Annotated in this window: 95 protein-coding genes and 3 tRNA genes; 52 read left to right on the top strand and 46 right to left on the bottom strand. The window is 45.0% G+C overall.

Features of this window, described 5'->3' with window-relative positions; translation table 11 throughout:
- Positions 1 to 351 precede the first annotated feature (351 nt).
- Together LHL20_RS11045 and yghU are read left to right on the top strand one after the other, a co-directional pair.
- Positions 352 to 1,371 (top strand): DUF4382 domain-containing protein, encoded by a 1,020-nt coding sequence (locus LHL20_RS11045; RefSeq protein WP_226433356.1) that lies wholly within the window; start codon positions 352 to 354, stop codon positions 1,369 to 1,371.
- Positions 1,372 to 1,598: 227 nt separating this feature from the next.
- The gene (gene yghU / locus LHL20_RS11040) at positions 1,599 to 2,456 is read left to right on the top strand and encodes a glutathione-dependent disulfide-bond oxidoreductase (protein ID WP_226433355.1); all 858 of its coding nucleotides are present in this window, start codon (positions 1,599 to 1,601) and stop codon (positions 2,454 to 2,456) included.
- Positions 2,457 to 2,509: 53 nt separating this feature from the next.
- Here the strand turns inward: yghU and LHL20_RS11035 are convergent, their stop codons facing one another.
- From LHL20_RS11035 to argC, 7 genes are all read right to left on the bottom strand, one after another.
- Positions 2,510 to 3,376 (bottom strand): alpha/beta hydrolase family protein, encoded by an 867-nt coding sequence (locus LHL20_RS11035; RefSeq protein WP_226433354.1) that lies wholly within the window; start codon positions 3,374 to 3,376, stop codon positions 2,510 to 2,512.
- Between the two features lie 145 nt (positions 3,377 to 3,521).
- Entirely contained in the window at positions 3,522 to 4,832 is a 1,311-nt protein-coding gene (gene argA, locus LHL20_RS11030) for an amino-acid N-acetyltransferase (RefSeq protein WP_226433353.1), read from the bottom strand.
- 17 nt (positions 4,833 to 4,849) lie between these two features.
- Complete coding sequence (gene argH, locus LHL20_RS11025) at positions 4,850 to 6,232, bottom strand: argininosuccinate lyase (RefSeq protein WP_226433352.1); 1,383 nt, start codon at positions 6,230 to 6,232, stop codon at positions 4,850 to 4,852.
- A 35-nt stretch (positions 6,233 to 6,267) separates the two neighbouring features.
- Positions 6,268 to 7,473, bottom strand: a complete 1,206-nt coding sequence (locus tag LHL20_RS11020; RefSeq protein ID WP_226433351.1) for an argininosuccinate synthase — start codon at positions 7,471 to 7,473, stop codon at positions 6,268 to 6,270.
- A gap of 36 nt (positions 7,474 to 7,509) precedes the next feature.
- On the bottom strand, positions 7,510 to 8,421 hold the full coding sequence (locus tag LHL20_RS11015; protein WP_226433350.1) for an ornithine carbamoyltransferase: 912 nt from the start codon (positions 8,419 to 8,421) through the stop codon (positions 7,510 to 7,512).
- Positions 8,421 to 9,227 (bottom strand): acetylglutamate kinase, encoded by an 807-nt coding sequence (gene argB, locus LHL20_RS11010; RefSeq protein WP_226433349.1) that lies wholly within the window; start codon positions 9,225 to 9,227, stop codon positions 8,421 to 8,423. The genes LHL20_RS11015 and argB overlap by 1 nt, the downstream gene beginning before the upstream one ends.
- Positions 9,224 to 10,237, bottom strand: coding sequence for an N-acetyl-gamma-glutamyl-phosphate reductase (gene argC / locus LHL20_RS11005; protein ID WP_226433348.1), 1,014 nt, complete (start codon positions 10,235 to 10,237; stop codon positions 9,224 to 9,226). Before argC ends, argB begins: the two co-directional genes overlap by 4 nt.
- A 516-nt stretch (positions 10,238 to 10,753) precedes the next feature.
- Between argC and LHL20_RS11000 the strand changes: the two genes are divergently transcribed.
- On the top strand, positions 10,754 to 11,164 hold the full coding sequence (locus LHL20_RS11000) for a methylglyoxal synthase (protein WP_226433347.1): 411 nt from the start codon (positions 10,754 to 10,756) through the stop codon (positions 11,162 to 11,164).
- Between the two features lie 84 nt (positions 11,165 to 11,248).
- Here LHL20_RS11000 and LHL20_RS10995 read toward each other — a convergent pair whose 3' ends face one another.
- Positions 11,249 to 12,076, bottom strand: coding sequence for a Spy/CpxP family protein refolding chaperone (locus LHL20_RS10995; RefSeq protein ID WP_226433346.1), 828 nt, complete (start codon positions 12,074 to 12,076; stop codon positions 11,249 to 11,251).
- Positions 12,077 to 12,272: 196 nt separating this feature from the next.
- Between LHL20_RS10995 and LHL20_RS10990 the strand changes: the two genes are divergently transcribed.
- The 4 genes from LHL20_RS10990 (at position 12,273) to trmL (ending at position 16,050) form a co-directional block, all read left to right on the top strand.
- Complete coding sequence (locus LHL20_RS10990; RefSeq protein ID WP_202263331.1) at positions 12,273 to 13,019, top strand: response regulator transcription factor; 747 nt, start codon at positions 12,273 to 12,275, stop codon at positions 13,017 to 13,019.
- A gap of 61 nt (positions 13,020 to 13,080) precedes the next feature.
- Entirely contained in the window at positions 13,081 to 14,445 is a 1,365-nt protein-coding gene (locus LHL20_RS10985) for an ATP-binding protein (protein ID WP_226433345.1), read from the top strand.
- A gap of 102 nt (positions 14,446 to 14,547) precedes the next feature.
- The gene (locus LHL20_RS10980) at positions 14,548 to 15,516 is read left to right on the top strand and encodes an alpha/beta fold hydrolase (RefSeq protein ID WP_159627322.1); all 969 of its coding nucleotides are present in this window, start codon (positions 14,548 to 14,550) and stop codon (positions 15,514 to 15,516) included.
- A gap of 69 nt (positions 15,517 to 15,585) precedes the next feature.
- Positions 15,586 to 16,050: a tRNA (uridine(34)/cytosine(34)/5-carboxymethylaminomethyluridine(34)-2'-O)-methyltransferase TrmL gene (trmL, locus tag LHL20_RS10975; RefSeq protein WP_202263334.1), complete on the top strand. Its 465-nt coding sequence runs from the start codon at positions 15,586 to 15,588 to the stop codon at positions 16,048 to 16,050.
- Between the two features lie 77 nt (positions 16,051 to 16,127).
- Here trmL and gpsA read toward each other — a convergent pair whose 3' ends face one another.
- From gpsA to LHL20_RS10955, 4 genes are all read right to left on the bottom strand, one after another.
- The gene (gpsA, locus tag LHL20_RS10970) at positions 16,128 to 17,147 is read right to left on the bottom strand and encodes an NAD(P)H-dependent glycerol-3-phosphate dehydrogenase (protein ID WP_226433344.1); all 1,020 of its coding nucleotides are present in this window, start codon (positions 17,145 to 17,147) and stop codon (positions 16,128 to 16,130) included.
- A 10-nt stretch (positions 17,148 to 17,157) separates the two neighbouring features.
- Positions 17,158 to 17,667, bottom strand: a complete 510-nt coding sequence (secB, locus tag LHL20_RS10965; RefSeq protein WP_159627319.1) for a protein-export chaperone SecB — start codon at positions 17,665 to 17,667, stop codon at positions 17,158 to 17,160.
- A 62-nt stretch (positions 17,668 to 17,729) separates the two neighbouring features.
- Complete coding sequence (grxC, locus tag LHL20_RS10960; RefSeq protein WP_226433343.1) at positions 17,730 to 17,990, bottom strand: glutaredoxin 3; 261 nt, start codon at positions 17,988 to 17,990, stop codon at positions 17,730 to 17,732.
- A gap of 12 nt (positions 17,991 to 18,002) precedes the next feature.
- Positions 18,003 to 18,428: a rhodanese-like domain-containing protein gene (locus LHL20_RS10955; protein ID WP_159627317.1), complete on the bottom strand. Its 426-nt coding sequence runs from the start codon at positions 18,426 to 18,428 to the stop codon at positions 18,003 to 18,005.
- A 285-nt stretch (positions 18,429 to 18,713) separates the two neighbouring features.
- Here LHL20_RS10955 and LHL20_RS10950 point away from each other — a divergent pair, with 285 nt between their 5' ends.
- From LHL20_RS10950 to LHL20_RS10940, 3 genes are all read left to right on the top strand, one after another.
- Positions 18,714 to 19,823, top strand: coding sequence for a murein hydrolase activator EnvC family protein (locus LHL20_RS10950; protein ID WP_413228895.1), 1,110 nt, complete (start codon positions 18,714 to 18,716; stop codon positions 19,821 to 19,823).
- A gap of 274 nt (positions 19,824 to 20,097) precedes the next feature.
- Entirely contained in the window at positions 20,098 to 20,883 is a 786-nt protein-coding gene (locus tag LHL20_RS10945) for a divergent polysaccharide deacetylase family protein (RefSeq protein ID WP_226433341.1), read from the top strand.
- Positions 20,884 to 21,062: 179 nt separating this feature from the next.
- Positions 21,063 to 21,491, top strand: a complete 429-nt coding sequence (locus tag LHL20_RS10940) for a MerC domain-containing protein (RefSeq protein ID WP_159627314.1) — start codon at positions 21,063 to 21,065, stop codon at positions 21,489 to 21,491.
- Positions 21,492 to 21,523: 32 nt separating this feature from the next.
- On the opposite strand, the gene LHL20_RS10935 is transcribed toward LHL20_RS10940, so the two are convergent.
- The 4 genes from LHL20_RS10935 to rsgA form a co-directional block, all read right to left on the bottom strand.
- Positions 21,524 to 22,246, bottom strand: a complete 723-nt coding sequence (locus LHL20_RS10935) for a glycerophosphodiester phosphodiesterase (RefSeq protein ID WP_226433340.1) — start codon at positions 22,244 to 22,246, stop codon at positions 21,524 to 21,526.
- Between the two features lie 11 nt (positions 22,247 to 22,257).
- Positions 22,258 to 23,133 (bottom strand): DMT family transporter, encoded by an 876-nt coding sequence (locus LHL20_RS10930; protein WP_226433339.1) that lies wholly within the window; start codon positions 23,131 to 23,133, stop codon positions 22,258 to 22,260.
- A 3-nt stretch (positions 23,134 to 23,136) separates the two neighbouring features.
- Entirely contained in the window at positions 23,137 to 24,060 is a 924-nt protein-coding gene (gene asd / locus LHL20_RS10925) for an archaetidylserine decarboxylase (RefSeq protein WP_226433338.1), read from the bottom strand.
- 120 nt (positions 24,061 to 24,180) lie between these two features.
- The gene (gene rsgA / locus LHL20_RS10920) at positions 24,181 to 25,224 is read right to left on the bottom strand and encodes a small ribosomal subunit biogenesis GTPase RsgA (protein ID WP_226433337.1); all 1,044 of its coding nucleotides are present in this window, start codon (positions 25,222 to 25,224) and stop codon (positions 24,181 to 24,183) included.
- 85 nt (positions 25,225 to 25,309) lie between these two features.
- Between rsgA and orn the strand changes: the two genes are divergently transcribed.
- The 9 genes from orn (at position 25,310) to ilvN (ending at position 34,522) form a co-directional block, all read left to right on the top strand.
- A complete protein-coding gene (gene orn, locus LHL20_RS10915) occupies positions 25,310 to 25,855 on the top strand; it encodes an oligoribonuclease (RefSeq protein WP_159627310.1) in 546 nt (181 codons plus the stop codon).
- Positions 25,856 to 25,956: 101 nt separating this feature from the next.
- Positions 25,957 to 26,032: transfer RNA gene (locus tag LHL20_RS10910), tRNA-Gly, on the top strand.
- Positions 26,033 to 26,083: 51 nt separating this feature from the next.
- A tRNA-Gly gene (locus LHL20_RS10905) sits at positions 26,084 to 26,159 on the top strand.
- A 219-nt stretch (positions 26,160 to 26,378) separates the two neighbouring features.
- On the top strand, positions 26,379 to 27,248 hold the full coding sequence (locus tag LHL20_RS10900; protein WP_226433336.1) for a hypothetical protein: 870 nt from the start codon (positions 26,379 to 26,381) through the stop codon (positions 27,246 to 27,248).
- 458 nt (positions 27,249 to 27,706) lie between these two features.
- A complete protein-coding gene (locus tag LHL20_RS10895) occupies positions 27,707 to 30,790 on the top strand; it encodes a TonB-dependent receptor domain-containing protein (RefSeq protein WP_226433335.1) in 3,084 nt (1,027 codons plus the stop codon).
- Between the two features lie 241 nt (positions 30,791 to 31,031).
- Positions 31,032 to 31,496 (top strand): hotdog fold domain-containing protein, encoded by a 465-nt coding sequence (locus LHL20_RS10890; protein ID WP_159627307.1) that lies wholly within the window; start codon positions 31,032 to 31,034, stop codon positions 31,494 to 31,496.
- Positions 31,497 to 31,695: 199 nt separating this feature from the next.
- The gene (gene maoP, locus LHL20_RS10885; protein ID WP_201283986.1) at positions 31,696 to 32,073 is read left to right on the top strand and encodes a DUF413 domain-containing protein; all 378 of its coding nucleotides are present in this window, start codon (positions 31,696 to 31,698) and stop codon (positions 32,071 to 32,073) included.
- Positions 32,074 to 32,306: 233 nt separating this feature from the next.
- Entirely contained in the window at positions 32,307 to 34,025 is a 1,719-nt protein-coding gene (locus LHL20_RS10880; RefSeq protein ID WP_226433334.1) for an acetolactate synthase 3 large subunit, read from the top strand.
- On the top strand, positions 34,025 to 34,522 hold the full coding sequence (gene ilvN, locus LHL20_RS10875; protein ID WP_159627304.1) for an acetolactate synthase small subunit: 498 nt from the start codon (positions 34,025 to 34,027) through the stop codon (positions 34,520 to 34,522). The genes LHL20_RS10880 and ilvN overlap by 1 nt, the downstream gene beginning before the upstream one ends.
- Before the next feature lie 111 nt (positions 34,523 to 34,633).
- On the opposite strand, the gene iadA is transcribed toward ilvN, so the two are convergent.
- The 3 genes from iadA to LHL20_RS10860 form a co-directional block, all read right to left on the bottom strand.
- Complete coding sequence (iadA, locus tag LHL20_RS10870) at positions 34,634 to 35,800, bottom strand: beta-aspartyl-peptidase (RefSeq protein ID WP_226433333.1); 1,167 nt, start codon at positions 35,798 to 35,800, stop codon at positions 34,634 to 34,636.
- Positions 35,801 to 37,261, bottom strand: coding sequence for a putative basic amino acid antiporter YfcC (gene yfcC, locus LHL20_RS10865; protein ID WP_226433361.1), 1,461 nt, complete (start codon positions 37,259 to 37,261; stop codon positions 35,801 to 35,803).
- A gap of 74 nt (positions 37,262 to 37,335) precedes the next feature.
- The gene (locus tag LHL20_RS10860; RefSeq protein ID WP_226433332.1) at positions 37,336 to 40,281 is read right to left on the bottom strand and encodes a TonB-dependent receptor domain-containing protein; all 2,946 of its coding nucleotides are present in this window, start codon (positions 40,279 to 40,281) and stop codon (positions 37,336 to 37,338) included.
- Positions 40,282 to 40,669: 388 nt separating this feature from the next.
- Here LHL20_RS10860 and LHL20_RS10855 point away from each other — a divergent pair, with 388 nt between their 5' ends.
- Positions 40,670 to 42,388 (top strand): cyanophycinase, encoded by a 1,719-nt coding sequence (locus tag LHL20_RS10855; protein ID WP_226433331.1) that lies wholly within the window; start codon positions 40,670 to 40,672, stop codon positions 42,386 to 42,388.
- 6 nt (positions 42,389 to 42,394) lie between these two features.
- Here the strand turns inward: LHL20_RS10855 and LHL20_RS10850 are convergent, their stop codons facing one another.
- Positions 42,395 to 43,372, bottom strand: a complete 978-nt coding sequence (locus LHL20_RS10850) for a hypothetical protein (RefSeq protein WP_226433330.1) — start codon at positions 43,370 to 43,372, stop codon at positions 42,395 to 42,397.
- Positions 43,373 to 43,555: 183 nt separating this feature from the next.
- Here LHL20_RS10850 and tatA point away from each other — a divergent pair, with 183 nt between their 5' ends.
- From tatA to hemB, 7 genes are read left to right on the top strand one after another with little or no spacing between them, the layout of a single operon-like run.
- The gene (tatA, locus tag LHL20_RS10845) at positions 43,556 to 43,795 is read left to right on the top strand and encodes a Sec-independent protein translocase subunit TatA (protein ID WP_159627298.1); all 240 of its coding nucleotides are present in this window, start codon (positions 43,556 to 43,558) and stop codon (positions 43,793 to 43,795) included.
- The gene (gene tatB / locus LHL20_RS10840) at positions 43,795 to 44,094 is read left to right on the top strand and encodes a Sec-independent protein translocase protein TatB (protein WP_202263348.1); all 300 of its coding nucleotides are present in this window, start codon (positions 43,795 to 43,797) and stop codon (positions 44,092 to 44,094) included. The genes tatA and tatB overlap by 1 nt, the downstream gene beginning before the upstream one ends.
- The gene (tatC, locus tag LHL20_RS10835; RefSeq protein WP_159627297.1) at positions 44,095 to 44,853 is read left to right on the top strand and encodes a twin-arginine translocase subunit TatC; all 759 of its coding nucleotides are present in this window, start codon (positions 44,095 to 44,097) and stop codon (positions 44,851 to 44,853) included.
- A gap of 25 nt (positions 44,854 to 44,878) precedes the next feature.
- A complete protein-coding gene (locus tag LHL20_RS10830) occupies positions 44,879 to 45,406 on the top strand; it encodes a hypothetical protein (RefSeq protein WP_226433329.1) in 528 nt (175 codons plus the stop codon).
- Complete coding sequence (locus LHL20_RS10825; RefSeq protein WP_226433328.1) at positions 45,407 to 46,183, top strand: TatD family hydrolase; 777 nt, start codon at positions 45,407 to 45,409, stop codon at positions 46,181 to 46,183.
- Between the two features lie 12 nt (positions 46,184 to 46,195).
- Positions 46,196 to 48,091 carry a sensor domain-containing diguanylate cyclase gene (locus tag LHL20_RS10820; protein ID WP_226433327.1) on the top strand — a complete coding sequence of 632 codons (1,896 nt, stop codon included), beginning with the start codon at positions 46,196 to 46,198 and terminating at the stop codon, positions 48,089 to 48,091.
- Positions 48,088 to 49,089 carry a porphobilinogen synthase gene (hemB, locus tag LHL20_RS10815; protein ID WP_226433326.1) on the top strand — a complete coding sequence of 334 codons (1,002 nt, stop codon included), beginning with the start codon at positions 48,088 to 48,090 and terminating at the stop codon, positions 49,087 to 49,089. Before LHL20_RS10820 ends, hemB begins: the two co-directional genes overlap by 4 nt.
- Before the next feature lie 53 nt (positions 49,090 to 49,142).
- Here hemB and LHL20_RS10810 read toward each other — a convergent pair whose 3' ends face one another.
- Positions 49,143 to 50,654 (bottom strand): Ppx/GppA phosphatase family protein, encoded by a 1,512-nt coding sequence (locus LHL20_RS10810; RefSeq protein ID WP_226433325.1) that lies wholly within the window; start codon positions 50,652 to 50,654, stop codon positions 49,143 to 49,145.
- Positions 50,655 to 50,681: 27 nt separating this feature from the next.
- The gene (gene rhlB / locus LHL20_RS10805) at positions 50,682 to 51,968 is read right to left on the bottom strand and encodes an ATP-dependent RNA helicase RhlB (protein ID WP_226433324.1); all 1,287 of its coding nucleotides are present in this window, start codon (positions 51,966 to 51,968) and stop codon (positions 50,682 to 50,684) included.
- Positions 51,969 to 52,068: 100 nt separating this feature from the next.
- Here rhlB and trxA (LHL20_RS10800) point away from each other — a divergent pair, with 100 nt between their 5' ends.
- The 4 genes from trxA (LHL20_RS10800) to LHL20_RS10785 all read left to right on the top strand — a co-directional run bounded on the left by trxA (LHL20_RS10800) (position 52,069) and on the right by LHL20_RS10785 (position 58,350).
- Positions 52,069 to 52,395, top strand: a complete 327-nt coding sequence (gene trxA, locus LHL20_RS10800; RefSeq protein WP_012517074.1) for a thioredoxin TrxA — start codon at positions 52,069 to 52,071, stop codon at positions 52,393 to 52,395.
- Positions 52,396 to 52,665: 270 nt separating this feature from the next.
- Positions 52,666 to 53,931, top strand: a complete 1,266-nt coding sequence (rho, locus tag LHL20_RS10795) for a transcription termination factor Rho (RefSeq protein ID WP_014997165.1) — start codon at positions 52,666 to 52,668, stop codon at positions 53,929 to 53,931.
- 282 nt (positions 53,932 to 54,213) lie between these two features.
- Positions 54,214 to 55,512: an amidohydrolase gene (locus LHL20_RS10790; protein WP_226433323.1), complete on the top strand. Its 1,299-nt coding sequence runs from the start codon at positions 54,214 to 54,216 to the stop codon at positions 55,510 to 55,512.
- 21 nt (positions 55,513 to 55,533) lie between these two features.
- Entirely contained in the window at positions 55,534 to 58,350 is a 2,817-nt protein-coding gene (locus tag LHL20_RS10785) for an ATP-binding protein (RefSeq protein ID WP_226433322.1), read from the top strand.
- Here LHL20_RS10785 and nhaA read toward each other — a convergent pair.
- Positions 58,312 to 59,592 (bottom strand): Na+/H+ antiporter NhaA, encoded by a 1,281-nt coding sequence (nhaA, locus tag LHL20_RS10780; RefSeq protein ID WP_226433321.1) that lies wholly within the window; start codon positions 59,590 to 59,592, stop codon positions 58,312 to 58,314. The two genes, LHL20_RS10785 and nhaA, sit on opposite strands and share 39 nt — an antisense overlap.
- A gap of 273 nt (positions 59,593 to 59,865) precedes the next feature.
- Between nhaA and purE the strand changes: the two genes are divergently transcribed.
- From purE to LHL20_RS10750, 6 genes are all read left to right on the top strand, one after another.
- On the top strand, positions 59,866 to 60,360 hold the full coding sequence (gene purE, locus LHL20_RS10775) for a 5-(carboxyamino)imidazole ribonucleotide mutase (RefSeq protein WP_159627286.1): 495 nt from the start codon (positions 59,866 to 59,868) through the stop codon (positions 60,358 to 60,360).
- Positions 60,357 to 61,493 carry a 5-(carboxyamino)imidazole ribonucleotide synthase gene (locus tag LHL20_RS10770; protein ID WP_226433320.1) on the top strand — a complete coding sequence of 379 codons (1,137 nt, stop codon included), beginning with the start codon at positions 60,357 to 60,359 and terminating at the stop codon, positions 61,491 to 61,493. Before purE ends, LHL20_RS10770 begins: the two co-directional genes overlap by 4 nt.
- Positions 61,494 to 61,554: 61 nt before the next feature.
- Positions 61,555 to 61,630, top strand: a tRNA-Thr gene (locus LHL20_RS10765).
- Between the two features lie 73 nt (positions 61,631 to 61,703).
- Entirely contained in the window at positions 61,704 to 62,240 is a 537-nt protein-coding gene (locus LHL20_RS10760; RefSeq protein WP_226433319.1) for a copper chaperone PCu(A)C, read from the top strand.
- A gap of 194 nt (positions 62,241 to 62,434) precedes the next feature.
- A complete protein-coding gene (locus LHL20_RS10755; RefSeq protein WP_159627278.1) occupies positions 62,435 to 62,908 on the top strand; it encodes a Dps family protein in 474 nt (157 codons plus the stop codon).
- Positions 62,909 to 63,068: 160 nt separating this feature from the next.
- Positions 63,069 to 64,199 (top strand): PQQ-dependent sugar dehydrogenase, encoded by a 1,131-nt coding sequence (locus tag LHL20_RS10750; protein WP_226433318.1) that lies wholly within the window; start codon positions 63,069 to 63,071, stop codon positions 64,197 to 64,199.
- Positions 64,200 to 64,290: 91 nt separating this feature from the next.
- On the opposite strand, the gene LHL20_RS10745 is transcribed toward LHL20_RS10750, so the two are convergent.
- Both LHL20_RS10745 and LHL20_RS10740 read right to left on the bottom strand, forming a co-directional pair.
- Positions 64,291 to 66,402 carry a S9 family peptidase gene (locus LHL20_RS10745; RefSeq protein WP_226433317.1) on the bottom strand — a complete coding sequence of 704 codons (2,112 nt, stop codon included), beginning with the start codon at positions 66,400 to 66,402 and terminating at the stop codon, positions 64,291 to 64,293.
- A gap of 143 nt (positions 66,403 to 66,545) precedes the next feature.
- Positions 66,546 to 66,875 (bottom strand): DUF962 domain-containing protein, encoded by a 330-nt coding sequence (locus tag LHL20_RS10740; protein WP_202263362.1) that lies wholly within the window; start codon positions 66,873 to 66,875, stop codon positions 66,546 to 66,548.
- 230 nt (positions 66,876 to 67,105) lie between these two features.
- Between LHL20_RS10740 and trxA (LHL20_RS10735) the strand changes: the two genes are divergently transcribed.
- Positions 67,106 to 67,975 (top strand): thioredoxin, encoded by an 870-nt coding sequence (trxA, locus tag LHL20_RS10735; protein WP_202263363.1) that lies wholly within the window; start codon positions 67,106 to 67,108, stop codon positions 67,973 to 67,975.
- Between the two features lie 62 nt (positions 67,976 to 68,037).
- Here the strand turns inward: trxA (LHL20_RS10735) and LHL20_RS10730 are convergent, their stop codons facing one another.
- Positions 68,038 to 68,457: a hypothetical protein gene (locus LHL20_RS10730; RefSeq protein WP_202263364.1), complete on the bottom strand. Its 420-nt coding sequence runs from the start codon at positions 68,455 to 68,457 to the stop codon at positions 68,038 to 68,040.
- A gap of 256 nt (positions 68,458 to 68,713) precedes the next feature.
- Between LHL20_RS10730 and LHL20_RS10725 the strand changes: the two genes are divergently transcribed.
- From LHL20_RS10725 to LHL20_RS10705, 5 genes are all read left to right on the top strand, one after another.
- Positions 68,714 to 69,889, top strand: coding sequence for an aminotransferase class V-fold PLP-dependent enzyme (locus LHL20_RS10725; RefSeq protein ID WP_226433315.1), 1,176 nt, complete (start codon positions 68,714 to 68,716; stop codon positions 69,887 to 69,889).
- 16 nt (positions 69,890 to 69,905) lie between these two features.
- On the top strand, positions 69,906 to 70,088 hold the full coding sequence (locus tag LHL20_RS10720; protein ID WP_226433314.1) for a DUF2065 domain-containing protein: 183 nt from the start codon (positions 69,906 to 69,908) through the stop codon (positions 70,086 to 70,088).
- A 225-nt stretch (positions 70,089 to 70,313) separates the two neighbouring features.
- Positions 70,314 to 71,612 carry an adenylosuccinate synthase gene (locus LHL20_RS10715; protein WP_159627271.1) on the top strand — a complete coding sequence of 433 codons (1,299 nt, stop codon included), beginning with the start codon at positions 70,314 to 70,316 and terminating at the stop codon, positions 71,610 to 71,612.
- A 242-nt stretch (positions 71,613 to 71,854) separates the two neighbouring features.
- Positions 71,855 to 73,261 carry an aldehyde dehydrogenase family protein gene (locus LHL20_RS10710; protein WP_159627270.1) on the top strand — a complete coding sequence of 469 codons (1,407 nt, stop codon included), beginning with the start codon at positions 71,855 to 71,857 and terminating at the stop codon, positions 73,259 to 73,261.
- A gap of 11 nt (positions 73,262 to 73,272) precedes the next feature.
- The gene (locus tag LHL20_RS10705) at positions 73,273 to 73,689 is read left to right on the top strand and encodes a VOC family protein (RefSeq protein ID WP_202263368.1); all 417 of its coding nucleotides are present in this window, start codon (positions 73,273 to 73,275) and stop codon (positions 73,687 to 73,689) included.
- 51 nt (positions 73,690 to 73,740) lie between these two features.
- Here LHL20_RS10705 and LHL20_RS10700 read toward each other — a convergent pair whose 3' ends face one another.
- Positions 73,741 to 74,469 (bottom strand): PepSY domain-containing protein, encoded by a 729-nt coding sequence (locus LHL20_RS10700; RefSeq protein WP_226433313.1) that lies wholly within the window; start codon positions 74,467 to 74,469, stop codon positions 73,741 to 73,743.
- Positions 74,470 to 74,585: 116 nt separating this feature from the next.
- Here LHL20_RS10700 and LHL20_RS10695 point away from each other — a divergent pair, with 116 nt between their 5' ends.
- On the top strand, positions 74,586 to 75,056 hold the full coding sequence (locus tag LHL20_RS10695; RefSeq protein WP_226433312.1) for an NYN domain-containing protein: 471 nt from the start codon (positions 74,586 to 74,588) through the stop codon (positions 75,054 to 75,056).
- On the opposite strand, the gene ggt is transcribed toward LHL20_RS10695, so the two are convergent.
- The gene (gene ggt / locus LHL20_RS10690) at positions 75,031 to 76,761 is read right to left on the bottom strand and encodes a gamma-glutamyltransferase (RefSeq protein WP_226433360.1); all 1,731 of its coding nucleotides are present in this window, start codon (positions 76,759 to 76,761) and stop codon (positions 75,031 to 75,033) included. The genes LHL20_RS10695 and ggt overlap by 26 nt on opposite strands.
- Positions 76,762 to 76,823: 62 nt before the next feature.
- Complete coding sequence (locus tag LHL20_RS10685) at positions 76,824 to 78,200, bottom strand: Na+/H+ antiporter NhaC family protein (protein ID WP_202263371.1); 1,377 nt, start codon at positions 78,198 to 78,200, stop codon at positions 76,824 to 76,826.
- A 183-nt stretch (positions 78,201 to 78,383) separates the two neighbouring features.
- Here LHL20_RS10685 and LHL20_RS10680 point away from each other — a divergent pair, with 183 nt between their 5' ends.
- The gene (locus LHL20_RS10680) at positions 78,384 to 80,411 is read left to right on the top strand and encodes a glycoside hydrolase family 3 N-terminal domain-containing protein (RefSeq protein WP_226433311.1); all 2,028 of its coding nucleotides are present in this window, start codon (positions 78,384 to 78,386) and stop codon (positions 80,409 to 80,411) included.
- Between the two features lie 83 nt (positions 80,412 to 80,494).
- The gene (locus LHL20_RS10675; protein WP_226433310.1) at positions 80,495 to 81,577 is read left to right on the top strand and encodes a mechanosensitive ion channel family protein; all 1,083 of its coding nucleotides are present in this window, start codon (positions 80,495 to 80,497) and stop codon (positions 81,575 to 81,577) included.
- Between the two features lie 148 nt (positions 81,578 to 81,725).
- Here the strand turns inward: LHL20_RS10675 and LHL20_RS10670 are convergent, their stop codons facing one another.
- Together LHL20_RS10670 and murQ are read right to left on the bottom strand one after the other, a co-directional pair.
- On the bottom strand, positions 81,726 to 83,015 hold the full coding sequence (locus LHL20_RS10670) for an exo-beta-N-acetylmuramidase NamZ family protein (protein WP_226433359.1): 1,290 nt from the start codon (positions 83,013 to 83,015) through the stop codon (positions 81,726 to 81,728).
- Positions 83,016 to 83,019: 4 nt separating this feature from the next.
- Entirely contained in the window at positions 83,020 to 83,985 is a 966-nt protein-coding gene (gene murQ, locus LHL20_RS10665; RefSeq protein WP_226433309.1) for an N-acetylmuramic acid 6-phosphate etherase, read from the bottom strand.
- Positions 83,986 to 84,163: 178 nt separating this feature from the next.
- Between murQ and alr the strand changes: the two genes are divergently transcribed.
- Positions 84,164 to 85,240, top strand: a complete 1,077-nt coding sequence (gene alr / locus LHL20_RS10660) for an alanine racemase (RefSeq protein WP_226433308.1) — start codon at positions 84,164 to 84,166, stop codon at positions 85,238 to 85,240.
- 453 nt (positions 85,241 to 85,693) lie between these two features.
- Here the strand turns inward: alr and LHL20_RS10655 are convergent, their stop codons facing one another.
- The 3 genes from LHL20_RS10655 to LHL20_RS10645 all read right to left on the bottom strand — a co-directional run bounded on the left by LHL20_RS10655 (position 85,694) and on the right by LHL20_RS10645 (position 87,269).
- A complete protein-coding gene (locus LHL20_RS10655; RefSeq protein WP_226433307.1) occupies positions 85,694 to 86,371 on the bottom strand; it encodes a YitT family protein in 678 nt (225 codons plus the stop codon).
- 191 nt (positions 86,372 to 86,562) lie between these two features.
- A complete protein-coding gene (locus tag LHL20_RS10650; RefSeq protein WP_319003222.1) occupies positions 86,563 to 86,874 on the bottom strand; it encodes a hypothetical protein in 312 nt (103 codons plus the stop codon).
- A gap of 122 nt (positions 86,875 to 86,996) precedes the next feature.
- Entirely contained in the window at positions 86,997 to 87,269 is a 273-nt protein-coding gene (locus LHL20_RS10645) for a Rho-binding antiterminator (protein ID WP_226433306.1), read from the bottom strand.
- Between the two features lie 201 nt (positions 87,270 to 87,470).
- Here LHL20_RS10645 and LHL20_RS10640 point away from each other — a divergent pair, with 201 nt between their 5' ends.
- From LHL20_RS10640 to LHL20_RS10625, 4 genes are all read left to right on the top strand, one after another.
- Positions 87,471 to 88,589, top strand: a complete 1,119-nt coding sequence (locus tag LHL20_RS10640) for an OprO/OprP family phosphate-selective porin (RefSeq protein ID WP_226433305.1) — start codon at positions 87,471 to 87,473, stop codon at positions 88,587 to 88,589.
- An 18-nt stretch (positions 88,590 to 88,607) separates the two neighbouring features.
- Entirely contained in the window at positions 88,608 to 89,405 is a 798-nt protein-coding gene (locus tag LHL20_RS10635; RefSeq protein ID WP_319003224.1) for a substrate-binding periplasmic protein, read from the top strand.
- Between the two features lie 88 nt (positions 89,406 to 89,493).
- Positions 89,494 to 90,813, top strand: a complete 1,320-nt coding sequence (locus LHL20_RS10630) for an alginate export family protein (RefSeq protein ID WP_226433303.1) — start codon at positions 89,494 to 89,496, stop codon at positions 90,811 to 90,813.
- A gap of 171 nt (positions 90,814 to 90,984) precedes the next feature.
- Positions 90,985 to 92,178 (top strand): NRAMP family divalent metal transporter, encoded by a 1,194-nt coding sequence (locus LHL20_RS10625; protein ID WP_226433357.1) that lies wholly within the window; start codon positions 90,985 to 90,987, stop codon positions 92,176 to 92,178.
- Here the strand turns inward: LHL20_RS10625 and glyA are convergent.
- Entirely contained in the window at positions 92,171 to 93,433 is a 1,263-nt protein-coding gene (glyA, locus tag LHL20_RS10620) for a serine hydroxymethyltransferase (RefSeq protein WP_226433302.1), read from the bottom strand. The two genes, LHL20_RS10625 and glyA, sit on opposite strands and share 8 nt — an antisense overlap.
- A 172-nt stretch (positions 93,434 to 93,605) precedes the next feature.
- On the opposite strand from glyA, the gene LHL20_RS10615 reads away from it, so the two are divergent.
- Positions 93,606 to 94,463: a LysR family transcriptional regulator gene (locus tag LHL20_RS10615; RefSeq protein WP_226433301.1), complete on the top strand. Its 858-nt coding sequence runs from the start codon at positions 93,606 to 93,608 to the stop codon at positions 94,461 to 94,463.
- Here the strand turns inward: LHL20_RS10615 and LHL20_RS10610 are convergent.
- From LHL20_RS10610 to LHL20_RS10565, 11 genes are all read right to left on the bottom strand, one after another.
- Positions 94,460 to 94,789 carry a zinc ribbon domain-containing protein YjdM gene (locus tag LHL20_RS10610; protein WP_159627253.1) on the bottom strand — a complete coding sequence of 110 codons (330 nt, stop codon included), beginning with the start codon at positions 94,787 to 94,789 and terminating at the stop codon, positions 94,460 to 94,462. The genes LHL20_RS10615 and LHL20_RS10610 overlap by 4 nt on opposite strands.
- Before the next feature lie 39 nt (positions 94,790 to 94,828).
- Complete coding sequence (locus LHL20_RS10605) at positions 94,829 to 95,293, bottom strand: GNAT family N-acetyltransferase (RefSeq protein ID WP_226433300.1); 465 nt, start codon at positions 95,291 to 95,293, stop codon at positions 94,829 to 94,831.
- Positions 95,286 to 95,654 (bottom strand): DUF3703 domain-containing protein, encoded by a 369-nt coding sequence (locus LHL20_RS10600; RefSeq protein WP_226433299.1) that lies wholly within the window; start codon positions 95,652 to 95,654, stop codon positions 95,286 to 95,288. The genes LHL20_RS10605 and LHL20_RS10600 overlap by 8 nt, the downstream gene beginning before the upstream one ends.
- A gap of 40 nt (positions 95,655 to 95,694) precedes the next feature.
- Complete coding sequence (locus tag LHL20_RS10595) at positions 95,695 to 96,129, bottom strand: energy transducer TonB (protein ID WP_226433298.1); 435 nt, start codon at positions 96,127 to 96,129, stop codon at positions 95,695 to 95,697.
- A 106-nt stretch (positions 96,130 to 96,235) separates the two neighbouring features.
- Positions 96,236 to 96,667 (bottom strand): hypothetical protein, encoded by a 432-nt coding sequence (locus LHL20_RS10590; RefSeq protein ID WP_226433297.1) that lies wholly within the window; start codon positions 96,665 to 96,667, stop codon positions 96,236 to 96,238.
- A 130-nt stretch (positions 96,668 to 96,797) separates the two neighbouring features.
- Complete coding sequence (locus LHL20_RS10585) at positions 96,798 to 97,220, bottom strand: hypothetical protein (RefSeq protein ID WP_226433296.1); 423 nt, start codon at positions 97,218 to 97,220, stop codon at positions 96,798 to 96,800.
- Between the two features lie 79 nt (positions 97,221 to 97,299).
- Positions 97,300 to 97,698: an MAPEG family protein gene (locus LHL20_RS10580; protein WP_226433295.1), complete on the bottom strand. Its 399-nt coding sequence runs from the start codon at positions 97,696 to 97,698 to the stop codon at positions 97,300 to 97,302.
- A 38-nt stretch (positions 97,699 to 97,736) separates the two neighbouring features.
- Positions 97,737 to 98,189, bottom strand: coding sequence for an acyltransferase (locus LHL20_RS10575; protein WP_226433294.1), 453 nt, complete (start codon positions 98,187 to 98,189; stop codon positions 97,737 to 97,739).
- 96 nt (positions 98,190 to 98,285) lie between these two features.
- Positions 98,286 to 98,420 carry a hypothetical protein gene (locus LHL20_RS21065; RefSeq protein WP_264180893.1) on the bottom strand — a complete coding sequence of 45 codons (135 nt, stop codon included), beginning with the start codon at positions 98,418 to 98,420 and terminating at the stop codon, positions 98,286 to 98,288.
- Positions 98,421 to 98,529: 109 nt separating this feature from the next.
- Complete coding sequence (locus tag LHL20_RS10570; protein WP_226433293.1) at positions 98,530 to 98,943, bottom strand: GFA family protein; 414 nt, start codon at positions 98,941 to 98,943, stop codon at positions 98,530 to 98,532.
- A 269-nt stretch (positions 98,944 to 99,212) separates the two neighbouring features.
- Positions 99,213 to 99,464 carry a hypothetical protein gene (locus LHL20_RS10565; RefSeq protein WP_226433292.1) on the bottom strand — a complete coding sequence of 84 codons (252 nt, stop codon included), beginning with the start codon at positions 99,462 to 99,464 and terminating at the stop codon, positions 99,213 to 99,215.
- Positions 99,465 to 99,916: the final 452 nt, after the last annotated feature.

The raw sequence follows: 99,916 nt of genomic DNA, 5'->3' as shown, positions 1-99,916 counted from the left end.
TCTGATCACCAAACGTCATGAATGTTCCCTTTATTTTTTATCTTACTGAATTTTAGTCATTATTTGTGGGGATACCTCAGGGTTAGTCCTGCTTTTTTTGTGCCTGATACTTATCAAAAAGCCGCAACTAATCGTTCTATTGCAATCAGTAAAAAAGTGTTGCATATGGGCAACATCTTCATAATCAATCTACATCTCTCTTGCCTATATTGTTACCTAAGGTTATGGATTTATTGGGCTTTTTGCTGTTGGCATGTTCATTGTATTGTTAGTGGTTATAAAGCAATAGTAAAACAAGTAAAGCTGGATTAAGAATGGAATTTCTTCAGCGACGATAGAGAAGGTGTTGTTATGAAAAATATGAAAACGAAAAGTATTAAAGCGCTGTTTCAAGCAAATCGCATTCGTCAAAGTATGAAGCGCTCATTCACTACTTCTCTAGTTATTGCGGCACTTGCCACACTAACTGCGTGTGGTGGGTCAGGCGGCGCTGATAGCAACGACACCACACCTCCAGATACTCAGCCTACAACCACCACATTTTCACTTGCTGTCTCTGATGCTCCTGTAGACAACGCTAGCGAAGTTGTTGTGTATTTTGATGAGGTAGAACTTATTGGAAATGGCGAGCCCATTAGTTTTTCGGTTACTGATGAAAATAACGATCCGAGAAGTATTGATCTATTGAGCCTTCCTGGCGCTCAATTTGAAGTCATCGTCGAAGATATGGCGATACCCGTTGGTGAATACAACCAACTACGCCTAAGTGTGACAGACGATTCTTATATTGTAATGGACGAGGGAACATTCCCAATCCGTGTACCTAGCGGCGAATTAAAGTTAGACGGTTTTACCGCCCAACCAAATTTCGACGCGGCCTATACCGTTGAATTTGATTTGAGAAAAAGTCTTGTCGACCCGGTAGGCCAGCAAGTCATTATGTTAAAGCCAAGGGGTGTACGCTTAGCCCTTAATGACGACGTTGGTACGTTAGAAGGGACAGTAGACAGCGCACTTGTAATGGACGAAAAATGTGCGACTAAAACAGATATGTTTGCAGGAAATGCAGTCTATGTATACCAAGGTGAGCAAACGCTCATCGATAAGCTAGGTGATGATGCTGACGAGGGTGTAGACGACACCGAAGTAAGGCCATTCACAGTGGTTCCTGTCACTTATGACGACCAAAACGAAACATTCAATTTCACAGCGGGTTTTGTACCGCAGGGTGAGTACACAGTGAGCTTTTCGTGTGCTGCCTTATTCGATGAACCAGAAACCGACGAGGATGAAGAAGATGGGTTCTTCATACAATCTTCTGATGTAGTGTCGGTTACAGCCGGTGATGTTACTACCGTAAATATCGAATAGTCCCAGTTTGCGGGCAACGGACTGCTCGCCTTTTATTCCAAAACCGAGCCGAGTGCTCGGTTTTTTTATATGTCGGTTAACGTAAATTGCTGTGTATTAGTCGACGGTGTTGAACTATAAGTGTTTAAAAGCAGTTCTTTGTTGTTATGTAATACCTAATAGCTCTGAAGCGAAATGTTGTGCGCCAGAGTGTCATTCCCTTTATGAAAAATTGCTGAGGACCCAATATGTCAACAACAGACAGTTACACGCCACCTGAAGTTTGGACCCAAGATGAAGATGACGGCAATAAGTGGGCTAGTATTAATCGTCCAGTCTCAGGTGCTACGCACGACAAGACGCGCAACGTCGGCGAGCATGGCCTTCAGCTATATTCGTTGGCAACGCCAAATGGTCAGAAAGTCACTATAATGCTTGAAGAACTTTTAGCCGCTGGTGTAAATGAAGCTGAGTATGATGCGTGGCTTATTAATATCGGTGAGGGCGATCAGTTTTCTTCAGGTTTTGTTGATGTAAATCCCAACAGTAAAATTCCCGCGATGGTTGATACTACAACGTCACCAGAAACAAAGTTGTTTGAGTCGGGCTCTATTCTTGTCTATTTGGCTGAGAAATTTGGTAAGTTTATTCCAACCGAGCCACAGCAAAGAACGGCGTGTTTTAACTGGCTGTTCTGGCAAGTAGGCTCTGCACCGTACTTGGGTGGTGGCTTTGGGCACTTCTATAGTTATGCCCCGTACCCAATGGAATATCCCATTAACCGCTTTACTATGGAAACAAAACGCCAACTTGATGTACTTGATAAACATCTTGCGAAGAATGCGTTTATGGCTGGTGACGAATTCTCAATTGCCGATATCGCGATTTGGCCGTGGTATGGCAACCTTGTATTGGGCAATCTCTACGATGCAGCAATATTTTTACAAGTGCACGAGTACAAGCACCTATTACGTTGGGCACAGAAAATCGAACAGCGTGAGGGCGTTAAACGCGGTCGCATTGTAAACAAAACATGGGGTGAAGACGGGCAGCTTCCTAACAGGCACAGTGCCAGTGACATCGACGAGGCACTGGCCAACAAGTAGGCAATGCTATGCCAAATCAGCTTGCCATAGGTAACCTACACGCAAGCGTAGCGCTACAGATACTGATTAAAGTAGTCTGAAACTTTTGGCCACAAGTGCTGGCATTTTCGAGAGAAAAACTTCATGTGGCCAATTTCGCTGACACCATGCGCTTGTGGTTCAAGCTCTTCTACTTCTGCTTCCATATTTGGAAATACGCTTATCATGTCATGCACGTTGGCGATGTTAGCAATATCATCGTCGGTGGCTAACATCCACTTTGACGGCAGTGAAATATTGTCGTAGTGATGCGTTTTTACATCGTTCCCAAACGCCGTTTTCACGTAGCCACTCCCGTTACACCACTGCTGCCATTGGCGCGCTACTTTTTTAGGTAGTGGCTCTCCCATGCCCACCCACTGAGATTTAGTATGACCGAATAGAAGATTGCTCACGGGTATATATAAATTCATAAAGAAATGCGCTTTAAGTAAGTAACCCTTTCGCATGTTGCGCAAACTGCCTGACGAACTGCCAAAGTTACAAAACGCAGTTAAATCGTGCACGTTATGCATAAGGCCGAGTAGTTGCCCACCAGCACTGTGGCCTACTAGAAAGTAATGTACATTTGGAAAAAACACTTTGAGTGCTTCAAGCACGGCTGGCATATCTTGCTCGCCCCACTTGACTAATGAAGCGTCACTTTTATTCACCGTCGAGTGAGCTGATTCACCAATTCCTCGGTTATCAAAGGTAATAACACCAAAGCCTTGCTCGCATAAATAAGTAGCAAAAGCACTGTAAAACTGACGTTTTATTCCGGTGGCAGGGCCAATCATTATGGCCCCTTTTGCAGGAGACCGAGGCGAGAACAATGTGGCTGTTAACCGGGTACTGTCATTACATGTAACAGACGTGTGCTTAATAGAGATATCGCTCACGGTAATCCCATTTTCTGAAAGTTATCTGGTCGTACCAGTAAACCTGCAGCCACACGAAAATGCAATATAGTGAGCATTTATTTTAGTGATTATTGTCCATAGAAGTCTTAAAACAAAGCAAGCTAACATGCCTCACGTTAAGAGGTTATACTAAGAGCGTAAATACCTTTGAATTGCGCTGAAAGTTATAAAGTTCTTTTTTTACAGCAGGCAGTGCGCTGATATCGGCTGGCTCAAAACCTTGCTCCAAAAACCAGTGCGCAGTTACTGTGGTAAGCACAAATATACGCTCAATGCCTGCTTCTTTCGCACGTAGTCGAACTTCATCAAGAATGCGCTCTCCACGATTTTTACCACGATAATCCTGATGTGTGGCAACACATGCAAGCTCGGCACAGCCATCTTCAGGGTAGAGATAAAGCGCTGCACAGGCGATGATCATGCCGTCACGTACAATCACAATAAACTGATTAATTTCATTCTCTAAACGCTCGCGAGAGCGTTTCACTAGCACGCCGCTTTCTTCTAAGGGCTTAATCAATTTTAAAATACCACCCACGTCATCGATAGTGGCAGCGCGCAGTTGCTCGTAATGATGCTCCATTACCAGCGAACCCGTACCGTCGCGAGTGAAGAGTTCTTGCAGCAGAGCTCCGTCTTGCTCAAAGCTGATGCAGTGAGCACGAGGAACGCCGGCTGCGACGCTGGTGGTCAGTGCGCTAAGTACAGTGTCCTCTGTGGTGATGTCGCCAGCCATCATAAGCTGCTCTAGCTGCGGGCGCTCGATAGTGCGCAGTAGTCTACCTTCACGATTGTAAATACCGTCGAAGTTGGAAAACACAATGAGCTTGTCTGCCTTAAGCGCTATAGCCGCTTGTGTTGCCACATCTTCGTGAGACAGATTAAATACTTCACCGGTTGATGAGTAGCCCATAGGCGAGAGCAAAACAATAGAGCCGTCGTTAAGATGATCATTAATGCCGGTGGTGTCAATGCGGCGTACAAGGCCGGTATTTTCAAAATCAACCCCATTGCGCACGCCCATAGGCTTTGCCACTACTAAGTTGCCTGAGCAAACCCGAATTTGCGAGCCATGCATGGGCGAATTCGGCAATCCCATTGTAAGTAGCGCTTCAACCTGAGAACGTACAGAGCCTGCGGCATCTTTTACGCATTCAAGGGTTTGTTTGTCGGTAATACGCACACCACTATCAAAACGACCCTCTATATTGCGAAGTGCCACACGCTGATCAATTTGAGGGCGAGCACCGTGCACTACCACAACGCGAACGCCCAAACTATTTAGAAGGGCAATGTCGTGGATAATATTGGGGAAGTTCGGGTGTTCAATGGCTTCGCCACCGAACATTAGCACAAAGGTTTTTCCCTGATGCGCGTTAATGTAAGGTAACGAACTGCGAAACAGTTTAATACCATCGTGATGTGCTAATACCATTTGCGTGTCCTTTGCTACTAGCCTTGTTTGTCCAAGTTTTCCAGCTCTTGATACAGTGCTTTTGTCACGGTTTCTTTGCTGGTGCCACCTAGAATATTGCGCTGATTTACGCCGTATTCCAGTTGAAGCACTGGGTAAACATCGTCTTCTATCTTGTCGCAAATAGCTTGCATATCGCTAAGTGGTAAATCTTCAATTGCGCAGCCTTTATCAATGGCTTGAAGCACCACACGCCCGGCAATATCATGGCCTGTTCTAAACGGCACACCTTTACCTACCAGGTAGTCAGCCAGTTCAGTTGCGTTAGAGAAGCCTTGTGCAGCAGCTACACGGCAGCGCTCTTCGTTAAGTTGTAGTGAGTCCAGCACTTCACTGGCAATACACAAACAAATATGCCATTGATTTACCGTATCAATCGCGCCCTCTTTGTCTTCTTGCACATCTTTATTGTAGGCAAGGGGAAGGCCTTTCATGGTAACGAGTAGGGCTTGCAGCGAACCGAACACGCGACCGCACTTGCCACGCATAAGCTCAAGAGCATCGGGGTTTTTCTTTTGTGGCATCAGCGATGAACCAGATGTCACACTATCGCCTAACTGTAGAAAACCCGCTTCACCCGAGTTATAAAAAATCATATCTTCGGCAAGGCGTGATAAGTGCATCATGCTGGTGCTTGCTACAAACAAAAGTTCCAGCACAAAGTCTCTGTCAGACACGGCATCTAAGCTATTAAGACACGGAGAATCGAAACCAAGCTCCTCAGCAATAGCGTGGCGGTCTACGGGGAAGGTAGTGCCTGCCAAGGCGCCAGAGCCAAGAGGACACTGGTTCATACGTACTTTTAAGTCATCTAAACGGCTTAAATCACGCTTTAGCATTTCTACGTAAGCTAAGCACCAGTGCGCAAAGTGAATAGGCTGTGCACGCTGTAGGTGAGTATAACCCGGAATAATCGCTTCCTGATGACGGCTTGCGGCATTAAGCAGAGACTTAATAACACCCAGTACATCATCGCGCAGTGAGGCAATATGCTCGCGTACCCACAGACGAAAGTCAGTGGCTACTTGGTCGTTACGGCTTCGCCCAGTATGAAGTTTGCGGCCAATGTCACCAAGCTTCTCAATTAGCGCAGCTTCTACAAAGCTATGAATGTCTTCTTCGCTTGACGCATTGAAATCTAATTCACCCGCTTCGGCCTGTGCTTTTAACTCGCTAAGTGCGCCTTCAAGTTGTGCTTGCTCATCAACCGTCAGTACACCTGCTTTTTGCAAAGCGCGCGACCAGCTTATAGAGCCTTGAATATCTTGGCTTGCCATAACTTGGTCAAACGGCAGCGAGTCGTTAACCTGTTTAAACATACTACTTGCACCGGATTCAAACCGGCCACCCCACAACGCCATGTGATGCTCCTTAAATGCTTTTAATACCTAACTCATTAACCTTGGTTTTTAAGCGCCGCAATACGACTTGACAGGCTGAACAGGCGAATAAAGCCTTCAGCGTGCTTTTGGTCGTAAACGTCATCGGCACCAAAGGTAGCGAAGTCTTCAGAGTAAAGGCTGTTAGGCGAACGACGCTGCGTTACCGTTGCTTGTCCTTTGTATAACTTAACCACGATATCGCCAGTGACTTTCTGAGCAAACGAGGCTGCACCGGCTAATAGCGCATCGTTAAGTGCAGTAAACCAACGGCCGTCGTACATCACGTGTGAAAATTCAAGGCCAATTTGCTCTCGGTACTTAAGCGCTGCTTTATCCAGTACCATTGTCTCAAGGGCTTTATAGGCTTTAAGTAGTACGGTGCCCCCTGGGGTTTCATAACAGCCGCGCGACTTCATGCCGACAAGACGGTTTTCAACAATATCGATACGTCCAACACCGTGCGCCGCAGCTACAGTATTTAATTTTACTAACGCTTGATACGGAGACAGTGCTTCACCATCAACATGAGTCAGCTTCCCTTCGTTGAAAGACAGCGTTACACGCTCAGGCGTATCTGGCGCATCTTCAGGGTCGACAGTCATGGTCCACACTTGCTTGGTAGGCTCTTGCCATGGATCCTCAAGCTCGCCACCTTCATGTGAGATGTGCCATGCATTTGCATCGCGGCTGTAAATCTTCGTTGCTGATGCGGTAGTTGGGATGTTGCGTTCGGCAAGGTAGGCAAGTAGGTCTTCACGGCTCACCATATCCCATTCACGCCACGGTGCAATAACGGTTAGATCAGGGGCAAGGGCGGCAAAGGTGCTTTCAAAACGCACTTGGTCGTTACCTTTACCTGTGCACCCATGGCATAGGGCATCAGCACCTACTTTACGTGCAATCTCGACTTGTGCTTTCGCAATCACTGGACGCGCCATCGATGTACCAAGCAGGTACTCACCTTCGTATACCGCGCCAGTTGTAATGGTCGGGAAGATATACTCACTAACAAATTCTTCTTTCAAGTCAACAATGTGGCACTCGCTTGCGCCCGATGCGATGGCTTTTTCATGAAGGCCCTCAAGCTCTTCATCGCCTTGACCAACATCTGCCGCAAACGCGACAACTTCGCAGCCATAGTTTTCTTTAAGCCATGGAATGATGGCTGAAGTATCAAGCCCACCAGAGTAGGCCAGCACAATCTTTTTAACGTTTTGCATCTAAGTAATCCTCTTAAGCGTCTTTTATGCGTCTTGCTAGGCGCTAAGTAATTGAGTAAGGATGGCGTTCTGGCCATGCATTCTATTTTCGGCTTGCTGCATTAACAGCGACTTATCGCTATCAATCAATGAGCCTGTAATTTCTAAATCGCGATGGGCGGGTTGGCAATGCATTACGTAGCTTGCGCCCGTCGTCTCCATCAGCGCTTCATTCACCTGATACGGTGCAAATTTCTCTTTTATGTCTGCAAGTGGTGTGTCATCACCCATAGATAGCCAAGTATCGGTATAAATGACATCTGCACCGTTTGCGGCGCTTAAGTCATGGCTTTGCACAATAGATACACCGGTTTTATCTGCAATAGCTTGCGCTTGCGCCACAATGTCAGCATGAGCTTCGTGACCTTTTGGCGTTACAACCACTTGGTTACAGCCAAGTAATGCGCCCACAATCAGCAATGAATGTGTTACGTTGTTACCGTCACCCACGTACGCCATGGTTAATCCTTCAGTCTTGCCGAAACGTTCAAACATAGTGAGGTAGTCAGCAAGTCCTTGGCACGGATGATACTTATCGCAAAGCGCATTGATCACCGGTACATTCGCGGCTTTAGAAAAGGTTTCTAGGGTAGTGTGCGAGAAAACGCGCGCCACAATAGCATCGGCCCAGCAGGCTAAGTTCGCCGCAGTATCAACAGCATCTTCTCGGCCAGCCAATTTGCCCGACTGCACATCTAAATACACCATGTGACCACCAAGCTTATTAATACCAATATCAAAACTCACGCGGGTGCGTAGAGACGGTTTCTCAAACAGGGCAACTACAGACTTTCCTGCCAGTACATTGCTGTAGCTTGCAGGGGCTTGTTTAATTTCTACTGCTAGTTGCAGCAACTGTTGCATTGCTTCTGGTGTCCAGTCTGCAAAGGTAAGTAGGTCCTGTTTCATTATACGTCTCCAGCTTGCTGCGATTTCGTATTTGCAGCATTTGTAGGTTTTATTTGTGTACCTGTGTTTTGGTTAAGGATATCGGCAATGTCAGCTATCCAGCTGGCAATAAATACGGGGCGTTGAAGGGTGTCTGCAGAAGCAAGAGCCGCATCGACTTTCACTTTCATACCGTCAGTGATGACGCCCTCACTGGCATAATGGGCAATGCTTTGTGCATCAAGTTCGCGTATCAGCATTTTATCCGCGTCTAACACGCCATCTACGTTAGAGAGCAGTAGCAATTCAGCATCTAGAAGCTCAGCGATTACCGTTGCAGCTTGGTCGGCATTAACGTTAAGTAATCTGCCTTGGGGGCTTGAACCAATTGAGCTAATTACAGGTAGGGTATGCTGCGCGAGTACGTTCTTTAGAAAAGCTGCATCTGCGGTTGACGGCACACCTACCGCACCGTATTGATCGGCAAGTGGCTCGCAGACGACCATATTACCATCTAGTAGTGACAGACCCACCGGCGTTAAACCACTGGCGATGGCGGCGGCGCACAATTGTTTATTGGCCGACCCTGCTAATGCGCCACAGATGTATGGCATATGTTCATCAGGAGTAACGCGTAGGCCATCAATTTTAGTACTTTGTAGTCCAAGACTTGCCATGAGTGTCTCAACTAACGGTCCACCACCGTGCACCACAACGACAGGGCGTGCAGTTTGCACTTCTTTAACACTTAAAAATAAGCGGGCCATAGCCGGTGCATCATCAAGTAATGCACCGCCAACTTTAATAACTATTGGTGAACGGCTCATAGTACTAACCCTGTTTCTACTGGCTGTGCTGTCATGATATTTAGGCATTGAATAGCTTGCGAAGCTGCGCCTTTCATGACGTTGTCTATTGCTGCGGTAACCACGGCATACCCCGATGTTTCATCTAACTTCCAATGCAAATCAACAAACGGGGTGTGCGCAACATCATCAATTTTAGGGAAGCTGTCGCGCAAACGCACAATAGGTTTATCAGCATAGGCTTCACAGTACGCTTGTTCAAGTTGAGCACTGGTTACGCCTGCTTTTACTTTTACGGTAACAGTAGCCAAAATGCCGCGTTTGAAATTACCTAAATGTGGGGTAAATATGACTGGCGCACCAAGATAGGCTTCTATCTCTGGTGTGTGACGGTGTCCTAATACGCCATAGGCTTGCAGGCTTACTTCAAAAAAACTGGTAGTAAGGCTGGCCTTTCTACCGGCACCGGATACACCCGAAACGGCATTGATAACGGGCCTTACGCTATCATCAAGTAGATGCTTGTTTGCTAATGGCTTAAGCGCACTTAAACTGGCAGTTGGGTAACAGCCAGGTACGGCTATTATATTCGCGCTGGCAATATCACTGGCATACCATTCGGCAAGGCCATAAACCGCTTTGTTAAGGCTTTCTTCTTGAGTGTGGGCGAAGCCATAAAACTGCGCAAACACGTCAGTATCTTTTAGCCTAAATGCACCTGATAAATCGAGTATCTTTGCACGTCCTGACGACAGAATTGGCATCCAGTCATGGCTAGCCTCGTGAGGTGTGGCTAAAAAGACAAAATCCACACTTTGTGACAGTTCCAAGAGCGCTTCATCTGAAATAGGTGTAAGTACCGCATTTACGTGGGCAAGATTGCCATGCAGTTGGGCAATGGACTTACCTGCATCGGCACTATTTTCAGATACATAAGTACCTTTAAGTGCGAGTACAGGATGCTGCATCACCAACTGGACAAGTTGTGCTCCTGTGTAACCACTGGCACCAATAATTGCAACGTTATACATAACTAAAAATTCAATAAAGGGAGAAAAAAATCACTTTTTACCTTTGTAAACTGATTGGGCGTATTCCTTTGCCTAACCGCTACCACATCACAAAGGTAAAAAGTGTGCTAACGCAAAAGCATAGACGAATATGCGCATCGTCGCGCGCTATGCAGCACGTAGCCAGCCAGGGGAGAGGTTAACTCTTTGTCGTTGTAAGCTATAAAACCAACAACTCGAGTTGGTTGTGCCATCACGCATTCCTATATCGATTAACCCATGTAAGGGTTAGATGCTTAAACCGTGTACTAGTTTATCTATTTTGAATGTTTATGCAATATAAATGTATAAATATTTTTGTGCGATGTGGGCGAGGGTGACCAATAAGAGTAATAAGCATGATACAATTAAAGTTATTACAAGAAGTTGACAGTTGAAGTTATTAAACTGAATATTTATATTAAAAGCGCTACATGCGGATGTGCTGCTTGTATATACAAAGAAAAGACAAAAAACAAACAGTAGGGCTCGACTAAAATGAGTAAATTAACGCTAGCGCTTGTCGCTCATGATCATAAAAAGCCAGAGCTACTTGAATGGGTAAAGACACATATAGACGTGCTTAAACAATGCAATTTGGTGGCTACCGGCACAACGGGAGGGCTTATTGCAAGTGAAACTGGGCTTGATGTGACGCGTTATAAGAGCGGGCCGCTTGGTGGTGATCAACAGATTGGGGCGCTTATTGCTGAAAATAAGCTTGATGCGTTATTTTTTTTCTGGGACCCGCTTAATGCTGCACCGCACGATCCTGATGTAAAAGCATTGCTTCGTTTGTGCTCTGTGTGGAATGTACCTGTGGCGTGTACACCAGCAACAGCAGACCTCGTGGTAACATCACCTTTGTTTTTATCACCGGATTACAAACCAGTAAAACCCAATTTTTAAGCGGTCGTGAACAGAAAAAATTAAGCAAAAAGCGTTGATGAGTAGCATCAACGCTTTTTTATAACTACGTATTCAGGTTAGCGTTTAAGACCTGAAAATATCGCGTAGCGCTCTTTCTTCCTTACGTTTTTCTTTAAGTGTGTTTTGCTGCGCTTCGGTCAACACGGCAAACATCGCTTGATGATGTTTTGCTTTTGCGACGCCTGCGTTAACCAGCTCGTCTTTGTACTGAGCAACTAACGCATCAAATGCATCTTTTGAAAACGCCGAGCTTCGAATTAACGCTTGCTGCGCTTCTTTAAAACTACGCATGGTCTCACGATGTGTCGCCATAGCATCCTTCATGTCTTCTCTAAGAGTTGCAAGCGTTGCCTTTTGCTCGTCACTGAGATCGAGGCCTCTAAAGGGCATAGGATGGCCGCGTTCGTGCGACTGTCCTCGTTTCGCGAAATGGGCCTCACGCCTTTCGTTACTTTCTTGACGCGACTGCATACGCGATTCGCGTTTGGCTTCGCGCTTTTCTTCTCGTGCTAGCATCAAAGCTTGCTGCTCTGAAGTAAGCACATTAAAGATGTCGTGACGCAACTGCGCAAGCGCGAAAAATGTCGCCTCTTTTGCGGTAATCTTCTGTGTAACGAATTCAGTGAGCTGTGCCTCTGAAGCTGTCGCTAACTCAAACTCAGGGATATCATTTTCCGCAAACACTGGGCGAGGGTTAGCAGTTTTAAACGTACTCACTAAACCTTTTATTTCCTCGCGCTGCGCATCAGATAGCGACAGGCCTCGCAAGTGTTTAATCATATTATGAACAGGCTCATGATGACGCATTTCGTGGCCAGCGTGTTTTGCTGATGCCACGCCACATACACTGATTGTGGCAACAATCGCACTGGCAATTAATACTCTTTTCATCGTCGTCTCCTTTTTGTTCGGACAATACAAAGAGTAACGCCATTTAAAATCAATGCAGTCAAGGTAACGTAAAGCTAATGTAAAGGGGGTAACGAATCGAGATTGTAAAGGTCTGAAACGTTATAGTAGAAGTGTGTCAGTGTAAAAAATGGTGAAGCAACCATACAAAGGCGCTTTAATGGTGGAGAGTTCTGATATGGATCAGGCAGTCAGCGAGTTAAAAATTATGAGTTCAGACTATCAATTACAATCTGTGCTAGTCATCGACGATGATATTGAGCTAACCGATATGCTTTCAACTTACCTCAATAGTATGGGGTACAAAGTTAAGGTTTGTAATGATGGCGAAGCCGGTTTGGCTGAAGCGGTATCAGGACATCATTATGATTTAATATTGCTTGATGTAATGATGCCAAAAATGGACGGCTTCGACGTACTGAAAAAGTTACGAGCAAGTCATACTACACCTGTTCTAATGCTTACCGCTCGCGGCGATGATTACGATCGCATACTGGGGTTAGAAATGGGGGCTGATGATTATCTGCCTAAGCCTTTTAACCATCGAGAATTAGTGGCGCGTATTAAAGCCATCGTGCGTCGACATAATATTGCTTCGCTTGGCGGAGGTGCGATTGAGCAAGATCTTGTGATTAATGGCATATTCTTAAGCCCAAGTAGTCAGTCAGCAAAAGTTGATGAGACAGAGTTAACATTGACTACTACTGAGTTTTCCATTTTAAGACTGCTCATGCTAAATGCTGCTAAACGCGTCACCAAAGAAGAAATTAGCCTTAAGATCCTCGGTAAACCCTTACAGGCGTTCGACCGCAGTATCGACATGCATGTCAGTAATTTGCGCAAAAAAATCGCAGGTGCGGCGCATGATGAGAAAATAAAAACGATTCGAGGTGTCGGTTACATGTTGCTGCTCAACAAAGAATAGCGTGGCAAATAATCGCCCAGCGCAGTCAGTAAATAATTGAGCGGCAAAAAAGGTAGTTAGCATGCTAAGCAACGTTCTAAAGAGAGTAAATCCAGCCCGTGCGATTATGGGGCGGCTTTTCTTATGGTTTTGGGTGACGTTTATAGTCACAGCACTTCTTGCCATTTGGGGAAGCAGGGTGTTTTTTGAAGAGCTTGAAGTCGTTGATGTCAAACCTCGTGACGTTGCCGAGCTTAACGCTATATCTCAGCGATTAGCACGTCCTCGACTAGCGGATGCATCGTTATTAGAACTACTCAATCGTAGCTCACGGGGATTGCGCGGACGCTTAGCTGCAATCAACATTGCCACAGAGGAGCTGACTATTGCTGGTGGGCCGCCGCTTCGCGCAAATGACAAGAGAGATTTGCAGCGCTTGGTTAGTCAATCATCTCCCATTGCGATTAAACGCGGGGCAATCAAACTCGTTGGCCCAGTCTTCTTTGAGCGAAACGGCGAAAGATACGCGCTGTTCTCAGCTAAATTCGATATGCCAGAAAGAAAAGCACCACCAGTGCTGTTGTTTCTTATTATCGCGCTTGTCACAACCACCCTACTGAGTTGGCTATTTGCTCGAACATTGACTAATCCAATCTTACATATTCAAGGCTCAGTAAAAAAACTCGCAGGGGGTGATTGGCATACGCGGGTTGACAAGGCCGCTAACCGACAAGACGAGCTAGGGCAACTTGCCCGCGACTTTAATACCATGGCAGAACAGCTGGAATCGATGTGGGGGGCGCAAAAGCGTCTTCTCGCCGATGTGTCGCATGAATTGCGCTCGCCACTCGCGCGACTTCAAATGGCTTTGGGGTTAGCACATCAGCAAAACGTAGACCCTGAAACGCTGACGCGTGTGGAGCGTGAGGCTGACAGAATGGAAGCGCTGATTAGGCAACTACTCGCGTTGAGCCGTGCCGAGGCCGGAGAAGTGTCACTTCAAACGATACCGCTTAGTCTTGCCTTAAATGACGTGTTTACCGATGCGAATTTTGAGGCAGCAAATTCTAATAAGCAGCTGCTCATACAAGCGATTCCTGAGTATACCGTGTGTGTGGATAGTATGATGTTATGCAGAGCGGTTGAAAATGTTCTGCGTAATGCAATTCGCCATAGTCACTATCTGACCGAAGTATCCTTTAATGCCGATGCAACACATTGGTTTATTCACATAACCGATGATGGCGATGGCTTGTCAAAAGAGGAATGCGAACGCATATTTGCACCATTTTACAGAGCCTCTTTAGCCCGAGAGCGGGAGTCTGGTGGCGTTGGATTAGGTTTATCCATTGCAAAAGCGGCGGTTGAGTTGCATCATGGAAGGATAACGGCCGCACCCGCAAATAAAGGTGGTCTTCACGTAACACTTGCCTTTAAAAAGCAATAGCAAAGAGACGGTAAGGTTAGACTACTGATGTAGTAATGCTACTTGAATCTGACGCGGGGCGGTGAGTAAACACTCTTCATTTTGGTAAAAGTAGGTGCCTGTATGAACTGGACGTTCACATCTGAACACAACTTAGCAACGACATTTGCCACGCAAATAAATCCTTTCTGGCGAGATAATGTAACCGAAGGCGCATTTACCGGCAAAGATGACATTAATGTTCGCTACGCGTACTGTGTTCCAGAGTCGCCAAAGTCCACCATAGTGATTAGCTCTGGGCGTATAGAGTCGTACCTAAAGTACAAAGAGTTTATCTACGACCTTTACCAAAATGGGTTTGCCGTTTTTATTCTTGATCATCGGGGGCAAGGTCTTTCTGGCCGAATGACCCATGATCCTCAGCATGGTTATGTGGCCAGTTTTGATGACTATGTCGATGACTTAATAACGTTTGTCGATACTATCGTAAAGCCGCTACAACAGGGTGAATTACAGTTAGTGTGTCACTCGATGGGGGGGGCAATTGGTGCATTGACACTTATTCGGATGCCTAACCTCTTTACAAGAGCGGTGTTAGCTTCACCGATGTTTGGCATCAAACCAGCGCTCCCTAATTGGCTTGCAAACGGGCTAATTCGGACTGGGTTAGCCGTAAACCGAATGAAGAAGCGAGACTCGGGATACTTCTTCGGTCAAACACCTTATATCGCATTTCCCTATTCACTGAATAAGCTCACCCACAGTAAAACGCGATATAGCTTATTTAGAGAGCTCTACGACGAAGAACAAGAAATTCAGCTTGGCGGTGTGACGACTGAATGGTTAAAAGCGGCGCATGAGGCGATGAATACCATAGAGAGCAGTGCGCGAGCCATTACAACGCCAACCCTATTATTAAGTGCTGATGGCGACAGCATTATCGACAATAAACGACAACGCCGTGTAGCCCAGCAAATGCCAAACACAACACTAGAAATCATACCGCGCGCTTATCACGAACTCTTTACTGAATCTGATGACATCAGAGAGCGTACACTTGCCCGCGTACTAGATTTCTTATCTGCTAATTAGGTCATGTTGCTATAGCGCATAGTATTGTACTATGCGCCCACTTTTTTCACTTAGTCGGTTTCATTAAGCATGTTAGATATCGTCCTTTATCAGCCAGAAATTCCACCTAATACCGGAAATATCATTCGTTTATGTGCCAATAGCGGTTTTACTCTGCACCTAATTGAACCACTTGGTTTTGATTGGGATGATAAGCGCGTTCGTCGCGCTGGCCTTGATTATCACGAGTTTGCGCATGTTAAACGACATGCTGATTTAGATGCATACCTTGAAGATGCTAAGCCTAACAGAGTATTCGCTTGCACAACCAAGGGCAAAGCCTTTCACAGTGACGTGCAATACAAAAAAGGTGATGCGTTATTATTCGGACCAGAAACCCGTGGTTTACCCAATGAGGTTATCGAAGCCTTACCGCCAGAGCAGCGTGTGCGTATTCCAATGCTGCCAGATAGTCGCAGTATGAACTTATCCAACGCGGTGTCAGTGTTTGTGTATGAAAGTTGGCGCCAGTTTGGTTACGAAGGGGCACGCTAGTTACCAATCTAGCTGCTATCGTTGCTAATATAGTGACTAATAAAAAGGCTGCAAATGCAGCCTTTTTAAATTGTGAATCACGCTTCTTGTTTCAAGTCTCGTCCGAGTAAGGCTAATGCTGCCTCTTTGGGTGATTTGCCATGATAAAGCACCGCATAAATTTGCTCGCAAATAGGCATTTCAACGCCAACCTTTTCAGATAACACATGAACCTCTTCGGTGTTGCGATATCCTTCTACCACTTGGCCAATTTCTTCAATGGCAACCTCAACACTTTTACCTTGGCCTAACGCCAAACCAAAACGTCGATTTCGCGACTGGTTGTCGGTACAAGTGAGCACCAAATCGCCCAGTCCGGCCATACCCATAAACGTTTTAGGGTTGGCTCCAAGCTTTACACCAAGACGCGTTAACTCTGCCAATCCGCGAGTGATCAACGCAGTTCTAGCATTCGCACCGAATCCTAGGCCATCGGCAAGGCCCGCACCTATAGCAATAACGTTTTTAACCGCCCCGCCTAGTTGAACGCCTGTAAAGTCTGAGTTTTTATACACTCTAAATGACTTTGCACAGTGCAACTTTGCGGCAAACTCATCACTTAATGTGTCGTCAGTGGAGGACAACGATATTGCCGTGGGTAATCCAGCCACCATTTCTTTAGCAAAAGTGGGCCCAGATAACACTGCAAGAGGATAGTGTGTGCCAAGTATTTCTTCTGCCACATCGCGCAGCAAACGACCGGTTTTAGGCTCAAGACCTTTTGTCGCCCAGATGATGCGTTGATGTGGTTGTAAAAGCGGCTTTAAGCTTTGCAGCATGGCGCTAAACGCATGGCTGGGCACGACCACTAAGATGTCTTGGCTGGCTGACACCACGTCTTCTAAATTGGCATTAACAGAAAGTGCTTCAGGAAAGGTTGCACCTGGCAAGTATCGCGAATTTTCACGACGTTCAGCCATTTCAGCAATGTGCTTTTCGTCCCGCCCCCATAAAAGAGTGGGGTTACCGTTTCGCGCTAAACAAAAAGCAAGGGCGGTACCGTAAGATCCCGCCCCCAATACTGAAACCGAATTCGACTTCATGTTCACGTGTTTCATGTTCACCTAATTAGGCGTCCATTTTTGGCGCTTCGCCCTGTGCTTGCTGAGCGCGTTTTTGCATGTAAGCTGCGAAGATTGCGTCGAAGTTTACTGGCGCTAGGTTAAGTGGAGGGAAAGTACCACGGTTAACCAGATTTGAAATAGTTTCACGAGCGTAAGGGAACAGCATGTTCGGGCAGAAAGAGCCTAGCGTGTGTGCTTTCGCTTGATCTGGCATTTCACCAATAGCGAAAATACCTGCTTGCTGAACTTCACATAGGAACGCGGTTTCTTCACCTAGTGACGCAGTTACTGTTACAGAAAGCACCACTTCAAACACGTTCTCTTCTAGCTTATTGGTGCTAGTGTCGATATCAAGTTTAATTTCTGGCTTCCACTCTTTAGTGAAAATAGCCGGTGCATTTGGCGATTCAAAAGAAATGTCTTTTGTGTAGATGCGTTGAATATTGAACTGCGGGCCTTGTTGAGGTTGTGCTGCAGCTGCTTCGCCGTTATTTGTCTGATTCTCGTCAGCCATGGTATTTCCTATTTAATTGTCGTTTTAATTTAATGTAGTGCGTTGCTGTATGCGCTGACGCTTTACGCAAGACCCAACATTGGGTCAAGTTTACTTTGCGCTTCAAGGGCCATCATGTCATCACAGCCACCAACGTGCTGATCGTCGATGAAAATTTGTGGCACTGTCCAACCACCGTTCGCGCGCTCAATCATTTCGTCACGAAGTTCTGGTCTAACATCAATGGGGTATTCAATAAATTCTACACCTTTTTGCGTTAATAACGTTTTTGCGCGATGGCAATAAGGGCAATGCCCTTTGGTGTATAGTTCTACTTTGCTCATAAAGGTTACCTGTTATTTAGAAACGGGAAGGCTGGCGCTTTGCCACGCGTTCATACCGCCTTTCAATACATTCACATTCGCGAAGCCCTCTTTTAGCATCGCATTTGCTGTACCACGAGCCTGATTACCCATAGCGCATACTACGATAATGGGTTTATCTTTACTGTTTTCAAGTTTCTTGAAATTTTTCTCACGCACTTCTTCTGGTTTTAGCTGCCTAGCACCGAGTATGTGTCCGGCCTTAAACTCTTTTGCTGGACGCGTATCTAACACAATGGCGTCGTCTTTGTTCATAAGAAGTGTTGCTTCGTGAGTACTTAACTCTTTAACCGATGATGTCCAAGCACTGATATAGCTAAATATCAGCATGGCAATCAGTGCAACCCAAATACCAGCAAGCACAATATTGTTGCCAGCAAATTCAATTAGTTGATCCATTACCTCTAACCCTGTCTACAGACCATGAAAAGAGAGCAAAGTATATAGAAAAATGGGCGAGAAACCAGTCTACTCTGGCTTACATTGAGCACACTTACAGTGAATAAGCTTAGATGATTGATATTACAACCAAATTGCACTGGGCAACTGTCTTACCCTCAGATACACTGACTCTAGTAATTGCAATTTTCAGATTATAGCGGTTTACGCTAGGGATTATTAAGGCTAATGGCGTTTTTTCGAATACAGCTTCCACTTTTAACGGCGCTAGGTGTTATTGCGCTGATGCTAGTAAGTGGTAGTGTTGTCGCGCAAGACGAGGACCCGTCGGCGCAGCGAGAAAAATTGGCCGAGCTTCAAGCTGAACTACGCGCAAGACAACAAGTTTTGGAAAATAGCAAGGCCAGCGCGCAAGAGCTTGAAGATGTACTAAAAGCGTCAGAGTTAGAGATTGCTAAAGTGGCTAAGGCGCTTGCGCTTACCAAGCAGTCCCTAAACGATGTTGAACAAGAACAGTCACAGTTGCAAGCGGAACAAAGCGAGCTAAAAACGGCCATTCGAAAGCAGCAGTCTCTGCTTTCTAGTCAGTTAAAGAGCGCGTTCATGGCAGGGCACTACGACTATGCCAAAATGTTATTCTACCAAGATGATGCGAGAACCTTTGAGCGTGTTATTACTTACTATCAGTATGTAGCAAAAGCTCGCCAGAAAGAGATTGAAAGTTTTCGAGGAAATGTTGCACGCCTTGAAGAGGTGAATGAAGCGCTCGAAGAAAAAGCATTGGCATTAGTAAATTTACAAAAAGATCAGGAAAACCAGCGTGCCGTATTGATTACGCGTCAAGACGACAGAAAGACAACGCTAAAGAAAATTAATCAAACTATCGCCAGCGAGAATCAAAAGATAGCATCATTACAAGCCGACGAAAAAGCGCTGAAAGATGCCATTGAAGCTGCAAGACTTGCCGCAGAGCGCGCCGCGAGAGAAGCGAAGATTTCGTTAGATGGCTTAGCGAAGCTCAAAGGAAAATTGAAAGCGCCGGTTGATGGACGTATCCGCAATTTGTTCGGTAACCGTCGCCAAGGCCAAGTGCGTTGGAAAGGCATCATTATCGATGGCGCTGAAGGCGACCCGGTTAATAGCATTGCACCGGGCAAGGTACTTTATGCCGACTGGTTGCGCGGTTTTGGTTTAGTTTCAATTATCGATCACGGCGATGGTTATATGAGCGTATATGGCCACAACCAAGCACTCCTCAAACAGGTAGGTGACGAAGTGCGAAGCGGCGAGCGTATTGCGCTGGTCGGGCGAAGCGGTGGGCAAGAATACCCCAATCTTTATTTTGAGATTCGTCACAAAGGTAAAGCATTAAATCCTCGCACTTGGTTTAATTAGCGCGCACTGTGCTGCCAGCCCTATATGCAAACATAACGCTTATCGCCTGTGGGGCACATTTGATACCTGATTATTATTCTCAATAAGTTGAATCTGGCCGAGTAATTGGTATTCTCTAGTAAGGTGACTTAACAAATAACATTGCCATGCGCTAAGGCAAGTTGTTAAGTACAAACAGAAGTGGTGGCTATACGTGTCATTAGGGGCGTATCAGCGTAGGTGTTCGGCCAACTGTTTGATATAAAAATAACGATAAATAAATGGATAATTGTAGATGCGTTTGCGTCTTATAATAACAAGTCTGCTGTGTGTGCTTAGCGGGCTACTTTGCCACGCAGCAATGGCAAAGTCTGACATCATCATTATATTAGACGACCTTGGTTACAGGCCGTCCGACGTCGCTGCTTTCTCTCTTCCTAAAGAAATTACTTTTTCGATATTGCCTCAAACACCACTGGCCAGTGATATCGCCAAACGCGCAGAGCAAGAAGGACGCGCGGTTATGTTACACATGCCCATGCAGTCGCAAAAGGATCTCAATATGGGGCCGCTAGGTCTATCGACTGACATGTATGCTGGTGCGATTACACATACCTTGCGCCGAGCAATCAAAAGTGTGCCTAACGCCATTGGCGTAAACAATCATATGGGCAGCGCATTTACCGGCCAAGAAGAGGCAATGGAAACATTGATGAAAGAGATAAAGCGACAAGGTCTCTTTTTTGTTGATAGTCGCACGACGGTATTAACCAAAGGCGAGCAAGTCGCTTCACGTCTTGGTGTACCAAGCGTCAGTCGCCAGGTATTTCTTGATCACGAACTCAGTGACGAATTTCTACTACGGCAATTCAATCGCATGAAGCGGATTGCCAAGAAAAAAGGGCAAGTGGTGGTGATTGGTCACCCCCATCCACAAACTATTGCATTTCTGCAAAAACATTTACCTGCACTTGAAAGTGAAGGTTTCAACCTCATTTCTGTTGCCGATTACTTCGCACCATCACAGGCATTAGCCGCAACTGGGTTACCGGATTTATCAGCGTCTGCACCTAATGAGTGAGCTTAGTGCTTGTAATTACGGGTTATATCATGGATGTGGTGTGAGACTGAGCTTATTAACGCTAACCGTTTAGTCTATTTTCTTCTCGCTCAGATCAAAATTTAATGTACGATTATTTTTCATTTTGCTGAGTTTGTTATATTATAACGTCTCTGGCGCAATATTCGGTATACGAGTTAATGAATCCAATTGAAGAGAATCCAACAAAACTAGACAAACTTGGCATCTGGGTGTCGAGCTTGTGTGCGTTGCATTGTCTTGCTTTACCCGTGCTAATACCGTTACTTCCACTTATCGGTTCCAGCTTTTTTGCGCAAGTGTGGTTCGAACGCACCATTTTAACGTTTTCAATTCTTGTCGGTGCAGTTGCGTTGTTAAGCGGTGCATTGCGTTATCACGGTAAATTTTATCCGCTAGGGCTGCTATTTAGTGGCGGTGCAATCTATTGGTTTAAAGATATTTTTGGCCATGAGTATGAACCCTTCACCATTGCTATTGGTGCAATGCTAATTGTGGCTGGACATTGGGTGAATATGCGCCTTTGCCGTCAATGTAAATGCTGTAAAAACACCGTTTTTACTGAACACCTCTCAACAGAGTTTAAGTAGACAATGTCCCAATCAACGGGGTAATGCGCTGATTACTCTTCGTTAGATTCTCGGTTCTCGCTATTGGCTTTTAATATTTGTCTGGCTATATCAGGCACATTCGTAAAAATACCTGTTACTCCCCATTTGGCTAACATTAGCATGTCTTTAGGTTCATCGACGGTATAAACGTACACGTTAAACCCTGCATTAAGAACAGTTTCAACAAACGACTTATCAACGGCATCTAATGCAATATTGACAGAGTAGGCGTTTAGCGCGCGAGCACTGGCAGTGCAATCTAGTTCATAACTTGCCGACAGCGCGCCAACTTTAACCTCAGGCCACAGTGCTTTGATTGCTTTTAGCCAGTGATGATTAAATGACGATACCAGTAGGTTACTCACATTGACGTTGCTGGCATTCACCGCTTTTTTTACATCTTCAACCCAGCGTTTTACATCAACTAAGTGCTTTATTTCGATGTTGCACCACTTTGTTGGTGGCACCGTGTTAAGGGTGTCAATAAGAGTTGGTATGCGCTCTCCCTCACCAATATCCAAAGTAGACAATTCGCTGAAGGGGGTCTCAAGTAGGTAGCCTTTAACGTTTGCCCTGCGCATAAGCGTTCTATCGTGAAATACGATAATCCCGCTATCGTGCTGATAAACGTCAAACTCTATACCATCAGCGGCTTGCTCAAAGGCAAGTTTAAACGCTTTTAGCGAGTTCTCGGGTGCTTGTTTACTGGCACCGCGGTGAGCATAAATACGCATAGTCTACCGCCTTAGTCTGAAGCATTATTATGGAGTTTGTGCGTGTTAAGCGTTTCATATACCGACGCTGAAGTAATTAACACACCGCCCACTAACGCACTCATTGTTGGAGTTTCATCAAGTAACAGAATAGCTAAAAACACGCCATACAAAGGTTGCATGCAGGCTATAAGCGAAAAGGTTTTTGCGCGCAAATGACGAAGGCTCGCCGCAATTAATGCATGGGGTAGCGCAGTAAAAACGGTACCCAAAAGTAACAGCATTAACCAAGCATCGGTGGAAGCATTAGTTATACTCTCGCTACCAAAGGGAAGCAAAATAAGTGCGATCACAAGGGTTTGCCACGCCATCGCTTGCGCGCCGCTGTAGTGTTTAAAATGCTTGCGATGTATGAGATTTCGAAATGAGTACAGCACGGCAGATGCAATACCGATAAGCACCCCAAGGGTAACGTCATTTTCCAAAGACGTTTCCGGCACAATTAAATACACACCGAAAATAACCGTTAGTGTTGAGACTATGTCTTGCCAAACAAGGCGTACGCGCTCAAAAAACGGCTCAATCAGCACTGTAATAACAGGGAAGGTAAATAGCGCTATCATGCCCACAGATACCCCTGCATATTGCATGGCGGCAAAGTAGGTGACCCAATGAAGCGCCATTAATACGCCTAATCCCACTGCTACGGTGTAGTCTTTCTTGGAATTAAGCGTAATTCTGTTTTTGGCAAGCTTGAGAAAAGCAAACAACGCAATGCAAGCAAATACAGAGCGTACGAGCGTGATGTCGGCTGCACTTAGTGGCACAAGCTTTGAGAAAAGCGCCGTGCCACCAAGTAAGATCACCGTTAAGTGAAGCGATATTAGGCTTTTTTTAACAGCATCCATAAATTAGCTGTTAGCGTTCTCTGCCGAGTCTTCTTTGGACAGAGCGTCTGCCTCAGTATCATCAGAACCATTGCGCATATTTGCCATTGGGACACCCAGTCTCGTCACCATGCCAGGCGCCATGTCTTCAAACTCAATCATGTCTTTTTCAAAGCACACAACAATGGTTGAGCCAAGTTTGAAACGTCCAAGTTCCGCACCCTTCTCAAGCTTAACGGCCGCTTCACTGTCTTTTTCGTAAGACCAATGCTGTACGTTTTTACCTGCTGGCGGCGTAACCGTTCCAGACCAGACAGTTTCAATGCTTGCAACGATAGTGGCACCTACAAGTACCATGGCCATTTTACCCACTGGCGTATCAAAAAGTGCAACCACACGTTCGTTACGGGCGAAAAGGCCTGGGATGTTTTGCGCAGTCAGTGGATTTACTGAAAACAGTTCGCCTGGCACATAAATCATATCGGTTAGCGTGCCTTCAACAGGCATGTGAATACGGTGGTAATCGCGTGGGGCAAGGTAGATGGTTGCGAACTTACCGTTTTTAAACGGCGCAGCAATTTCAGGTTTGCCGCCTAATAAAGTAGTCAGGCTGAAATCATGACCTTTTGCCTGAAAAATACTGTCGCTGTTAATGTCACCAAACTGGCTTACCGTGCCATCTACAGCATGGATAAGCACATTGTCATTGTCATCAATACTACGCGCATCTGGTTTTAAAGGGCGCGTAAAAAATGCATTAAAGCTGCGGTAATGCGTAGGGTCTTCGTACAGCGCTTCGGTCATATCGACGTTGTACTGTTTAATAAACGTCTTAATAAAAAAGGTGGTAACGCTGCCCATTTCAGCTTCAGCAAGCTTGCCAACAAGACGCGACAGCAAATGCTTTGGGGTGACGTACTGTAAATTAACTTTAAGCCAATCTAACACAAAATATCTCCATTTCTTTTACCCGTGCAATTGTACCTCAACTGAAGAAGCTTCGGGCAACTTTAACATTATGGATATGACAAATTAGCTATAAGCAGCGTGCATTTAGCAAAGAACGCGCTACGCGCCAGGTGGTTGGCTATGGCTAGGGCGTTGCTCTTCCATTGTTGTAAGAATTCTATGGTAACTTTCAAATCGCTCGGCGCTGATTTTACCTTCTTCAACAGCTTCTCTTAGCAAACAGCCAGGGTCGTTAAGGTGCTTACAGTCTCTGAACTTACAGCCGCCAAGATAATCCCTAAACTCTTTGAAACCCCAAGTAATACGCTCGGTAGGAATATGCCACAGGCCAAATTCGCGCACCCCTGGTGAGTCGATTAAATCGCCGCCCGCCGGTAAGTGCAATAGTTTGGCAGCTGTTGTGGTGTGTTGGCCAAGGCCCGAGTTATCAGAAATTTCCCCGGTCAATTCATCAGCGTCAGGTAGCACTTGGTTAATTAAGCTAGATTTTCCTACGCCCGATTGACCAACAAAAACACTGATGTTGTCGTTAAGATAATCGTTTAACGCATCAATGCCTTCGCCCGTTTTACAGCTAGTGAAGAGTACTTCATAGCCTAACGCTTCATACGTTTTTAGTTGGCCCTTAACGGTGTCCCGTTCATCGTCACTTAAAAGCTCCACTTTGTTTAAAACAATAAGTGGAGTAATGCCAATATCTTCACACGCAACCAGGTAACGGTCGATAATATTTAAAGACAGAGAGGGCAGTATGGCGCTTACAACAATAATGCGGTCAATATTGGCAGCAATGGGCTTAATACCGTCGTAATAGTCTGGGCGAGTCAGCACAGAGTGTCTGTCTTTTACAATTTCGATAACGCCACTTACGCCAGACTCCGCATCATCGCCTTTGCTAAAAAGAACCTTGTCACCACATACCACAGAGTCAACAGTACGACGAATGTGGCATCGAGATATAACGCCTTGGGCGTCTTCAACGTCAGCATGTTTACCAAAGCGGCCTGTAACCGTGCCACTTTCAAGTGCACTTTCGTCAAGGTTTACCGCACCTTTCGATGCGTGTTTCTCACGCAAGCGCTTGCTTCTATTTGCCGCAACTTGGCGTTTTTGTCGTTGTGTAAGTTTTGGTTTTTTCGCCACGATTCTTTTCTAGTTCACGTATACTATGTCAATAATACCGTTTGTAGGGCATGGTTGCCATGTCTGTAGCGCAAAGAGGAACACAATGAGTAAACACGATAGCAATCTAGTGTGGATTGACATGGAAATGACCGGGCTTGACCCAGAGACTTGCGTGGTCATGGAAATAGCCACCATAGTGACTGATGCACAGCTGAATATTTTAGCCGAAGGCCCTGTAATTGCGGTGCATCAACCAGACAGTGTATTAGACAATATGGATGAATGGTGCACACGCGTACATGGAGAAAGTGGGTTAACTGACCGCTGTAGAGCAAGCACCGTTAATGAGGCGCAGGCCGCTCAACAGACCATAGCATTTTTGGAGCAATGGGTTGATGCCGGTAAATCACCGCTTTGTGGTAATACAATAGGGCAAGACCGACGCTTTATGGTGAAATACATGCCAGAGCTTGAGGAATACTTTCATTACCGCAGCATCGACGTAAGTACAATTAAAGAACTTACAAAGCGCTGGAAACCAGAAATTCTAGATGGATTTAAAAAGAAAGGCGTGCATTTGGCGCTTGACGATATTCGCGAGTCCATTGAAGAAATGCGCTATTATCGTGAGAAAGTGTTTACGATTTAAGCATTCAAACATCGAGGTGCAAAAAAAGTGGAATTAAAGGTTGCGTTAGTCAAAAATTTTTGTAAAATGCGCACCACTTCAAACGAAGTACCTCTTTTGTTGCGGGAATAGCTCAGTTGGTAGAGCACGACCTTGCCAAGGTCGGGGTCGCGAGTTCGAATCTCGTTTCCCGCTCCAAATTCACTTACTCATGTAAGTAGTCAAAAAGATGCAAAGCATCGACTCTATGCGGGAATAGCTCAGTTGGTAGAGCACGACCTTGCCAAGGTCGGGGTCGCGAGTTCGAATCTCGTTTCCCGCTCCAAATTTTCAAACACCTCAGATAAGCAAAATAATATAGTTGCATCTATGTGACCCCTCGAAGGGCCCGCGACCGAGTGTCGGCCATTGCTTCACAACGAGTTAACGAATCTCGTTTCCCGCTCCAAACCATCAAACACACTTTAAAGAAACCGTCCTTTACTGCGGAACTAATTACTCTGTGCTGTGCTTAATAATGATATTGCATAAGGGACTATTTCATGTGGCTGAACGTATTGTTTTGCACGACAGCATTAATATCGATAATGCTGTTTATGCCGATATCATCTCACGCGTAGACGAACAACATAACGCCGATGAACGCATTCATCGAGCTATATTAAAACCAGCAAGCGTATCGGTGACTTGTCATCTTTTGCTTGCTCTTATTGTTAGCTACTCTGTAAAAAAAATAGTGCAAGACCAATCGAAACCCTTGATAGAACCTATAAAAGCCGTGCTGTGGAGTAAAAGGGAAATTTCAAATACGTTGCCTTTCTCTGGTAAGGCACAAAGTCGAGCTACTGCCACAAGAGATATTAGCAACCAAGTCCCAACTTTAAATGTTGCTGCCAAAGCGAAGGTAAAGTCTAACCAGTCAATTGACGGCGCAAAAAAGGTTGCCAGTGCACCTGTTGAAAATCACTCATCTGAAAGAGAGCTGCCTTTGTCAGGTGCCCTTCCATCTTCTACATCGTCATCTTCGGTGCATAGCATCGACAACATAAAACAAGCCACACAAACCTATATAGACAACTTAAACAGGGAAGCGCTATCTGCATTACCTACTTCTTCTACAGCACCTCAAAGACAAAGAAAGGTATTGCCGTTGACGAGCGATGAACTATTAAGAGCATCGATAGAAATAACGGTCAACTGTGATACGTGGACTGGTCAATTGTTTGCTTCGCTTAGTAAAAATCGAGGTGTAGTACTAGAGGATCGAGATTTTCCAACCATATCAGGTGATGATGTTTTACCGCCTAAAGGCTCAGTGGTTTGTTCCGAATTTGGCAACATAAATCACTACATCAACAAACGCCTCACAAAAGGTAAAGGGCCTGCATCAAACCTGTTTTATTCACTTAGTTGAATGGTTTGTGATTATTTATTCACTTTTGCCTGCACGGGTTTGGTGCTGTTTTTTTAAATCTGAGTGCTGTCATTCCAGTTTATTGCCCCTGCTGTCTTTCTATTTAGGTGCTAAAGCAATCAGGGAGAGGGAGATGCACTACTGCGGTGCTGCACAATTGTTGTGCGATCGAACTGTGTTTGATGGTTTTTTTGAATATTAAATGGATTTTGTTGGGTAATTATGCATAATGCGCTGTTTTTTAGCGGCGTAGACGGCCATTTTTGTCAGTTTGCTAGGCACGTAGTTTGCAAAGTTTGCAGATAATTGCCAAAGAGTACATAAGGTACAGTGAGTAAGTATTGAACACTGCACTTTTATGGCGCAATATAAGTGAATAAAAAATAAACACAAATCCTCCCGCGAAGTCACCAACAAGAGTGATGGGGCATAAAACAAAATGACTTGGAGAAACACACATGGCTTTTGATTTATCGAAGCGAAACAATGTTACCGCGCTTGCGTGCGCTGTAGCATCTGCACTCGCGCTTAATTCGGGCGTGGTAAACGCTCAAGAAGACACCACTGTTGATGAAAAAGACGTTGAGAAAGTGGTTGTCACAGGTTCTCGTGTGGCACAAGACTCTTCTTTAGAAGCGGCAAGCCCAGTATTGGCTATTGGTGCGGGTGATATCAAAACATCTGGTCAAATAGACCTTGGTGCCATGCTTCGTGAATCACCACAGCTTCAAGCTTCATTGCCAGGTTCATTTTCTGCGTTTAACGGAACGCCACTAGGTGCTAGCTTACTTAACCTAAGAAACTTAGGCAGTGAACGTACCCTTGTTATGGAAAATGGACGTCGTCATGTGTCGGGTATTGAAGGTACGGGCTCTGTTGACGTAAACACAATTTCAACCGCGCTAATGCGTAACGTTGAAGTACTTACTGGTGGTGCATCAGCGGTTTACGGTGCAGACGCTGTGACCGGTGTTGTTAACTTCAATATGCGAAGCGGTGCGTCTTTCGACGGCTTAGAAGTTCGCACACAATCTGGTGTAAGCGATGAAATGGACGCCAATGAATTCTTCATCTCATTGGCAAACGGTTTTTCGTCAGATAAAGGCGACTTAGTATTTGCTGTAGAGTATCAAGAGACAAGCCCTGTTTTTGCGCGTGATAGAGATTTTGCAGGCTCGGGCCTTTACACTCAAGTCGCTAATACCTCGGCAACGCAAACTGCTTTTGGTATCGATTCTCGCTTTGCTAACACATGGGTACCTGATTATCGTCTTCCTATTTCTAGTGATCGCGGCGTGATCTCGTTGACCGGGAGTGCGTTTTTCGACGTGCTAGATTCTGGCGGTGCAGCGGGTTGTGCAACACTTGGGTCTGCGATGATCCCTGCTTGTCAAGTTATCGGTGAAAATGGACTAAGAGCCTATAACCCAGGTGATGTGTATATTGGCCCGTTTGACGCAAGTGGCGGTGACGGTGTTCCAGGAAGCCCAGACAGTGAACTTATTCTCCCTGAATCAAAACGTATTCTTGTTCAAGCTATCGCAAATTATGAAATTAACGAATACGTGAATTTCTTCATTGATACTAAGTTTGTGCAAAGTGAAACCAAAGAGACCAATCAGGTAAATGGTTTCAATGACGATATTCCTATTTCATTGGATAACCCGTTTATTCCAGCAGAACTGTTGTCACAGATTAATCAGTTAGAGGCTGAAGGTGAAAGCGTAAGTCTAGTGATGTCTCGCGACGTGCTTGATTTCAACGCGACTTCAAATCCAGAAGCTCAGCGTAAAACCTTCAGAGTGGTCACCGGTTTTGACGGGTATATTCCTAATACAGAACTTGAATATGAAGTGTTTTATAACTATGGCCGTACTGATGCTGACATCACTAGCCGTCAACGTATAGAAGACCGTTATTTTGCAGCTATTGATGCCGTTATCGACCCTGCTACGGGTAATGCGGTATGTCGTTCTGACCTAGATAGCAGTGCACTACCACCAACATCTCCATTCCCAACGGTAAATGGCAACTTCGGCTTCTTAACGTTCCAGCCAGGTGATGGTTCGTGTGTACCAGTTAACCTATTTGGTAAAGACTCTATCAGCGTAGAAGCGGCAAACTTCATCTTCCAACCGGGTACAGACCAAAACGATATTGTGCAGGAGAACTTCCTTGCCGTGGTTTCTGGCACATCTGCCGACTTGTTTGAGCTACCTGCAGGCCCAATTGCCTTTGCTGTTGGTTATGAATGGCGCAGAGAATCAAGCGAATTTACGCCAAATACGTTTTCAGCTCTTGGCCTGACATTTGGTGAGTTGGACTCTCGAGCAGGCCCAACCAATCCATCTGATGGTGAGTACGACGTATCTGAGTACTTTATGGAAGCGACTATTCCTTTACTAGAAGGAATGGAGTTTGCAGAAAGACTTGAGCTTCGCGCAGCTTACAGAAGCTCAGACTACGACCCCTATGGCACTCATGACGCATGGACTGTTGGTTCTATGTGGTCGCCGGTAGAAACATTCAGTGTTCGCGCTACCTATTCAGAAGCGGTACGTGTTCCAAACATTAATGAGGCGTTTGCTCCAACATTTGCGGCAACCTTGGGTGCAGGTGATGACCCTTGTAACCAAAACTTTATTGGTGCAGGTTCTGAATTCCGTGAAGCAAACTGTATTGCACTAATTGGTGATGCAGTGGCTGACGGCAGCTATGATTCAACCAACTTCCTATCAGCATTCGTTGCAGGTACGACAGGTGGTAACCCAGATTTGGACCCAGAAGAAGCTGAGACGCTAACAGTGGGTACGGTTTGGAGACCAGATGGTGAGTTTGACGGCTTGTTTGACGGCCTTGTAGTGACGCTAGATTACTACAACATTCAAATCGATGGTCTTATTGATAGCCTGACAGGTTTTGATATTGCATCTAACTGTGTTGATGCGCCAACCATCAACAACCAATTCTGTGATGCGGTAGACAGGGATGCAAGTAACGGCTTCATTACTAACTTCCGTTCAGGCTTTATCAACCTAGCAGCTGTAGAAACGTCAGGTATTGATTTCCGCGTTGACTATGGCTTTGACTTAGCAAAAGTTGCCGAAACTGATGGCAGAATTGAGTTTAGTATCAATGGTACTAACTTCTTGAAGAACGATGAAGTACGTGACGTAAGTGCACCAGACGAAGTGACAGATGTACTTGGTACGTTTACGCGTCCTGAGTGGATTGTTAACATGAACGTAGATTACCTAATTGGTGATTTCGTTATTGGCTGGCGTGGACGTTACGAAGGTGATCAGTTACTTCCTGGTCTAGAAAACCAAGATATTGAGAACAACCCTGACTTCATTAGTCAAACGCATACTGGTTCTGCAGTGGTGCATGACTTCTCACTATCTTATAACTTCAAAGATAACCTAGAAGTTTATGGTGGTATTAACAACGCGTTCGAAGAAGACCCGTACTTAGGTACCCTTTCTCGCCCGGCTGGTCCGCGCGGAAGGTTCTACTTCGTTGGTGTTAACTACACCATGTAACAGCAACAAGTGAAAATTAAAGCCCGACACGAGTCACCTCGTGTCGGGCTTTTTGTTTTATGCAGCCTTCATTTTAAGCTTTCTATTGGTAGCAAAGTGCGCATTCTTTGTTGCAACGTACTCACGTAACGATTATGTTAATAGCTATATAACTGGTCTAACCAGATTAAGCTAGCTTTCTTTAATACAGATAAAGCATTAATTCATTTCTTGGGGCTTTTAAAAAGTCAGCGTGAACACGATGTCAAAAAACTATGTACTAAACACCTACAACAAATTTATTAAGCTGCCTTTTGGCAAAAAGCTGTTTAGTTGGTATTCCGCGCGCCGTGCGCCGTATTTTGGAACCGTATCGCCAATTATTACCGATATTAAGCCCAACTTTTGTGAAGTACACATTAAAAAACGTAGAGCAGTAGAAAATCATATTGGTACTGTTCATGTTATAGCGATATGTAACGGTCTAGAGATGGCGATGGGGTTTATGTGTGAAGCGTCAATTCCTAAGCATTTACGTTGGATCCCAAAAGGAATGGAAGTGAAGTATCCCGCTAAAGCTGATTCTGATATTCGTTGCGTCGCTGAAGTACCGGATGATGCTTGGAAGCCAGGTGATCTCCCTATTTCAGTTAAAGCATACAATGCATCAGGTACTGTGGTGGTTGAAGGCACCATAACCGTATGGGTGAGCGAAAAGCGTAAGTAATCAAAAATGAAAAAAGAAGGCCGCTTAAGCGGCCTTTTTCTTGAGGATAAATACGTCGGTTTTATTAAGTTTTTACGATGGTTGCTTTTCTGTTTGACAGTTTTTCAAAACACAACTAAGAATAACGAGTGAAGCGATTAAGGCGCTAGATCAGAAGTCTATTTCATTACATTACATATTCGTTGTGGAAGAGGTTAAGATGTCAGTGATCACTAAAGAACAAGTTACAAGAAAGCCCTTTGCAGACAAAAAGAATTATCCTTACGGGTTTGCTCGCTCTGGAGACTTTTCGATAAACGAAGCAAAGATGTTGCAAACCCATGGCAGTTTATTTGCCGCACTCGTTGACGGAAAAATAACGCCAGAGACTGATGAGGAGCAACAGTACTTGGAGTCGGCCCTTGGTCATCGCGAGCCAGCAACGCCTCAAGAAAAAGCATGGCTTAAGTATCAAGCGCGCATCAATCGCCCTAAAACGGCCAGCATTTATGGTTCAAAACGAGCGGCAGCAGAAGATGTTGACGATGACGACGATATAAGCGATAACAGTGACCTAGATATCGATCTTGACGATTAACCATCCTTACACCAAGTATATCTTCTCCTTGTTGTTAACTTGGTGTAAATAATTATCCTAATATTTGTCAAATTTACACTTAAGTCGAAATATTTATCCTAATTATTGCGAATATTGGGATATATATCTCACTTTTGCGTAATTTAGTGTTTTATCTTCCTATTACCTTAGTTATAGTCGGGGCATCGTCAACGTACGCTGACAAACCCCAACCCATTACAGGAGAAAGCACTGTGAAAATGATGTCGGGCGCAGCCATGGTGGTAGAAGCGCTAAAAGATGTAGGAGTGACACACTTGTTCGGTTACCCAGGTGGTGCCGTACTAGACATTTATGATGCGTTGTTCGCACAAGAAGATGTCAAACATGTCCTCGTGCGTCATGAACAGGCAGCCGCCCATATGGCGGATGGTTATGCACGTTCAACTGGCAAAACCGGCACAGTGCTCGTCACATCAGGTCCAGGCGCGACTAATACCATTACCGGTATTGCTACTGCGTACATGGACTCTATTCCGATGGTTATTCTATCGGGACAAGTGCCGTCAATGCACATCGGTGAAGATGCATTCCAAGAAACTGACATGGTGGGGTGCTCGCGTCCTATCGTAAAACACAGTTTCTTAGTAAAGCGGGCGGTGGATATTCCTGAAGCAATTGCCAAGGCATATTACATTGCAAATACCGGTCGTCCGGGACCAGTTGTTGTTGATTTACCAAAAGACATTGTAAACGTGGCTGAGGAACATCCGTATGTCTTCCCAAGCGACGTGACTATGCGTTCATACAACCCAACCGAAAAGGGCCACCCCAAGCAAATTAAGAAAGCGGTTGAGTCGTTACTTAAAGCAGAGCGCCCAGTACTTTACGTGGGTGGTGGTGCAGTAGCATGCGACGCGTCTGAAAAAGTGATTGAATTGGCTGAGAAGTTAAATGCTCCCGTAACCTGTACTCTTATGGGGCTAGGTGCAATGCCAGGCACGCATAAACAGTTTATTGGTATGTTGGGTATGCACGGTACGCTTGAAGCCAACAAAACCATGCACAATTCAGACTGCATTATTGCATTGGGCGCGCGATTTGACGATCGTGTGACGAACAATGTCGACAAGTTCTGCCCGCACGCTGATATTATTCATGTTGACATAGACCCCGCGTCTATTTCGAAAACCGTAAACGCGCACATTCCCGTGGTGGGGTCGGTAGATAAAGTACTTGATCAAATTCTCGGTCAAGTAAACAAGAAAGACTTGTCTGGTCAGAAAGACAAATTAGCTGATTGGTGGCAGCAAATTGAAACATGGCGCATACGTCAGTGCTTGAACTACCATCAGGGTGAAGAAGTAATCAAACCGCAGCGCGTTATCGAAGCTTTGTACAAGCACACCGATGGTAAAGCGTACGTAAGTTCTGATGTAGGCCAGCACCAAATGTTTGCTGCCCTTTATTATAAATATGACAAGCCTCGCCAGTGGATTAACTCAGGTGGTTTAGGCACGATGGGCTTTGGTTTGCCCGCTGCAATGGGCGTTCAGTTTGCGCACCCTAATTCAACGTCAGTGGTAGTAACAGGCGACGGCAGTATTCAAATGAATATTCAAGAACTGTCCACCTGTTTGCAGTACAACCTACCCATTAAGATTATTTCGTTGAACAACCGTGCTTTGGGCATGGTGCGTCAATGGCAAGATATGATTTACAAGGGCCGTCACTCACATTCTTATATGGATTCAATGCCCGATTTTGTGAAGTTGGCAGAGGCTTATGGTCATATAGGTATCAAAGTCGATAAACTCGACGAGTTAGATGCGGCTATGGAGAAATGTTTCAGTTACACAGATCGCCTAGTGTTCATGGACATTGCAGTAGACCAAAACGAACACGTATATCCAATGCAAATTAAGTACGGCGCAATGGATGACATGCGCTTGAGCAAGACGGAGCGAACCTGATGAAACGTATTATTTCAGTATTAATGGAAAACGCCCCTGGCGCACTTTCACGAATTGTAGGTGTATTTTCGCAGCGCGGTTACAACGTCGACTCGCTTTGTGTGGCGCCAACGGATGATGCGAGTTTGTCGCGTCTTACCATCATCACACATGGTGATGATAAAGTTATTGAGCAGATCACGAAGCAAGTGAACAAGCTTATTGATGTGCTTAAGGTGGTAGATTTAACTGAAGGTGCACACATTGAGCGCGAGCTAATGCTTATTAAAGTAGCGACGCGTACAGAGGCGGTACGCGCTGAAGTGAAACGCAACACTGATATTTTTCGCGCGCGCATTGTTGATGTGAACGCAAACAACTACACCATTGAAATTACAGGCACCACGGATAAGCTCGATGCTTTTGCAACCACTATGGGGCAATGCGCTGAAATTATTGAGTCTTCTCGAACTGGTGTATGTGGCCTAGCCCGTGGTGATAGAGCGCTTCGTCCTTAAGCGCAAATCCGTAATAACAAAAAAGGGCGTTTACGCCCTTTTTTGCTTTTTAGAGAATGCTTTGCACCTCGCTAAGCGTTCTCCTGTTTCAGTTAGTGTTTCCAATTACAATTATTCAAACGTGCCTTTTACAATGGCTTTACCCTGGGCCACAACGTGCTTGCCTTTCGCAATAACATGAACAATATCTAAGGTTGTCTTGTTGCATAGCACGATGTCTGCATCGCTATTTGGCTTTAGTTTTCCTTTTTGGTGAAGTTTCAGCATACGCGCAGGTGTTGTACTGACCACTTGAATGGCGTTTTCAAGAGAAACATTGTGCTCCAAAACGAGCGCTTTGAACGCGTCGAATAAACTCCCGACTTTACCAACTTCCAAGCCCACTAACATGCCATTATCATCAAAGACGGGCAAACTCGCGTTACCATCTGAGCTCATACTTAAATGCCGTGCAGTAACGCCGTTTGTTAGGCAATACGCTATGGCATCAGCAGCCGGAATTTCGCCTTCTTCAATAAACTGTTCATTGGTGCTTGTGGTCATATCAATAACACCGCCACTGCGCGTCCAGGCAATGCCGGCCTCTAGCAAACCTTGATTTCTGTTGATGTGAGTGGGATAAAACTGGCTTGCGGGTATGTCGGTATTGTTAATCACATCGTGTAAAAGTGAAAGTTGACGTTTCCCATCACCGGTATGGATATAAACAATTCCCGCCTTACCCGAAATCATACCGCCAGTGCGCGCTTGCGCCGCTACTTCGGCAAGTGCCTGCACCGTAGGTTCGGCAGCTCTGTGATCGGCAATCGCCACTTCACCTACACCAATCATGGCATCAATAAGCACTATATCGTCGGTAACACTACCAGTAATCGTACGAGCAGGTAAGTGATACGAACCGGTGTAACAATACGCACTAATACCCTCAATATTCAGTCCTTTTGCTTTAGCAACAAGGTCAGGCAAAGTGCGAGTGGTGGCATCGGTGCCTAATGCACCAATCACCGTTGTTACACCATGTAATGTTGCTTCAGTTAACGACATTTGCGGGGTACGGGTATGAAAACCTCCCTCACCGCCACCACCAGAGATATGGACCAAGCTATCCACTAAGCCAGGCAGCGCAATAAGATTGCTCCCATCAATAACGTTTACAAGCGAAGAGGTAAGCGAGATGTCAGGTGCAATATGGGCAATCGCATTGTTGGCGATAAGAATATCAACACTTCCTTGTGGAGACGGCGCATAACATTCTACATTTTGAATTAGCGTGAGCATTTAAGAGAAACCTATTAGAACGGCGGTGATAACAGTGAGTGACGCGAGCAAAAAAAGGCATGCGCAAAATTTAGCGATAAATTTTACCCATGTCGTCCAGCTAACACCAGCTACGCCTAAGCAGCCAATAAGCGAAGCTGAGGTAGGAATAATAAGGTTGGTTAAGCCATCGCCCAATTGAAATGCCAGTACAGCAACTTGACGGGTCACGCCAACCAAGTCGGATAACGGTGCCATAAGCGGCATGGTAATGGCGGCTTGCCCTGAGCCTGAAGCAATGAAGAAGTTAAAGATACTTTGAAATACCAGCATTAACCAAGCACTCATGACTGACCCTGTATGCGCCAGCGTGCTACCAGTATGATGCAGCAATGTGTTGAGTACCGAAGGCGTGGTGACATCGTCGCCACCTAACACCAGCACAATCCCTTTTGCCATACCCACAATTAACGCCGCTGGCAGTAATGATTGGGCACCACTTACAAAGGCGGCACTAATATCGTTCATTCGCATACGACCGCCAAACCACGCAATAGCGCCCACAATAATGCCCATACAGAAAAATTGTGAAGCAATTTGTGGAATGTAATAAGCGTGTAAAATAACCCCCCACATAACCCAAATAATGCAGGCAAAAAACGCAACAAGGATGATCTTATCTACTGTACTAAATGATGTTTTCGCATCATCAGGTTGCACAACGTTTTCATTCGGTATGGTGTTAGAGTGTGGGTGTTCACTCGCGAGTTTATTTGTATTTACTACTTTTAGTTGCTTCGCGTAGTGCAGGGTGAATAATAGCCCAACTACAGTAAATATGGCCCACGTTGCAATGCGAAACCCTTGCCCTGACATCAAAGGTACGTCAGCGATGCCTTGTGCAATGGCGACAGAGAATGGATTCATCCAACTGGTAGCAAAACCTATCTGGGTAGCGACATAGGTAACGAGTACGGCCATAATGCCGTTATAGCCCATTGCAGTCATTAAGGGTACCAGAACGATACAAAAGGCAATGGCTTCCTCACCCATACCAAACACTGCGCCGCCTAATGAGAACAATAAAAATAGTGCCGGTAGCAGTAAATTGTCGGCGTGCTGATAACGATTTATCAGTGCCATTATGCCGTTATTGATAGCCCCTGTTTGCATAACAATGCCAAAGGCGCCACCAACAATAAGAATAAAAGCAATAACGCCTACCGCTGCACCCCACTTATCGCCCGACACCATACCATCAAAGGCATAGTTAGCGATCCCCGTTGTATTGCCAGAACCGTCGAACAACACAAATCCGTGATGTGTCTCACTATAAGTAAAACTATCGGCATCTAATACCGTTTTTACGTCGCCAGAGGATGTGACAATGTCTTTTGTATCAAATGAGCCTGCAGGCACAAGCCAAGAAACAAGACCTGCAATCAAAATAACAAAAAACAAGATGACAAATGCGTCTGGCATACGCGATGTTGAAGGTGAATGTTGCAACCTTACCTCCGAGAATGAAAGAGGGCGTTACGCCCCCTTGGTGTCACTTATTGAAAATAGTAGCTAAACGCAAGCGTGTAGCGCGTACCAAATGGGTCGTGGTTATATGCATCAAAGCCTCTTCCAGAACCATATGCAGTTGGTGCATCGCGGTCAAATAGGTTGTCCACAGTTAATCGAATGTCGGCGTTGTCAAAGTAATAACCTGCACTAAGCGTTACCGTTGTCCAACTGCTGACATCTCGTTCTTGGTTTTCTTCGGTAATCGCACCAATATCTATTAGCTCGTCGATTTCGCGACCTCGCAAGCGGATAATGTCATCATCGTAGCTGCCAGTATAGAAGACGTAAGCACCGACATACCAGTCTTCTTCAACATAGAAAAGCTCGGCGGTTGCAACGGTTTCAGGGTACAAGAATGTGCCGGCGAGTGACTCTATTTGATCTGAGCCCGGTCTGTTGCGATCGTAAGTAAGATAGTGGGTACCAGATAACCCCAGCTCTAAGGTGCCGCGAGACATGTTAATGTCGTGCGTAACGTTCCAGTCAATACCTTCAAGTTCCTGAGTACCAGTGTTATCTAGCAATAAGATATGGTCTCTGAATAAAGGGAGTTCTGCAAAGCGCGGGTCATCAAAGGCCACCCAGGCATCTAGAATCTCAGTAAGGTTTGCACCGTCATCCTCTATGGTGTTTCCTTGGCTGTCAGTGACCAAACATAAATCTTCTAGATATGAGATGCCAATTTCACCTTCGTCTAGTACACCACAATGGCGCAGTGACGCGTCGGTAATGGCTTCGTTGAGCACGCCTGTCATGTTGGTATCGACAATATCTTCGTGATCGAATGTCCAGTAATCTACTGTGATATGCGTATTATCAGTAGGGCTGTAGGCAAAACCAAACGAGTACGTCTCAGATTCTTCAGCGCGCAGAGCAGGATTGCCTAACTCAAGTACGTTATTCCCGCGCACCGTACCTTGACCTTCGCAATATAAGTCAGCGACTGCGCTATTAACGCTACAGTCAAACGAGGCACGGGTAGTTCGCAGCTGTACGCCAGCTTGGGTTAGTGAAGGTGCTCTAAATGCAGTAGACCAAGAGCCTCGCAGCACAAGGTTATCAAGTGGTCGATATGTAAAGCCCACTTTGGGATTGAAGGTACTGCCAAAGTCATTGTAATCGTCAAAACGTCCCGCAAGGCTAATATCGAACTTGTCAGAAACAGGCATAAATACTTCGGTAAAAATACCCATCTGGTTTCTATCGGCAGCAGATGCACTTGAACCAAAACCAAAGACGTCGACAAGAAAATCATTTTCCGCACGGGCTTGAGAGTCAAGGGAAGGCATATCGGTAATTTCTTCGCGTCTAAACTCAACACCTGCTGCAAGTAAAACGGCGTTGCCATTGAATTGAGCAATCTCTCCGTTGATTTTAGCATCAACACCAAATACTTCGCTGGTACCATCGCGCGTCGGACGTGCTTGAGTAAGGCCTAAAATAGCGTCGTTTTGGGCGTCACCCACTAAGAATGGGTTGTACGCAGAAAGTAAGTTACTGCCCGCACAGCTTAAGCTGTCATCATCACTGTTGTATTGGGCAATGTTGCCATTGTCACACAATTCGCCGTGGGCGGCTGCTGTATACAAATAACGGTTGTAGATACCTTGCGTGGCAACTTGTTCTGATTCACTGCGAGAATACAGTGCACCGGCTTCCCATTCCCAGTCACCAAAATATCCTAGTACTGAGGTCACCAAACGGATGGCATCTGTCTCGATTTCAACGGTGCGCGGCGACGAGAAGCGTGCGTCGTATTGGAAACCCTCGAGTTCACGACCGGCCACCGTATCAAAAGGGTCGACATAAAGGTTATCAAGAATGCTATTTCGCGTTGTCTCGTCCAACACATCAAGGGCGTCCACACCTATCCACGCGCCTTCTTCGTCATCAACTTGGTTGATAGGTGCTGGTGTAGAAAACGACGTTGATTTGGTATGTGAAGCCAGCAAGTCTGTACGCCAGGTTAGATTGTCACCTTGATAGGTATAGGTGAAGCCACCAGAAAGGGTCTCAAGTGGCGTTTCAAAATAGTCATCTTCATTAGCGTAGTAAGCACATATTTCTTCGCCAAACTCTGTAATGGTTAACTCGTCAGCACAATTAGGTGCTGGCATCTCGTTACCGTCCCTGGCGCTGTTGAAGTAAATGTTGGGTTGGCCTTTCGCAAGATATGAATAGCTACTTTGCAAAATAGGCTCGCGGGTCTGCGAAAAGTCTGCTGCGCGAATTGCTTTTCTGTCGTAGTAATCGACAAAGGCAGTGAGGTTGCTGTTTTCAAAGTTCTTGCCCCACAACATTTGAAAATTCAGTGCGCCGTGATCGTTGCTGTTCGTGGTGTTTTCGTAGTTGGTAGAAAGCTCAAGGCCCTCGTAATCGTCTTTGAGAATATAGTTGATAACGCCTGCCACAGCGTCTGCGCCGTAAATCGCCGAGGCACCTGTAGCAAGAATTTCAACACGCTCTACCGCTGATGCTGGAATGCTGTTGATATCAACAAAGTTCTCTGTGCCTGCGGCGAATGAACTGGCTGCGATACGACGTCCATTCACTAACGTCAGTGTGGATGACGGACCTATTCCGCGCAACGACGCAGCGGCTTGCCCTGGTGGGGTTGATGTAGATGTTGCGCCACTTTGTGTTGTATCAAATGTGCCTACGCCACCGCGAGCTTGAGTCACCGTACGCATAAGCTCTGAAATGGTTGATGCGCCTGTGCGAGCAATATCATCTGAAGTCAAAACGGTGAGTGGTTGCGCACCCTCCATATTGGCACCGCGAATATTACTACCGGTCACCTGAATGCGTTCAACGGTCTCGTCTTCATTGACGGGGTCTTGAGCGAACGCCGCACCAGCAATACAAAAAGATAGGTAGCTGAGCGTGCCAACAGACACACTAATTCTGTGAAGTAACGTCGATTTTTTCATTATTGTAATTCCCATAACGCACACGGTCTAATGCCGCTTTACGCGCGATTCAACACTTGATTAAAGAGAAATTTGCTGCAAGACGCAGCGAGGCCGCTTCAATTAATTGAAGGGCTTAGAGGCTACTCGTCGAACCACTCCGACAAGTAAAAGTTTTGATAGCGATAGTTGCCAAGGTTGGCAGCTTTCTTGATCATCGAATAAAACCAGTGTTGTGACGAATTATGCATTTCGTCTGGGTAAAATAGTGTTTAACGGTGTTAACGAAACCGTTGACATTAATAATTAGTTAACACTACGGTGAATAAAAGTCAATCAAATAAATACGCCGTTGGATTAAATGAAAGTCTCTTTTTTGAACATTTTAAAAAGTGTCTGCAGGGCGCCCATGAAATTGCCTGTTAAGTTGTCTTGTTTTTTCTATATCTATGTTTTTTCTTGTTATTCTTTCGCTTCGCCTAATTTGATTTTGGCGGGTGGTGCACTTAAGACATGTGCAAGTCTGTCTGCTAAAAACTGCGATTCAGATCATGTTTTTGTTAACGCGAAAACACATGCTCTCTACGAAGTTAATGCAGAGTCGCTGTCGAGATATCGAAAGAACAGTACTGAGTTTGGTAAATTTGATGAAATTTTGTATTCAAAATTATCGAATATTTATTCATCTTTGGGTGGTGTGCAGTATAAGAAGAATGCATTGTTTGACGCCCTTAATGATGCAGGGTTTCACAACGACGACATTCGAAGCCTCTCGGATGTGAGCTATTTTTTACTTTTGGATTCATTAGAAGTCAGTCAGGTAGATTCGAAGGGAGAGCGTCTTAAAGAGCGGGTATCCCTTGCGCATACTAAAGAAAAAGCGTCGGTCGATGTATACAATGCTTTTCTACAAGCGGCAAAAGACAAACATCGCAAAAAGAGGGTTGAGCGGCGAGTAAGAGTAGGTGTGATCACCGCATCATCCCGGGACCCATTTGAAGCCGTAGATTTCTACACAGGGGTATTTAGTAACCCAGATATTGATGTGCAGTGGATACCATTAACACCTGCCTTGCAGCACGCCAAATTTGTAAGCGATATGGGCGGCAAGGGCTGTGAAAACTTACCCCACTTCAGGGCGCAGTTTACATTATTCGATAAAGCGCGTTTGTACCCAGAGCGTGCTGAAAAACAAACGGCTTGGTGTCTAGATGAAACGCTGGCACTTGATACCCTGGCTAATCTCGACGGATTATTTTTTAATGGCGGCGATCAAAGTAAAACCCTTGCCGCACTTACAACACCTACTGGAGAACCGAGTACCTTTTTAACTCATCTTCGAGCACTGTGGAAGGCAGATGCCATTGTTGTCGGCGGCACAAGTGCAGGTACGGCAGTTCAGGCGGGTGGTTTTGCAAATGGACGACCTATCCCTATGCTCACAAGTGGCGACTCAGAAGGTGTTCTTTCCAGTGGGGTTTTCGCCGTACCACCTGTCTCCCAGCGTTGTGAAGACGGCAGTGGTTGTGAAAATCATCTTTTGGATAATGCCGTCACACTTAACCCTCTAGGTGGATTGGGCTTATTTCGTTACGGCCTATTAGACACCCATTTTTCAGAGCGCGACCGAGAAGTAAGGCTAATCGCTGCGACAGCACAGAGTCAGCAACAATTTGGCTTTGGCGTTGATGAAACAACCGCATTACTTGTCGAACCTGAGACGCAAGCAAATCAACTTAGTTTCAGTGTTATCGGTAAAGGTGGCGTGTTTATTGTCGACCTTAGTGAAGGGCGCATAGAAGAAACGCGATATAAAGAAGAGGCTAAACGCATAATAGCCGGCTCAGCGAGCTTTGTGCCCTCGGGCAGCAAAGGCACAATTCGTGAAAGGGTACTAAATATCGACTTAGTGAAACAAGAAAACGCAATACCGCGCCACGCCAATAAAAAAGGTAGCGCTGACGGTGTGTGGCGGGAGCAGGCAATGCGTCTTTGTCGCAACGCTGAAGAAATATCGTGGGAGCACCTTGGCACAGCTCATGTACTTAAACGTTCCGCGCAGTCAGTGGTTCAGCGTAACAATTATTGTGGTTATGCTTATGTGCCATTTTTGGTGTTCGAGCCATAAGCGTATTTAGGTATCTTTCCCGTAATAGGCTTCAATGCGCAGTGCAACACCGTATGACGTCCTGAAGTCTTCATTACGTAGCCATAATACAAAGGGCTCTACTTCAAAGAAGAGCCAATCGCGTAATGTATTATTACGCCAACGCATTCCTGCGTATATTTCTTCAACGCGATAGTTTGGCTGGCTGAGTCCTTCAACCATAAAATGGGGAACGATAGCATTGTGTTCATCCACCGAATACAGGTGGTGCACTTCATGTCGCCAAAGCCAGTCGTTTGTATCATCTCTAAAATAAAATCGATTGTTCTGACGGAAAAGGTGCTTCTCGTTCACGTCGTATTGAAATGCAACGCCTGTCTCTGCGCCTAAGCGGTCCCGGGAGTAAAAGTAAAGTTCGCTGTCATATAGCATTGCCCATTGAGAAGACAGGGCTAAGGCATCGCGATAGCGGGCTTTTACATAAAGCTGGTCGCGTCTACCTGCGCCCACACGAAAAGAATAATGTGAATCTTGCTCTGGTCTGAAACGCAGTGCAATGGTGGTACGGTCCCGATCATTGTTATCAGTATTTCTCGCGGCGCGAATGGTATTGTCTTGCGTTTCATCTTCATTATCGCTGAGCAGCAAATCCACTCTATCTTCAAGCGCGGGAAGTTGTACTCTTATTCTAAATCGCAAATCGGTGTCGGAGAGCATGCCAGTGCGAGGCTCCCATGCAAGCTGCACTCTGCCTTCAGCGCGTGCCTGTTTGTGGGACGCGCGCGCGTCATCATCGAGAAAAAGGCCATCGAGTTGTTTGACCGTAAAATCCATTGAATCAGTAAAACTACGCTGCCAGATATCAAACCATCGATTATTGTTTTCAGCCTCATTTTGAGCGCTGTTTATCTGATAATCTGGATTATTGACCGACGCAGTATCGCTGGCCACACCCTGATTAGGCATCAACAATAATGAAGAACAAACGGCCACAATACACAGCATTGCTAACTAACTCCTTGTTAAATTGGCAATAAAAACGAGACTGCGAGTAGAGTAGAACTCACTACTAGAGCATCGCGCTTCATCAAACAAACGTCAATGATTATTCGTTGTCACAAATATTCAGGTGAAAGCATCGCCGTGCAATGGCATACTGTGGAAATTGATGTAAGGGAGATTATTTTTATGGGTGGAATTAGTATCTGGCAACTGCTGATCATACTGGTTATCGTAGTGTTATTGTTTGGCACAAAACGTCTTAAAGGTATTGGTACTGATTTAGGTGGCGCAATTAAAGGCTTCAAAAAAGCGGTGACTGAAGACGACAAAGACGCAGACTTTGAGCAGAACAAGCAAGTTGAAGAAAAATCAACGGCGGACACGGTATCTGCTAAAACATCGAGTGACGTTAAAGAAAAATCCTAATGTTCGATATCGGCTTTTGGGAGCTACTAGTTATCGGTGTGCTGGCGCTATTGATTTTAGGGCCAGAACGTTTACCGGGAGCTATGCGCTCGACTATTAATACAATTCGAAGCGTTCGCAATGTTGCCACTGGCTTTAAGCAAGAAGTGGAGCATCAATTGCGAGTGCATGAATTGCATGAAAATTTGAAAAAAGCAGAACAACAAGGGCTCAAAAACCTTTCACCTGAACTTGAACAAAGTGTTGATGAGCTTAAGAAAGCTGCTGAATCGGTTCAAGAACCTTATAAAAAACAATAGATGTCTGACGCTAACAACTTAATTTCTCACCTAATTGAACTGCGTAGTCGCATACTCAAAGCCCTTTTGAGTGTGTTGGTTGTGTTTTTGTGTTTGGCTGCCTTCGCGCAAGATTTGTATCAGTTGCTTGCACTGCCTTTGCTCGAAAGCTTGCCTGAAAATGCAACTATGATTGCAACCGATGTGGCGTCACCGTTTTTTGCGCCGTTCAAACTCACCTTGGTACTGTCTTTTTTCATTGCAATACCCTATGTGCTGTACCAAGTATGGGGATTTGTTGCCCCTGGTTTATACCGCAATGAAAAACGCTTGGTCGCACCTTTATTGTTATCAAGTACCTTGCTGTTTTATGCCGGTATGGCCTTTGCGTATTTTGTGGTTTTCCCTATTGCCTTTGCTTTTTTTAACAGTGTGGCACCAGAAGGGGTTACGGTAAGTACCGATATTTCCAGTTATCTTAATTTTGTACTGAAACTGTTTTTTGCTTTTGGTGTCTCATTCGAGATACCGATTGCCATTATTTTATTGTGTTGGACTGGGGTCACTGACGCCAAATCCTTACGCGCAAAGCGCCCCTATGTTGTGGTAGGTGCTTTTGTTGTAGGTATGCTACTGACGCCACCGGATGTGATCTCACAAACCCTACTTGCCATTCCCATGTGGTTATTGTTTGAAGTGGGTGTCATTGTTGGCGGCTTGTATGCAGGTCGATCTAAGTCTGATGAGGACGAACCCGAGCAGCGCCCTGACAACACATAGCAGTTATATATAGAAAGGAATAAAAATGAAAACACGCGCTCTTTCTCTAATCACTATGCTATGCGCCTTTGGCGCATTCTCAGCACAGGCTGAGACAGTGGGAGAAGCCTTACAAAAATGCCGTAGTACCGACAATAGTCTTAAACGTTTGGTGTGCTATGACCGCCTTGCCAAGTCGTTAGATCAGTTTGACGGTGCGAACGAGCTTGTAGGCACAGTGCAGCCGTTACCTGCTATTCGCCAACAAGGTGTAGCGCAAGCTCCACAAACCAACACGCCTGCAGATCCGGCCAGCGAATTTGGCTTAGAAAACAAGAAGAAGCCAACAAACCAGTTAAGTGAAGTGTCGTTAACGATAACGGATATTTCTAAGAGCTTGCGCGGGAAGTACGTAGTGACATTTAGCGACGGCTCAGTGTGGCAACAAACCGATGATACCTATCTTAATATCGAAGTTGGCCAAACGGTTACGATTGACCGTGGCTTTCTTGGCGCATTCTTTATGGGTGTAGAAGGTGTTAATAAGCGAATAAAAGTGAAGCGCCTTAAGTAGATGGCGTGGTTCGATGCTGGCGTCAATCTTCTGGATAGTCGATTTGACGCCGACGACGTAATCAATAACGCCAAGGATGCAGGCGTCACTAAATTATTGGTTATTACTACTCATCCCAACGAGTGGGAGCGTGCCTCTGCGCTTTACCAGCAATATCCAGAGCATTTGTGTTACACAATAGGTGTACACCCCCACAATGCAAAAGATGTAGAGCCGCATCATTACGACTTGTTAAAGCGCGCTGCCCAGCAACCAGGATGTGTAGCTATTGGCGAGTGTGGCTTAGACTTTAATCGTGACTTTTCTCCACGAGACACGCAAGTTTCCGTTTTTGAAGCACAGTTAACTATTGCTCAGGAGCTTGGGCTGCCAGTGTATCTCCACGAACGCGATGCCTTCGAACAGCAAATGACTATTTTGCGCCGATTTATGCCTGCACTCACAGGCGGTATAGCTCACTGCTTTACGGGTAATGAAAGACAAGTTCAAGACTATCTTGAACTGGGCCTTTATATCGGAATTACAGGCTGGGTGTGCGATGACAAGCGCGGCGTTGAATTGAGAGAAGCGGTCAAGCATATTCCACTAAACAGATTGGTGCTTGAAACCGATGCGCCTTATTTGTTTCCGAAAACGCTTAGGCCGCGTAAACGCAACAATGAGCCTGCGTTTTTACCTCATATCGCTAATCAATTAGGCGAGCATCTGCAGTTAGAGACTGATATATTGCGTAATTGCAGTTATGCTAATACTTGTGAGTTGTTTTCACTCCAGTAGATGTAGGTTTGTATGCGAATAAATATCAAAGCGGTGCCAAGGTATGACGCTGGGCTTATCGCAATTACTCTTGTTGCCGTTATCGCATTTATTTTTGTGGTGTCGAGCCTTTCACCACACACGAGTAAAGCACCACAGTTTTCCCAGTTAACGTACCTTACCGAATCAGACCAAAGCCATAGTTTTTCAACAATTACACGAATTTCTCCTGCGTTATGGCAATCCGTTTCCTCACCAGTAAATTTAGGCATGAATAGCCAAGTTCACTGGTTTTCGTTAGTTGTGCCGCCAACAGAAAGTGATGAGCAACGCTATTTACTACACATCGATTACCCGTTAATTGACCATCTCGATGTAGGGATATTTAGTAGCATTGGTACTGTACCGGCAGCGACATACGCCGCTGGCGATAGCCAGTCTATTACTTTACGCCCAATCAAACACATAACGCCACTGTTCCCACTGCCATTAAGTGCTGAATCTCAACGTGTTTTTATTCGCGTTCAAACATCAGGAACAATTAGGCTGCCGCTGCGAATATGGGAAGAGAGAGAGTTTCTCACGTACTCTGCGGCGCGAAACTTGGCTCTTGGCATTTTCTTTGGTGTGCTTGTAGCGATGGGCGTAAGTAACGCCTTTCTGACGTTTGCCGCGCGTAACGCGTCGTTTCTTTATTACTCGGGGTACGTACTGAGCTTAGCCTTAACACTGGCAACACTCCACGGCTATGGTTACCTCTATGTGTGGGTTGATAATGTGTGGCTACAAAGCAAAGCGCTACTCTTGTTTTCAAGCACGACCATTATGTTTGCAGCAATGTTCACACGTAGTCTCCTTCCTATACGAGAATTCAGTATAAAACTCGACAAAATTACGCAAAGCATAGCTTGGGTTTGCGCGGTAAACATCGTAGCGGGGTTTATATTCCCTTATTACCTTATGATAAAAGTGTATTTGCTGCTGTTAAGCATCATAGTCATTTATACCCTTAGCTTAGGCATTTGGTTAGCCATAAAGGGCGTTGTCGTGGCGCGCTATTTTACAATCGCATGGGCTTTTCTTTTGATTAGTGGATTGAGTGCCAGCCTAGATAACGTAAATTTGATTGAGTTACCTATTTCATCAAACAACCTACTTATCATTGGCGGTGCGGTAGAAACACTGATACTGGCACTTATTCTTGCAAATAATTACAGCCATAGCCGCGAAGACCTGATTTCTGCACAGCAGTTTGCGCTAGAGCAAGAGAAGCAAGCCAATATTGCTAAAGAGAATTTGCTAGAGGTTCAAAAGCGTTATCAAGATGATCTTGAATACAAGGTTGAAGAGCGCACCCTTGAACTTGAAATTACCCTAAGAGAGCTATCGGAAGTCAACCAGGAGCTAGAACGCCTTAATGCTATAGATCCGCTAACGGGTGTTCATAATCGTCGTCACTTCGACAAGCGGCTGCGTTCCGAAGGACGGCGCAGTAGACGAGAGCAAACTCCATTGTCACTAGCCATTATTGATGTAGACCACTTTAAACAAATTAATGACGGCTACGGGCATGATGGCGGTGATGCGTGTTTAATTCACGTTACACGGCTATTTCAGACACTTATTCAACGCCCAACCGATGACTTATGTCGCATAGGGGGTGAAGAATTTGCCATTATATTGCCTAATACGGACCTTGAAGGTGCGCGACACGTAGTAGAATCGATGAGAGATACCCTTGAGCAATCGCCATTGCTATACAATGGTGAGAAAATAGGCTTAACCGTAAGTGCTGGGGTTTCTACCACCATTATTCGCGACGAAGATCACGCCCAAGTGTTATTTAGGCATGCTGATGAATTGTTATATCAGGCAAAAGCAGCTGGCAGAAACAACGTAAAACACGATTATTTACAGGACAAACTATGACATCTTCTTCTTTCCCTCTACGCAGAATGCGCAGATTACGCGCTAAAGACGCATTGCGGGGTCTTGTCGCAGAACATACTTTAACAGCAGACGACTTAATTTATCCCGTGTTTGTTTTACCTGGCGAAAACGCAAGAGAAGCCGTGCCTTCTATGCCGGGAGTAGAGCGTCTATCGATTGATTTATTGCTGGAAGAAGCGGCAAATTGGGTTGCACTAGGTATTCGTACGCTAGCACTTTTTCCTGTTACCCCAATGTCGTTAAAAACAGATTGTGCCAGTGAAGCATTTAATCCAGATGGCCTTGCACAGCAGGCTATGCGCGCGCTTAAAAAGGCCTATCCCGACGTTATGCTGATGTCGGATATTGCACTTGACCCTTTTACTTCTCATGGCCAAGACGGGTTAATAGACGAATCGGGTTACGTGATGAATGACGAAACAGTCGACGTACTCATTAAGCAAGCATTATCACATGCCGACGCTGGCGCCGATATTGTGGCCCCCTCAGATATGATGGATGGCCGCATTGGCAGTATCCGAAAAGCACTAGAGGAAGCCGGTCACATAAATACCTGCATTATGGCCTATTCAGCGAAGTATGCTTCAGCGTATTATGGGCCTTTTAGAGATGCAGTCGGATCTGCTGCAAACATTAAAGGTGGCAATAAAAAGACGTATCAGATGGACCCTGCCAACACTGACGAGGCGTTACATGAAATAGCATTGGATATTGATGAAGGTGCAGACATGGTAATGGTGAAGCCTGGCATGCCATATCTTGATGTTGTACGACGCTGTAAAGAAACCTTTAAAGTGCCTACATTCGCATATCAAGTGAGTGGTGAATACGCTATGCACCAAGCCGCTTTTGCTAATGGGTGGCTAAACGAAGACGCGGTTATACTCGAGTCACTTTTGGCTTTTAAGCGTGCAGGCGCAGATGGCATATTAACGTATTTCGCGCCAAAAGCAGCGGCGCTACTATCTGAGTCGTAGCACAACATAAAGCCGCGATTATTCGCGGCTTTTTTATGGATAAGTCACTTAGGTTACTGGCAGATAAGTTCGCAGCCAGCTTTGTGTTGAAGCCAGCACTCGTTTGCCAATTCTGCATTAATCAATGGGTGGGATTTTAACCAGCCTTCAGGGAAAGTAAGCGTCCAATTGCTGTCATTACAGACCAAACTCACTTCTGGTATATGCTTGTTTTGACGTCGCAGACAAAGGACAACAGCAATGCGTAACACGCGCAACATTCCTTTGAGCATGGGGCGATAGTCTTCGTGATATTTTTCAAACAGCGATTTGTCCACGCTCAAACGATGCTGAGCAACAAGATCTCTAATGGCTGCACGTTGTAGCCGCGTAAAGCCGGGTAAATCAATATGGCTAAGGATGTATTCGCCGTGCTCGTGATGTCGCTTATATTCAATGTGAAGCCCAATTTCGTGCAACTGCGCAGCTGCACCTAAAATGGTTTCAGTATCCAAATGGCAAATATTTTGCTGTGCACACAGTTGGTGGCAAAGCGTCAGAGCAACTTGCCTTACATTGTTGGCGTGCTTTGTATCTACATGATAACGATGCATTGCTTGATTCAGGGTTTGCTGTCGACGATCATTCTCTTTAATGTTGTCGAGCATGCCGTAAATCAAACCCTCGCGTAGCGCGCCGCCTGAGATATTCATATGTTTGATTTCAAGCGCTTCAAACAAGCTAATAAGAACCGCTAAGCCCGAAGGGAAAATGGCTTTGCGATTGTCTTCTAAGCCGTCAATATTCAGTGTTTTAATGTGTTCGCATTCCACGCACTGTTTTTCTAAGTGATAGAGGTAATCTAAGCGAATGGCGTCACTGATCCCTTGCGCTACAAGTATTTCAGTAATGGCCTGAGGTGTACCCGAAGCGCCTAAGCAGTTTTCCCAGTCGAAACACAAAAAGGCATCGGCGACCTCGTCAATCAATGCCCGTGCGGCGGCCTTTGCGTTGACAAAATTATCCGCAGTAATGTTACCACCTTCAAAATAACGCTCCATAAAGGTGACGCACCCCATGTCTAAACTCTTTAGGTGAATGGGTTGCATGTCATTGCCGATAATAATCTCTGTACTCGCGCCGCCAATATCAATAACCAGGCTATTGCCTTGGTTTGCCGACGTATAAGCTACCCCTAAGTATATCTGGCGAGCTTCTTCTTCGCCGCTAATAACGTCTAGCTTGTGGTTGAGGATTTCCTCGGCTTTGCGAATAAAGACATGGGCATTGGTGGCTAGGCGCAACGTCGCAGTAGCCACAATCCTGATATTAGAAGAAGGTATATCTTGTAAGCGCTCTGAAAACACTTGCAGGCATTGCCAACCGCGTTCCATGCTAACTTCATCCAGTGCCATAGCGTCGTCTAAGCCTGCCGCTAACCGCACTTTCTGTTTTACTTTCCCTATAATTTGCACGCTTCCATTAACCACATGAACGATCACCATATGGAAACTGTTAGAGCCTAAATCAACGGCGGCGTAATACTCGCCGTAGGTCTGTGCGTCGTGCTGAAGTTCTGCCTGCATATAACACTCTTATTTCATTTACTGCTTTTACGCCTTGTGGTTGCGTTGTTGCGGCTTGCCGCGTCCGCGTCCATTGCCACGTCGAGACGAATTTCTATTATTAGGAGGACGTCTTCTGCGTGGCTTTGGTGGCGTTACATCTTCAAGTAATGCACTGCGGTCATAATCAGTAACCGGGATCGCTTTCTGAATGTATTGTTCTATAGAAGGTAAATTCAAAGCGTATTTTTCACAAGCAAAACTAATTGCTACACCGCTTTGACCTGCTCGGCCGGTACGACCAATACGATGTACGTAGTCTTCAGCGTCGTCGGGTAGGTCATAGTTAAATACATGGGTAACTGCATCGATATGTAGGCCGCGTGCCGCAACGTCGGTAGCCACCAAAATATCCAAGTTACCCTTAGTGAAATCTTCTAAAATACCGAGACGTTTCTTCTGTGGCACGTCGCCGCTTAGAAGGCCAACGCGGTGGCCATCGGCGGTAAGCCAGTCGGTCACCTTTTCACAGCTATTTTTGGTATTGGCAAAAACTATCGCCTTTTCCGGCCACTCTTCTTCAAGTAGCGTAAGTAGCAATAGTATTTTGTCGTCATCAGACGGGTAGAATAACTCTTGCGTTACGCGTGTCGCAGTAGTTTGTTCTGGCGCTACTTGAACGTGTGTCGGGTTATTCATATGCTCATAAGCCAACTCTTGTACGCGATAGCTTAATGTGGCAGAGAAAAGCATGCTCAAACGCTCAGTCGCTGGCGGCATACGGCGGAATAAGAAACGGATATCTTTAATAAAGCCTAAATCGAACATGCGATCGGCTTCATCGAGTACGGCAACCTGAATATTATTCAGCGTAAACACATTCTGTTTGTAGTAATCCAGTATGCGTCCTGTCGTACCAATTATAATATCTACCCCTTCTTCCAAAGTTTCCCGTTGACTTTGGTAACCTTCGCCCCCATAAATCAAACCAAGTGACAATCCAGTGTGCTCACTAAGCAATTTGGCGTCATTATAAATTTGAACGGCTAGCTCTCGGGTTGGCGCCATAATAATAGCGCGCGGGCCATTTGATTTGCTGTTCGCTGCATTTTCTGCTTTGCTTAGCAAATAGTGAAATGTAGCCACCAAAAAGGCAATGGTTTTACCGGTTCCGGTTTGTGCCTGGCCTGCTATGTCGTGACCGTCTAATAACGGAGGCAGAGCGAGCGCCTGAATTGGTGTACAATGTGAAAAATTAGCTGCCGCCAAGGCGTCAACAACCTTGCCGTTTATCGGCAGGTCAGAAAAATGAGTATCAGTTAAGTGAGTAGGCATAGCTTATAGCTTATCAGTGCTTGCATTAAAAAACAGTTTCTATATAACACTTATGGTCGGGCTGAGACAAATCAGCAACTGACCAAAAATGGAGAAAAGAATGAGCGACAAAATTATCCAGTTATCTGACGATAAATTCGAAGCAGATGTTATCAATGCTGAAGGTCCTGTACTGGTTGACTTCTGGGCCGAATGGTGTGGCCCGTGTAAAATGATCGCACCTATCTTAGAAGAAGTTGCGACCGAGTTTGATGGCAAGTTAACAGTTGGCAAGTTGAATGTCGATGAAAATAACGAAACTCCACCTAAATATGGTATTCGTGGTATTCCTACATTGCTGCTTTTCAAAAACGGTAACGTTGCTGCAACAAAAGTTGGTGCATTATCAAAAGCACAATTAACAGAGTTTCTTAACGAAAATCTGTAATTAATTGCGCAGTGAAGAAACCGGGGCCAAAATGGCGCCGGTTTTTTTGTTTTAAGCCCATTCATGAATCGAACGAGCCTATCAATAACAAAATAATTAACATTTCGGCAGTAAAACGCTGGACGTTGATTAAATATAGTGCTAACTTTTCCTCAGCGCTCATCCGAGCAGCATTCTGCTTACGCCCATATCCGGGTGATATCAAATCTAAACTAGAACAGAGTGACAATTAGTCCTGTAAGCGAAGTTCAAGCACAAAGACCCACCAGTATGAATTTAACTGAATTAAAGAATAAACCAATAAGCGAGTTGGTTGCCCTGGCCGAGGAAATGGGCCTGGAAAACATGGCACGCGCCAGAAAACAAGACATCATTTTCTCAATCCTAAAGACACACGCGAAAAGCGGTGAAGACATCTTTGGCGATGGGGTATTAGAAATATTACAGGACGGTTTCGGCTTTTTGCGTTCAGCTGACTCATCGTATCTTGCAGGGCCAGACGATATTTACGTATCGCCAAGCCAAATCCGCCGCTTTAACTTGCGCACGGGTGACACTATTGCAGGAAAGATTCGTCCGCCAAAAGATAGCGAGCGTTACTTTGCGCTGCTAAAAATCCGCGAAGTAAACTTCGACAAGCCGGAAAACTCTCGCAATAAAATTTTATTTGAGAACCTTACACCGCTTCACGCAGCCGACCGTTTGCGTATGGAACGTGGTAATGGCTCTACAGAAGACATCACCGCACGTGTACTAGACCTAGCATCACCCATTGGTAAAGGTCAGCGTGGTCTTATCGTTGCTCCGCCTAAAGCGGGTAAAACATTGCTTCTTCAAAATATTGCACAATCGATTGCGGCTAACCACCCAGAGTGTGAGCTAATGGTATTGCTTATTGATGAGCGTCCAGAAGAAGTAACTGAAATGCACCGCCTTGTACAGGGCGAAGTAGTAGCATCAACGTTCGATGAACCAGCTAGCCGCCACGTTCAGGTTGCGGAAATGGTTATCGAGAAAGCCAAGCGATTGGTTGAGCACAAAAAAGATGTGGTTATCTTGCTTGACTCAATTACCCGTCTTGCACGCGCGTACAACACGGTTATTCCGTCCTCAGGTAAAGTACTTACTGGTGGTGTAGACGCTAACGCACTGCACAAACCCAAGCGTTTCTTTGGTGCAGCACGTAACGTAGAAGAGGGCGGTAGCTTAACAATTATCGCGACTGCGCTTATCGATACTGGCTCTAAGATGGATGAAGTTATCTACGAAGAGTTTAAAGGTACCGGTAACATGGAATTACACCTTAATCGCAAAATTGCAGAAAAGCGTGTATTCCCAGCTATTGACTTTAACCGCTCTGGCACACGTCGTGAAGAGTTACTTACTGCGCAAGATGAACTACAGAAAATGTGGATCCTTCGCAAGATTGTTCACGAAATGTCAGAAATTGACGCCATGGAATTCCTCATCAGTAAGCTGTCTATGACCAAGACAAACGATGAGTTCTTCGATGCGATGCGCAGACAAAAGAGCTAATGCACTTTTGAATATTTTAAAAAAACGCCACTTCTTAGTGGCGTTTTTTTTGCCTATTCTTTGGTTGCGAAACAGGCAGAAGAAAGCCAGAACAAAAACAACAAAGTTAACCTAGACTACAGTCTACTACCCAAGTAGATGCCAATAGCGTACATTGACATTGGTAAAAAACCGCAAATATATAACCACCATTAGTCGCAAAAATTGCTATGTACTGTGATAAGTGATGTTTTCTTTTTCAAGATGATCTACTCTGTCCAAAACATCAGAGGAAACAATAATATGTATCGGAAATTGCTATCGCTTACCCTTGCAGGGCTTTTCACTGTATCGACTTCACTTGCCTACGGCGCTGATGTTGAGGCATTAGCATCTAAAGTTGAGCCTGACGTTATTAAGTGGCGACATCATTTTCATGAGTTTCCTGAGTTATCTAATCGCGAATTTAAAACCGCAGAATATGTAGCCAATTACTTGCGTAGCTTAGGGTTAGACGTTCAAACCGGTGTCGCAAAAACCGGTGTAGTTGCCATCTTAGATTCAGGCAAACCAGGCCCTGTAGTAGCGCTTCGTGCCGATATGGACGGACTGCCGGTTAAAGAACAAAATGACTTACCGTATCGCTCTAAGCAAATGGGCGAGTACAACGGTAAAGAAGTGCCAGTTATGCATGCCTGCGGTCATGACACGCACATGGCAATGCTTATGGGCGCAGCGAAAATTCTGACTGAGATTAAGGGTGAACTGAAAGGAAAAGTGAAATTCATTTTCCAGCCCGCTGAAGAAGGCGCGCCTGCAGGCGAGAAAGGTGGTGCCGAGGTTATGGTTAAAGAGGGCGTATTAAAAAACCCTGATGTAGACGCTATTTTTGGTCTTCATATCAGTGCAAATACCGACGTTGGTAAAGTACGCTATAACTCTGGCGGCACCATGGCTGCCGTCGATCCCTTTAAAATTGTAATTCACGGCAAGCAAGCACATGGCGCTTATCCGTGGAAAAGCGTTGACCCTGTAGTGACGGCAGCGCAAATGATCATGGCTATCCAAACTATCGTCAGCCGTGAAATTAAGGTCATTGATGATGCCGCGGTGGTATCTATTGGTTCAATTCACGGTGGTAACCGTTCAAACATTATTCCAAATGAAGTTGAATTGGTGGGGACAATTCGCACACTGAACAAAGCTGCGCGTGAGCACATTTACGAGGCCCTACCGCGAAAAGTGAAGGGTATTGCCGAAAGTATGGGGGCTGAAGCAGAGCTTACCTTACCGTTAGATTATTATTACCCGATTACATTTAACGATCCTGAGCTTACACAAGCCATGTTGCCAACCATGCAGCGCACGGCAGGGGAAGAAAACACCCTCTTGTCTAAACCAGTGACAGGTGCAGAAGACTTCTCATTCTTCCAAGAACAAGTGCCTGGTCTTTATGTGTGGGTGGGAGGAAAGCCACTTGATGTATCTGAAGAAGACAGCCCCGCTCACCACACGCCAGAGTTTTATATTGACGATTCTGGTATGAAGTTGGGCGTAAAACTACTCACTAACTTTACGTTAGATTATATGGCTAAGCACTAAGCTATTGGCCGGAGGCTCGCGTTGAAAAATAGTCGTTTCACTTTTTCATTTTCGTGGCATCTGGCCTTAGAAGCACTGCTTGTTTGTCTGGTGGGCGTCGCATTAAATGCGATTCCTGCTCCATTTGACAGCAGTGGTATTGCCGTATTTGGCGTAGGTGTATCGGTTTATGCTGCCCTGCGCTTTTCCCCTTTTATTTCAATTCCTATTGCCCTGCTTATTAGTATGCCTCTGTGGCTTACCGAGGGAAGTATTGTTGGCAAAGAAAGCCTGACATTACTGCCAATTGTTTTGTCGCTTTTTGGTTACAAAAAGTCGCTTAAGCAAGTCATAAAAATAGGCGCAGGCTTTTGGTCTATCGTCTTTCTGCCTGTACTTGTGTTAGAGCACTCACTGTACGATGGTGACAACGTTAACGTTTTATTTTCAGGTGTATTAGTCACTTGGGTGAGCGGTGTGTTTGGTCTTATTACAGGGCACTTTGCTTACTTAGCGCTACATGGATTAAAGCGACAGACATCGTATCGTTTTGAACGCGTAACACTACATTTTCTGTTTGGTTATTTTTTTGCTGGCTGTTTTTTTGTGGCCTCCATGGCTGTTATCTACCTGTCGGTAAGTATGTTTCAACGTCAACAAGAGCGCCAGATCCACAGCTATATGATGCAACGTGTTCAAGTACTTGAATATCAACTATCTGATTTTATTCGACGTCACCAAAGTGCCATTTCCGGTGCGGCGAAAATGCTATCAAGTAGCGCTTTTCAAGAGCGCCAAGATGATGCTGCAAATGCGCAGATGGCAATTCTTGCAAAGGAATACCCTGAGTTTTTAACGTTTTTGGTGACCAATGCGCAAGGTGATATTACCCAAGCGTACCCCCTAGATATGATGGACAAGGCACGTGTGAGCGGCTTAACGAATGTAGCCTACCGTCCTTATTTTTACGAGGTCATGCAAAATGGCCAGCCATTCCTTTCCAATGTATTTCAAGGTAGAGGGTTTGGAAACGACCCCATTATCGCGCTATCTGCCCCCTTAATGGATAGCACTGGTACACCACAGGGTATTATTGAGGGCTCACTTTCACTGAAAAGCTTTCAAGGCATTGACGCACTTAGCCTACGTGGTTTTTCGATGTTGATAGAAGATCAAAAAGGCGAAGTCATTTATGCGTCCCCTGGACTGGGTATGAAACCTTTGAGTAAAGCGCCTTTTTATGGGTGTGAGCCTAACTGTCCAGTTGAGGTGATTGGCGAGAACGAAGAGACAGTGCTGCTTAGATTTACTGGAAACCTTTCAAATGTAGATTGGAAAGTCAGTTACTTATTCAACAAGCGGCTATTGCTCGGTTCTATGAGTGGCTACTTATTGAAAGACCTAGTATTGCTGCTTGTTTTATCTGCATTTGGTACCTTTACTGGCTATATCGTTGCGAAGATGGTTGGCGCACCTATTCGTCGATTAGTACACTATATTGCTGAGTTTGAGCCCAATAAAGCCAATACAGCAAAGGTGCCACGTCGAGCGCTTCATATTCAAGAGCTATCCTCGCTTAACGATGAGTTTATGAGTCTAGAAACACGTCTTGTGGATGCATTTAATGACTTGGAGAAAGCCCGTCAAAACGAAAAAAGTTTAAACGTAGAATTAAACGAGCTAAACCAATCGCTAGAAGCGCGTATCGAGGAAAAAACACGACATTTGGCGCACGCCCTTAAAGAAGCTGAAGCTGCAAATATTGCGAAAACACAGTTCCTCGCGAACATGAGCCATGAAATTAGAACCCCAATGAATGGAATAATAGGCTCGTGTGAACTACTGCTAGAGTATGATTTATCTGAGCATGCGGCGGCGCGAGCGCGCACGATCTCGCGCTCTGCGGTAAACTTGCTAATGATTTTGGATAGCATTTTAGACTGGTCTAAGATCGAGTCGGGTAAAATGCTTATAGACCCAGAGAATACGAATGTTCAGGAGCTTTTCGATGCATCGTGTGAGTTGTATAGGCACACGGCGCAAAGCAAAGGATTCGACATCGCATTATCCATTTCATCCTCTGTACCTTCAGCACTTCATTTGGATGCCGGAAAAGTCAGCCAGGTGTTAAATAACTTGTTGAGTAACGCAATTAAGTTCACCGTCGACGGTGGCATAACCGTAGACGTGAGTTACGAAGTGGGGGTATTACATGTGACAGTATCAGATACAGGCATTGGTATTGAAGCAAACAAATTACACCTTATTTTCGATAAGTTTGAACAGGCCGATGCATCGACCACACGATATTTTGGTGGCACAGGACTAGGCCTTGCAATATCAAAAGGTTTGGTGGAGTTGCTCGGTGGCCGCATGCAGGTAGAAAGTGAAGTGGGTAAAGGCACTACGTTTACCTTTTACGTTCCTTGTGAGGTGGGTAATGGCATTGCGTTCAATGAACCTGAAAAGGTTGCTTCTCTGCCTAGTGATTTACGCGTGTTACTGGCTGAAGATAACGATATTAATGCCGAAATAGTAATGGATATGTTCGCATCAGAGGGCATTAAATGCTTACGCACGCGTAATGGCGCAGATACAGTACAAGCTGAAAAGCGCTACGATTTCGATATTATTCTCATGGATTGCCAAATGCCCGTCATGGACGGACAGAGTGCCTCACGACTGATTAGAAAAGAAGGGCGTAACAAAGATGCAGTCAGAATAGTGGCGTTAACAGCAAATGCCTTTGCTGAAGACAAAAATGCCTGCATAGCTGCAGGCATGAATGCACATTTGAGTAAGCCTATACGCAAGACGGTGCTATTCGACTGTATTGCCCGTGAACTTGCTAGCGTTTGAGGCAACGTCACCATTGGCTTTATTGGCGTTTTCTTCGCTAACAAGTCGTAACACCAGGTATCCAAGGCATGCAGAAACGAGTGAACCCGCTAGAATACCTACACGCTCATCAAAAATTTGATTAATACCCGTCTGTTCAAACGCTAAACCGCCGATAAATAAGCTCATGGTAAATCCCACGCCACAGAGCAATGCGCAACCGTAAATATGCTTAAAATTAAGATCGTCAGGCAGCTTTGCCATTTTTAGTTTGACCATAACGAAACAGAAAACAAAAACACCCACTTGTTTTCCGACCAACAAACCTAAAAAGATGCCAAAGGTTACGGGGTGAAAGATACCCTCTGGACTGATATTGCCAAAGCTAATACCTGCATTGGCAAAGGCAAATATGGGGAGTATGGCGAAACTCACAGAGCTATTTAGGCTGTGTTCTAATCGAGTGACCGGCGAATAGGAAGGATCCTTTGAATCGCGCATTGGAATAAACGCAGCTAATACAACCCCTGCCAGCGTAGCATGTACGCCTGATTTCAACATGGCCACCCAAAGTACAATGCCAACCAGCACATAGGCAGGTATATCCACGACGTTGCGGCGATTCATTTGCCACAACAACAATAAACAGCCAGCGGCGATAAGCAGTGCCCCCATTGTAATGTGCTCAGTATAAAAAAGGGCAATAATGACAATAGCGCCAATATCATCGATTATAGCGAGCGTCACCAAAAACACCTTCAAGCTGGTGGGCACGCGACTGCCTAGCAGCGCGAGAATACCTAAAGCAAAAGCAATGTCGGTGGCAGCGGGAATGGCCCACCCTGCAATGGCTACTGGGTTATCCCAATTAATGCTTACGTAAATGAGCGCTGGCAACACCATACCGCCCACTGCGCCAGCGGCGGGAAATACAATATTTTTGGGGTTAGAGAGCTCACCCTCGCAAACCTCGCGTTTAAGCTCTAAACCCACGTGAAAAAAGAAAACGGCCATAAGGCCATCGTTTATCCAAAGCAGAAGCGGCTTGTCGATAGCCCAACTGCCTGCCGAAATTTGCACGGGCATGGTAATAAGCTGGTCATAGAGCGTATCTAAAGGTGAATTAGCAATAATGAGGGCTAGCACAGTAGCTACCATCAACAAAATGCCGGGTGCAGCCTCTCTATTTAGAAAGTCAGAGACAACGTCATGCACTTCTTCAATAACCTCGTCAATGACATCTGGCTCATGCTGCTTGGACATCGCTTCACCTCTTCTCTCATTTGACCGCACGCCTTCTTACAAGTCGCACAGCGCCACCTCAATCCATTCGCCAAGGCCAGGTGGCTTTTATTCCGTTAACATTAAGTTTAGTTAATACGGGGATGTTGTAGCACAGAGATCAATTTTCAAATGCGTAGCGGTTATGTTTACACATGTATTACCTTAATCTTTGCGGTGGGATTTTGAACCGTTTTACGCTACAATCGCGGCCTTTCCGAAGTCGTCCATTTTACCTACCCCGAGGATCTCTAGATGGCAAAAATCGCGATTGTTATGGGTTCAACTTCAGACTGGCCTACTATGCAGCAGGCTGCCAAAATGCTGAAGTCATTTGGTGTTGAATTTGAAGCGAAGGTGGTGTCAGCACACCGTACTCCTAACTTGCTAGTAGAGTTTGCAGAAGGCGCTGCAGAAGCGGGTTTTAGCGCAATTATTGCTGGAGCAGGTGGTGCAGCCCATTTACCAGGAATGATTGCTGCACATACGCATTTGCCCGTATTTGGTTGCCCAGTAAAATCAAAAGCCCTTAACGGTCTAGATTCATTACTCTCTATTGTTCAAATGCCAAAAGGCGTAGCGGTTGGCACTCTAGCAATAGGAGAAGCTGGCGCAGCAAATGCAGGCTTATTGGCCGCTCAGGTCGTTGCGTTGCACGATGAAAAAGTACGCGATGCCGTTATTGCATTTAGACAATCTCAAACTGACACAGTTCTGGCCTCTAGTAATACGCTGGAGTTAGATGAATGAGAGTAGTAGTTTACGGTGCAGGTCAACTTGCACAAATGATGTATCTGGCAGGAAGCCCTCTAGGTATTGACGTTCAAGCTGTAGACGTAAACAACGATACTGTTGTGCATCCAGTAAGTAAGACGCCGTTAGAGATATCATTAGAGCAAGCACTAGAAAGTGCCGATGCGCTTACTGTAGAGTTTGAGCATGTTCCAGAGCGCTTATTAGAAGACGCCGCGAAAACAAACAAGCTTATGCCAAACATCGAAAGCATATTAGTAGGTGCGGATCGCGTACGTGAGAAAAAGCTATTGGAGTCGATGGGCGTGGCTAATTGCGAGCACAAGATCGTGACGCATTTAGATCAGCTTGACGATTGCGTTGCGCAACTGGGAAGCAAGTTGATTCTAAAAGCTAGTCGCGATGGCTATGACGGCTACGGGCAATGGCGTTTAGCCGATGCTGCAGACTTGCCAGCGCTGAAAAAAGCGCTGCATGGTTTGGATCTTGAGAGCGTGCCTCTTGTTGTCGAGAAAATGGTAGCGTTTGATAGAGAGCTTTCATTGATTGGTGTGCGTAACGCCAATGGTGATGTGCGCACCTATCCACTTGCTGAAAACTTGCACCATCAAGGTCAGTTACATGTATCAGTTGCTCCAGCAACTGACGTTGATGACGCGCTACAAACTCAAGCTCATGATATTTTTGTTAAATTAGCAGAAGGCATGGACTATGTGGGCGTATTGGCAGTAGAGCTTTTCCAAGTTGGCGAAACACTTCTTGTTAATGAACTTGCACCGCGTGTACACAACTCAGGGCACTGGAGTCAGTCGGGTGCGGTAACCAGTCAATTTGAAAACCACCTTCGTGCGGTTTGCGGCTTACCACTAGGCGACACATCTGCTATTGGTCCAAGTGCTATGGTGAATATTATTGGGTGTAGCAGTTTTTCTCGCGAGTTACTCAGCATCGATGGCAGTCATCTTCACTGGTATGGAAAATCGGTGCGCGAGAAGCGTAAGATGGGCCATATTAACGTGACCACGAATAGCTACGAAAGCTTAGGTGAGAAGCTGATGGCATTAAGCCAATATTTGCCATTGGAATACTTTCCAAAATTAGTTGGTGAAGCAACGCGATTAAAAGGTTGACACCAACGCGTTTATCGCTAGAATACGCATCCGCTGTCTAGGCAGCGGTTTTATTTAGTGTGCCGACTTAGCTCAGTTGGTAGAGCAACTGACTTGTAATCAGTAGGTCGCCAGTTCGATTCCGGCAGTCGGCACCATTTTTCTTTTAGCGCTTTTTTCTTAAAGCGTAATTACTTACACTGAACTTCGAAACACATCGGAGCGCTATGTATGTCGAAGTATCCCCCATTAGTTAAATCCTTTTTTCTTGTCTCATCAATTTTTGTATCAGCTTTAACGTCTGTTGCATTTGCACATCAACACCAAAACGATGAGCACGCTAAATCAGCAGAATCAAATCAATCGAAAACCGGTATTATGGTGATGGACGGATACGCCCGAGCTACATTCGCAATGGCAAAAACGGGGGCCGTGTACTTTACTTTGCATAATCAAAATAATGAACCCGTTACCCTGACGTCGGTATCAGTAGACAGCGCTGTTGCAAGTGATGCACAAATTCACACAACAGAAATGCAAGACGATGTCATGAAAATGCGAGAAATGACAGAAGGCGTGAGCGTTGATAGCAACGCAATGGTGTCTTTCAAGCCAGGTGGTTATCACATCATGTTGTTAGGACTGTCTAAAGGGCTTGAAGAAGGCAGTAATGTTGCTCTAACACTGACTTTCGACGAGCAACGTGAACTACACGTTATATTACCGGTGAGAAAGGATGAAAACGCAGGTCATCATCACCACCATTAAAAGACAGGGCTATTGATGGGTATTGTGAAGCGCGTTGTGATACTTGTACTACGCTTCATTGAGTAAGCCGATGAGCACAATCAATTAAATGCAAAATCTTTTTCTTAAAAACTACGTTACTATTTATGTAGATTTTAAAATTGAATTGTATTTTGTTTTTAATTCATTTTCTGAATTAATTTAAGGAGTGTGACATGAGCAAGATTGATATTGGTATTTCAGAAAGCGACCGTAATGCAGTAGCTGAAGGGCTTAAAAAGCTGCTTGCCGATTCGTACACGCTTTATCTTCAAACGCATAATTTTCACTGGAATGTTGAAGGGCCGCAGTTTCGCGAACTCCATTTAATGTTCGAAGAACACTATACTGAGCTTGCCCAGGCGGTTGATGAAATTGCAGAGCGTATTCGTACATTGGGTGTAGCAGCGCCAGGTACGTACAAGTCGTTTGCAGAGCTAAGCTCAATTGAAGAAGTAGAGGGTGTACCTGAAGCAATTGAAATGGTGCGTCTACTTACTCATGGTCATGAGCAAGTGGTTAAAACCTGCAGAGCGTCACTGAAATTAGCACAGGACGCAGATGATGAATCATCTGCCGCGCTTATTGGTGATCGCATGCGTGTCCATGAGAAAACGGCATGGATGCTTCGTGCAACGTTGCCAAAATAAGGTAACGGTTTATTGTCCTAAAATTGCGCTTTTAGCGCGATAGTTGGGTGAATTATCTAAAGGGTACAGCATAGCTGTGCCCTTTTTTGTATACTCGCGCGTATTACAATAATACTAATGTAGCCATGCTGCGCTACTGCACATTAAACCGAGGCTTCTAATGACAAAACTTTCTTCTGTATTGCTGACTACCAGCGTGCTAGCGCTTGGGCAATCAGTATTTGCTCACGAAAACCACGACCATGGTGTTACCGATAAAGACATTACTGTCACTACCCTTGCAGAAGGGCTAGAGCATCCGTGGGGCATGGCTTTCTTACCTAATGGAGACTTGCTGGTAACCGAGCGCGCAGGTGGTATTCAGCGTTTGTCGAAAGACGGTAAACTGTCAGGGCGTTTAGCCAATGTGCCTGCTGTAGTGGCGAACAATCAAGGCGGTATGCTCGATATTGCCATTGATCCAGATTTTAGCAGCAACAACACGGTGTACTTTTGTTACAGCAAAGAAAGCGAAGTTGAAGGCAAAAAGGGGAGTAGTAGCAGTGTCGCAAAAGCGACATTGACGGCGACAGGTCTAGATAACGTCGAGGTCATCTTTAGCGCTGACTCTATAGTAGACAACGGTTTTCACTTTGGCTGCCGTCTAGTATTTGATGCCGACAAGCAGCTTTACGTTACCATGGGCGACCGTTATGAATACATGCAAGAAGCGCAAAACACCAATAATCACTTTGGCAAGATTGTGCGCATCAATCGAGATGGAAGTGTTCCCACAGACAATCCGTTTACAGACGGTGATGCGCCTGAAGTATTTAGCTACGGCCATCGCAATGTGCAAGGCGTAACAGTCCACCCACAAACTGGCGACGTATGGGCAATGGAACACGGGCCTAAAGGTGGTGACGAAATCAATATTATTCGTGCTGGCGCGAACTACGGTTGGCCAGTCATTACTTACGGCATCGATTACAGTGGTGAGATCATTAGTGACAAAACTCACATGGATGGCATGGAGCAACCGTGGGTTTATTGGGACCCGTCAATCGCACCTAGTGGTATTACGTTCTACAACGGTGACATGTTCAAAGAATGGAAAGGCGATATTTTGGTAGGCTCACTGAAGTTTACTCACCTTCGCCGCATAGAAGTTGAAGATGGCAAGCCTGGCGAGCAATTCGAATATGTTCGCGACAACCAAGCACGTATTCGCGACGTTGAAGTTGCCCCAGATGGTGCGATTTACCTACTGACAGATGCGCCAAATGGCAAAGTATTAAGACTTTCTAAGTAGTACGTAAAATACCCCAGCCCAAGCGGGATGGGTACAAGAAACCAAAAAAATAGCCGGGTTATCTAACCCGGCTATTTCGTTTAACTAATGCTTAATCATTCTCTTTTGGCGATGTCGCATAGCGTTCGAACCACGCCAAAATATTTCCAACTTTCTGAATAAGCCGTGACGGGCGACTGGCAATGCCGTGAGAGGCGCCTGGGATTCGAACCATAGCAGCGTCAACACCCTGAAGTTTCAGTGCTTGATAGTACTGCTCTGACTCACTAATTGGTGTGCGGTAGTCTGCTTCACCCGTTAGTAACATGGTAGGGGTTGTAACGTTCCCAACGAGTGACAAAGGGCTGCGCTTCCACAGTTTATCTGCGATGTTCCAGGGCTTGTCGGCCATCCAGTATTGACTGAAATAAGGGTATGCGTCAGCAGTCAGTGCAAAGCTAACCCAATTTATAACGGGTTTTGCCACCACAGCTGCGGAAAACCTGTCCGTCATGCCAATCGACCATGCCGTTAAGACACCGCCACCAGAACCCCCTGTGATAAACAAGTTTTCGGTGTCTATATTGCCTTTTGCTACTACGGCATCAACAACATCCATCAGATCGTTGAAGTCGTTTGAGGGGTAGTTGTGATGAATAAGATTACCAAAGTCTTCTCCATAAGAGCTGCTGCCTCGTGGATTTGACCACACCACTACGTAGCCTTTTGCTGCCATCAATTGAATTTCCATGGCGAAGTGAGGCCCATAAGCCGCATGTGGCCCGCCGTGAATTTCCAAAATGAGTGGGTAAGTCTTAGTGGCATCAAATCCGGGAGGATAAGCGACCCACGCATCAATTTCGCGCTCATCATAAGAAGAGATAACCGTAAGATCTTCAACCTTTGCCAGCGTCTTATGGCCTAGTGCGTCATCATTAAGATGGGTAAGAACGCTATCCTGCTTACCTTTGCGATATAAGGCTAAATCACCCGGCATCGTGCGCGAAGCCGTGGTGTAAACAATGTCACCTTTTTTACTTATTGCGAAATCGCCAGAGGTATATGGGCGTCCAAATGCTTGCCCTCCAATAGCAATATCAAGGGGCTTAACGTCACCGTTTAGATTAACCACAGCCAATTTAGTTTCGCCGTTATCTAGGTAAGAAAATATTAAGCCTCGGCTATTTTGTCGCCATACAAATTGACCTAACGAACGGTCCAGCGACGTGGTTAAGCGCGTTACCTCACCACTTGCTAATTCCATCACCACCAAATCACTATTTTGATAAGACAGCTTCCTGTCGTTTAATTGCGTAAAAGCGAGATACTTACCATCAGGGCTTATAGACGGTCGACCTTCTGGACCCTCAATAGCGGTGACTTGTTCAATAGCCAGCGTTTCAATATTCACTTTATATATGTCACTAACAAGCGGATGCAGCGCGTAATCTTCACGGTGTGGCGTGGCAAAATAAACCCACTCATTATCATTAGAAAAAGATAGCGTGCCGCCACTAGGGAAATTGCCCGATGTTAATTTACGCGGTGTACCACCTTCGATGGGGAGCACAAAAATTTGATCATACCCTTCGCGAAGATAGCCCCTGCCATCACCGCGATATTGAGTTGCATCAATATAGGTCGCAGTCTCTGCCCAATTGGCCCCCTTCGGCTTTGATGGCATACCGGTGAAAATTGGCTTTTGTGGTGCTTCATCAAACAAGGTAAAGGCAAGTGTTTTACTATCGTTTGACCATGTGATTTGCCGTGGTGTTTCGGTGAGATTGGTCAGGCGGACAGACTGTTTGGTATCTAAATAATATAGGTGTAGTTGTGCTTTCCCTTTCACTGACTTGGTGTAGGCAATGTAATTACCATTGGGTGACAATGTTGCTTGCGACAAACTGACGTCGTCAGCAATAAACGGGCGGTGCTCTCCCGACTTTATGTTAACTTGCCACAGACGACTTTGTCGGCCATCCGTCATAATATCCATACTTTGTCGACTATATATAACCGTGTCATCGCTGATGAATTGTGGATTGGCAACAAACTCTAAATTAAAGGTGTCTTCGTATTGTAAAGGGTTAACAGAGGTTGACGGAGAAGACGTGTTGTCAGCGTCTTGCAAGGCATTTACTGTTGAAGAAGTAGATAACAAAAGTGAAAGGGCGATAGAGGATTTAACCAGCCTCCATCGGGAAACGTGTCGAGACGTCAACATATTGCATTCCTTATTCTTTTACACACGTACGAGCGCGATAGTTATTCTCTAACCTTATCGCGTTCTTTTTATTTGTGTAAAGATTGTGCGCCGAAGCAGCAGCTATACATGATAGGTTGCAGACTATGTTGTATGAAGACGCGTTAGCCTTTTAGGCTAATTCTGCCCAACAGAATATCTTTAAACATGACCCAATCGCCAATGAAGCTATAAAGTGGGTATTTAAAGGTGGCAGGCTTGTTTTTTTCAAAGAAAAAATGCCCTACCCAAGCAAATCCATAACCAACAACTGGCACTAGCCAAAGCAGTGTGTAGTTTGATGTGTAAACAGATAGCGCTACTACTCCAAGTACTAGCCACGAGCCTATAAAGTGCAGTGTTCTGCATGTGGCATCGCTGTGCTCCTTGAGATAAAACGGATAAAACTCGCTGAAAGACGTAAATTGCGTCGATGATTCGCTGTTAACACTCATAGTTCACCTTGTAGTTGCGAGGTTTCGGTTAATAAGGAATTCTGTTCAAACAGGTTATTTTCTTATCTATAAATATATTACATAGCTTCTGTTAACAGCAAATTAACATTATTGGCCTATACAGAATGTCGCGAAGCTGACAAAGTGAGGATATCTTGGCTCGCTCTTGAGTTTTATAGACTGATACCCCATATTTCACTCCAGAAGAGCATTATATAAAGGCATGTGTTATGGAAAATTTCGTTGCAAATCATCAGGCAACCATTGTTGATATTACCGTAGAAAACTTTCAGCAAATTATTGTTGAAGCATCACAAGAGAAGTTGGTACTTATCGACTTTTGGGCTGACTGGTGTGAGCCGTGTAAAGACCTTATGCCAATACTAGAAAAGCTGGCTGGCGAGTACAGTCAGCATTTGATTTTGGCCAAGGTAGACTGTGAAGCGCAGCAAGAAGTCGCTGCACAATTTGGTATTCGCAGTTTGCCCACAGTAATGGTAGTGCAAAATGGTCAACCTGTAGACGGATTTGCCGGTGTACAGCCTGAACAACAAATTCGAGAAATGCTTGCGAAATACCTACCAAATCCAGAAGACGACTTACTGGCAACGGCAGGAAAAGCGATTCAAGCTGGTGATTATGCGCAAGCCTTACCTGCAGCAAAAGAAGCGCTTTCACTTAACCCTGATAACGTGAACGCCAAGTACATGCTTATCGATTGTTATATAGAAACAGGTTCAATCGATGTGGCTAAGACACTGCTTGAAGAAATTAAGCTTGTAGACCAAGACTCTCGATATAAATCGCTAGCAGGTAAAATTGAGCTGGCTGAGCAAGCGGCTGATACGCCAGAAATTAGACAATTAATGGCAGCCGTTGAGGCTAACCCAGATGACCTTCAGTTAAAAATTGATTTAGCTGTACAGTTACAACAAGCCAACAAGGCCCAAGACGCCTTAGCACTTTTGTATAGCGTATTAAAGAAGGAGTTGGGTTTTGGCGATGCGCGAAAGCTGATGATGGACATGATGAACGCATTGCCCGATGGCGATCCACTAAAGTCGGAATACCGCCGAAAAGTATACAGTCTGCTTTACTAATTCAAGATACAAGATGGCCTGCATCGCAGGCCATTTTTAATTATTCCCACGCTTTAATGGTTTCACTCTATGGGGGAGTAGCCTTCTTTGTGTAACCAATTGAGCGCCTGAAAGTACTTATCAAAATACTCTCGTTCATAACCGACCACTTCAAAATCTCGTTGTTTTGCAGGGTGGGTTCGTTCTAATTGGGCGCGTTTTACCATACCCGCATCCAGCACATAGGCTGAGCGGCACAAGCCTCGCGTAATATTAACTTTAATAGCATCCGCCAGACATGTCTGGCATTCAGGCGTGGCCAATACCCAGCGTCTGCCGTCCATTATTGCAGCCCACGGCTGGTTGTCGAATTTAGAAACGATGTCGTGCATCTCTTCAACAAATAGCTCTGTCGTGCGTAAGTTCCATGCGCCGGTCGCAAAAACTTCAAGCATATTGCCTGATATATCAAGAGAATAGTTCCCGTATTTAGGAAAGCGCATAGTTAACCTTATAAAGCCAAAAGACCTTTGCGTATCCATATTAATACGCCTTAAGTAATTGTATAGCAGACTTTGAGTTGTTTGCAGTAGTAATAGGTATAAGAAATTAAACCTTTTGGGGTGTTTGTACATTAAAGCGGTCAGTTCAATTTACACTTTGCGTTGACAAACTCACGCGCTTCGCTGCCTAACACTATGCGAGAGCGACGCAAATTTGATAGGGTTTATGCGGTTTTTCTTTTCACGGTAGCTGTCCATGTCTTATCAGCAGTTTTATACGGGGTTTCTCTCAGCCAACACAACAAAGCAGCATTACGCTTGCCACAGCCATTATTTTTGGCCTGATTGTACGCGCGATGCCATGCTTGAGTACTGGGACGATAGTGCTAAATATGTCGATCATAAATGGGGCTATTTTTTTGAAACGTTAGTACCGGAACTGCAACAGCGCATCAGTACTATTTTAAATACCAACGCGCCCGGGCAGGTGGTGTTTGCACCAAACACACATGAATTGCTTTATCGCATTATGAGTTGTTTCGATACCGCTAAGCCGATAAAAGTCGTTTCTACCGATAGCGAATTTCACAGTTTTCAGCGCCAAGCAAGCCGTTTAGAAGAGCAAGGCGCAATAGAGCTAATTTCAGTAGAGACTCAGCCATTTGATACCTTTTCATCACGCTTTAAAGCGGCAATAGCGCAACATAATCCCGACCTTGTGTTTTTCAGCCACGTGTTTTTCAACTCAGGCTATGTCGTCAATGACCTAAATGATGTTGTAAACAGCGTAGCCAATGACGATACCATCGTTGTCATCGACGGGTATCACGGCTTTATGGCAAAACCAACTGATCTTAGTGATATCGCTCATCGCGCATTTTATTTAGCGGGTAGCTACAAATATGCGCAAGCAGGCGAGGGAGCGTGTTTTGCTCACGTCCCCACAGGTTGTAAGCTTCGTCCCGCCTATACGGGATGGTTTGCCGAATTTGGTGATCTTGACAAGCCGCGTCAAATAGCGGGTAAAGACGCAGTGCAATACAGCCAAGATGGAATGCGCTTTGCTGGTGCAACGATGGATTTCACAGCGCTTTATCGCCTGCGGGCAGTATTGCGCCTGTTTGAAGAAAACAACTTAAGCGTTGCGACCATCAATGACTATGTGATGCAAATGCAACAGCATTTTCTCAATGAGCTTAAACGGCAGGGGCACGGCGTATTGAACGAGGCTAACTTGGTGGTTAAAGATGCACATTGTCGTGGCCACTTTCTTACGTTTGAATTAGCCGATGCCAAGGTTACTCAAGCGCTTTCAGCGGCCTTAAAAGAAAAGGGGATCTTAACCGACTCCCGAGGTAATCGCTTGCGCTTCGGCCTTGGTCTTTACCACACCCCTGATTACATTAACTTAAACGCGTTAAGCGCACTATAGTCAAAAAGGATGAAGTATGGAGTGGCTATTACCAGCGTTTGCACTGGTACTCATAATTGAAGGTATTGGGCCATTGCTGTTCCCTAACAAGTGGCGAAATTATCTACTGCAGATTAGTCAGCAATCGAGTAATCAGCTAAGACAGATAGGCGGCACGCTTGTCATCATCGGTGCAATGTTACTTTTGTACTTTACCTAGTAAATAGACCAAGTGTTCAGCTTTTTTCATGGCTTTGATTGGTAATGCTATGAAAATTAATGCCTTACAGCGCGCATAAAAAATACAGGACTCGACATTGCTCGTTGGCCTGTATGCAGCGCGCAAAAATAATAGCGATTTCGTTGTATTTTTGTTCGAAAAGGGGGTGATCCTTGCGCAAGAATTTTGTAGAATCCCCGCCTAATTTTCTTACACATATGATTCATGGCAAAGAACGTTGTGGTACTCGGCACTCAATGGGGTGACGAGGGTAAAGGCAAGGTCGTAGACCTACTCACAGATCGCGCAAAATATGTTGTTCGCTACCAAGGCGGGCACAATGCAGGTCACACTCTAGTCATTGACGGTGAAAAAACCGTTCTTCACTTAATCCCATCAGGCATCCTTCGCGATAACGTTACCTGTATTATCGGTAATGGTGTTGTGCTTAGCCCTGACGCGCTTATGAAAGAAATTACCATGCTTGAAGAGCGTGGCGTTCCTGTGCGCGAGCGATTGAAAATCAGTGAAGCGTGTCCGTTAATTCTTCCTTATCACATTGCATTAGACGTGGCGCGCGAAAAAGCACGTGGCGCGAAAGCAATTGGTACAACAGGCCGCGGAATTGGTCCGGCTTACGAAGACAAAGTAGCCCGTCGTGGCCTGCGTGTCGGAGACCTATTCAACGCAGAAGATTTTGCGGCTAAGCTAAAAGAAGTACTAGACGTACATAACTTTACGCTTACCCAATACTATGGTGCTGAAGCGGTAGACTTTGACGAAACCTTAAAGTGTGCAATGGACGTTGCTGACATTCTTAAAGCAATGGTTGTTGATGTAACTGACGAGCTAGATAAAGCACACAATGCTGGCTTGCCGATTATGTTTGAAGGTGCACAAGGTACGCTTTTAGACATCGACCACGGTACATACCCTTATGTTACGTCGTCTAACACTACTGTGGGTGGTGTAGCAACAGGTGCTGGTTTTGGCCCACTTAAACTAGACTATGTACTTGGTATTGTGAAAGCATACACCACACGTGTAGGTTCTGGCCCTTTCCCAACTGAACTTGAATGTGAAGTGGGTCAACACCTAGGTGTTAAAGGTCATGAGTTCGGCGCGACTACTGGTCGTAAGCGTCGTACCGGCTGGTTTGATGCGGTAGCAATGAAGCGAGCGGTACAAATCAACTCAATCACAGGTTTCTGCTTGACCAAGCTAGACGTACTTGATGGCCTAGAAAGCCTACAGATTTGTGTTGGTTACAAAGACGCTGAAGGTAACGTAAAAGATGTACCTCCAATGGCCGCTGACGGTTACGAAAAAGTAACGCCAGTATATGAAGAAATGCCAGGTTGGTCAGACAACACCTTTGGTGTGACTGAGTTTGAAGGGCTTCCACAAGCTGCTAAGAACTACATTAAGCGTTTAGAAGAGCTTACTGGTGTTCCTATTGATATCGTATCAACAGGTCCAGACAGAAACGAAACCATCGTATTGCGTCATCCTTACGACGCCTAAGAGGCGTCGAAGCGCGCAAACCGAAATAGGTTTGTTTTTATTATTTATAAAGCCCAGCATATGCTGGGCTTTATTGATCTTGCCCTACAGAAAATCAATGTCTTACACCGAAACCTACGGCCAAAACTACACAGCGCTTAAACATTAATTAACAATTTAGTTGCGTTGAAGGCCAACATCCCTATTAATATAAGATACCAAGTAAATTGTTTCGTGCTTGCTTAAGCCATTGGAGCCTTCTTATGCCAAATAGACCTTCTCTTCATGCAGTTGAATCGGGTGTGTGTTTTGTTGATACCGTGCAAAAGCTGAATAACAGCTATATTACTGGCAAAACACAATCGTTGGATTGGCGCAAAACTCAGCTCAAGGCCCTAAAGCGTATGCTGGAAGAAAACCAGCATGATATTTTGCAGGCGCTGAAAAAAGACTTAGGCAAATGCGAAACCGAAGCGATGGTCGCCGAGCAGGGCTTTCTGTTATCTGATATCGATCATACTTTAAAGCACCTAGATAAATGGGTAAAGCCTCGTAAAGTGTCTACACCCATGGTGGCGTGGCCAGGTAAAAGCTTTCAGCAACCAGAGCCCCTTGGCACTGTCTTGATTATTGGCGCATGGAACTACCCGTTACAGCTTTTACTCGCGCCCTATATTGCCGCACTTGCAGCGGGAAACTGTGCAGTGCTTAAGCCGTCGGAATTAGCGGTAGAAACATCTGCACTTGTCGCCAAGTTAATTCCGCAATACATGGATGCCTCATGCGTGGAAGTCATTGAAGGGGGTAAGGACGAGTCGACAGCGCTGCTAGCATGTAAATGGGATCATATCTTTTATACAGGCGGTGAAGCCGTAGGCAAAATAGTGATGAGTGCGGCGGCGCGTCATCTTACACCCGTGACACTAGAGCTAGGTGGTAAAAGCCCATGCTTTGTTGACAAGAATACCAACTTAACGGTTACCGCAAGACGTCTAGTTTGGGGTAAGTGGATGAATGCAGGGCAAACTTGTATTGCGCCTGACTATGTCATTGTAGAAAAAGGTTTTGAACAAAAGCTTATCGATGCCATTAAGAAAGAATTGAAAAAGCAGTATGGCAAAGAGGCATTAGCGTCTCGCGATTACGGCAATATTATCAATCATCGTCATTTTAAGCGGTTAGAAAGCTACCTTGATAGCGTTAATGTTGTCTACGGTGGCGATACGGACGAGTCACGTCCTGCTATGGCACCAACTTTAGTACTTGAGCCCTCGCTAGACAGCCCTGTGATGAAAGAGGAGATTTTTGGTCCTATCCTCCCAATCATCACTGTAAACAGTATTGATGAGGGCATTGCCTTTGTTAATGACCGTCCAAAGCCTCTTGCACTATACGCTTTTAGTGATAACGATGAGGTGCTCGACCATATTATAAGCCATACCAGTTCAGGTAGTGTGTGTACCAATGACACCATGATGTTTATGACTAACCCTGAACTTCCTTTTGGTGGGGTAGGTAACAGTGGCATGGGCAGCTACCACGGGCGTCACGGTTTTGATACGTTCAGTCACTTGAAGACCGTAATGAAACGATCGTTTGCCCTTGATGTACCCTTTAGGTACGCACCATTTTCAAAGTTAAAATTATCATTACTTAAGAAGTTTTTGTAACAGGAGTTGTTATGCCTCAGCCATTTCATCTTGCAATACCCGTCACAAACTTAGATGACGCTAATGCGTTTTATGGTGAGTTATTGGGGTGTGAAAAAGGGCGTAGTGACTCGCAATGGATAGACTGGAACTTTTTTGGCCATCAGTTGGTAACACACTGTGTAGAGCAGATGCCTTCGCCGCCGTCGCACAATGGTGTGGACAATCATGCGGTGCCCGTTCCTCACTTTGGTGTTGTTCTTACAATGGACGACTGGCAACATTTAGCTGAAAAGTTAGAAGCGTCGAACATAGAGTTTGTTATTGCGCCTTATATCCGGTTTAAGGGGCAACCCGGCGAGCAAGCGACCATGTTTTTCAAAGACCCTTTTGGTAATGCCCTAGAATTTAAAGCTTTTGCCGATATTAAGCAGCTTTTTGCTAGTTAGCGTTACCTGCCATCAGGGAAGGACGCTTTTCCTTCCCTCAACGCAATCTTACTAATACGCGCCTCGCTTAAATATACTGCGTCGTCTGCGTGGTTTGAAACGATGATACAACAGCACAATGCCTGTTAAGGTGAAAAGCAGGGCACTAGCAGAAAACCCTATAAGCAGCGGGCTATTAAAGTTACTGCGATCTTTATAATCCATAATGTGAAGCATCCACATAAAATCGAACAGGCGCCATGTATCAGTGCGCACTCTCAACACGGCCCCCGTGTTTGGGTCAAGGTAGAAGTGAGTGTCAAACTCGTCATCAAATACCATCTGCCACAGCGGTGCTGTAAGGTTCTGCACTTCTTGCGGAAGTGTGGTTATTAATTCACTCGATTGAATATTGCCTTTCCCGCGATATTGAGCAAGTGCGAGCATCTTGATTGTGTCTTCACTCATCGACGTCAATTGTCTGCCATCTAGCGCATTGTACCGGTAAACCTTGTCTTTATCCTTGACCTGATAAACCGGCGTACTGACAAGCGCTCCGTCTTGGATTTCTAGCCTGTGGGTAAGTGATAATACTGCACTGTTATTGTGGGTGCTAAGTATGCTAGATGGGCTGGCTAAAGCGCTATGCCATCGGGTAGTCACTTTACTGCGCAGGTGGTTTCCTCTTACTTCTTCTATAGGAAGATAGGCCATTACCAAGCCACTTAAAAACCATAAAGCGATTTGTATACACAAGATAAGCCCTAGGTAATTGTGAAGCGCACGCATAAATTTGTTCATTGTAATTGTCTTATTTTTATTTTTATTTATCACACTTTATACAAGCAGAATGACTCGTAATACGCAAATTTAAAAGGCATTATGCAACACCCGTTAATCACAGGAGCGTGCTTCACGTGAAGAAGGTCTTAATATTAGTTGATGTCCAAAATGTGTATTACACCTGTCGCCAAGCATACAAGCGCAATTTCAACTACAACCATTTCTGGCAAGCAGTAAGTAATGAAGCTGATATTGAACTCGCTTTCGCTTATGCCATTGATAGGGGGGATAACAAGCAAAAAGAGTTTCAGAATATTCTGCGTGCTATCGGTTTTCACGTAAAGCTCAAGCCTTTCATTCAGCGAAGTGATGGTTCTGCAAAAGGCGATTGGGACGTTGGTATAACAGTAGATGCACTTGAACATGCGACTGATGTTGACGAGGTCATCTTGGTATCAGGTGACGGCGATTTTGATATTCTAGTGAACACTCTCAAAAAGAAAGGAAAAACGGTTAGTGTTTATGGCGTTCCCACACTAACCGCTGAAAGTTTACAAAAAGCGGCGTCGCAATTTATGCCTATTGAAGAGTCGCTATTGTTGTAGGCATCACGATACTTTTACCTCTGCCGCTTTTTTCTGAAGCGGCTTCAATACCACTTGGCGTGCGCTTTATCAGATGTACATCACCAAAACGCCGCTCATCAAGGGTATAGCCAAGCTCGGTTAAAGCTTGTTGAGTGTGCTCATCAAACCCCTTGTGCATGCGAATAGTATCTTTTGGTAAGAGCTGGTGGTGAAAACGCGGCGCGTTCACGGCCGCTTCTGCGTGCATATCGTATAGCAATGCATTTAACAACGACTGTGTCACCGACGATATAATGGTAGTGCCACCAGGGGAACCGGTTACCAATACAACGTCATCATTTTTTGTCACTAAAGTGGGCGTCATAGACGATAGCATACGCTTGTATGGTTCAATGGCATTCGCATCTCCTCCTACCGCACCGAAGAAATTGGGTACGCCCGGCTTGGCACTAAAATCGTCCATTTCATCATTTAGCAAAAAGCCCGCACCTTCTACAACAACGCCGCTACCAAAAGTAAGATTGATGGTGGTGGTATTCGCCACTGCATTACCCCATTTATCCATAATGGAAAAGTGAGTGGTATCTTCGCTTTCTTTTAATCCCGGTTTGATATTTTCCGTAGAGGAAATGCTCGTTGGTTGAATGTCCAACGCTCTTCGTGCGATGTAGTCAGGTTGAGTTAATGCATTCACCGGAACCTCAATAAAATCAGGGTCTCCCATATATTCGGCTCTATCGGCAAATACACGTTTGCCAATTTCAGACATGATATGAATGTACTCGGCGCTGTTTTGCGCGGGTAATTCATGAGTTTGGCTAAATGCCTCAAGCATACCTATCCATTGAGCAACAGCGACACCGCCTGAGCTAGGAGGTGGAGCAGTAACAAGTTCATATCCCTGCCAATTTAGATGAAGTGGTTTGCGCCATACTGCCTTATAGGCAAGTAAGTCATCATAAGTGATAAGACCACCATTTTGCTGCATAAAGTCAACAATGTGTTTGGCAACTTCTCCTTTATAAAATCCATCTTTACCTTTTGTTTGAATGGCTTTTAAGGTGTTGGCAAGTTCGGGCTGCTTAAACAGTGAGTTGGCAGTAGCTTTCGCAAAGTAGTCGTTGAAGTTACTTACCAAGCCTTTTTCTGTGGTGCGTGCAATGTATCGCTCAATATTATTGGCCAGCTTCTCGTGAACAATAAAGCCGTCCTCGGCTAGTGCCACTGCAGGTGCTAGAAGCCGCTCCCAAGGCAATGTACCGTACTTCTTATGCGCCGCCCACATGCCTGCTACGGTGCCTGGAATACCTGATGCTTTTGCACCAAATAACAACTCGTAGGTCTTAACGTTACCTTCATTGTCTAAATACATATCCCGATGCGCGCGTTCTGGCGCCATCTCGCGATAGTCTAGAAAGTCAGTAGTGTCTTCAAACTTGATGGTCATAAAGCCGCCACCACCCACATTACCCGCTTCAGGTAGGGTTACCGCTAAAACAAACTGCGCGGTAATTGCAGCATCTATAGCGTTCCCCCCTCCTTGCAGAACTTGCATTGCAGCATCGGCACTGTAACTGTCAGGCATAGCAACAGCATGTTGACTAGCACTCGTTGATACTGTTGACGCTTTGGCTTCAGTACTTTTTTCCTGCGGCGAATGTGAACATGCAATAAGGGTACTTAATACTAAAAAGGCAAAAAGTGGCCTTAGATTTCTGTTAATCCGTTTCACAATGACTGACCTCCTTTAACGACATTGAGCTGGTAAATTGAGCGGGTAACCTGCTACCCAATCATTAATACGCTAGCAATAAAATAGGCGACAAGTGTTAGTGCACCAGCAAACAGTGCATAGGGGAATTGAGTTTTAACGTGCGTTAGCACGTCGCATCCGGCCGCAAGCGAGGATACCGCTGTGGTATCGGAAATCGGCGAGCAGTGATCGCCAAATATGCCCCCACCTAAAATCGCGCCAATTACCAACGAAGGGGGGAGCCCCAAACTTTGAATAAGTGGAACACCAATTGGGATCAATATTGCAAACGTGCCCCATGACGTTCCCGTTGTGAAACTCATAATTGCGCCAGCAATAAACAGCATAGGGACAATAAGCACTAGCGGAAGGTATTCACCCACAATTCCCGCTACAAACACGCCCGTACCTAACACTTTTAAACTGTTACCTAGTGTTAGCGACAGTAATACTATAGTGACCAGTGGAAGCAGTTCACCCATTCCCTTAAAACCTATTTCAACGGCTTCTTGATGCGTAAACCGCTTATGTAGAAGCAGTAAAGCATAGGCAACTGCCGTTGCTAACGCAGTGGCGTAAAGTACTGATTTACTGCCGCTGCCTTCTGACAACACCCCGTTACCAGTAAAAAACATAAAGCCCACCATACTCAGCACCATCACTAGAAGGGGCACTAACATAAAGCGAGCTTTGGTGGCCGGCTCAGCACTTTGTGTTACTTCAGTGCGAGTCATGGCGTGCTCTTCCTCACGCATGGGTCCATGTACTTTATCTACTGAAATGGTGTAAGCCACAATGAGCAGTGTGAAGATGGCATAGAAGTTAAACGCTACACTACCCCATAGAATGGAGGCAGACGATGCCGGAAGCTCATAGGCATCAAGTAAACTCAATATAAAGGCACCCCAGCCATTTAGCAGGATCAATATACACACAGGGGCGCTCGTTGAATCTATGATATAGGCCAATCGCGCCCGACTCATACCAAAACGGTCGAATAAACCCCGCGCAAATATACCTGCTGTAAGCACGCTTAAATTTGACTCGATAAAAACGGCGATGCCGGTAAACATGGTTAAACCGCCAACTTGTTTACGACTTTTAGCAACCCCTTTATTCACTAAATAGTTGACCGTAGCGGTTACACCGCCAGAATCTCGAATGAAGGCCAGTAGTGCCCCTACCAATACAGAGAAAATTAACACTCTGGTGTTTCCTGGGCTTGAGGCAGTATCTACAACGCGCTCAATCGCATTGATAGGTGCCATATAGCTACCAGCAATATCACCATTCACCAAAATGAGCGTTTCAGCGCAAAGCACGGCAAGTGCCAAGGCCAAGATGACTTCTTTTTTCCAAAAAACAACGGCAATTGCCACTAGTGGGGGGATGACTGACATCCAATCCATACTTCTTTCCAATCTTGTTATCAGTGTGTTGTTAAACGGGCATGGCTAAACGCGCTAATTAAATTTTTGGTATCAGAAAGCCAGCGCATTTTAGGGTTATCCGAGCAGTTCGTTGTGCCGGAACGTATTGATTTATGGTAGCGTACCGTATTGTGTGCCGTGTTACCAAGGATAAGATCAACATTGCAATTCTCTTTACGTTTTTCATCATTAATCACGCACTGTTTGTGCTATTTCAGCGCAACATTACTATGCATATTTAGCAGTAATGCGCTTGCCCAAAATTCAGTGTTCAAGAGCCCAGAGTCCCCAAACGCGGTAGCCCAGAACGCGATACCCCAAAGTAAGATAGAGAACACCAAGCTTTCAGATAGTGAGCTTCGTACTGTAAAAGACAGGATAGGGCAGAAAATTATTCTCGATTTTCGCTATTTCTGCCAAGACAATACGCCATCAACGCGGTGTCGCACCCCACTAACTGAAATGCCTCCTGAGTTACTCGACGTATTAAGCAAACACAATATCGGTGGCATTATCCTATTCGCTGAGAACATCGTAGACGCTAAACAACTAGTGTCACTGAATTACTCAATGCAAAAGCACATGCTTCAAAAAGGGCGTCCTCCGCTGTTTATCGCGGTAGATCAAGAGGGAGGACGAGTGGCGCGTTTACCACCTTCGGTGTTACCACCATTTGCAGGCAATATGGCAATTGGTGCGACGTTTCAAAAACACGGTACTGCGTTTGCCGAGAATGTCGCACAACATATTGGCAATGCGTTGTTGCCGTTGGGGATCAATACTAATTTTGCGCCATCGGTAGATGTTAACAGTGAACCGAAAAACCCCGTTATTAACGTGCGTAGCTTCTCTGAAAACCCGCAACACGTTGCTGCACTTGGCCAAGCATTTGTAGGTGCTATGCAACAAACCGGTGTACTGAGCGCTATTAAACACTTTCCGGGGCACGGTGATACTCATGTAGACAGTCACAGCGGGCTACCTAGAGTAATGCATGACAAAGCGAAAGCCATGTCAGGCGATGTCGCTCCGTTTGCTAACATCATTAATAGCAATGCGGTACCCGCGATGGTGATGAGTGCGCATATTCAATATCCATCCCTAGATAGTTCAACGCTTGTTGATAAACACGGTAACCAGCAAATAGTGCCAGCAACGCTATCTGAAAAAATCCTCAAGCAGCTATTGCGTACGCAGCTTGGTTATAACGGGTTAATCGTGACTGATGCGCTTGATATGGCGGGTATTTCGCAATTCTTCACGCCCGAGGAAGCAATGATCAACGCGTTTAATGCAGGGGCAGATATTGCGTTAATGCCCTACACAATTCGAAATCAAAACGACATCCGTCAGTTTAGCCAGTTAATTGATAACGTCACTAAAGCGTTACTCTCTAATAAAGAAAGCAGAAATACGCTTAACGCTTCGCTTAATCGCATTGCTAAAACAAAGCAGCGCTTCGAACTACAACAGTTCGTACTAAAGCCGATGTCTTGGTGGTTAAATGAAGTTCAAGAGAATCTGGATAAACGCAATGTAAGTGCATTAACTCGCAAGGGTGAACAGATAAAGAAAGCGCTTTCTGAGGCATCAGTTACGGTTCTATACGGCCACAAAAAACTACCCCTAAACAGTGAAAAGTTACTTGCCCTTATGCCTGATACTGCTCGCTGTATCGCCTTTGAAAATGCACTTTTCCAGCATTTTGGTGAGGTCGGGAAAGCGCTTTCTGAAATTCAGTTTGCGTGCATACCTTTAGTTCAGTTACCCACCGCATCAATGATCAAGCGATTAGTAAACGACACTGACGTCATTATTGTGGGGGATATTACACCACTTCACGCAAATTATGAGTTGGGTGGGTTAGATAGCACGCACACTGTCAAGCAGCGAGCCAAGCAATCTCAGGTACACAATTTTGCGCAAGAAATAATGCAGCACGCAAAAAGTACGGATAAAAAAGTGGTTTTTGTGCCACTACGCATGCCCTATATTGCTGAGCAGGTGCGGCCATATACTGATATTGCGATTGCAACCTATAGCTACGTAATTAATGTACAAGACGCATCTTCGCAGGGAAACTTCAAAGGACAAAGTGTCACAAGTGAAGTATTCGATGCCTTAGTTCGCGTTCTGATGGGGAAAATACAAGCACAAGGACGTACACCAGTAACCCTGTCGGCACAATAACCTTCAGGTAACAAAAGCAGCATAGTTTCAAAAACGTACATACACTTAAAAAGCAAAATAGCGCACCAAAAAGGACAATAAAAGTGGATACAGCCAATTCATTCGCTTCACTACTCAGCGAGCTGCGTGTTTTCGTGCCACTGTGTATCGCACTGGTTTTTGTCGTCGGCACATTGACGGTGCTTCACTATGTTTTGCTTGGTAAACAAAGTCATCTTACAAGTGAGCAAAAGCTACCCCGGCAAGTAACCTTGCTTATATTGACCATTGTTGGTGCTGTAGTGATTGCGATGGCGCTGCCCGTAAGCGAAAGTACTCGCAACCAAGTAATCGCATTAATCGGTGTGCTGGTGTCTGGGGTTATCGCATTCTCTTCTACGACAATGGTTGGCAATGTAATGGCGGGCATCGTACTTAGAGTAAATCGCCCATTTAAAGTAGGCGACTTTATCAAAGTAGAGGGCTATAGCGGGCGCGTAACAGAAATGGGTTTACTTGACATAGAAGTTCAGACAGAGAGTCGAGAGCTCATCGCATTTGCTAACACGCTAATGGTGAATTCACCGGTAACAGTAACACGTGCTTCTGGGGCAATAGTCAGTGTTGAAATTAGCCTGGGTTATGACATTCACCATAGCGTCATTGAGCAGCATTTGCTAAAAGCGGCCGATAGCGCAGAGCTTAAAGAGCCTTTTGTGCAGGTAATTGCGCTAGGCGACTTTTCAGTAAGCTATCGCGTATCTGGGCTACTGCTAGAAGTAAAGAGTTTACTGAGTGCACGCTCCAGATTACATAAGTGTGTTTTAGACGCACTACACAATGCGGATATAGAAATAGTTTCTCCCGGTTTTATAAACCAGCGACCCCAGCCCGATGGCCTTAAAATGATTGCTAAAACACCCGCGATTTCAAACAGCAAAGATCACATTAAACACAGCGAATCTTCATTAGGAACTCAGGCGCCAGAAGACGTCATATTCGATAAAGCTGAAGACGCTGCAAACCGTGAAGCGTTGAAGTCACAACTCATACAATCTATTGCTGACATCGATGAAGCGCTCAGTGATGCACAGCGTACTGATAAAGAATCTTTAAAGACGCGAAAAGCAAAAATGGAAGCTAGGTTGTCTAGTATCGTTACACAACGAGATACGTCGGATGAATAGAATTCTTTTTAATAATGGGCTCTATCAAGTATGTAAGTATTAACTTTTTGGTTATTGCTCGCCAAAAAAACGCTTTTAAGTAATGACTGTAAGCACTCACTAATATGGACTGATTTGTGCGTCACTCGTTGTGGCATTTTTGCGACTCTTACTCCGGATAAAGCAAATAGGGCTTTCTTTTTTGCTTAAAAATTGCCACTTTTTCTTGCCAACTTTCCCGAATTTCACGGGGTGTTTTTCCTTCTTCTATCATCATTCGAAAGGTGTTAGTGCCTGCTAACTTATCGAAAAAATCAGGTCGAGTGAAAAAGGTGTTGTCCGCTCGATTGCTCGTTATAAAGTGGTGATATGTGTTAACCAAAAATTCGACATTAAGCCCTTCAATCAGTGGGGCCGTTTGCGTGTCATTTGCATTTATCAGTATGTTGGCATGTAAAAGTGTATTGTTGTGCTTAGGGAAAGGGGCTGCGTTATTGGCAGTAACAGGCACCTGTGCTTCACCTAACGACACAGAGGGGTGACCAATAAGCTGAAATGGGTAGTGTGTACCACGACCTACACTCACATCTGTGCCTTCAAAAAAACACAAGGTGGGGTATAAGCGAATGGCCTCATCGTTAGGTAGGTTTGGACTGGGTGCAACAGGAAGCGAGTACATATGATACCTAGAGTAATGCTTCACAGGCACTACAGTAAGCGATGATGTACTGCGAGTGGAAACCTTGACCCATTGTTCTCCCAACATCATTTGAGCTAATTCGCCAAGGGTCATACCGTGCAACACGGGTATGGGGTGCATGCCCACGAATGAAGAGAAAGGGCTTTCCAATACAGGTCCGTCAACAAACCTTCCGTTGGGGTTGGGTCTATCTAGCACAATAACATCAATATTGTGCTCATGCGCCGCTTTTAAAACATAATGTAGCGTGCTTAGATAGGTGTAAAATCGAACGCCTACATCTTGAATATCAAACACCAAGGTATCAATGCCGCGCAACATTTCTGCGGTAGGCTTTTTCGTTTTGCCATACAGCGAGTAAATGGGTAAGCCAGTTTTGCTATCGACTGCACTTTCAACTTTTTCACCCGCACCTCTATCACCACGAAAACCATGCTCTGGTGACATAACCGCGCGCACGTTTACACCTTGTTGTAATAAAGCGTCTAGCAAATGCACTTTGTTGGGCTGCGCCAAGGTGTGTGGATTTTCAATATCTGTTTCTATCAGCGCACTTTGATTAACCACTAACGCAATACGTTTGTTTGTGAGTAAGGGCAGATAAGTGTCAAACTGCTGAGCACCGACTATTGGCTTAGCGGTTCTAGCAACGTGGGTTGTTTTAACGAGGTTATCGCTGCTACAACTTGCGGTAATAAACAGGGTGAAGCACACCCACAAGCCCCATCTAAGTTGGCGAATATTGTGCTTATTCAACATCACGCTATTCGCCTTGCTTTGCTGCTTGTTTTGACGAAAGGACCGCTTTTCGAAGGAAGCCATTGGTGTCTTGTAGCTGTGAATGCGCTTCGCTCGCATTCATGCCAGTTAACACCATTAAAATGGCCACTTTGGCTTTGTTATCACATGCCAATAGCGCTTGCTGCGCGGTATCTTCATCACAGTCTGTGGCTTGCATTACAATGCGCAATGCGCGAGCTTTCAATTTTTCATTGCTGGCGTTCACATCAACCATCAAGTTTTCGTAGGTTTTACCCAGCGTTATCATGGTGGTGGTACTAATCATGTTCAGTACCATCTTTTGTGCAGTACCCGATTTCATTCGTGTGCTACCTGTTAATGCTTCAGGGCCAACCACAGGACAAATTGTAATATCTGCTTTTTCAAATATAGCGGCATCAGGACTACAGGCTATGGCACCTGTTACGCACCCCACAGATTGGGCATAAGCTAACGCACCGCTGACGTAGGGCGTTCGCCCACTCGCAGATATACCCACCACCGTATCGGCACGTGTTAATGCGATTTGCGCTAAATCACGTTGCCCGGCGTCTACGTTATCTTCTGCACCTTCAACCGCATGCTGTATGGCGCTCTCGCCCCCTGCAATTATGCCCACTACCACATCGTCTGGAACGCTAAATGTTGGCCTACACTCTACGGCGTCTAGTATGCCTAGTCGCCCACTGGTGCCTGCGCCAACATAAATAAGACGGCCGCCTTGCTGAATACTGTGCGCCGCGGCATCGACTATCTTTGCTATTTGCGAAATTTGTGTGGCCACTGCACTGGCCACTTTGGCATCTTCGGCGTTGATACGCGACAAAATGTCTGTAGTAGACAGGGTATCAATATCGAGGGTATCTGGGTTTCTGCCTTCAGAAACAATGCGATTCAATGAATGGGCAAGTGCGTGAAGCGAGTTGTTTGCTGGTGAGTCCGACGGCATGAATAAAACCTCTAATGTCCTGAATGCGTGGCTTGTTTAGCCCTTAGCGCGAAGATGCCAAGCATAACGCATAACGGCTTTAACAGTGAAGGCAATTGAATAGGCACGCTTTTACGCAACTCATGATACAATTTCGGTTTATCATGTTTAGTTACCCTTTGAAGGAACGTGTTTTTCTGTGAGTCGTCAAACGCAAGCTATTATCCACGCCGATGCGCTTCTACATAACTTTAAGCAGCTTGCCGCCGCTGCGCCTGCTAGCCAATCTATGGCAGTGGTCAAGGCCGACGCTTATGGGCATGGTGCAGTAAATGTGGCGCGTATTCTTCAGCATGTGTCTTCGCGATTTGCGGTGGCGATAATTGAAGAGGCTATTGCGCTTCGCGACGCCGGGATCACAGCCCCTATTGTGGTATTAGAAGGCGCTCATCAAGCAAAAGAGTGCCAAATGGCTTACCAACATAACTGTATTTTGGTTATGCACAGTAAAGCGCAGCTAGCATGGCTTGAGGCTTGTCCTGCCGATAGGCGTCCGCATATTTGGCTAAAAGTAGATAGCGGTATGCACAGGCTAGGCTTTGCGTTAGACGATGTGGCTCAAATTGTCACTACCTATCGCCACTTGCTTAGCGACGAAACCGTTATTGCTACACATTTTGCTTGTGCCGACGATGTGGACAATGAATTTACTGAACGCCAATTAAGCGCTTTTGAGCGCGTGGTGTTGCCACTCAATTTACCACTGAGCCTAGCGAACTCCCCCGCAACCGTAAATTGGCAGGCTAGCCATGGTCGCTGGAATAGACTTGGTCTTGGCGTATATGGCGGTAAGGTGTCTACGCAGGCACTTACCGATATTACTCTACTTCCAGCTATGACACTGCGAGCAAGTATCTTGGCGGTACGTGATGTACCTCAAGGAGAAGGTGTGGGTTATGGGCAAACATGGACTGCTGAAAAGCCTAGTCGCATAGCGACAGTGGGGATTGGCTATGCCGACGGTTACCCTCGACATTGTCCTAACGGCACGCCGGTCATGGTAAAAGGGCAACGGGCTAGTTTAGTGGGGCGGGTGTCTATGGATATGATCACCATTGATGTTACGCACATTCCAAAGGTAGAAATTGGTGACATGGTTGAGTTATGGGGAGAGCACGTGTCTATTGACGAAGTAGCGCAATGTGCAGGTACTATTGATTACGAACTCATGACACGCGTTTCTCAGCGCGTTCCCCGCATCGTGAAATATCTTTAGTCTAATACCATTAATGATTGTTAAGCATCGTTGCTACAGACAAAAGTAAAAGTCTATAGCCTTCAATGATCTAAGTAATGCATGCCACTTTGCACTCCCTCTATATACAATTTTATAAAGCACTATTCACCAAAAGAATGAGACGAAACCCTATCAGTTGAGTCTATACTGTGGATGCTTGGTAACAGGATTGCGGTGAATGTTTCACCTTCAACTGCGCTGAGCAACACTCAAAGTGAGGTTTGTATGCGTACTTCGTTTTCTCGTCCTAGAGTAAATCGTGGAGTAGTAAGTCGACCGTCTAGACCCGTTCAGAAGAAGCAATAGTCACTGGTTTTCGACGTTTAAAAGATACAAATGAGAGATACAAAAAAGCCCGATGCACATAGGTGTCATCGGGCTTTTTATTTTTATTCATTTAGTCAACATTACTAGTTACATGACGTTACGCCATTACCCGTTTTGAGGGTGCATGTCGGTATCTAAATTATCATGCTGTGGTGACACTGTTTGTGCCTGCTGCTTTTCTACCTGATTGGGAAAGTAGCGCTCAGGACGGTGGTTAAGTGAAATAACCATATTCAAACAAAACGCCGCCAAAATTGAGATAAGCACCAAATGCCACTGAATGAAGAACAGGGCACAAAGCAAAATGCTGGTGTCTACGGTTAGTTGAAATGTACCTGCGCGAATATTAAAGCGTTGTTGTAAATAGAACGCCATAATGCCAACGCCACCCAAGCTTGAGCTATGACGAAACATAATAAGCATACCGACCCCAATTAAAATGCCACCGAACACAGCCGCAAAAAATGGGTTCACATGGCTGATGTCCACAAACGCTGGGATTTGTTCAGTCAGCACCGATACCGTGGTAACGGAAATAAACGTGTTTAACGTAAACCGTTTACTAATTTGTGTCCACGCTAAGGTATAGAACGGCAGATTAATTAAGAAGAACAGTAATCCAAAATTCATATCTACGGCATAGGTACCCAATAGCGCAAGTCCCGCGGCACCGCCTACCATTAAATCTTGAGATTGAAAAAGAAACACGCCAAACGCAACAAACAAGCCTGCGCTTACCAGGGCGAAAACATCCTCGATGACACTGTGTTTGATTTTTTGCATAGGAAAAAGTTTGCGTTAAGAAGACACAGCGTAATTATACGTTTACAGCACAAAGGGTTACAGCAATGGGGAAAGTTAACTTGGGGCGCTGACAAGCAGATGGTAAGTTTGCCTTTACGACTTTTAGCACGCCAGTGAATGAGGTGTTGCAGTGATGTAAACGTTGCACCAAAAGGGTTCGTTACAACTCTTTACTCGACTATCGAGAATACCACTATGTCTTGTTTATTAAACTGAACACTGCACTGCATATACCCTAAATGAAGGGGGCTATACGCTTCAACCTTGCTACCATTTGCTATAAAGGTGGTGTCCCAGATGAGAAGATTGGCCGTATCTAGCTGGCGTAAAACACTTTTTTTAGACACGCCAGGCGTAAAGTTGTCACATAAGTAGATAACCTCTTTACGCGCTTCAATCCAGTAAAACGTGGTAGTGATTAGCAGAGCAATAGCGGCAACAGCCACAATATCAGCAATGATTGAGCGCTTCATAGCGTGCACTAGATGTCTCCTCTACAACAGATAACCCTATCCCTTACGCACTTTGAATAAGATCCCATTTGTTGCCATAGCGGTCTTTAAAAATGGCATAGCGTGAGCACTTTAGCGCAGCGTTGCTGCGATTAAAAGTGTACTACGTCGAAGTGTCGATTTTCTGTGATTGCACTAAGGGTTGTCAGTTTGGAAATGACAATGTAGTGAATGCCTTTATCGTCAGCCGTGTCTATCATTAAACACTCTTGGGCAACGCCCTGTATCTGCCTTATAGCAGTATTAAGTGCTTTTCCTGTCACGGTATTTCCGTCTTTCAATGTGGCAGCAACGTGCAGTTGGTACATACAGGCTATTTCAATATAGTCGTATAAGTGGCAGGCAATAGTTTCGCTTTTTTCCATTTTTCAAATGATCTTTTTGTAAGGTTTGCTCAGTAACCAAAGTACCGAAGGAATAATCCTAGTGTGGTACAACCTACTACGTTAGCGGGAATTTTTACAAGCTGCACCACTGCTCATAAATCTTAAGCTATGTCGTTTTATGATAAATATAGAGTGCGCTTTTACAAAAGGGTTCCCACTCAAATAAACACAGGAAGCGTTATGAGAAAGCTACTCCCCGCATTTGCTTTGGCCTTGTTCTCATTCTGCGCGGTAAGTACTGCGTGGGCAGATGAGTTGCCTTTTAACCTTACCGGACACGCAAGGGTTAACTACGGTCATCAAGACTGGCAGCTACCAGAATTTAGAGATGGATTTGAATTTGAGTCATTTAAGCTGGGTGTGTCGGGCGATACCGATAAGTTTAGCTACAAAGCTGAATACCGCTGGTATGAGAATGTCGACTTTAATACCGTACGTTTTGCTGATTTGACCTATCACTACGACGAGCGCACGGACATTACTGCAGGCATTACACAAACACCGTTTGGTCTACAGCCTTTTGCGAGTAATAACTTCTGGTTTTCGGTCAATTACTACCTAGGTTTTGAAGATGACTACGACGCGGGTATAAAGATAAATCATCAACGCGGCGACTGGGACTTTCAAGCGGCGTATTTCATGAACGACGAATACAACGACGCAGCGAAGTTTTCACGATATTCATTTGATGTTGCCGATGACGGTGAGTACCGCAACCAAGAAGATGGTCAATACAACTTACGCGCAAATTATTCAGCCAGCTTTATTCGGGGTGCGACAACCGATATCGGAGTGTCTTATCAATACGGTAACATTCTTAACTTAGATACCCTTGATGATGGAGACATGAACGCTTACGCGGTCCACCTTCGTCATACTCAGGGAAATGTAAAAGTAGAGTTGCAATATATTGATTACGAATACGACTTAGCTGTGCCAGAAGGGCAGGCTGACGATCGTATAGCGCTATCAGCGTTCACTTTTCCTTTCTTGGCAGCCGCCGATGGTGAAACTTATTCAGCAAACTTCGTCTACTCAGTGCCTTATCAGTTTGATCATATAGAGTCTGTCACTTGTTATTCAGAATTTAGCGCAGCTAAAGGGCAGGAAGCCTCAGGCAAGCGTTCATCACAGTGGATTAATGGATGTAGCTTTGGTTGGAGCAAATTGTTTGTGTATGTCGACAGCATTCAAGGTAAGAATATGTGGTTTTCAGGTGGCCCTGGAGTAGGACTCGACTTAGACGGTAGAGAAGAAACAACCCATCGGTTAAACATTAACCTTGGCATTTACTTTTAGGGGCATTTCAACATGATCATAAGAACACTTTTACTTGCGACCTTGTTTCTTGCATTTGTGCCTATGCAAAGTGCTGCACATGCATGGATGAAGCTTAAAATAGCCACTGCAGAATATGCTCCCTATACGTCAACCGATATGCAGCACGACGGTTATATCAATCATATTATTGCTGACGCTTTTTTGGAAACTGGCGTGGTAGTAGAGTTTGTGTCATTACCATGGGATGAGGCGTTAGAGGCAACACTGCGTGGCGACTACGACGCATTGTCGTATGGTAACTTTGTACGATCACGCGAAAAGGAGTTTCACCACTCAGCGCCAATCAGCGCTGAGAGCTTGGTATTTTATACTCACACTGACACTGGTTTAAAAACTTGGCAGACATTAGATGATTTAGCGTCGCTGAAAGTGGGCATAACCGAAGGCTACTTATACAACGACGAACTATCGGCTTTTATCAAAAATAACAACAACATTGTTAAGTTTAAGAGCGATAAAGAGAGTCTCGAGGCGCTAATAGCCGGTGAAATTGATGTGTTCCCTATTGATGAATTGACGGGGTGGTATTTGTTGGAGCGCGAATTTACCAGCGCCGAGCGCAGACAAGTGTCACTTGTTAAGCCATTTATTTCTACCGTAACCACCCACCTATTAGTCCCCAAAGGCGATACCGACAGTCAGCTTATCTTGTCGTTATTCAACAAAGGGCTTGAAGAGCTAACACTTGATGGAAAATTAACTCGCTTTAAGCGTTTGTTGAAGGAAGGGTACTATCAGCACCCTGAGAAAAAAGTGAACTATGACCGACGTTAGCGTGGGTAAAAATGAGTAAAAAAGCGCGGTGTTTATTCATCAATTAACGATATACTGTTGTTATTGTGTATAAATTAGTTGGCATTTAATGCACCGCACTTTTGGTTTTATTCCGCTTTGTCTTCTTACTCTTCTTTTACCTTTGCATGCATACGCGAAAAATGACGAGGTTAACGTTGATGTCTCGGGCTCTTTTCGAGTGCGTTACGAGTCACTGAATAGCCCTATTTTTTCGGCCCAACGAGAGCAACGTTCGCAAAGCAATCAGCGTTTATCAACGCGACTTGTCTTAGCAACACAGGTGTCTTACAAAAATATCAGCGCCACACTTGAGGTAAGAGATTCGCGTGCGTTTCTTGATGAGAATGACCCTACTTTATCGTCTAATCAGGTAAACACGTTAGAGCCAGTTCAGATGTTTGCCACATACAAACCGTTTGTGTCGCCAGCCAATGGTGATGACGTTGGTCAGGCTTTTGCCATATTTGCAATAAAAGCTGGACGTATGGAGCTTGATTATGGCAGCCGCCGATTATTGGCAAAAACTATCTACCGCAATGCGACTAACAGCTACGATGGTGTAGTTGTCGAGGGCAAGCTTTTCGATTGGAATGTCAATGGTGTGTACTTGTTACCCGTAACACGATTACCGAGTGATAGCGAAAGTATTGATGGCAACGAGCGAGCGTTTGACAAAAGCTTTAGTGAGCGAAAGCTATTTGGCGTATACGCAACATCTGCGGACAAAAATCTAAAGCTACAGAGCTATTGGTTTAAAGAAGATGATAGCGACACGCTGGCTACTCGAAACCGCGATTTATATACCTTGTCGGTTGATTATACCGCTGCTTTCGCAGACGGCTGGAAAGCGAACGGCGAACTGATAGGTCAGGTAGGGCATGCACATGAAACTGCCGCGCCAGATGATATAACGCAAAAAGATGTGTCTGCGTACTTGGTATTTGGCTATTTGGGAAAGAAGATTACTGACAGCACATTTTTACGCGCTGAGTTTGATTACATTAGCGGCGATAACGATACTACTGACGATACTATTTCAAACTTCGATAGTTTATATGGTGTCAGGCGTTTTGATTTCGGCCCCACTGATGTGTATCAAGGGATGCCTCGCAGGAATCTAAAAACAGTTGGGCTTCGAAGTGTGTCTACCTTTGGCTCTCAGCATAACCTTTTGCTTGGCTACAAGGCGTATTGGTATAACAAAGCACCGCAAAACGTAGATAGTTTTATTGGCCATCAGGTAGAAGCACGATGGCGCTATCAGGTTTTACCTTCATTGCGGTTGTCACTTGGCGGGGCCTACCTTTTCAAAGGTGATGGCTTTAAACGAGGAGACTACAGTGACAACAGTGCATTTATGTTTACTGGGGCGCTATACACTTTTTAGACATTGTCTACTACACCACAGGTATAGCGGCTTTTCTGCTCGCGTTTAACCTGATAAGGTGGCATTCGGCTTTTTCATTGTCATCAAGAGGTTAGGGTGGAGTCTGGGGTTCAGTTGTCATTGTATGCGCGATGTATCGCATGGTTAAAGTTATTGGGCCCTGGTGTGCTGATGGCAACAGCCGCGGTAGGCGGCAGTCACTTAGTGGCATCTACCCAAGCTGGCGCAAAGTTTGGCTGGCAACTGGCTTTACTGATCCTCTTGGTAAACGTACTCAAATACCCCTTTTTTAGAGCAGGCGTAAGCTACACCATTAGTACAAAGCAAACCCTACAGCAAGGTTATCTTAAAATGGGTAAGCGCTATCTGGGCTTAGCGTTAGGGCTAAATAGCCTAGCATCTGTCGTGAACTCAGCTGCGTTACTGCTATTTGCAGCCAGCTTATTGTCATACTTTATTCCTTTCGACATGGCCATCACGCTATCGTCATCACTAGTGCTTGGGCTTATTTTAGCTATTTTATTGGCTGGGCACTTCGAAGGGCTCGACAATATTGCTAAAGCGATTATGGGTGTACTTGTCGTAGCAACGGTTGCCGTATTCATTGTGGCCTTAGTCAATTATGACGGCACCAAAGTGCCAGCAAACCCGCCTTCACCTTACACTATAGCGAGCTTGGGTTTTCTGGTTGTGACTATGGGCTGGATGCCAGCGCCTATTGAAATTTCATCAATTACATCGCTTTGGTTAAAGCGCCAATGCACTAACACTGCAGTTACGCCCAAATCAGCGCTGTTTGATTTTAATTTAGGTTATGGCGTTACAGCACTGCTTGCGCTGTTGTTCTTAGGCTTAGGCGCGCTAATTTTATACGGTAGCGATACACCACTAAGTACAGGCGGCATCGGGTTCTCGCATCAGCTTATCAGCATGTATTCATCGACCATAGGGCAATGGGCACACTGGTTAATTGCACTCGTTGCTTTTCTATGTATTTTCGGCTCGGCGCTTACCGTGTATGACGGTTACGCACGCGTGGTGGCAGAGGCTATCACCTTGTTGCGCAACAACGACAAAAAGGCGCGCAACGCATTAGTCACGCCAGTACTGCTTGTTATGGCATTAGTCAGTTTTGTCATTGTAATGTTCTTTAAATCAGCGTTACTTGCCATGTTGGGGTTTGCCATGACATTGGCGTTTGTTACCACGCCTGTGTTTGCATGGCTCAATCATAAATTGGTGCAGCAAACTGCACTTCATCAAGACGCAGCGCCAAGTAGGTTTGTCCAAGCCCTTAGCTATGTGGGGCTTATCTACCTATTTGGCTTTCTGCTGGTCTTTATTGGCTGGAAATGGTTTAGCTGATTGACGCGTAAACCGGACGAGCTGCCGTAATACTCGCTACGCTGTCTTTAACGCGTGCTACTACCGATGGATCGTTAGGCGATTCAAGTACATCACAAATCCAGTTAGCCAGCTGCGTGCAGTCATTTTCTGAAAAATTGCGCGATGTTACCGCCGGTGTACCAATGCGAATGCCGCTGGTCACAAAAGGCGATTGTGGGTCGTTTGGTACCGTGTTCTTATTTACGGTGATATTAACACCATTGAGAATGGCATCGGCCTCTTTACCGGTAAGCCCTTTATTAATTAGGCTAAGTAAAAACATATGGTTGTCAGTACCATTTGATACAACCTCGAAGCCTCTTTCCATAAAGACTTTTGCCATTGCTTGTGCATTGGTTACCACTTGTTTTTGGTAAATTCTGAATTCTGCTGACATCGCTTCTTTAAGTGCCACAGCTTTTGCCGCAATAACATGCATCAGCGGTCCGCCTTGTATTCCAGGAAAGATTAATGAATTAAATTTCTTCTCTAGTTCTGGGTTCGCTTTACACATAATGAGACCACCGCGAGGGCCTCGAAGCGTTTTATGCGTTGTAGTGGTTACAACATGCGCCGCATTAATCGGTGAAGGGTACACGCCAGCAGCAACCAAGCCCGCTACGTGTGCCATATCAACCAACAGGTAAGCCCCCACACTGTCGGCAATATCTCTGAAACGCTGCCAATCAACTATACGTGAATATGCAGAGAAGCCTGCCACTATCATTTTGGGTTGATGCTCGTGTGCTAAGGCTTGTACTTGCTCGTAGTCTATTTCACCTGTCTCAGTATTAAGCCCATATTGAATGGCGTTATACAGCTTGCCTGAAAAGTTAGGCTTGGCACCGTGGGTTAAATGTCCGCCATGATCAAGGCTCAATCCAAGAATGGTATCACCTGGGTTTAGCAGTGCCATGTAAACGGCAGTGTTAGCTTGCGAACCTGAATGGGGTTGCACGTTCACATAATCAGCCTCAAACAACGCTTTTGCTCTATCAATGGCAAGTTGCTCTACCTTATCGACTGCTTCACAGCCGCCGTAATAACGCTTGGCAGGGTAACCTTCAGCATATTTATTGGTGAGTTGGCTTCCTTGTGCTTGCATTACCGCACGACTGGTATAGTTCTCCGATGCGATAAGCTCGATATGATGTTCTTGTCGAGTATCTTCTTGTGCAATAAATTCGGCAATATCTGAGTCGATGTCGCTCAAGTTGTGGTTAAGGTTATTCATTCTTGCTCCCGATTTTTATAGCGTTTTAACCTTTGTTTTAGAGAAACAGTAGTCGGTACGCCTTACTTGTTGTGTAAATCGATAGTAGAAGTCGAAAAAGAATAAATAAAATTAATAAAAAATATGGCATCATAACTTTATTAAATGTGTGCCTGATGAACTTGTGCCTACTATGAAAAATTTGTCCATCGATTTTTTACGCTCTTTTGTGATCATTGCCCAAACGGGTAGCTACACACAATGTGCTGAACAGCTTCAGCGCACGCAGCCTGCTATCAGTTTACAAATCAAAAAATTAGAAGAAATGGTGGGAGAAAAATTGTTTTCCCGCGATAAGAACAAATTGTCGCTGACAGTGGCAGGCAGCAAGCTTCTTACCTATGGCGAGAAAATGGTAGCGCTTAACGATCAAGCCATGGCAGAGTTTGGCAAGCCGCAAGTGACTGGCAATATTCGACTGGGGATCCCAAGCGAGTTTTCGACAATTTTGATGCCAAAGATCATTCGTCGATTTACACAAACCTATCCTGAAATCTCGCTAGAAGTGCACTGCGCGTTAAGTAAAGACTTACTTAGTGAGCCATTAAAAAGCCAGTTTGACTTGATTTTATCATTGCAAGAAACCCCTGATCCTCAACAAGATGGTTACATTACAACCGACCAATTGGTGTGGGTGGGCAGTCAGCGATTCGTAAATAGCATTCCACATAAGTTACCGCTTATTGCAGCACCTAATCCATGTACCTATCGTAAACGTGCAATTAACTTACTTAGCGCCGCGAAAAAACCATGGCAGGTGGTGTACACCATTGCTGATTTAAATGGCATTCAAACGGCAATTAATGAAGGGCTGGGTATTACGGTGTTGGCAAAAAGTTCAGTACCACCCGGTTTACATATTTTACCGAGTTCAGCTGACTTGCCAGAACTCGGTCATATGGGTGTGTGTTTGGTTAACCCTCAAAAAGTAACTTCAAAAGCCATCAGTTTGCTGGCCGACACCATCATTAATGAGGTTGCTAATTTTTAGGCTTTCTTAACAAATTGAGCCGTTAGCATCATTTCGCCAGCGCCGTCCACTTTGCAATCTAGCTGGTGGTCTTTACCTTCTTTAACGTGACGAATAACGGCTTTAGTCCCAATTTTCAAAATAAGAGAGCTACCTTTAACTTTGAGATCTTTAGCCAACGTGATTTTGTCGCCAGCAACCAACGGCGTGCCATTAGCGTCGTTAGCCGAGACTTCCTCTTCTACGTCATTTGGATTCCACTCGTGACCGCACTCTGGACAAATAAGCAGAGCTTGATCTTCATAAACGTATTCAGACTGACAATGAGGGCAAGGAGGTAACGACATAATAAATTTCTCGATGGTGGCAACTAAGTGCCAAATTTTCTAAAGGGCCCGGGTCATAAAGTGACTGTTTGGATCTAGTGTGTAATGGCTAAAAGGCCCACAGTCTTCAAACTGAAATTTTTTGTATAGTTGACGGGCGGCAGAAAAATAGTCCTGAGTGCCTGTTTCTAAACTAACCGAGCTAAACCCCGCTATTTTCGCATGTTCTAAGGCAAAAAGTAATAGTTGCGACGCAACGCCTTGCCCTCGAAAGGTCCTTGAGGTTCGCATAGACTTAAGCTCGCAGTCGGTAGAATTGAGGGCTTTAATGGCAACGCAGCCTGCTAAATCTTTACCCATCCACCCACTGAAAAACGTAATGTTATCAGCTTTTAGTGCTTGTACATCTAGCGCATGAACGCTTTCTGGTGGTGAAGTAGCAAACATATCCGCTAAATGTTCTTCAAGTAGCGCGATAACTTCACCGCCAGAAAGGTCATCAATTTTTATAAATAGCTTAGTCACAGTGTTGTTGCGCCCGCGTAATTTTTCGTTGCAGCGCTGGCGCAATAGGTAAGCGCTTAAACGGACTAATATTGCTTCCGCCAGTGTTCCCCGCAGGTACTAAACCAAAAGCGGTTTTGCTTGCTGCGCCCAATATGCGAACAACTTGACCAAATACCTCTGACATGTTGTGTTGCTTAATACCCCACTTCAACATTAAGGCATGGGTGTAAACGTGCCAGCGGGTTGATGACTGTCCTAAAACATGCGCATTTTCCAAGTGGATAAACGCGGCGTGGTATTGTTTGCGCTGTTCTAGCTGTTTAGCTACCGCAACTTCACGTAATACCGAAAAGGCAATATGTTTTGAAAAGGAACTCATAGTGTTCTCTCATGTAGTGACAGCGTGCTGCCACATTATATTATTCGCAGGCAAGCTGTGCTTGGGCTTTGCATTGTGCTTCAACACTTTCTGATGACTCGCGGTTCATACAAAAATCGAGTCTAACTAGCTTTTGCTCATTCGCCTTAGCTTTACCTTCAATTACCTTCCAGTCCCATCCCTTGATAAGTTTTTTTACCGGTTTGAAGTGCTTCGCTTCAGGCAAAGAAGATACCAGCTCAAGGTTTTTTACTTTACCTTCTTCTGTTACATCAAACTTAAAGACACTACATCCACGAACACTTTTCATTGCCATGGCTTTAGGGTAGCGCGGCATCTCCTGCTTTTCTCTTTCCCATATACGCTCTGCATTCTCAGGTGATAAGTGTGTAATTTCAACTGCACCAAAAACATCTACGGCGTGCACATTGAATGACAATAGGGTAAAGACTGATGCTAAAAAGGCATACTTCATTATTCGCTCCTTGAATTTATGCGTATTATCTAAACTTGAAAAACCGTGCTGCGTATACAGTACACGAAAGTAGCCCGACATTTACACGACAGTGTTGTTTTATTGGTTAATTATCTTCTTCGTATAGAAAATCTAACGAATCTAAGAAAATCATAGAGTTTATTTTCCAGATATCTACAGGCTTATAAAAATCGACCTGCCAGTAAATAGCATGCTTTTCAAACTTGTGAAGGTAGTAGAATCGGATAAACGAATCACCAATACGCTCCTTTTTTATAAACTCTTTAGACAAGGGTTTACCAAAACGCTGAGCAATCATTGGCCATTGTTGTGTGATTTGATTTGCCATACCGTCAACTTCAACGGGCGGAAGCGGCCAATAAGGTTTGGCTGTATTTAAGCCTTCTTCAAACTCTCCGGCCACAAAGTGATCAAGTAATCTATCAGAAAATTGGCGTGCTTCTTCTTCAGTCTTAAAGCCTTCTGCAAGTGCTGAAACTGAGAAAAAGAGTGCGATAAAAACAGTAAATAGTTTCAAAGGTTACTCCCTGTAAATGTTTATATTATTGGTAACTAGCTAATGTCGCAGCGCAAAGCGCAGTAAAAACATACCGCAAAAATCTACTGCTGCACAGTGAAAACATCAATCTTAAAATGTGTTACATGTACTATAGGTTTCGCTGTTTTTTTGCGAGATATACAGCAAGTAATAGTGTGGGCGCGATGTTAGCCATAAACAAAGAAAGGCTATACGTCACATCATGTGAACGCAAAAGTACATTTGGCAGGTATGACAGCATCAAAAATACAAAAGGAGATACCAGCACTAGGTGGTTTACGCTAGCTTCAAATTGTTTTGCTAATACGCTGATTAATGCATACGCTATCGCAAGTGGTATTCCGATAGTGATGGTATTAACAAGTGTAAACCCAAAGGTACTAGATAAAGAAACCAGCGGTGTTAACAGCGCTTTGGGAATGGCAATTGCCGCGCCAAAACCAATAATATTTACCGCTAAAAAAGCAAATAAAACGCCCATCAACAAGCTACTTGCATATTTGACAACTGCACTGCTTTTAACAAATTCCATTTTTATACTCCTAAGACGTTATAGCGACAAACGGTACGCGATACTTTGTATTATCATAGCTTGCTTTTTGCCAAATAACTCAAAATAAGACAGGGAAAGACACTGTCCACATTGCCAGTACCGCAACAAAATTGATCGTAAATGCTATGCCACGTAATCGAATACTGGTTCCACATATTTGCACTATGCTGTGAACGACACGGCCAAATACAAATAACCAAGCGAGACTAAGTATAATCGCGCTTATCGGCGTATTCGAGCAGTACAGAATGACACACAAAATATGAAAGAAAACGGGCCATTCAAATTGATTAGAAAGATTGGCACTGATTTTAGGCTGAATGTGTGCAAATGGATTTGAACCATCTGGCCTTGAACCTAAACCCCAAATGGCTGGCGCTCTTGCAATCGTAAGACACCCATAAAGCAAGGTGCACCAGGTAAGGTGCGCATAAACAGGTAGAAGAATGCTATCCATTCGCAACGTTATCCTTATAGCCTAGCTCTAACACAAGCTTAAGCATACATACCTTCTATTAAGTACGTTGTGCATAAGCTTACAACAATGATTAGCATGTTGAGTGTTGCCCTTATAGACCAAGCAGCGCGTTCATATGAAATACCTAATTTACTAAAGGCAATTACAACCAACCCCATCAAACCAAACCAAGGTGTAAAAAAGACAATCGCTTTCAGCTTAACAAGAGACACCGCAACATCATGTAAAGCGCCACTGACAAGAAATGTAACCAACACAGCAAGAGTGTTAGGCAATATTTGATTGAGTGGCCTCATTACATTTCGGGATAAATAATAGCTCCAAATAGGGTTCCAATAGTGCCAAAAAAGCGGGAAAGACTTTGCGCCCAACGCACGGTAAAGCATATTTCTCATTGAATGCTTTGAACCTAGCGGCACCCCAGTGCGTCTTTTTACGTATTGTGAAAGCGTTATTGCACTAGAGTCCATTTTAATAACGTTCCTTTATATCAAACTTTCTTCAATTTTCGAGCGGGTTGTTCACTGTGCTCTTTTGGGCACTGGCTGTTGCAAGCATTTCTAACTTCAAGAAAAGGTTTGGCTGAATAATGCAACCATGTTCTGCTTTTGGTAGTCTTCCATTGATGCATAAAGCCCTAAACCACCAAGTAGTAATGCTACTACGGCATAGCCCAGCATTTTTCTCGCCTTGATTGTCATAATCCTTTCCTTTTTAATGAGTTAAACAAAAATGTACACAAATACCAGCGTGTCTGCACTGGACTGCGACTTAACATTATGTGCTAACACCGTTACTTACATGCATAGCTCAAGCTTTCTCTCTGCTTGGTTCGAAACTTTCATATCGTGGTAGGTCGGCATCCAGATTGTCCCAGTTTGCTTTCGATGAAACAAAATTGTGAGATAAAGGCCTTTCTTCAATGTCGGAATCTAAAATACCAAGGCGTATTCTAAGCTTTGTTGGATTTTCCGTGTTTGAGCTATATATCGGAGAAGCACATTCCGCGCAGAAGTGCCGTAATTTCCCCTTTTTGAATTCGAAATAAGTAAGCTTTTTTTGTGGGTCAAGTACGGTGAAGTCTTCGGTGTTAATGAAACCGTTGGTCGCGTATGCAGTACCACTATTTTTGCGGCATAAGGAGCAGTGACAATGAATAATGCTCTCAATTGGCCCCTTGAGCTCGACGGAGATTGCGCCGCATAGGCAAGAGCCTTGGTACATGTGTAATTCCCTTATGTTGTTTATAAACTAAAAATTGCCTAACGCCTAGCTATGAAGCAGGGCGAAGTGAGTTAGTTAACGTACTATCTTTCTAGTTAAAAACAATAGACTTAATAAAACCCATCTCAATTTGAATTTACTCCAAAAATATAAGCCCTCGTTTTTCCAAAAAATAATGCAAGTACGCAGAAAATCTGCGTTCCAGTGTCCCAACGAACGAAGTGAGAGCATTGATTAGTTGGTTGCACACGTATCGAGAAAGCGTCGTTTTAATCGTTGTCTTCATCGGAGCTAAATATACCTCGGAAAAGTGCGGTAAGTGCACCAGACATTGTGTCTTCAATGAAGTCGTTTTTATGGTCAGTTTTTTTGCGATACTTATTATTCGATTCTTCCATGCGTCTCGATTCAGCGCTGGAGCTTGCGCCATCAAGAAAATCCCTCGCTGCTTTGTCAGAAGTCGATGCACAGCCATTTAAAAAGGTGCACAACAGTAAAGCCGCCACTAATTTAATCTTCATAATATTCTTTTCCTAAAAAGTTTATAACGGCCCGCATAATGGGCAAAGCTATGCAGTAAAAAAAGGACACTTACTAGTCGTTCTTATATGCAAATTGTCAGGTGTTTGTTCGATACATTCAATTTCTTCGATGGCAAATGGTAAGGTTGCTTGGTTTTCGATAGAAGCATCTGGCTTGAATTCTTCGAAAGGACCGAAGGCCTCCACCAACTCTAGTGGTATTTTAAATCCGTTCAACTTTAGCCTTCCTTGTAACATAACTTTTCAATAAAGGATGAAACCGCCCTGTGTGTATGCGTCCCAGTGACCAACGGGAACGACTTAATTTTTTTGTTATGTGCCATTGCTAAAATTACGACCAGTTAACTTTTTAAACAGCGACTGAACTGAATCTTTACCTGTAACGCCGAAATGAATAAACAAAATACCTACCAAAAAGCCTAATACACTTC

The sequence above is a fragment of the Alteromonas sp. McT4-15 genome (assembly GCF_020515205.1).
Lineage (GTDB): Bacteria > Pseudomonadota > Gammaproteobacteria > Enterobacterales > Alteromonadaceae > Alteromonas.
The sequence above is the reverse complement of the archived record's forward strand: the minus strand, read 5'-3'. Positions and strand labels throughout refer to the sequence as shown.

Coding starts and splice junctions, on each gene's coding strand:
- LHL20_RS11045 (WP_226433356.1), top strand. CDS start 352: ATGAAAAATATGAAAACGAAAAGTATTAAAGCGCTGTTTCAAGCAAAT.
- yghU (WP_226433355.1), top strand. CDS start 1,599: ATGTCAACAACAGACAGTTACACGCCACCTGAAGTTTGGACCCAAGAT.
- argA (WP_226433353.1), bottom strand. CDS start 4,832: ATGGTATTAGCACATCACGATGGTATTAAACTGTTTCGCAGTTCGTTA.
- argH (WP_226433352.1), bottom strand. CDS start 6,232: ATGGCGTTGTGGGGTGGCCGGTTTGAATCCGGTGCAAGTAGTATGTTT.
- LHL20_RS11020 (WP_226433351.1), bottom strand. CDS start 7,473: ATGCAAAACGTTAAAAAGATTGTGCTGGCCTACTCTGGTGGGCTTGAT.
- LHL20_RS11015 (WP_226433350.1), bottom strand. CDS start 8,421: ATGAAACAGGACCTACTTACCTTTGCAGACTGGACACCAGAAGCAATG.
- argB (WP_226433349.1), bottom strand. CDS start 9,227: ATGAGCCGTTCACCAATAGTTATTAAAGTTGGCGGTGCATTACTTGAT.
- argC (WP_226433348.1), bottom strand. CDS start 10,237: ATGTATAACGTTGCAATTATTGGTGCCAGTGGTTACACAGGAGCACAA.
- LHL20_RS11000 (WP_226433347.1), top strand. CDS start 10,754: ATGAGTAAATTAACGCTAGCGCTTGTCGCTCATGATCATAAAAAGCCA.
- LHL20_RS10995 (WP_226433346.1), bottom strand. CDS start 12,076: ATGAAAAGAGTATTAATTGCCAGTGCGATTGTTGCCACAATCAGTGTA.
- LHL20_RS10990 (WP_202263331.1), top strand. CDS start 12,273: ATGGATCAGGCAGTCAGCGAGTTAAAAATTATGAGTTCAGACTATCAA.
- LHL20_RS10985 (WP_226433345.1), top strand. CDS start 13,081: ATGCTAAGCAACGTTCTAAAGAGAGTAAATCCAGCCCGTGCGATTATG.
- LHL20_RS10980 (WP_159627322.1), top strand. CDS start 14,548: ATGAACTGGACGTTCACATCTGAACACAACTTAGCAACGACATTTGCC.
- trmL (WP_202263334.1), top strand. CDS start 15,586: ATGTTAGATATCGTCCTTTATCAGCCAGAAATTCCACCTAATACCGGA.
- gpsA (WP_226433344.1), bottom strand. CDS start 17,147: ATGAAACACGTGAACATGAAGTCGAATTCGGTTTCAGTATTGGGGGCG.
- secB (WP_159627319.1), bottom strand. CDS start 17,667: ATGGCTGACGAGAATCAGACAAATAACGGCGAAGCAGCTGCAGCACAA.
- grxC (WP_226433343.1), bottom strand. CDS start 17,990: ATGAGCAAAGTAGAACTATACACCAAAGGGCATTGCCCTTATTGCCAT.
- LHL20_RS10955 (WP_159627317.1), bottom strand. CDS start 18,428: ATGGATCAACTAATTGAATTTGCTGGCAACAATATTGTGCTTGCTGGT.
- LHL20_RS10950 (WP_413228895.1), top strand. CDS start 18,714: ATGCTAGTAAGTGGTAGTGTTGTCGCGCAAGACGAGGACCCGTCGGCG.
- LHL20_RS10945 (WP_226433341.1), top strand. CDS start 20,098: ATGCGTTTGCGTCTTATAATAACAAGTCTGCTGTGTGTGCTTAGCGGG.
- LHL20_RS10940 (WP_159627314.1), top strand. CDS start 21,063: ATGAATCCAATTGAAGAGAATCCAACAAAACTAGACAAACTTGGCATC.
- LHL20_RS10935 (WP_226433340.1), bottom strand. CDS start 22,246: ATGCGTATTTATGCTCACCGCGGTGCCAGTAAACAAGCACCCGAGAAC.
- LHL20_RS10930 (WP_226433339.1), bottom strand. CDS start 23,133: ATGGATGCTGTTAAAAAAAGCCTAATATCGCTTCACTTAACGGTGATC.
- orn (WP_159627310.1), top strand. CDS start 25,310: ATGAGTAAACACGATAGCAATCTAGTGTGGATTGACATGGAAATGACC.
- LHL20_RS10895 (WP_226433335.1), top strand. CDS start 27,707: ATGGCTTTTGATTTATCGAAGCGAAACAATGTTACCGCGCTTGCGTGC.
- LHL20_RS10890 (WP_159627307.1), top strand. CDS start 31,032: ATGTCAAAAAACTATGTACTAAACACCTACAACAAATTTATTAAGCTG.
- maoP (WP_201283986.1), top strand. CDS start 31,696: ATGTCAGTGATCACTAAAGAACAAGTTACAAGAAAGCCCTTTGCAGAC.
- ilvN (WP_159627304.1), top strand. CDS start 34,025: ATGAAACGTATTATTTCAGTATTAATGGAAAACGCCCCTGGCGCACTT.
- iadA (WP_226433333.1), bottom strand. CDS start 35,800: ATGCTCACGCTAATTCAAAATGTAGAATGTTATGCGCCGTCTCCACAA.
- yfcC (WP_226433361.1), bottom strand. CDS start 37,261: ATGCCAGACGCATTTGTCATCTTGTTTTTTGTTATTTTGATTGCAGGT.
- LHL20_RS10860 (WP_226433332.1), bottom strand. CDS start 40,281: ATGAAAAAATCGACGTTACTTCACAGAATTAGTGTGTCTGTTGGCACG.
- LHL20_RS10855 (WP_226433331.1), top strand. CDS start 40,670: ATGAAATTGCCTGTTAAGTTGTCTTGTTTTTTCTATATCTATGTTTTT.
- LHL20_RS10850 (WP_226433330.1), bottom strand. CDS start 43,372: ATGCTGTGTATTGTGGCCGTTTGTTCTTCATTATTGTTGATGCCTAAT.
- tatA (WP_159627298.1), top strand. CDS start 43,556: ATGGGTGGAATTAGTATCTGGCAACTGCTGATCATACTGGTTATCGTA.
- tatB (WP_202263348.1), top strand. CDS start 43,795: ATGTTCGATATCGGCTTTTGGGAGCTACTAGTTATCGGTGTGCTGGCG.
- tatC (WP_159627297.1), top strand. CDS start 44,095: ATGTCTGACGCTAACAACTTAATTTCTCACCTAATTGAACTGCGTAGT.
- LHL20_RS10830 (WP_226433329.1), top strand. CDS start 44,879: ATGAAAACACGCGCTCTTTCTCTAATCACTATGCTATGCGCCTTTGGC.
- LHL20_RS10825 (WP_226433328.1), top strand. CDS start 45,407: ATGGCGTGGTTCGATGCTGGCGTCAATCTTCTGGATAGTCGATTTGAC.
- LHL20_RS10820 (WP_226433327.1), top strand. CDS start 46,196: ATGCGAATAAATATCAAAGCGGTGCCAAGGTATGACGCTGGGCTTATC.
- hemB (WP_226433326.1), top strand. CDS start 48,088: ATGACATCTTCTTCTTTCCCTCTACGCAGAATGCGCAGATTACGCGCT.
- LHL20_RS10810 (WP_226433325.1), bottom strand. CDS start 50,654: ATGCAGGCAGAACTTCAGCACGACGCACAGACCTACGGCGAGTATTAC.
- rhlB (WP_226433324.1), bottom strand. CDS start 51,968: ATGCCTACTCACTTAACTGATACTCATTTTTCTGACCTGCCGATAAAC.
- trxA (WP_012517074.1), top strand. CDS start 52,069: ATGAGCGACAAAATTATCCAGTTATCTGACGATAAATTCGAAGCAGAT.
- rho (WP_014997165.1), top strand. CDS start 52,666: ATGAATTTAACTGAATTAAAGAATAAACCAATAAGCGAGTTGGTTGCC.
- LHL20_RS10790 (WP_226433323.1), top strand. CDS start 54,214: ATGTATCGGAAATTGCTATCGCTTACCCTTGCAGGGCTTTTCACTGTA.
- nhaA (WP_226433321.1), bottom strand. CDS start 59,592: ATGTCCAAGCAGCATGAGCCAGATGTCATTGACGAGGTTATTGAAGAA.
- purE (WP_159627286.1), top strand. CDS start 59,866: ATGGCAAAAATCGCGATTGTTATGGGTTCAACTTCAGACTGGCCTACT.
- LHL20_RS10770 (WP_226433320.1), top strand. CDS start 60,357: ATGAGAGTAGTAGTTTACGGTGCAGGTCAACTTGCACAAATGATGTAT.
- LHL20_RS10760 (WP_226433319.1), top strand. CDS start 61,704: ATGTCGAAGTATCCCCCATTAGTTAAATCCTTTTTTCTTGTCTCATCA.
- LHL20_RS10755 (WP_159627278.1), top strand. CDS start 62,435: ATGAGCAAGATTGATATTGGTATTTCAGAAAGCGACCGTAATGCAGTA.
- LHL20_RS10750 (WP_226433318.1), top strand. CDS start 63,069: ATGACAAAACTTTCTTCTGTATTGCTGACTACCAGCGTGCTAGCGCTT.
- LHL20_RS10745 (WP_226433317.1), bottom strand. CDS start 66,402: ATGTTGACGTCTCGACACGTTTCCCGATGGAGGCTGGTTAAATCCTCT.
- LHL20_RS10740 (WP_202263362.1), bottom strand. CDS start 66,875: ATGAGTGTTAACAGCGAATCATCGACGCAATTTACGTCTTTCAGCGAG.
- trxA (WP_202263363.1), top strand. CDS start 67,106: ATGGAAAATTTCGTTGCAAATCATCAGGCAACCATTGTTGATATTACC.
- LHL20_RS10730 (WP_202263364.1), bottom strand. CDS start 68,457: ATGCGCTTTCCTAAATACGGGAACTATTCTCTTGATATATCAGGCAAT.
- LHL20_RS10725 (WP_226433315.1), top strand. CDS start 68,714: ATGTCTTATCAGCAGTTTTATACGGGGTTTCTCTCAGCCAACACAACA.
- LHL20_RS10720 (WP_226433314.1), top strand. CDS start 69,906: ATGGAGTGGCTATTACCAGCGTTTGCACTGGTACTCATAATTGAAGGT.
- LHL20_RS10715 (WP_159627271.1), top strand. CDS start 70,314: ATGGCAAAGAACGTTGTGGTACTCGGCACTCAATGGGGTGACGAGGGT.
- LHL20_RS10710 (WP_159627270.1), top strand. CDS start 71,855: ATGCCAAATAGACCTTCTCTTCATGCAGTTGAATCGGGTGTGTGTTTT.
- LHL20_RS10705 (WP_202263368.1), top strand. CDS start 73,273: ATGCCTCAGCCATTTCATCTTGCAATACCCGTCACAAACTTAGATGAC.
- LHL20_RS10700 (WP_226433313.1), bottom strand. CDS start 74,469: ATGAACAAATTTATGCGTGCGCTTCACAATTACCTAGGGCTTATCTTG.
- LHL20_RS10685 (WP_202263371.1), bottom strand. CDS start 78,200: ATGGATTGGATGTCAGTCATCCCCCCACTAGTGGCAATTGCCGTTGTT.
- LHL20_RS10670 (WP_226433359.1), bottom strand. CDS start 83,015: ATGTTGAATAAGCACAATATTCGCCAACTTAGATGGGGCTTGTGGGTG.
- murQ (WP_226433309.1), bottom strand. CDS start 83,985: ATGCCGTCGGACTCACCAGCAAACAACTCGCTTCACGCACTTGCCCAT.
- LHL20_RS10655 (WP_226433307.1), bottom strand. CDS start 86,371: ATGCAAAAAATCAAACACAGTGTCATCGAGGATGTTTTCGCCCTGGTA.
- LHL20_RS10645 (WP_226433306.1), bottom strand. CDS start 87,269: ATGGAAAAAAGCGAAACTATTGCCTGCCACTTATACGACTATATTGAA.
- LHL20_RS10640 (WP_226433305.1), top strand. CDS start 87,471: ATGAGAAAGCTACTCCCCGCATTTGCTTTGGCCTTGTTCTCATTCTGC.
- LHL20_RS10630 (WP_226433303.1), top strand. CDS start 89,494: ATGCACCGCACTTTTGGTTTTATTCCGCTTTGTCTTCTTACTCTTCTT.
- LHL20_RS10625 (WP_226433357.1), top strand. CDS start 90,985: ATGGCAACAGCCGCGGTAGGCGGCAGTCACTTAGTGGCATCTACCCAA.
- glyA (WP_226433302.1), bottom strand. CDS start 93,433: ATGAATAACCTTAACCACAACTTGAGCGACATCGACTCAGATATTGCC.
- LHL20_RS10615 (WP_226433301.1), top strand. CDS start 93,606: ATGAAAAATTTGTCCATCGATTTTTTACGCTCTTTTGTGATCATTGCC.
- LHL20_RS10610 (WP_159627253.1), bottom strand. CDS start 94,789: ATGTCGTTACCTCCTTGCCCTCATTGTCAGTCTGAATACGTTTATGAA.
- LHL20_RS10600 (WP_226433299.1), bottom strand. CDS start 95,654: ATGAGTTCCTTTTCAAAACATATTGCCTTTTCGGTATTACGTGAAGTT.
- LHL20_RS10595 (WP_226433298.1), bottom strand. CDS start 96,129: ATGAAGTATGCCTTTTTAGCATCAGTCTTTACCCTATTGTCATTCAAT.
- LHL20_RS10585 (WP_226433296.1), bottom strand. CDS start 97,220: ATGGAATTTGTTAAAAGCAGTGCAGTTGTCAAATATGCAAGTAGCTTG.
- LHL20_RS10580 (WP_226433295.1), bottom strand. CDS start 97,698: ATGGATAGCATTCTTCTACCTGTTTATGCGCACCTTACCTGGTGCACC.
- LHL20_RS10575 (WP_226433294.1), bottom strand. CDS start 98,189: ATGGACTCTAGTGCAATAACGCTTTCACAATACGTAAAAAGACGCACT.
- LHL20_RS21065 (WP_264180893.1), bottom strand. CDS start 98,420: ATGACAATCAAGGCGAGAAAAATGCTGGGCTATGCCGTAGTAGCATTA.
- LHL20_RS10570 (WP_226433293.1), bottom strand. CDS start 98,943: ATGTACCAAGGCTCTTGCCTATGCGGCGCAATCTCCGTCGAGCTCAAG.
- LHL20_RS10565 (WP_226433292.1), bottom strand. CDS start 99,464: ATGAAGATTAAATTAGTGGCGGCTTTACTGTTGTGCACCTTTTTAAAT.